The organism is Microbispora cellulosiformans, assembly GCF_008728085.1.
GTDB lineage: Bacteria > Actinomycetota > Actinomycetes > Streptosporangiales > Streptosporangiaceae > Microbispora > Microbispora amethystogenes.
Genome location: NZ_VYTZ01000016.1, coordinates 55,487 through 170,829, shown reverse-complemented (window position 1 = coordinate 170,829; position 115,343 = coordinate 55,487). Strand labels below are relative to the sequence as shown.

Genomic DNA, 115,343 nt, shown 5'->3' with positions numbered 1-115,343 from the left:
CAGCACGCCCATCGACCAGCCGTCCGCCGCGATGTGGTGGGCCACGATGAGCAGGACGTGCTCGTCCTGGCCTGTGACCAGGAGCCAGGCGCGCCACGGCAGGTCCGTACTCAGGTCGAAGCCCTGACCGGAGTACGCCGCGAGGACGTCGTCCACCCGGCCCTCCGGGACCTCGACGACGTGCAGGGCCGGGCGCGCGTCCGCGAGCACCCGCTGGTGCGGTACGCCCTCGACCTCCGGGAAGATCGTGCGAAGGCTCTCGTGCCGGTCGGCGACGTCGCCGATCGCGGCCTCCAGCGCCGCCACGTCCAGCCGGCCGGACAGGCGGAGCGCCAGCGGCAGGTTGTATCCCGCTCCCTGGGCGGTTCCTTCGAGCCGGTTGAGGAACCACATGCGCTGCTGGGCGTATGACAGCGGCAGCACCTCCGGGCGCGGCCGCGGCTCCGGGCTCGTCTGGGTGCCGCGGGTGAGCTCCTCGATCAGGCGGGCCACCCCGGCGACGGTGGGCGTGCCGAAGAGTTCGCCGATGCCGAGCTCGGCGTCGAGCACGGCTCGGATGCGGGCGATCAGCCGCATTCCGAGCAGGGAGTCGCCGCCGAGGTCGAAGAACGAGGCGTCGGTGCTCACCCAGTCGAGGCCCAGCACCTCGCCGAACAGCGCGCACAGCACCTCTTCTACGGGGGTGGCCGGGCCGCGACCGGCGGCGGCGCCCGCGAAGTCGGGGGCGGGCAGCGCGGCCCGGTCGAGCTTGCCGTTGGCGGTGACCGGGAACGCGTCCAGCACCACCACCGCCGCCGGGACCATGTAGTCCGGCAACCGGGAGCCGACGAACTCCCGCAGCACCGCGACGTCCGGGCTCTGGCCGGCCGGATTCTGGCCGGCCGGAACGACGTACGCGACCAGGCGCCTGTCACCGGGGTGGTCCTCACGGGTGACCACCACGGCCTGGGCCACCGACTCGTGGCTCGCGAGGACGGCCTCGATCTCGCCGGGCTCGACGCGGAATCCGCGCACCTTGACCTGGTCGTCGGCCCTGCCCGAGAAGAGCAGTTCCCCGTCGGGGCTCCAGCGGGCCATGTCGCCGGTGCGGTACATCCGGCCGCCGTCGTCGAACGGGCAGGCGACGAACCGCTCGCCGGTCAGCCCGGAACGGCGCAGATATCCGCGCGCCAGCCCGGGGCCCTGGACGTACACCTCGCCCGGGACCCCCGCGGGGACCGGACGCAGGAAGTCGTCCAGCACGAACACGCGGGTGTTGGCGATGGGCGCGCCGATCGGGGCCGTCCCGGCCGCCACGAGGGGACGGCTCATCGTGGCGCAGACGGTCGTCTCCGTCGGACCGTACGCGTTGATCATGCGGATCCGGTCCGCCCAGCGCTCGGTCAGCGACGGCGGGCACGCCTCACCCGCCACCACCAGCGTCTCCACGCTGTCCGGAAGCTCGTCGACGGTCGCCAGCACCGACGGCGGGACCGTCAGGTGCGTCACGCCGAAGTCACCCACCGCGTCGGCCAGCGACCCAGCCGGAGGCAGCCGATCGGCACCGGCCATCACCAGCGTCGCGCCCGACAGCAACGCCATGCACATCTCCGACACCGCAGCGTCGAAGCTCACCGACGCGAGCTGCAGCACCCGGGACGACGGCTCCACCGCGAACCGGTCGATCTGGGACTCCGCCAGGTTCCCCAGGCCTCGGTGGGTCACCACCACGCCCTTCGGCGTGCCGGTCGACCCGGAGGTGTAGATCACGTACGCGGGATGGTCGACCGCATGGCCGGGCACCGCCACCGGCGATGCGGGACGGGCCTCGATCGACGCGGCCACCACCGGGTCGTCGATCACCACACACTCGGGAGCACCGCCGTCGAGCAGCCCATCGGCTTCCTGCAGCGCCGGCCGTACAGACCCGGTGCACAGCACCAGCGCCGGGGCGGCGTCACCCAGCATGAACGCGATCCGCTGCGCCGGATAGGCCGGATCAACCGGCACAAACCCCGCACCCGCCTTCGCCACGCCCAGCAACACCGCGACCAACTCCGGCGAGCGCTCCATCATCACGCCCACCAGATCCTCCGGACCCACCCCCCGGCCGACCAGCTCATGCGCGATCCGGCTCGCCGCCGCGTCCAACTCCGCATACGACCACGACACCCCCGGCCCGGCCACCGCCACCGCACCCGGCGACAGCTCCACCCGCGCCGCGAACAACTCCGGCAACGTCCCGACCGCCACCGGCCTGACCGTGTCGTTCCACTCCCCCAGCACGACCCGGCGCTCGGCCTCGCCGAGAACCTCGATCTGGCCCACCGGCACCGACGGATCGGCGGCCATCTGCTCCAGCACCCGTACGACCCGGCCGGCCACGGCCAGCGCCGCCTGCTCGTCGAGCAGCCCCGGCCGGTACTCCAGCCGCAGCTCCAGGTCCTCGGCCGGATTCACGACCAGGCCGAGCGGATAGTTGGTCGCCTCCCTGGCGATGGTCTCGGTGACCCTGAGCCCGCCGAGCGAGGAAGGGCCTCCCGGCTCGCCGGGGAAGTTCTCGAACGCCATGAGCGTGTCGAAGGTCGCGCCCGGCCCGGCCAGCCGCTGGATCTCCGTCAGCCCGAGATGCTGGTGATCAAGCAACGCCGACTGCCGCGCCTGCAGGTCGGCCAGCACGTCCCTCACCGGCCGGGCGGGGTCGAGCCGCACCACCACGGGAACGGTGTTGATGAACAAGCCCAGCATGTCTTCCATGCCGGGCAGCTCCGCCGGGCGACCGGCGACCGTCGCCCCGAACACCACGTCGCGGCGTCCCGCGAGCTGTCCCACGATCAGCGCCCAGGCCGCCTGAACGACCGTGTTCACCGTCAGGCCACGCGCACGGGCGAGCTCGCCCACCGCCGCGGCGAGCTCGGCGCCGCCCCGGACGGACACCCGCTCGGACGTGGCGGTCAGCGCCTCGTCCGGCTCGCCGGGCCAGACCAGGGTCGGTTCGTCCACCCCCGCCAGCGCCCGCCGCCACTCCTCCCGCGCCGCGTCCTTGTCCTGCCGGCCCAGCCACGCCAGATAGTCCCGGTACGGCGTGACCGGGGGCAGCCCACGGGTGCTGCCACCGGCCGCGTACGCCGCCCACAGCTCGCGCAGCAGCACCTGCAGCGACCATCCGTCCAGGACGATGTGGTGCAGCGTGATCACCATCTGGTGGCGACCGGGGGCGAGTCTCAGCAGCATGATTCGCAGCAGCGGCGGCACCGCCGGGTCGAACCCGCGGGCGCGCTCCTCGCCGCCAAGGCGTTCGGCCTCCGTCAGCGCCTCCTCACCGGACAGCCCGGAGAGGTCCTCCTCACGCCACGGCAGCGTCACCTCCCGCGCCACCACCTGCACCGGCCGCTCGGAACCCGCCAACTGCCGGAACCCCGCCCGCAGGCTGGCATGCCGTACGAGCAGCGCCTGCCAGGACGCCCGCAGGGTCTCGGCGTCCAGCGGTCCCTCAAGGCCGAGAACCAACTGCTCGACGTAGGAGGCGCCGGCGCTCTCGCCGTAGACGGCGTGGAACAGCAGGCCCTCCTGCAGCGGCGACAGCGGCCAAATGTCCTCAACGCGCATCTGACTCATCGGGCGCCCCTTTCGTCGGCGGCGAGTTCGCTCTCAAGTTCGTCGATCTGGCCCTGGTCGAGGCTGATCAGGGAGAAGTCGGACGGCGTGTGGCCGCCGCTGCCCGGCCGCGCGATGTACGCCGCGAGTCCGGCGAGCATCGCCGCCCAGCGGTCGGCGAACTCCCGTACGGCCGGCTCGTCGAGCAGGCGCCCGGGCCAGGCCACGGTCAGGGTCAGCCGGGGTCCGTCAGGCAGGTCGTGGACGATTCCCGTGACCTCCAGGACGTGGGTGACCGGGATGTCTCCGTCCACCCCGCCTCCGGGGCCTTCCGGGGCCGGCGACCAGTCGTCTTGGGTCCGCCGGCCGGTGAAGCGCCCGAGGTAGTTGAAGCCGATCTGGGCTCTGGGAAGTGCCGCGAGGTCGGCGGCGGTGTCGGGGTTGAGGTAGCGGAGCAGGCCGTATCCCAGGCCGTCACCGGGGACGGACCGCACCTGCTCCTTGATGCGCTTGACCACCCGCCCGGCCGTCGCCCCACCTGCCCGAAGATCGGCGAAGTCGGCCACCCCGGCGTCCAGCCGCACCGGATGGCTGCTGGTGTACCAGCCCACCGTCCGCGACACATCCATGCCGTCGATCAGAGGGACACGCCCGTGCCCCTCCACGTCCACCACGACCCCACCGACCGGACGGCCCCGCCGCGCCCGCCACTCGGCGACCGCCGCCGCCAACCCGGCCAGCAGAACGTCATCGACCCCCGCATGGAACGCCGCCGGAACCCCCGTCAGCAACTCCGACGTCACATCGGCCGGAACGGTCACCGAGACCTCCCGCATCGTCGCGCCGACGTCTCTGGCCGGGTCCAGGGGTTCGGTGGTCAGCAGCGGGTCCGGGCCTTCGAGGAGCGTCAGCCAGTCCTGAAGTTCCGGCGTACGCCTGCCGGCCTCGGCCGCGAGTGCCTGTGCCCAGTGCCGGTAGGACGTCGGGACCGGATCGAGTGCGACCGGCCGTCCGGCGGCCAGCGCCGCGTAGGCGCCCGCCAGATCCGGCAGCAGAACCCGCAACGACACCGTGTCCACGACAAGGTGAGCCATGACCAGCAACAACCGCCCCGGCTCGCCGGGCCCGGCGTCCAGCCACACCACCTGGACCATCACCCCGGCCAGCGGATCCAACCGCTCAACCGCCGCCCTGGTCTGCTCACCGACCAGACGCACCCAATCGACGCCAACCCCCTGCTCACCAACCCGGCCCGCCCAATCCGCGCCGTCCCCCGGCCCATCGACCCGGCCCGGCCAATCCGCGCCGTCCCCCCGCTCACCGACCCGGCCCGCCCAGTCGGCGCCATCCCCCTGCCCACCGACCTGGCCCGCCCAGTCGGCGCTGATTCCCTGCTCGTCGACCTGGCGCGGCCAATCAGAGCTGGTCGCTTGCACCCGCCGCACCCACGCGGTTGCGTCGGCCGCCTGCGGCACCACCAGGTGCGGTGCCGGCCCGGTCACCAGCCGGGCACGCAGCACCTCATGGCGAGCTGCCACCGCCTGAACCGCACCTGCCAACGCAGCGAAGTCCAGCCCCGGCGGCGTGACCACCACAGCGGACTGGAACACCTCACCCAGCGCCCCCGGGCCCACCCGCTCCAGCAACTCCCACATCACCGGCGTCAACGGGATGTCGCCTACGCCAGGCTCGCCGCTGCTTCCCGACGCGGCCTGGCCGACGGTACGGACGACACCGGCGAGCGCGGCCGGAGACTGGTGATCGAACACCTCGCGGGTGGTGACGACCAGTCCGGCGCGGCGGGCGGCGGCCACCAGCAACATCGACATGATCGAGTCGCCGCCCAGCTCGAAGAACGACGCCTCCACACTGACCTGCTCCACACCCAGGACCTCGGCGAACAGTCCGCAGAGGATCTCTTCCATCGGGGTCTCCGCCGCCCGCCCCGCATCGGGCGCATCAGGCGCCGGTAGGGCAGCCCGGTCGAGCTTGCCGTTGACCGTCAGCGGAATCGCATCGATTTGAACGACCAGCGGAACCATGTAGTCCGGCAACCGCGACGCCGCGTACTCCCGCAACACCGCCGCATCGATCCGTGCGGCGACCGGGCGGACATCGCCCCCGTCGTCGGGAACAGCGACACCCGTGCCCGTCCCGCTCGTGGCGCCCGGACCGGCGACTTCCACGCTCGCTCCACTCGGGGAACCACTCGTATTCCGCCCGCCGGCACCCGCGGCGACCGCGCCAGCAGTGCCCGAACCAGCGGCCACGCCACTCACCGTGCCGAGGCTGGCGGCCTCCGCGCTCGCCGAGCTCGGGGAACCCTCCCCGCCCAGCGCGCCGGAACCTGCGACGTCCGGGCTGGCAGCACCCGCGCTCGCGGTGGCCGGGCTGATAGCGGTGAGGGCTTGTGAGCCCAGGTTCTGGGCGGGGACGACGTAGGCGACGAGGCGTTTGTCGCCGGGGCGGTCCTCGCGGACGATGACGGCGACCTGTGCCACCGACTCGTGGCTCGCGAGGACGGCTTCGACCTCTCCGGGCTCGATCCGGAACCCGCGGATCTTCACCTGCTCATCCGCCCGGCCGACGAAAGCCAACTGCCCATTCGCCAGCCAGCGGGCCAGGTCGCCGCTGCGGTACATCCGCCCCCCGTCCGCGAACGGGCAGGCGACGAACCGCTCGGCAGTCATCCCCGGACGGCCCACATAGCCTCGCGCTAGGCCCGCGCCGGCGATGTACAGCTCCCCGGTGACGCCGGGCGGGACCGGCTGGAGGAAGTCGTCCAGCACGAACACGCAGGCGTTAGCGATCGGCGCACCGATCGCCGGATCCTGCTCCACCGGAGTCGCTATCGGGCTGGCGGTGGTGATCACACTCGCCTCGGTAGGACCGTAGGTGTTCCACACCTCCGCCTGATCCGCCCATCGTGCGGCCAACCGGGCGCTCAACCGCTCCGCCCCCAAAACCCACCGCCGCACCCCCGGCACACTCTCCGGGTCCAGCACGCTCAGCAGAGACGGCACCACACTCGCCACCTCCACCCCCGCCGCGGCGATCATCTCTGCGAGGGCGCCGGGTTCGGCCCGCTCGGCCTCCGTCGCGATCGCCAGCGTTCCCCCGGCCGCCAACGTCACTGCGACGTCCAGTACGGCGGCGTCGAACCCGAAGGAGGCGAACTGCAACGCCGTCACCCCCGGCCCCACATCCAAAACAGGCCGCATCGCATGCGCCAGGTTCACCACCCCGGCATGCGGCACCGCCACCCCCTTCGGCCGCCCCGTCGACCCCGAGGTGTAAATCACATACGCCAACCCCGACGCCTCAACAGCCACGTCCACACGCTCAGCAGGCAAGGCATCGATCCGCGCAGCCGTCCGCGGGTCGTCGAGCAGGACCACCCGGGCTTGCCCGGGGTCCACCTCCGCCACCGTCGCACCGATGCCGATGACGACCTCGGCGGCGCTGTCGGCCAGGACGAAACCGATCCGGTCGGCGGGGTAGGCAGGGTCGATCGGAACGTATCCCGCCCCGGCCTTCCACGCCGCCAAGATCGACACAACCAACTGCACCCCGCGCGGCAGCACCAACCCCACCCGGGACTCCGCACCCACGCCCAACTCGCGCAGATAACCCGCGAGCCGGTTGGCCGCCTCCTCCACCTCCCGGTAGGACACGCCCGCCCCGTCGCACCACACCGCGACCGCATCCGGCGAACGATCGGCCTGCTCCTCGAACCGGTCCAGCACCGTCCCGGCCATCACCGGGGTGGCGGTGGCGTTCCAGCCCGCCACCACCGCCTGCCGCTCGGACTCTTCCAGCACATCGACCTGGCTGAGCCGTACAGCAGGATCGTGCGCCATCTGCTCCAGCACCCGCACCAACCGCCGGGCGAGCGCCTGAGCGGTCGCCTCGTCGAAGAGATCGGCGGCGTACAGGACACCGCCGCCCAGCCCGGCCGGAGCCCCGGTCTCGTCCCGGCGCTCCACCAACGACACCGACAGATCGAAGCGAGCGGAGGGGTCGGGCAGCGGTGGCATCGAGCCGACGTGCAGGCCCGGCAGGTTCCATTCGGCCGGGGGCAGATTCTGCAGGGTCAGCATGATCTGGAAGAGCGGGTTGCGGGACAGCGAGCGCGACGGGTTCAGCTCGTCCACAAGACGCTCAAACGGGACGTCCTGGTGGGCGTAGGCGGCCAGATCGGTCTCCCGCACCCGGCCCAGCACCTCTTCGAACGACGGATCGCCACTCAGATCCGTACGCAACACCAGCGTGTTGACGAAGAACCCGGCCAGGTCCTCCAGCACCGCGTCCCCACGGCCCACGATCGCCGTACCGATCGGGATGTCCGCCCCCGCGCCGACCTTGGCGAGCAGCACCGCGAGCGCCGCGTGGGCCACCATGAACATCGTGGCCCGGCCGCTCTGCGCGACCTCCACCAGCCGCGCATGAGTTCTCGCGTCCACCTCGACGGACACGTTGGCACCGCGGAACGACGACGTCGCCGGGCGTGAGCGATCGGCCGGAAGCGTCAACTCCTCCGGCGCCCCTTCCAGAGCCTGACGCCAGTACGCGAGCTGCTCACTGATCAAGCTGCCCGGATCGTCCAGATCACCCAGGATTTCCCGCTGCCACAGCGCATAGTCCGCGTACTGCACCGGCAGCGGCCGCCACTCCGGCGCCCGGCTCTCGCGGCGGGCCGCGTACGCCAGGCTCAGATCCCGGCCCAGCACCCCCATCGACCAGCCGTCCACCGCGATGTGATGCGCCACGACCAACAGCACATGGTCCGACGGCCCGAAGGCGAACAGGTGGACCCGCCACGGCAGATCGACACTTAGATCGAAGCCCCGGCCGGCGTGGGCGGCCATGACCTCGACGAGCGCGTCCTCAGTCGCCTCCGTCACCGAGAACGGCGGCCTGCCGGCCGCGCCGTCGAGTATCCGCTGCCGGGCCCTGCCCTCGCTCACGGGGAAGATCGTGCGAAGGCTCTCGTGCCGGTCGGCGACGTCCCCGACGGCCGCCTCCAGCGCCGCCACGTCCAGCTCACCCGACAGGCGGAGCGCCAGCGGAAGGTTGTACGCCGCGTCCGCGCCGGCATCGGTCTCTTCCAACCGGTTCAGGAACCACATGCGCTGCTGGGCGTACGACAGCGGCAGCACCTCCGGCCGCGGCAGCGGGCGCAGCACCGTGCGGGCACCGCTGTCACCGCCCTCGACGAGGCGGGCCACCCCGGCGATGGTCGGCGTGCCGAAGAGTTCGCCGATGCCGAGCTCGGCGTCGAGCACGGCTCGGATGCGGGCGATCAGCCGCATTCCGAGCAGGGAGTCGCCACCGAGGTCGAAGAACGAGGCGTCGGTGCTCACCCAGTCGAGACCCAGCACCTCGCCGAACAGCCCGCACAGCACCTCTTCCACCGGAGTGGCCGGCCCACGGCCCACGGCGACGCCCGCGAAGTCGGGCGCGGGCAGCGCGGCCCGGTCGAGCTTGCCGTTCACCGTGACCGGCAACGCCTCCAGCACCACCACAGCCGCCGGGACCATGTAGTCCGGCAACCGGGAGCCGACGAACTCCCGCAGCACCGCGACGTCCAGGCTCGGGTCGGCCGGGTTCTGGCCGGCCGGGACGACGTACGCGACCAGGCGCCTGTCACCCGGACGGTCCTCGCGCACGACGACGGCGACCTGCCCCACCGACCCGTGCGAGGCCAGCACGGTCTCGATCTCGCCCAGTTCGATCCGGAACCCGCGGATCTTCACCTGCTCGTCGGCCCGTCCCGCGAACACCAGCTGGCCATCCGCCTGCCAGCGCACCAGGTCCCCGGTCCGATACATCCGCTCACCAGGCGCGAACGGACACGCCACGAACCGCTCCGCCGTCAGCCCCGCCCGCCGCAGATACCCCCGAGCCAGCCCCACCCCCGCCACGTACAACTCACCGGTCACCCCGGGCGGGACCGGACGCAGGAAATCGTCCAGCACGAACACCCGCGCGTTGGCGATCGCACCCCCGATCGGCACCACACCGCCCAGGCCCGGCTCCAGCGGCCGGCTCATCGTCGCGCAGACCGTCGTCTCCGTCGGGCCGTACGCGTTGACCAGCCGCCGCCCCACCGCCCAGCGCTCGGCCATCCACGGCGGGCACGCCTCACCCGCCACCACCAGCGTCTCCAGACCGTCCGGCAGCGTCTCGACCGACGCCAGCACCGACGGCGACACCGTCACGTGCGTCACCCCGAACTCGCTCACCGCGTCGGCCAGCGACCCCGCCGGAGGCAGCCGATCGGCCCCCGCCATCACCAGCGTCGCCCCTGTCAGCACCGCCATGCAGAGCTCCCACACGGACGCGTCGAAGCTCAGGGAGGACAGCTGCAGCACCCGCGAGCCCGCGCCCACGTCGAACGCCGCGACGTGTACGGCCGCCAGGTTCCCCAGGCCCCGATGGGTCACCACCACGCCCTTCGGCGTGCCGGTCGACCCGGAGGTGTAGATCACGTACGCGGGATGGCCGACCGCATGGCCGGGCACCGTCACCGGCGAGACCGGACGGGCCTTGATCGACGCCGCCACCACCGGGTCGTCGATCACCATAAGCTCGGGAGCATCGCCGTCGAGCAGCCCTTCGGCTTGCGCGAGTGCCGGCCGTACAGACCCGGTGCACAGCACCAGCGCCGGGGCGGCGTCACCCAGCATGAACGCGATCCGCTGCGCCGGATAGGCCGGATCCACCGGCACAAACCCCGCACCCGCCTTCGCCACGCCCAGCAACACCGCGACCAACTCCGGCGAGCGCTCCATCATCACGCCCACCAAATCCTCCGGACCCACCCCCCGGCCGACCAGCTCATGCGCCACCCGGTTCGCCGCCGCGTCCAACTCCGCGTACGACCACGACACCCCCGGCCCGGCCACCGCCACCGCACCCGGCGACAGCTCCACCCGCGCCGCGAACAACTCCGGCAACGTCCCGGCCGCCACCGGCCTGACCGTGTCGTTCCACTCCCCCAGCACGACCCGACGCTCGGCCTCGTCCAGCACTTCCAGCTCACTGAGCCGTACGGACGGATCGGCCGCCACCTGCTCCAGCACCCGCACCAACCGCCGGACCACGGACAGCGCCGCCTGCTCGTCGAAGAGATCGAGCCGATAGTCGAGGCGGAACTTCAGCGCCGGGTCCACGATGAGCGCGAGCGGATAGTTGCTGGTCTCCCTGGCCGTCAGGCCCGTCATCCGCAGGGTGCCGCCGGGAAGGGTGGCTTCGGGGTCGCCGGGATAGTTCTCGTACGCGACGAGCGTGTCGAAGGTCGCGCCCGGCCCGGCCAGCCGCTGGATCTCCGTCAGCCCGAGGTGCTGGTGATCCAGCAACGCCGACTGCCGCGCCCGCAGGTCGGCCAGCAGGTCCTTCACCGGCCGGGCGGGGTCGAGCCGAACCACGACAGGAACGGTGTTTATGAAGAGGCCCAGCATGTCTTCCATGCCGGGCAGCTCCGCAGGACGTCCCGCGACCGTCGCCCCGAACACCACGTCGCGGCGTCCCGCCAGCTGACCCACCACCAGGGCCCAGGCCACTTGGATCACGATGTTGAGAGTCAGCCCCTGGGCGTGGGCCAGCTTCCGGAGCGCCTGTGCCAGCCGTACGTCCGCCTGGAAGAGCAGCTTCGCCGTCGGGGCCGCTGTGTCCGCCGGCTCGGCCGGCGCCACCAGGGTCGGCTCGCGTACGCCGGCCAGTGCCTGCCGCCACGCCTCCCGCGCCGCGTCCTTGTCCTGCCTGCTCAGCCACGCCAGATAGTCCCGGTACGGCGTGACCACGGGCAGCCCACGGGTGCTACCGCCAGCCGCGTACGCCGCCCACAACTCGCGCAGCATGATCGGAAGTGACCAACCGTCGATCACGATGTGGTGCAGTGTGATCACCATGCGGTGCTGGTCCGGGCCCAGTTTCAGCAGCATGATCCGTACCAGCGGCGGCACCGACAGGTCGAACCGGCGGGCGTGCTCCTCGATCTCCAGCCGCTCGGCCTCGGCCAGGGCCGCCTCTTCCGGCATGGTGGACAGATCGACCTGCCGCCAGGGGAGCTCGACCCGCTGCGAGATCACCTGGACCGGCCGCTCCGCTCCGGCGACCTGCCGGAAGCTCGCCCGCAGACTCGCGTGACGTGTAAGCATGCCTTCCCAGGACGCCCGCAGGATCTCCGCGTCCAGCGACCCCGCGAGGTCGAGGATCATCTGCTCGACGTACACGTCCGTCGAGGTCTCGTCGTAGACCGCGTGGAACAGCAGCCCTTCCTGGAGTGGCGACACGGGCAGTACGTCGGAGAGTTCCGGAACGTCCGACTCGAGTTCCTCGATCTGCCTCTGCCCGAGCGCCACCAGCGGGAAGTCCGACGGGGTGTGGCCGCCGCCGCCCGGCCGCGAGGCGTACTCCGCGAGTCCGGCGAGCATCGCCGCCCAACCGGAGACGAGTTCCCGGGCGGCCTCCTCCGTCAGGAGACGTACCGGCGCGGCCACGGTCAGCAGGAGCCGTGGGCCATCTCCAAGGTCGCGGACCAGCCCCTCCGTTTCGATCGCGTGCATCACGGGGAACCGGCCGCTCACCTCCGGTCCGGGGCCGCCTTCGTCGACCGGCAGCCACCCGTGCAGGCGATCTCCGGTGGATTCGGTGAAGCGTCCCAGGTAGTTGAAGCCGATCTGGGCTCTGGGAAGTGCGGCGAGGTCGGCGGCGGTGTCGGGGTTGAGGTAGCGGAGCAGGCCGTATCCCAGGCCGTCGCCGGGGACGGACCGCACCTGCTCCTTGATGCGCTTGACCACCCGCCCGGCCGTCGCCCCACCCGCACGCAGATCGGCGAAGTCGACCACCCCGGCGTCCAGCCGCACCGGATGACCGCTGGTGAACCAGCCCACCGTCCGCGACACATCCATGCCGTCGATCAGAGGGACACGCCCGTGCCCCTCCACGTCCACCACGACCCCACCGACCGGACGGCCCCGCCGCGCCCGCCACTCGGCGACCGCCGCCGCCAACCCGGCCAGCAGAACGTCATCGACCCCCGCATGGAACGCCGCCGGAACCCCCGTCAGCAACTCCGACGTCACATCGGCCGGAACGGTCACCGAGATGCGTCGAACCGTGGAGTCGACGTCCTGGGTGGGATCCACATGCTCGTTGGTCAGCAGCGGGTCGGGGCCTTGGAGGATCGCGAGCCAGTCCTGAAGTTCCGGCGTACGCCTGCCGGCCTCGGCCGCGAGTGCCTGTGCCCAGTGGCGGTAGGAGGTCGGGACCGGATCGAGTGCGACCGGCCGTCCGGCCGCCAGCGCCGCGTAGGCGCCCGCCAGATCCGGCAGCAGAACCCGCAACGACACCGTATCCACGACAAGGTGAGCGATGACCAGCAACAACCGCCCCGGCTCCTCGGGGCCGGCGTCCAGCCACACCACCTGGACCATCACCCCAGCCAGCGGACCCAACCGCTCAACCGCCGCCCTGGTCTGCTCACTGACCAGACGCACCCAATCAACGCCAACCCCCCGCCCACCGACCCGGCCCACCCAATCCGCGCCGGTCCCCTGCTCACCGACCGGGCCCGGCCAATCAGTGCTGGTCACATGCACCCGCCGCACGCACGCGGTGGTGTCGGCCGCCTGCGGCACCAGCAGATGCGGTTCCGGCCCGGTCACCAGCCGGGCACGCAGCACCTCATGGCGATCCGCCACCGCCTGAACCGCCGCCACCAAAGCGTCGAAATCCAACCCCGGCGGCGTGACCACCACAGCGGACTGGAACACCTCACCCAACGCCCCCGGGCCCACCCGCTCCAGCAACTCCCACATCACCGGCGTCAATGGGATGTCGCCAATGCCCGAACCGCCCTCGAAGAGGTTCGCGCCTTCGGTCACCGGCCGGGCGACCGCCGCGACCCCTGCGGGCGTGCGAAGCTCGAAGACCTGGCGCGCGGTGATGACCAGTCCGGCGCGGCGGGCGGCGGCGACCAGCAGCATCGACATGATGGAGTCGCCGCCCAGCTCAAAGAACGACGCCTCCGCGCCGACCTGCTCCACGCCCAGAACCTCGGCGAACAACCCGCACAGAAGCTCTTCCACCGGGGTCTCCGCGGCCCGCCCCGCATCGGGCGCATCAGGCGCCGGTAGCGCGGCCCGGTCCAGCTTGCCGTTGACCGTCAGCGGAATCGCCTCGATCACCACCACCAGCGGCACCATGTAATCCGGCAACCGCGACGCCGCGAACTCCCGCAACGCCGCGATATCCACCCACCCGGCACCCGCACCGCCAGTGGCCGGGCTCGCGGCGTCCGGACCGGTGACATCCACGCTCGCTCCGCTCGGGGAACCACCCCCATCCCGCCAACCGGAGCTTGCGACGTCTGGGCTGGCGGCACCCGGGCCCGCAACACCCGCGCTCGCGGTGGCCGGGCTGATGACGGTGGGGGCTTGTGCGGCCGGGTTCAGGGCGGGGACGACGTAGGCGACCAGGCGTTTGTCACCGGGGCGGTCCTCGCGCACGACGACGGCGACCTGTGCCACCGACACGTGGGCGGCGAGGACGGCTTCGACCTCGCCGGGCTCGATCCGGAACCCGCGGATCTTCACCTGCTCATCCGCGCGCCCGACGAAGGCAAGCTGCCCGTCGTTGAGCCAGCGGGCCAGGTCACCGCTGCGGTACATCCGCACCCCGTCCGCGAACGGGCAGGCGACGAACCGCTCGCCAGTCATCCCCGGACGGCCCACATACCCCCGGGCCAGGCCAGCACCGGCGATGTACAGCTCCCCGGTGACGCCGGGCGGGACCGGACGCAGGAAGTCGTCCAGCACGAACACCGCAGTGTTGGCGAGCGGCGCACCGATCGCCGGATCCTGCTCCACCGGAGTCGCTATCGGGCTTGCCGTGGTGATCACACTGGCCTCGGTCGGGCCGTAGGTGTTCCACACCTCCGCCCCCGACTCCAGCCACCGGGCGGCCAACCGGGCGCTCAACCGCTCCGCACCCAAAACCCACCGACGCACCCCAGGAACACTCTCCGGGTCCAGCACACTCAGCAGGGACGGCACCACGCTGGCCACCTCGACGCCTGCTGCGCTGATCATGCGGGCGAGTGCCTCCGGTTCGGCCCGCTCGGCCTCCGTCGCGATGGCCAGCGTTCCGCCGGCGGCCAGAGTGACGGCGACGTCCAGTACGGCGGCGTCGAACCCGAAGGAGGCGAACTGCAACGCCGTCACCCCCGGACCCACATCCAGGGCAGGCCGCATCGCATACGCCAGGTTCACCACCCCGGCATGCGGCACCGCCACCCCCTTCGGCCGCCCCGTCGACCCCGACGTATAAATCACATACGCCAACCCCGCCGCCTCGACTGCCACACCGAAGCGCTCCGCCGATTGCGCGTCGATGCGCCCGGCCGTGCGCTCGTCATCCAGCACCACCACACGCAACCCGCCCGCATCGGCGTTGGCGTCGGCACCTGCACCCGTGTCGGTGCCGGTGCCGGTGTCGGCGTGGGGTGTGGCGATGCCGGACAGGGTGGCGGTGGTGCCGATTACGACCTGGGCGGCACTGTCGGCCAGGACGAAACCGATCCGGTCGGCCGGGTAAGCAGGGTCGATCGGCACATACCCCGCCCCGGCCTTCCACGCCGCCAGGATCGACACGACCAACTGCACCCCGCGCGGCAGCACCAGCCCGACCCGGGACTCGGCACCCACGCCCAACTCGCGCAGATAACCCGCGAGCCGGTTGGCCGCCTCCTCCACCTCCCGGTAGGACACGCCCGTCCCGTCGCACCACACCGCCACCGCATCCGGCGAACGATCGGCCCACTCCTGGAACCGGTCCAGCACCGTCCCCGCCACCACCGGCGTAGCGGTGGCGTTCCACCCCGCCACCACCGACCGCCGCTCGGACTCCTCCAGCACATCGACCTGGCTGAGCCGCAGCGACGGGTCGGAGGCCACCTGCTCCAGCACCCGCACCAACCGCGCCGCCAGCGCCTGTGCCGTCGCCTCGTCGAACGACTCCGTCAGGTAGTCGAGGCGCAGCCTCAGTTCACCGATCGGATTCACACCCAGAGCCAGGGAGAAGTTGGTCGCCTCCCGGACTTCTGTTTCGACGAGCTTCAACGGCTGAGGTGGTTCGCTGTCGCCCGCGCGGTAGTTCTCGAATGCCATCAGCGTGTCGAAGGTCGCACCCGGCCCGGCCAGACGCTGGATCTCCGTCAACCCCAGATGTTGGTGATCGAGCAGTTCCGACTGGGCTGCCTGGACCTCCGCCAGGATTCGTACGATCGACGCGGCCGGGTCCAGGCGTACCCGCAGGGGGATGGTGTTGATGAACAGCCCCACCATGTGCTCCATGCCGGGCAGCTCGGCGGGCCGCCCAGCCACGGTGACGCCGAACACCACGTCTCGACGCCCGCTCAGCATCCCGACGAGCACCCCCCACGCCACCTGGAGCACCGTGTTCAGGGTCACGCCCTGCCGACGGGCCAGGTCTCGTAGGGCCTGGGTCAGCTCCCGATCGGGTTCGACCACGACCTGGCCTGTGGTGGACCCCGCTGACGCCGATGCGACCAGCGTCGGCTCCTCCACCCCTGCCAGCGCCCGCCGCCACGCCTCCCGTGCCGCCTCCTTGTCCTGCCGGCCCAGCCAGGCCAGGTGCTCCCGGTACGGCGTGACAGGTGCCAGCGTTCCGGCGTCGCCGCCTTCGGAATAGGCGGCCCATAGCTCTCTCTGCAGGATCGGCAGCGACCACCCGTCGAGCACCACATGATGCAGCGTGATCACCATGCGGTGCTGATCCGTGGCCAGCTTGACCAGGAGGACCCGCAGCAGCGGTGGTGCGCCCAGGTCGAACCGCCGGGCCCGCTCCTCGTCCGCCAGGCGCTGCGTCTCAGTCCGGGCCTCGTCCAGAGGAAGCGCCGACAGGTCCACCTCGCGCCACGGCAGCGCAGCCCGCCGTACGATCACCTGCACGGGGTGCTCCAAGCCGCTGATCTGGTGGAACCCCGCGCGCAAGCTGGCATGCCGTTCGAGCAGCGCCTCCCAGGACGCCCGCAACGCCCGCGCGTCCAGCGGCCCTTCCAGTTCAAGGGCCATCTGCTCCGCGTAGACGTCCCGCGTCTGGTCGTCGTACAGGGCGTGGAAGAGCAACCCCTCCTGCAGCGGTGACACCGGCAGGATCTCGACGAGGTCCGGAACGTCCGCCTCAAGTCGCTCGATCTGCGCCTGCTTGAGAGGCACAAGAGAAAAGTCGGAGGGAGTGTGCCCGCCGCTCCCGGGGGCGGCCGTGTGCGCGACAAGGCCGGCCAGCATCGCCGCCCACGCGTCGACCAGGCCCTGCGCGGCGCTCGCAGACAGCAGCCGCTCCGGCCAGGCAAGGGTCAGTACGAGAGACGGTCCTTCCTCGAAGTCTCTGACCATGCCTTCGGCTTCGAGGGCGTGCATGACCGGCGACCGGTTCGCGATGCCCTCACCAAGGCCGTTGTCCTCGGCGAGCTGCCAGTTCCGCTGCTGGGTCGTGAACCGTCCCAGGTAGTTGAAGCCGATCTGCGCCCTGGGGATCGCCGCCAACTCCGGGGCGGTGTCGTGGTTGAGATAACGAAGCAGGCCGTATCCCAAGCCGTCGCCGGGGAGCGCTCGCAGCTGCTCCTTGACGCGCTTGACCGCTCGTCCGGCGGACGGGCCGCCGTTCCGTACGTCGGTGAAGTCCACGGCCCCGGCATCGAGGCGGGCCGGATGGATGCTCGTGAACCAGCCCGCGGTCCGGGTCAGGTCCTCGCCGTCGGCCAGCGGCACCCTGCCGTGCCCTTCAACGTCCACGACGATGCCGTCGCCCACGTCCCGTCCGTCCCGCGACTCGGCGACGGCCGCGACCAGTCCGGTCAGCAGGATGTCGTCGATGCCCGCGTGGAACGCGGCCGGCACCGTGGTCAGCAGGGCCGTGGTGACATCCACGGGTACGGTCGCCGCGACACGCCGCACTGTCGCGCCGATGTCCCGAGCCGGGTCCAGGGGTTCGGTGGTCAGCAGCGGCTCGGAACCTTGAAGAAGGGCGAGCCAATCGGTCAGTTCCGGCGTCCGCGCGCTCGCCTCGGCGGTGAGCTCCAGAGCCCAGTGGCGATAGGAGGTCGGGACGGGGTCGAGGGTGATCTCGCGCCCGGCGGACAGCTTCTCGTAGGCATCGGCCAGATCGGGCAGAAGTACGCGCCAGGAGACGCCGTCCACGACGAGGTGGGCGATGACCAGCAGCAGTCGTCCGGGCTCGTCGGGGCCTGCGTCCAGCCAGACCACCTGGACCATCACCCCGGCCAGCGGATCCAGCCGCTCGACCGCTGCCCTGGTCTGCTCGTCAACCAGACGCGTCCAGTCGGCGCCGGCCCCCCGCCCATCGACCTGGCCCGCCCAATCGGCGCCGTCCCCCCGCTGATCGACCTGGCCCGGCCGATCGACGTCGCTCGCCCGCACCCACCGCACCCACGCTGCGGCGTCGGCCTCCTGCGGCACCGACAGATGCGGTTGCGGCCCGGTCACCAGCCGGGCACGCAGCACCTCATGGCGATCCGTCACCGCCTGAACCGCCGCCACCAACGCGTCGAAGTCCAGCCCCGGTGGTGTGACCACCACAGCGGACTGGAACACCTCACCCAACGCCGCCGGACTCACCCGCTCCAGCAACTCCCACATCACCGGCGTCAGCGGGATGTCGCCTACGCCAGGCTCGCCGCCGCTTCCCGACACGGCCTGGCCGACGGTACGGACGACAGTGGCGAGCGCGGCCGGAGACTGATGGTCGAACACCTCGCGGGTGGTGACGACCAGTCCGGCGCGGCGGGCGGCGGCGACCAGCAACATCGACATGATCGAGTCGCCGCCCAGCTCGAAGAACGACGCCTCCGCGCCGACCTGCTCCACGCCCAGAACCTCGGCGAACAACCCGCACAGAAGCTCTTCCGCCGGGGTCTCCGCGGCCCGCCCCGCATCGGGCAGATCAGGCGCCGGTAGCGCGGCCCGGTCCAGCTTGCCGTTGACCGTCAGCGGAATCGCCTCGATTTGAACGACCAGCGGAACCATGTAATCCGGCAACCGCGACGCCGCGAACTCCCGCAACGCCGCGATATCCACCCGCGCGGCGACCGCCCCGCCAGCGGCCAGGCTCCCGGCGTCCGGACCGGTGACATCCATGCCCGTCCCGCTCGGGGAACCCTCCCCGCCCAGCGCGCCGGAGCCTGCGACGTCTGGGCTGGCAGCACCCGGGCCCGCAACACCCGCGCTCGCGGTGGCCGGGCTGATAGCGGCGCGGGCTTGTGCGTCCGGGTTCAGGGCGGGGACGACGTAGGCGACCAGGCGTTTGTCACCGGGGCGGTCCTCGCGAACGATGACGGCGACCTGTGCCACCGACTCGTGGCTCGCGAGGACGGCTTCGACCTCTCCGGGCTCGATCCGGAACCCGCGGATCTTCACCTGCTCATCCGCGCGCCCGACGAAAGCAAGCTGCCCATCACCGCACCAGCGGGCTAGGTCCCCGCTGCGGTACATCCGCACCCCGTCCGCGAACGGGCAGGCGACGAACCGCTCGCCAGTCATCCCCGGACGGCCCACATACCCCCGGGCCAGACCCGCGCCGGCGATGTACACCTCCCCGGTCACCCCGGGCGGGACCGGCTGGAGGAAGTCGTCCAGCACGAACACGGCGGTGTTGGCGAGCGGCGCACCGATCGCCGGATCCTGCTCCACCGGAGTCGCTATCGGGCTTGCGGTGGTGATCACACTGGCCTCGGTCGGGCCGTAGGTGTTCCACACCTCCGCCCCCGACCCCACCCACCGGGCGGCCAACCGGGCACTCAACCGCTCCGCACCCAAAACCCACCGACGCACCCCCGGCACACTCTCCGGGTCCAGCACACTCAGCAGAGACGGCACCACACTCGCCACCTCGACACCCGCCGCGCCGATCATGCGGGCGAGCGCCTCCGGTTCGGCCCGCTCGGCTTCGGTCGCGATCGCCAGCGTTCCCCCCGCCGCCAAAGTGACGGCGACATCCAGCACGGCGGCGTCGAACCCGAAGGAGGCGAACTGCAACGCCGTCACCCCCGGACCCACATCCAAAGCAGGCCGCATCGCATGCGCGAGGTTCGCCACCCCGGCATGCGGCACCGCCACCCCCTTCGGCCGCCCCGTCGACCCCGAGGTGTAAATCACATACGCCAACCCCGACGCCTCGACAGCCACATCGAAACGCTCCGCCGATTGCGCATCGATACGCTCAGCCGTGCGCTCGTCATCCAGCACGACCACACGCAACCCGCCCGCATCGGCGTTAGCGTCGTCGGTGCCATCAACACCCTCGCCCGCGTTGCCGGCATGGGCGGCGTCGGAGTTGGTGGTGGCACCCGCGTTCGCACTCGCGGCGACATCAGTGCCGGTGTGGGGTGTGGCGATGCCGGACAGGGTGGCGGTGGTGCCGATGACGACCTCGGCGGCGCTGTCGGCCAGGACGAAACCGATCCGCTCGGCCGGATAGGCAGGGTCGATCGGCACATACCCCGCCCCGGCCTTCCACGCCGCCAAGATCGACACGACCAACTGAACCCCGCGCGGCAGCACCAACCCCACCCGGGACTCCGCACCCACGCCCAACTCGCGCAGGTAGGAAGCGAGGCGGTTGGCCGCCTCCTCCACCTCCCAGTAGGAGACACCGACCCCGTCGCACCACACCGCCACCGCATCCGGCGAACGATCGGCCCACTCCTCGAACCGGTCCAGCACCGTCCCCGCCACCACCGGCGTAGCGGTGGCGTTCCAGCCCGCCACCGTCAGCGAACGCTCCTCCGGAGTCAGCACCTCGATCTCACCGATGGGGGTGACAGGAGCAGCGCAGGCGTTCCTCGCGAATGTCGTGAACATCCGCCCGTAGGCCGCCTGCCCGTCTTCCCGGCTGTCCTCGCAGACCCCGCATCCCTCGTCCGGAGCGGCCATGGACCCCTCGTCCGTAAGGGTCTCCTCGGCCAGCCGTACCAGCTCGTCCACACGGCTCCCCGGCTTCACCTCAAGGCAGACCGGTGAGCGATGCCCTTCGACGTCGAGGACGACCTCACGTGCTCCGCTCACGCGGTGGAGATAGGCCGTCGCGATGGCGACGGCCTCGGCCGCAGACCGATCCAGCCACACCACCGGCTCGGGACGGTCGGCGAACCGGATGTGCCAGCCGCCGGCGACGGGACACCTCGTGAGCCGACCGGCGGCAGAAGGGAGGGGACGGGAATCAGACACAGCGGAGCTCCCACCGATTCGTTGCTCGATCGACATTCCCGAGGTGCCGGCGTGTGGCCGGGGTCCCGCTGTCTCCGCTGGTGCGCCGTCCGCCAACGTTCACCGGGGTGGAGGGAGCGGAGCGGAAGGGAGCGAGGACCGCAGCGAAGGCCCAGCGAAGCGGGCTTCGCGAGGACCGGAGGTTCCTTCCGGCGCAGTGACCGACTTGGCCAAAGAAGGACCGGAGGTCCCTTCCCCCGCAGCGACTGACTTGGCCAACGGAGGACCGGAGGTCCCTTCCGCCACAGTGACCGACCCGGCCAAGGGCCGTGGACATCCCACTAGGGGCGTCCCGGGGGCGGCCCTCCGTGGAACGGCCCGGGAGGCCCTCCGGGCACGGGACCGGGACCACCAGGACCGGGACCATGACCACCCGGGTAGGGACCGGGAGGGCCACCCGGGCCCGGGCCGCCGGGACCATGAACACCAGCACCGTGGCCACCGGGACCGTGGCCACCGGAGAAGGGGCCGGGAGGGCCACCGGGAACAGGGCCGTGACCACCATGACCGCCAGGACCACCGGGACCAGGGCCGCCGGGATAGGGCCCGCCGGGATGAGGACCGCCGGGATGAGGACCGCCGGGGTAGGGGCCGCCCAGGGGCCGGGGTCCGGGGTGGGCGAAGTGACCGTCGTGGGGAGACGCGCCGACCGGGAGTGGACCGGCGGCGAAGTCGTCCGCGGGAGCGGAGTCGCCGTTCAGCGAGGACGGCCGGCCGGCGAACTGGGTGTGGTAGAGCTCGGCGTACATTCCGCCGCGCTCCAGTAGTTCCTCGTGGGTCCCGCTCTCCCTGACCTGTCCCTTGTCGATGACGAGGATCTGGTCGGCGTCCCTGATCGTGGAGAGCCGGTGGGCGATGACGAGTGAGGTGCGGCCGGTCAACGCGGTCTTGAGCGCCCGCTGCAGGGCCGCCTCCGACTCCGAGTCGAGGTGCGCGGTCGCCTCGTCAAGGACGACGATCGGCGGGGCCTTGAGCAGCAGCCGGGCCATCGCGATGCGCTGTTTCTCGCCGCCGGACAGCCGGTAGCCGCGGTCGCCGACGACGGTGTCGAAGCCGTCCGGCAGGGAGGTGATCAGGGGCCAGATCTGGGCGGCCCGGCACGCCTCGACCAGTTCCTCCTCGGTCGCGCCCGGCTTGGCGTAGAGCAGGTTCTCCCTGATGGTCTGGTGGAAGAGGTGGGCGTCCTGGGTGACCATGCCGACGGTGTCGCGGAGCGAGTCGAGCGTCAGGTCGCGCAGGTCGCGGCCACCGATCCGTACGCTGCCCTCGACCGGGTCGTACAGCCGCGGCACCAGGTGGGTGATGGTGGTCTTCCCGGCGCCGGACGGACCCACGAGCGCGGTCAGCTTCCCGGCCGGCACGCGGAAGCTCAGCTCACGCAGCGTCCAGGCGTTGCCGACGCGTTCCACGGCGGGCAGCGCGATCGACTCCAGGGAGGCCAGCGAGACGTCGGCGGCGGCCGGGTAGCGGAAGGACACCCCGTCGAACTCGATGTCGGGCGCGGTCGAGGTGGCAGGCAGGGGCGCCGCGTCCGGCTTCTCCGCGATGAGCGGCTTCAGGTCGAGCACCTCGAAGACGCGGTCGAAGCTGACCAGTGCCGTGAGGATGCTGCTCTGGGCGCTGGAGAGCTGGTTGATCGGGCCGAACAGCCGGGTGAGCAGCGTCGCGAGCGCCACCAGCGTGCCGATCTGGAACACGCCGTTGATCGCCAGGCCGCCGCCCAGGCCGTACACCATCGCGGTGGCGAGCGCGCTCAGCAGGGTGATCGACAGGAAGAGGAGCTGACCGTAGACGTACGTCCGGACGCCGATGTCGCGGACCTTGGCCGCCAGCCGGGAGAACGCGCGGGTCTCGGACTCGGGCGAGCCGTAGAGCTTGGCCAGCAGGGCGCCCGTCACGTTGAAGCGCTCGTTCATCAACGAGCCCATCTCGGCGTTGGTCTCCATCATCGTCCGGGTGAGCCGCTGCAGCCGGTTTCCGACGAGCTTGCCCGGCAGGACGAAGAACGGCAGCACGAGCAGGGAGATCAGCGTAATCTGCCAGGACAGCGCGAACATCGTGATCATGACGAGCACGAGCGTCAGCCCGGCGGAGGCGACGGTGGACAGCAGCGACGTGACGGCCTGCTGCGCCCCGATCACGTCGGTGTTCAGCCGGCTCACCAGCGCGCCGGTCTGCGCCCTGGTGAAGAACGCGAGCGGCTGCCGCTGCACGTGGTCGAAAACCTGCGTGCGCAGGTCGTAGATGAGCCCCTCGCTGATCCGCGCGGAGTAGGCGGCGACGGCATAGCCGAGCCCGGCCGACAGGACGGCCATGCCGGCCGCGGCCAGGGAGGTCCAGACGACCACGGGCACGTCGTGCCTGAGGATGCCGTTGTCGATGACGGCCTTGAACAACAGGGGCGTCGCCACCGTGATTCCGGCATTTATCACGGTGCAGCTGAAAAGTAAAATGATATGGCGAAGATATGGCCTGGTGTACGGCAGGATCCTTCTCGTGGTGCCCGGCTTGATCTGCTGCCTGGACACCGGCGAATCGGGCCCCATTCCGCGTATCATCACCGGCCCCGGGCCGCCGATCATCGAGGATGTCCCCCGTTTCCGCGGTCGCCCGACACCTACTGCCCCATCTGGTCGATGAGGCTCTTCGGGCGCATGTCGGTCCAGTTCTCCTCGACGTAGTCGAGGCAGGCCTTACGGGTGTCCTCGCCGAACACGACCTTCCAGCCGGCCGGCACGGTGGCGAACGCCGGCCAGAGCGAATGCTGCCCCTCGTCGTTCACCAGGACGTAGAAGGTACCGTTTTCATCGTCGAAGGGATTGGCCATGACCACTCCAATTTAATTGTCCGCGGCTGACCGGGGTCACACTAATCCGGCCCTTAGGGACCGGCAAGGGCCGCCCGTCCAAGTGCGCGTTCCCCGCACTTGGACGCCAATTCATCGGCGTCCGCCAATTGATTTACGGCCGCGAATAACGACGAACGCGCGATGATACGTCGCGGAAACCGCCGCTGGACGATGATGGAGGAACTTGTCAAGGTTGATGTCGTCTGACGGGAAGCGGGGACGGACCAGTGCGAGTGCTGGTGGTGGAGGACGACGAGGAGATGGCGCAGACCGTGGCGGTCGGCCTGCGGCGCGCGTACATGGCGGTGGACGTCGCGCTGGACGGCCCGAGCGGCCTGGAGCGCGCGTTGTGCAACGACTACGACGTGATCGTGCTCGACCGCGACCTGCCGGGGCTGCACGGTGACGAGGTGTGCGCCAAGCTCGTCGAGGCGGGCTGCCGGAGCCGGGTGCTCATGCTGACGGCCGCCGCGACGACGGAGGACCTGGTCGACGGCCTCAACCGCGGAGCCGACGACTACCTGCCCAAGCCGTTCGACTTTCCCGCGCTGCTCGCCCGGATCGGGGCGCTGGCGCGGCGGTCACATCCGGCGGTGCCTCCGGTGATCCGCCACGGCGATCTCGTGCTGGACACCGCCCGGCGCACCGTGACCAGGGGCGGCCGGGTGCTGGATCTGGCGCCGAAGGAGTTCGGCGTGCTGGAGTTACTGCTGGTCTCCAGGGGCCGGGTCGTGTCGGCGGAGGAACTGCTGGAACGCGTCTGGGACGAGGCCGCCGACCCCTTCACCAACGCCGTGAAGATCACGATCAGCCGGTTGCGCACGAAGCTGGGCGACCCGCCGATCATCCAGACCGCGGCCAAGCGCGGCTACCAGATATCGGGGAGCCCATGAGCGGAATTTCCGGATTATCCAGGCGGGTGGCCCTGAGGCACCTGCCGCGCCGCACCGTCCGGCTGCGGCTGACGTTCCTGTACGGCGGCCTGTACCTGGTCTCGGGGGCGGCGCTGCTGGCCGTCACCTACATCCTGGTGCACCACGCCGTGTCCAGTCAGGTCGTCTCCGGTCAGACGCTGCTCCCTCCGCACGACGGCGGCGGCCTGCAGCCGGGCGGCGTGCCGGGCCCGGGGCCGGGCAGCTCCGAGGGCGCGGTGATGGACATGCTCCCGCCGGAGGCGGCCGAGGCGATGGCGCACCAGCGCTCGACCCTGCTCGACCAGTTGCTCATCCAGTCGGGGATCGCGCTCGGGATCATGTCGCTGATCTCGCTCGCGCTCGGCTGGATCGTGGCCGGCCGCATCCTGCGCCCCCTGCGTACGATCACCGCGGCCGCCCGCGACATCTCGGCGACGAGCCTGAACCGGCGCCTGGCGCTCCAGGGCCCGAGCGACGAGCTCAAGGAGCTCGGCGACACCTTCGACGACCTGCTGAGCCGGCTGGAGGCGAGCTTCCTCGCGCAGCGGCAGTTCGTCGCTAACGCCTCGCACGAGCTGCGGACGCCGCTGGCCCGGCAGCGCACGCTCGGCCAGGTCGCCTTGTCGGACCCCGAGGCGAGCGTGGACTCCCTGCGCGCGGCGCACGAGCGGATCCTCGTGGCGGGCGCGCAGCAGGAGCGGCTGATCGAGGCGCTGCTCACGCTGACCCGCGGCCACGCGGGGATCGAGGTGCGCCAGCCGTTCGACTTGGGACAGCTCACGCGGGAGGTGACCGGCGCGCGCACCCAGGAGGCGGCGCTGCGGTCGGTGGCGCTGCGGGTGCGGACCGAGCCGGCGACGGCTGCGGGCAACCGGAACCTGGCCGAGCGTCTCGTCGTCAACCTCGTGGACAACGCGATCAAGTACAACGCGGACGACGGCTGGGTGGACGTGTCGGTCCGCGTGATGGCCGGTCACGCGGTGCTCACCGTCGCCAACAGCGGGCCGGTCGTGCCGCCCGAGGCCGTCGAACGCCTCTTCCAGCCGTTCCAGCGGCTCGGCACGGCGCGTACGGGCGGACGCCGGGACGGGCTCGGCCTGGGGCTGTCGATCGTGCAGGCCATCGCGGCGGCCCACGGCGCCCGCCTCACGACGGTCGCGCGGCCCGAGGGCGGCCTGATCACCACGGTCTCCTTCCCCGTCGTGACCACGCACCGCGCCCTGAACGGCAACGGCGCGATGCCGGTACGGACCGGCTGAGACGCCGGTCCGTGGCCGGCACCCGCTAGCCGCGGCCGAAGAACTCGATGATCGCGGCGTTCACCTCGCGGGGCCGCTCCAGGTATCCGTAGTGCCCGCAGCCGGGGATCTCCAGGTGGCGTGCGCCCGGGATCGCCTCGGCCACCTCCCGGGTCAGCCGCGGCCGGATGATCAGGTCGTCGGCGAAGCCGATGACCAGGCAGGGGCAGTCGATGTCGCGGTAGGCCGGCAGCCGGTTGGGGATGACCTGGAGGCTGAGCTGCCCGCGCACGCCCGCGCGGTCCACCGCCGACATCTCGAACACGTCGAGCCAGTCCCTGATCTGCTCCTCATCGCTGAGCGTGCGCGGCGACAGGTTCGACACGGCCTGGAGGTAGGCGCCGAAGCGCGGCGGCAGGACGGTCCCGCTGTCGCACAGTTCGATCTCGGCGGCCGTCATCGCGGCCACGAACGCGTCGGTCCGGCCGCAGCAGGCCATCAGGACGGCCTGCCGTACGAGGCCGGGCCGGGCCAGGAGCAGCTCCTGGACGATGATCGCGCCCAGGGAGAAGCCCACGACCCGGCACGGTCCCAGTTCGAGGTGCTCGATGAGACCGGCGACGTCGGCGGCCATGTCGTCGAGGGTGAAGCCGCCGGGGCACAGGTCGCTCGGCGGAACGCCCCGGTTGTCGACGGTGACGACGCGGTGGCCGGCCGCCTTCAGCGCGGGCACCTGGTGGGTCCGCCAGATCCGGCCGGGCGCCCCGGTGCCCGTGACCAGGACGACCGGGTCTCCGGAGCCGTAGTCGTCGTAACCCAGGGTGATCCCGTTGATCCGGGCGACCGGCATCGTCTCCCCTCCCGCCTACGCCTTGGCCGGCAGCCAGAACAGCCCGTCGTTGCTGGTGACGAGGCCGCCGGGGAACATGGGGACGTCGGGCCCGAGGTCCTCGCCGAGGAAGGCCCGGCTCTGCACCTGGGCGCCCTCCTGCATCGCCTGCCGTACGGCCGACGACTTGAACAGGGGCGCCATGTTGCCCTCGCGGTCGGCGGCCAGCTCGTCGATCGCGGCGGCGAACTCGGCCGACTTGTCCTTCATCCGCACCGCGGCCGACTCGGCGTCCCTGAGGGCGAACTCCGAGGAGGACACGCCCGCGACGAGCTCGACGAAGGACTCCAGCTCGGTGTGCCCGCTGTGGGTGACCTTCTTCGCCGACCAGAAGTAGGAGTCCTCGTCCCGGTGCATGTCGTAGAACGACATCAGGAACTCGTAGAACACGCCGTACTCCCGGCGGTAGCGCGCCTCGAACTCGGTGAAGGCCTCCTCCTCGCCGACCAGCCCCGCGAGGGCGCTGTTGATGGAGCGCGAGGCCAGCAGGGCGCTGTAGGTGGCCAGGTGGACGCCGGACGAGAAGACGGGGTCGACGAAGCACGCCGCGTCGCCGATCAGCACGAACCCGGGCCGCCAGAACGTGGTCTGGTGGTAGGAGTAGTCCTTCCGCGCGCGGATCTGCCCGTACTGGCCCTCCGTCACGCGGGTGGCGCCGGACAGGTAGTCCTTGATCAGCGGGCACTCGTCGATCAGCGCGGACAGCGAGGCCTCGGGGTCGCCCTGGACCTTCTCCGCGTTCTCCCTGCGGACGACCGCGCCCACGCTCGTGAGGGTGTCGCTGAGGGGGATGTACCAGAACCACCCGCTGTTGAAGGCGACCGACAGGATGTTGCCGGAGTAGGGCGCGGGCAGCCGCCTGCCGCCCTCGAAGTAGCCGAACAGCGCCAGGCTGCGGAAGAACTCGGAGTAGACGCGGGTGCCGCCGACCCGCTTGTAGATGCGGCTGCCGTTGCCGGAGGCGTCCACCACGAACCGCGCGTACGCCCGGCGCTCGGCGCCGTCCTCGCCGGAGTACGTCACGCCGACGACCCGGCCGTCCTCCTCGATGACGTCGCCCACCTGCGTCCGGAAGCGGACCTCCGCGCCCTTCGACACGGCGTTGTCCAGCAGGATCTTGTCGAACTTCGACCGCTCCACCTGGTACGCGTACGACGTGGAGCTCGCGATCTTGGGGGACACCGAGAACGAGAACGTCCACGGCTCCGGCTTGGCGCCCCAGCGGAACGTGCCGCCCTTCTTGTGGGTGAATCCCGCCGCCGCCAGTGCGTCGGTCACTCCGATCATTTTGCACACGCCGTGGATCGTCGACGGCAGCAGCGACTCACCGATCTGGTACCGGGGAAAGGTCTCCTTCTCCAGGACGAGCACCCGGTGGCCCTGCATCGCCACGAGAGCGGCCAGCGTGGCGCCGCCCGGGCCGCCGCCCACCACCACGACATCGAATTCCTCGCGTTCCACCGGCATTGCCTCCTTTTTCGTTCCCTTTAACGGGATCCCGGCTTGGCACCGAATTTGCCGACCTTGTCGATTACGTCCTCGCTGTAGAGGCGGATGGCCTGCTGGAGCGCGAATTCCGCCATGTAGGTGCGGAAGGCGTCGACGGGCTCGTCGGCGAGGTTCAGCATCCGCCGGTTGGCCAGCACCGCCGCGCCGTCGAGCCGGGCCAGGGCGCGCTCGACGGCTGCGTCCAGCTCGGCCGGCTCCACGATCTCGTCGGCCAGCAGCCGCGCGTCCGGCTCGGAGGCCCACACGCGGCGGCCCGTCAGGATGACCTGGCGGGCCAGGCGTGGCCCGGCGAACCTGGTCAGCCTGAGGTTCGCGACCCCCGGGACGATCCCCTCCTTGGCCGCGGGCAGGCTGAAGTAGGCGTCGGAGGCGGCCAGCACGTGGTCGAAGACCAGCAGGAGCTGGGTCGCGCCGCCGATCGCGAACCCGTCCACGGCGGCGACCCACGGCTTCTCGACGAACGGCGAGTGCCAGGCGCCGTCCCGTACGCGCACCCCACGCATGATCTTGTGGAGGTAGCCGAGCTCGCGCCGCAGCAGGAAGTCGACCAGGGAGATGCCCCCGGAGCTCAGGCTCTTGAGGTTGATGCCGGCGCTGAAGACACGCCTGCCCCGATAGCGGGGGTGGCTCATCTCCCCGCCCCGCACGAGGCAGACGCGGACGCCGGGGTCGAGCAGGGCCAGGTCGACCGCGGTCTCCATGTCGTCGACCTGCCGGCCGTCCTCGGCGTTCAGGCAGTCGTCGCGGCACAGGGTGAGGCGCGCGACCCCGTCGTCGCGCACCAGCCGTACGGCCTCCATCTCGGCCACGCCGGTCCTGAGGAACTCGGGCAGCAGGCGCAGGGCGCGCGGAGTGGGCCGGAGCATCGCGTCGATCAGGCGGCGCCCCGCCCGGGGCGAGGCGAGGATCGCCCGCAGGAAGATGCCCTGATCGATCTCGCGCCCCTCCTTTCCGGCCTGCGGCCGGTCGCGCTCGGCGGCGAGCTGCGCGGCGGTGGGCACCAGCCCGGGGAACGCCTCCGCGGCGGCCTCGACCAGCTCGCCGACGCGCAGTTCGCGCTTGCCGCCCTCCGTGAGCCGGTCGTGGACGTCCTCGGCGTACGCCTCCATGAACCGCGTGCGGAGGAGCCGGATCTCGTCCTTGACCTCGGTGGCCGTCGCGCGCTCCGCCTCCGTACGGGCGCCCGGCTCGGGCAGCTCGGCCAGCCGGGTCTCGGCCCGTTCGGCCGCCTCGGACAGCGCCGCGCTCGCGACCTCCAGGACCGTGCCGCTCACAATGCCGCTCGCGGGGCCCGCTCTCATGAGGCCGCGCTCCTGCGCAGGGCGCGGTCGCAGGCCGCCAGGTGGGTCCCGAGGGCGTCCTCGAAGCTGGTCCTCGCCGCGTCGAACATGAGCTGACGCCGGATCGCCAGGTCTCTGCCGGGCAGGTCGTCCGCGAGCGCCGCCAGGGCGGCGGCGGGATCGTCGCTCAGCCCGTCGAGGAGGTGCAGTGCCAGCGCCCGCTCCGCGGAGATCGGCGCGCCGCCGAGCACCGCCCGCCGTACGCCGCCGACCCCCGCCTGCTGGGTGAGCCGGTAGAGCGCCATGCCGGGCCACACGGCGTCGCCGTACGCCGGGACGACCAGGCGGGCGCCGGGGGCGGCGACCCTGAGGTCGGTGGCCAGCAGGACCTCCAGCGCGGTGCCGCCGCAGTCGCCGAGGACCACCGCGCAGGTGCGCACGGGCAGCCGTTCGAGGCGGCGCAGCGCGCGCTCCCACTTGGACACCAGGCCGATGTCGAGCCCGCCGGGCACAGGGCCGGACGCGGTGCCGGAAGCGGCGCCGTCCGGGACGCCGGACAGGGCGATCACGACCGGGCCCGGGTCGGCGTGGTCCTCGGCGGCGTCGCAGAGCGTCTGGACCGCCTCGACCAGCCCGGCCGAGAGAGGGAGAGCGCCGTCGACCGACAGCATGGGTGCACCTTCGCTTCCCGGCGGCCTCACCACTGGACCAGCGCCGTCTCGATGGTGGAGCCGGGCCCCATGGTCATGAGCACGCCGTAGTCGCCGGGCCGGGCGACCTCCTCGGCCAGCAGGCGCTCGTAGGAGAACAGGAACGAGGCGCTGGAGACGTTTCCGTAGTCGCGCAGGACGCCGATGGTGTGCCGGACGTCGTGCCGGCTGAGCCCGAGGTTGACCATGACGGCGTCGATGACCTTCTTGCCGCCGGAGTGGACGAGCCAGTGCCCGATCTCGCTGCGGCGCAGCCCCGTCCCGGCCAGCAGGCGGTCGACGACGATCTCGGCGTGCGCGCCCACGACGTAGGGGATCTGCGGGTCGAGGAAGAAGCTGAACCTGTCCTGGGCCCGGTCCCAGTCGTAGCGCATCGCGTCGAGGGCGTCGGTGATGATGAGGCTGGCGAACTTGAGGATGCGCGGCCCGGCGGGCGCGGCCTCGCCGCCGCCCGCGACCAGGGCGAGCGCGGCGGCGCCGTCGCCGAAGAGGCTGTTGACGACCGCGGTGCGCATGGTGCCGTCCAGCGCGTACGCGGCCGAGCACGCCTCGCTGCACAGGACGACCGCGAGTTCGCCGGGATGGGCCGCGGACCAGCCGGACACGACGCCGAGCGCGTTCAGCCCGGCGTTGCAGCCCATGCCGACGATGTCGGAGCGGCTGCAGTGCGGGTCGATGCCGAGCTCTCTGATGATCAGGGCGCTCAGGCCGGGGGTGAGGAAACCGGTGGAGGTCACGCAGCACAGGTGACGCAGGTCGGACAGGCCCGCGCCGGCGTTCTTCAGGCACGATTCCAGCGCCCGCGCGCCCATCTCGACGGCGAGCCTCTTGTGCTTGTCGAGCAGGTCGCCCTGGGGCTCCGGGGCGCGCCTGCCGCTCTCGTCCGCCGGGGGCAGCGTCAGGTGACGCCGGGTGATCGCGCTGTTGAGGAACACCGAGCGGATCTTGGGGTTGTCGATGTCGAGGAGTTCGAGCACTTCGGACTGCGTGAACGACGTGTCGGACACCGCGGTGCCCACGCCGGCCATGCGCGAGATCTCCGGCAGCCGGGGGGTGGCCGTGACGACGGCGGCGGGGCGCTCCATGCTGATCGTCATCGGTACATCCATCCCCACGTCCGGAGCTTGCTGCGGAGAATTGTCTTCACCTGGTCTTCCGTCATTTCCTCACCTCTGGCGAAAAATCCGGAACAGAGGTGAGAACCGTAATCTCCACAATGGAAGATCAGCAATGGAAAGTGTCCAAGTGCGGAATTCCCCGCCCGCGACCACCGCTTCAGCAAGCCCGGGACGGCGGGAACCAAAATCACAAAATCCGTGATAATTCAACGACGGGACGGTTCAATACGCGTTCTCGCTCACGCGCCGTCGCCGACGTGCTCCATTTGAACTCCTCCCCGGCCTGAAGGCTGGAGATTCTCCCGTCGTGTCGCGGTTAAGCGGCGTGCGGGGGTTGACGCTTCGCGGACCGGGCAGCCCCGAGGTCTCCACGTCCTGACACCGCGGTTCCTGCGGCGTTGCGTATGTTGATCGCGGCGTTGGTGTCGGCGTGCCCGGCCCACCCGCAGGCGGCGTTGGCACAGGCGTACCTGATCCCGTTCCGGGCCGCCGGGTCGCGGCGGCCGCACCGGTGGCATGTCTGCGAGGTGCCCGGGGCGGGCACCTTCACCACCAGCCCGCCGCGATCACGGGTCTTGTACCCCAGCAGGATGACGGTGCGGCCCCACGCCTGCCCGGTGATGGCGCGGTTCAGCCCCGCCTTCTGCCGCACGTTCCGTCCGGGGCGCTCGACCGTGCCGGTAGCGGAGCGGACCATGTTCGTAATTCTCAGGTCCTCCACCACGACCACGCCGAAGGTGCGCGCGAGTTCGGTGGTGGTCTGGTGCTGCCAGTCGACGGCCCGGCGCTTGGCTGTCGCGCGGAGCCGGGCGATCCGGTCGTAGGTGCGGGCCAGCCGACGCGAGGCCCGCTGCCCGGGGGGACGGGCGGCGCGCTGGCGGGCGGACTTCTTCTCCAGCCGGCGAAGACGTTCCTTCTCACGGCTGGTGAGCCATTCCCCATGTTCACGCGTGGTGCCGTCCGACAACGCCAGAGCGACGGTGATCCCCCGGTCGATCCCCACCACAGGGCCGGGGCGGGTGTCCGGGGCAGGCACCTGGCGTTCGGTGCGGAACACGATCTGCCACCCGTGGGCGTCCTTGACCAGCCGGGCTCCGGTGATCCGCCCGGCGGGGCCGCCCCTGGTGACGCCGGGAAGGTCCCTGGTCCACCGGAACCGCACCCGCCCGACCTTGGGCAGGTTGACCGCGCCCCACCGCCGGTTCAGCCGCGCGATGTTCAGGTCCCGCCCCTGGGGGACATCCACGACCATCCGGGACCGGGACCGGCTCTTGAAGCCGGGCCGCCCGGCGGGGTGGGCGGGGTTGAAGAAGTTGGCCCACGCCTGCCGGTAGGTTCTCAGTACCGCTTGGGCCGCCTGGGCGGGCAGCCGGCCCATCCAGTCGATCTCGCGGCGGGTCTGCCGGATCGCGGTGTCGCAGTCCTTCACCGAGGCCAACCGGCCCTGCCGGAAGGTGCAGTACTCGTGCAGCAGGTTCCACAGCGCGCGGGCGGTGTGGGCCTGACCGTCCAGCACCGCCATGTGGGCGGCGGTGAGGTCGAGTCGCGCCACGTGCGCCCGCGCCTGCCTGGCCACCTCCACGCCCTGATCGTACCCCCGGGTTTACGCCACCGTGACGGAATCCACACCGTGAGTCACCCCTCGATCTGCGGCGCGGGCGCCACCCGCACTGAAGGGCGTCTCGGAGCGGATCCCAGCGAGATATACAGCGCTTCCGTCCGCTGGTACCCCGTGGAGCGGGCACTTCTGGGTGCGGCTGCCACCTTGCCGGAAGCGTGGGCAACGCACCGCTCACGGTCCTCAAGCACTACATCGACCAGCAGAAACGACCCATGTGAGCGGACAATGTGAGCATCTCTCCCGCCAGGGCTTGACCCATGAGCTGATCTGTTCACGGGTGGAGGGCCAGGGCACGCTCGCGCCCTGGTGGGCACTCCCGCGTGGGCCTTCACCCCCGGCGTGAACGCCGGCGCACTGGCCCACAGGTCGATAGATGCCGTTTTCCCGCCGGGCCGTCAGCCGCCGTCGGCCGGGGACGTCGGCGAGGCGCCGCGCGAACCGTCCGGCGCCCGGAGCGCCCGGGTGACCGAACCGGTCCGCAGTGCGGTGCCCCACATCCACTCGACGCTCGCCTCGGCGCGCCTGCGCGCGAGCCAGTCGTCGAAGATCCGGTTCTCGATCGCGCGCCGGGTCTCGTCGTCGAGGACGGCGGGGCGCACCTCCAGTACGCAGGTGACCAGCGGCTCCGGCCCACCGCCGAGGACGTCCCCGGCGCAGGTGCCGGCGGCCTCCGGGCCGAGTTCGCGGCGGTACACGAGCGCCGGCCGGACGTCCGCGCCGTACTCGAAGGCCTCCGCGGCGGCCTGCGCGAAGATCTCCGCACGGGCCTCTTCTGCGGCCTGCGCGAAGGTCTCCGCACGGGTGCCTCGGTCCCGCAGCCGCACGGCCGCCGTACGGGCGGCTTCGAGGTGGGGATACCGCAGGCGCAGCACGCTCAGGCGGTCGTGGCCGTCCTGGTCGGCGGCGAACCGTTCGGCCGCGCCGTCGGCGGCCACCCGGCGGCGCAGCCGGGCGATGGCGGCCTCCTGGTGGACGATCGTCTCCAGCGACGCGTGGTCGAGCCCGCGTTCCGCCATCCAGTCACGGGTGGCCCGCACGGTGAGCAGGCCGCGGGCCCGCCGGAAGGCGTCCATGGCCTCCTGGAGCTCCTCGGCGGACAGCTCGACCGGATCCCGCTCCAGTTCCTGCTCCACCAGGGCGGCGTTCACGAGGCGGGCGGCGAGCGAACTGTCCCCCCACAGCCCGTCGAGCACGGCCATGGCCTGCTCCATCCTGACGTCGGCGCCGTCGACGCGGACGACGACCTGCTCGCCGGCGCCGTGGCTGCCGCGCAGCGGCCACGGTACGGCCCGGGCCGGGGCGAACGCGACGGACACCGTGCCGTCCGGCGCCGTGATCAGCAGGTCGTAGTGGTGGCTCCCGCCGGGGTGGTCGCGCTGCCAGACGAGGCGCATCGGCACGTCCGGGTGCCCGGCCCGCAGGTCGCCCAGGAGGCGCCTCGCGTCGGCCGGCTCGGCGTCGGAGACCCGGCACAGGAAGGCCAGGGCGTCGTTCAGCAGGTGGTCGGGGAAAAGCGGCACGTCAGGCTCCTCGCAGGAGGTGTTCGCAGATGGCCTCGCTGATCGGGAGGCCGGTGAGGTGCTCCACCCACAGCCACTGCGCGTTGGGGTTCACTTCGAGGAAGACGTGACGGCCCTCGGGGGTGAGGATCAGGTCGATCGCCCCGTACGCGAGGCCGAGCCGCTCCATGAGGGTGAGGCAGCGCGTGGCGACGTCGTCGGGCAGGCGGTGCGGACGGTGCGGGGTGATCCCGGTGTCGTAGCGCCGCCAGTCGACGGCGGACCGGTTGGACACCTGGGAGTGGATCTCCGCGGTGAAGATCCGGCGGCCGACGACGGTGACGCGCAGCTCCAGGCGCTTGTCCACCCGCTCCTGCACGATCATCGGGCAGAACCGCAGCCCGTCGGCGTACGCCAGGTCGCGGGGCGACACCGGCTCGCTGAGACGTGTGACGGTGAGGCCGTCGCCCTCGATGAAGGGGATGTGGAACGTCTTGGTGATGACGCGGCCGTCGTGCCGCCCGTGGAACTCGAAGAACGCCTCAGGGTCCGTGGTGATCAGCGTGTCCGGTACGGCGAAGCCGAGCTCCGCCGCGAGGGCGAGCTGGGAGGCCTTCTGGCCGGACCGCCGCCAGACCGACTCGCGGGCGGGCAGCTGCGGGCACGGCAGGTGCTCCCACAGATCGCTGAGCAGGCTCTGGCACTCCCTGGCCGCGTGCGCGGCGACCGCCGGGTCGGTCAGCTCCGGATGCGGCGCGGGCGGGCTGGGACGGCGCCACCACAACGCGGTGACCGTGTCGAGCGCGATCTCCTCCCCACCGCCCCGCAGCAGGCGCGTCATACGCCCGTCCGCCGCGTAGCCGACCTCCACCCGCCAGGAGACGGGGAAGCCGCCGGGGTCGAAGACGGTGACCCGCGCGCCGCGCTCGGCGAGCAGGGCGCCGACGCGGTCGGCGTGGGGATCGTCCTCACCCGTGAGGACGAGAACATGCGGAGATGGCAAGACCGGGCCTTTCGTGATCACGGTGAAGGCGGGAGCGCCGACGCGGGCGCTCCCACCCCGTGCCTCAGTGGCGGTTCAGAGGCGTTTCACAGTCCGCTCAGAGGGCGATGTCGTCCCAGGAGCACATGTTGCCGCCGTACGAGCCCGTGTTGTACTCGGGCCACATGCCGCCGCTGACGCCCCGCAGGGTCTCCTCGTCGAGTTCGGCGCCCACGGCGCCGATGTCGGTGAGAACGGTCCGCACAGTCATTCCGGTGTCTCCTCTTGTCAGCAGTAGACGTCGTCGCGGCTGGCGTACAGGCCGGTGTGGCTGTAGGCCCCCTCGGGGTCCATGCCGCCGTTGATCCCCTGCAGCCGGCTCTCGTCCAGCTCGGCGCCGACCTCGGAGATGTCGCGCAGCTCCGTGCGCGGGTCCTTGCCCATGTGAACTCCCTCCTTTCCGTACGGGAGCCGGGGCGGCTCCCACGCTCCCAAGGCTCGGTGGGAGATCTTGGAACCGTCTTGCGGGCAGATTGGAGGGAGGCTGAGCACCGCTGCAACCACAGGTCGGGCGGCATGTCCGGCCTCCTCGCCGGGCCCCGGCGGCGCCGGCGGGCGGCCCCGGGACCCGTTCCCGCGCCGGATGATCCAAGTCGCCGCGCAGTGGGCGACGGAACACTGCGGGACCCATGAGGTTCAATCGCACGCGGGTCCCGCTGCTGTTCCAGGACTCCATGACCGAGTGCGGCGCCGCCTGCCTCGCCATGGTCCTCGGGGCGCACGGTCACCACACCACGGTCCGCGCGCTCGCGGACGAGATGGGGATCGGGCGCGACGGCGGGACCGCTCTCTCACTGATCCGGGCCGCCCGCCGGCGGGGCCTCACCGCACGCGCCTTCTCGCTGCCCCCGGATGCGATCCGGCACGTCCCCCTCCCCGCCGTGGCCCACTGGGAGTCGCGCCACTTCGTCGTCGTCGAGGCGCTCGGGCGTGGCCGCGTCACGATCGCCGACCCGGGAACGGGACGTCACCGGATCGATGAGGAGGAGTTCGCCGAGTCCTTCAGCGGGGTGGTGCTCGTCTTCGAACCGGGGCCGGAGTTCGCCCGAGGGCGGTTCGGGCACACGCGGACCCGTTCATGGCTCCAGTTCATCCGTACGGCGTTCGCCGCGCGGCGGCCGCTGGTCGCCCTGCTGGCCCTGCTCAGCGCCGTGACGCAGGCGTTCGGGCTCGTCCTGCCCGTCCTGACCGGGCTGATCGTCGATCGGGTGGTCCTCGCGGGCGAGCGGGACCTGATCACCGCCCTCGGCGCGGGCCTGCTCGCGGTCTTCGCCGCGCACACGGCGGTGGGGGTGCTGCGGGCGTTCACGCTCGCGGCCCTGCGCGTCCGCGCGGACGCCGACCTGCTGGAGATCACCGCGACCCGCCTGCTCGCGGCGCCGTTCCGGTTCTTCGCCGGGCGGACGTCGGTGGACCTGTCCAACAAGGTCATGGGAACCGTGCTGATCAGGGAGATCGTGATCGGCCAGGCTCTCCTCGCGGTCTTCGACGGCCCGCTGGCGCTGGGATACCTCGTCACGGTGGCCGTCCGCAGCCCGGTGACCGGCGCCTGCCTGCTGGCCTTCGCGGCGGCCCAGGTCGCCCTGCTGCTGGCCACCCGGCGGCACGTCAGCGACCTGGCCCGCCGCGAGGCGGACACACGCAGCGACGTCCAGGGCCGGCTCGTCGAGGTGGTGCGGGGCATCGAGAGCATCAAGGCCTCGGGTTCCGAACCCCGCGTCCGGCACCGGTGGACGAAGCTGCTCGCGGTGTACGTCGGCCGGGCCGGGCGGAGCAGCCGGGCCCAGGGCCTGCAGCAGGCGGTGTTCGACGCGCTCAGGTTCACGGCCCCGCTGGTCCTGGTCTGGGTCGGGGCGGGGCAGGTTGTCGGCGGGGAGATGTCACTGGGTGAAATGCTCGCGCTGCAGGCGCTCGCGGCCGTCGCGCTCTCCCTTCTGTCCTCGCTGATCGGCGGTCTGCAGGCGCTCCAGGCCGCCCGGCCGTACGTGGACCGCCTGGCCGACGTCTGGGAGGCCGAGGCGGAGCCGGTCCCCCCGGACGCGGTGACCGCCGAGGTGAGCGGCCGCGTCAGCGCTGAGGGCGTGGGCTTCCGGTACACGGCGGAGGCGCCCTGGGTGGTGCGGGACGTCAGCGTGGAGGTGGCGCCGGGCCGGAAGCTCGCCCTGGTGGGCCGGTCGGGCTCGGGCAAGACGACCCTCGCACGGGTGCTGCTCGGGCTCTTCGCCCCCACCGAGGGGGAGATCCGCTACGACGGCCTCCCCGCCGCCCGCTTCGACCCGGGCGCGCTGCGCCGCCAGTTCGCGGTGGTGCCGCAGGAGCCCGTGCTGTTCACCGGCACGATCGCCGAGAACATCGCACTCAACGCGCCGGGCGCGCCGGCCGAGGAGATCGCCGAGGCGGCCCGCCTCGCCTGCGTCCACGACGACATCATGGCCATGCCCATGGGGTACGGCACCCTGCTCGCCGAGGGGGGCGGCCTGTCCGGCGGGCAGCGGCAGCGGATCGCCCTGGCCAGGGCCCTGCTGTCCAGGCCGAGGCTGCTGCTCCTGGACGAGGCCACCAGCCACCTCGACACGGCGACGGAGGCGGCGATCGAGGCCAACCTCGCCGGGCTGGACATGACGCGCATCGTCATCGCCCACCGGCTGAGCACCGTGCTGGACGCCGATCTCATCCTCGTGCTGGAGGCCGGCCGGGTCGTGGAGGCCGGCGCGCACGCCGACCTGGTGCGGGCGGGCGGGCCGTACGCGCGCCTGGCCGGCGGCTCAGCGCGGTCGTGACCGGGTCCGCGCCGCGATCGAAGCCGATACGGACGGGTGGTTTTCCGCCTGGAGAAGGTCGCCGATGCTCTGGCGGCGCTGGGCCGCCAGGGCGAGGCCGTTCGGCATTACCTTGACGCGGCGGAGATGTACGACGGCGGGCACCCCTATGAGGCGGGCCGGTGCCGGCGGCAAGCGGAAGCGGTCCGTAGCGGCACGGTCAGCGGTTCTTCGCTACTGCGCACCAGATCGTGACGGGAGTGGGCTGACGCGGGCCTGCTTCGCCTGGCCGCCATTGGGCCACGTCGACCATGCCCGGTGGGAGCAGCTCCAGTCCGTCGAAGAACCCGCGGATCTCCTCGCCGGTCCGGAAGAACAGGGGGCGGGTCATTCTGGGGTTGGAGATCTTCACTCCCTCCCACACGACGGGGTCCATGTCGTCAATGGAGACGTGAGACAACACCAGGTAGCTGCCCGGTGTTGCGTCCTCCATGAACCGCCTGACGAGGCCCTGCGGGTCGTAGTCGTCGCCGACGAAGTGCATCGACGCGACCATCAGGACGCCGACCGGCTGGGAGAAGTCGATGAGCCGCTGCGTCACCTCGTGGGTGAGGATGCTCTCGGGGACGCGCATGTCGGCCTCGATGTACCCCACGGTCTCCTCCTCATCGAGGAGCAGGGCTTGCGCCTCAGGGAGGACCTCGGGGTCGTTGTCGACGTAAACCACGCGAATGTCGGGGTCGACCGCATGGGCGACCTGGTGGACGTTCTCCACGGTGGGAAGTCCGCTACCCAGGTCGAGGAACTGCCGGACGCCGTGCTCGGCCGCGAGGTGGCGGACGGCGTTGATGAGGAAGATCCGGTTGGCCTGCGCAGCGACGCGGGACTCGGGTGAGACGCTGAGGACCCTGTCGGCGGCGATGCGGTCAGCCGCGCTGTTGTGGGTGCCGCCGAGGAAGTAGTCGTACATGCCGGCGGCGGACACGCGTTGTCTTCCGTCCAGGCCGCTGATGTCTGCGGTGGTCTCGGTGTGGTCGGAGGTCACCTGATGCAGCTCCTCATGGTCGCGTTCGTTGTGCAGCCGCTCGCGCCAAGGTGGGTTCCCTGCCCATGATCCAGTGACGTTCACATCGCGGCGGGAAAGTAGTTCGATCATAGAGGGCGGCGGGCTTTATGGGGTATCAGCCGAGTTGGCAATAGCGGCCGCGCAAAAACGTGAACTCGGAGAAATGTTTACTGTGGGTTACTGCAGTGGGTACCGTGCTTCATCTACTCCTCATTCCGGACGGCTCGACGGCTAGACCGTTACAACCGGGCCGGAGGCTACACATACACACCTGGAGGACACATGTCGCACGCCAGCAGAGCCCTGCGGGCCTCGCTGACGCGCCGTCGTGGCCACCTCATCACGGCGGCCATTCTCCTCGTGCGACGCTGCGACCGGGTCTACCAGCTCGGCCTCGACCACGGCGTTGACCTCGCGAACACCTTCCACCACGCCGGCGTGTAGCCGCCGAGGAAGACGCCCCGGTCACAAGCCGGGGCGTCTTCCTTTTCCCGCGAAACCTGGACACGGGTAAGAACTGCACGCCAGCCCGAGAATGCCTGAACGATCAGGAAGGGCAGGGCTTATGAACGAACCTAGAACGTCGCTTCCTTTTGGGGAGAGAGTCCGCTTCTACCGGGAAGCGGCCTTCTGAGGTGGTGGGACCTCGGCTGGCACCAGTTCTACCCGTCGCTTTCAAGTTCAGCGCCGTCGTCAAGGCCGAGCCTGCCGCGCGTGGCATCACGCCCGGCGTCGTCGCCCGGCTGCACCTGGAAGACGGCCGGACGGTGTTCTTCAAAGGCGCGCCCTACAACGACAGGCCGGCCGCGTTGCTGTACAAGCGGGAGATCTGGCTCGGCAGCATCATGCCGGCGTCGGCGCCCGCTCCCCGCATGCTGTGGGCCACGACGGGGTGACACCGGTATAAGGCGCATTTCGGGCCGGAGGAGCACCGCGAGGACCGGGCGGCGGCCGCGCAGGCCGGGATCTCGTGGATCACGTACCGGCTCGGCCGGGAACCACGGACCGGCCCCGAGGCGGTCGAAAGGCGCGGGCGTCTCGGGGCCGCATCAACATGAACGGGCCCCGGCGGAAGCCGGGGCCCGTTCGCTGTGAGAATCAAGGGGATCACTCTACTCAGTGCCAGCCGCGTGGACAATCGCCTGCACGCCGTGCAGGGAAAGCCCCTTGCCTCTCGGGTCTGCGGCCTTGGTGATCTCGACCATCGCGTGCCGGGTCACCAACGACTTGTTCTCGCTGGCCTCGACACCCTGCGGTGGTCGCGCCGCCGCGACCACCGCGGCGTGGAACTCCCGCTCCAGCTCGGCCAGCCGCGTGTAGAACTTCTCAGCGGCCTGCCGGAGCTTGGCCTCGGCGGCGGTGCGCTGCTCCTCCGGGGGCTTACGTCCGGGGTTGGGCTTCTTCATGAATATGATGCTGCCACACCTCGTTGCGATTTCGTCGCGACCTTTTCGGGTTCGCCGCACCGGTCACGACCGGCGGCGGGCCGCTTCAAGATTTTTCACGTCGTTTGTCACCCTTCCGACCTGCCCAGAAGCCGCCGGGCCGCCATGCGGCGACGAATCCGCCCGCATGGATTTGGAGTAGATGGGAAAGGTCTCCACAAACCCACGGAAGAGACACGGTTTGACAACAAATATAACGATCGCCACTGTCGGGTAGCGGAGCGACGCGCTCCGGCCGCCAGTCCGGCGGAAAACCTCACACCGCACGATATGGAGGAACGGTGACGCCGACCAACCCCCACCGCCCTAAGGAAGGACAGTCGTCCGGCCCGGGCGGACCACGCAGGCGCATCTCCCACCCCATGATCCTCGCCACCGCGTTCGTGCTCACCGCGACCGGCGGCGTCGGAGTGGCGGCGGCCTCCGCCGCTCCCGTCACCCCGCCGACCGACGCTCCGGAACCCGTGGTGACGGCCACCGTGACGATCACCCCCACACCGGAGACCATCCCGGCCGAGACCACCACCCCCGCGACCGCCACCACGGTGCCCCTCGTGGGCCCGTTCATCGGCGTGCTGCACGGCGAGGTGGTCGTGCCGGCCAAGAACGGGTGTGACACCGTCACGGTGTTCACCCAGACCGGCCAGGCCGTCGCCGTGGCCGAGGGCTCGGTCACCGTCCGGAGCCAGGACGGCTTCGAACAGTCCTACGCCGTCGACGACTCGACACGGGTGTTCACGGGCCGTCGCGGCGGCGAGATCCGGCAGGACGCCTGGGTCTCGGTGGTCGCCGCGGTGCCCGCTTCCCAGTCGCCCGCCCCGCCGAGCCCCACCCCTCCGACGACGCCTGAAGCCACCCCCACTCTCCCCCAGGAGACCCCCACAGCGCCCGAAAGCACGCCGACTCCTCCCGAAGCCACCCCCACTCCCCCTCAGGAGACGCCGGCTCCCCCCGGGGAGACCCCCACGCCCGCTCCCGAGACCCTGACCCCTCCGGCTCCGGAGGCTCCCGTGGCGCCGGGAGCGACGGACTCCGTCGCGCCGAAGACCGAACCGTCGCCCGCCGCCTCTCAGGGGGAGACCGCGGCGGCCGCCTACGTCTTCGATCTCTCCCGGCCGAGCAGGAAGCTGTGGAACCTCGGCAAGGGCTCGCCGTACTTCCCGCACTGGCGCTCCGGCAAGCTCGCCTGGCACACGCCGAAGCCCTGCGCGACACCGACGGTCACGCCCACGGCGCCGAACGACACTCCCACCGAGACCCCCACCGACACCCCGACCGCACCGACCACCCCGAGCGCCCCGGCGGAGACGCCCACCGACACCGTGTCCCCCACCGCTGAGCCGACGCTCCCGGACGCCCCGGCTCCGCCCGGGTCCTGATCGCCCCGTACGGCCGGCCCTCGCCTCGGCGCGAGGGCCGGCCGTACGGCTGCCCGGCGTGAGAAGAGACCGCGCGCGCCGGGAGGCGGCCATCCCCGGCGCGCGGGAGGAAGCCGCCTATACTGCCGCTGCCGGCGGATCGGAGCGATGCCTTCCGTGCCACCCTCGAAGTACCGACGAAAGGTGACGCAGGCCATGCTGGAAGGACTTCGACAGGCGGCCGGAAGAGACGGCGCCGCCGCCGTACGGCTCGGAGACGACGCGCTGGCGCCGGAGGAACTGCTGCGCGCCGCGAGCGCCGTGGCCGGCGGGATCGCGGGCGCCCCCGCGGTCGCCGTCCACGCCACACCGACCATGGACACCGTGATCGTGGTGGTCGCGGGACTGCTCGCGAACGTCCCGGTCGTCCCGGTGCCCCCCGACGCCGGGCCCATGGAGCGCGACCACATCCTCCGCGACTCGGCTCCCGCGCTCATGCTGGCGGCGAAGGGCGCGCTGGAGGACCCGGGCGCGCTCGGCGTCCCCGTCGTCCCGGTGGACGACGTCGCGGGCGCGGAGACGTCCTTCCCCGGCCCGGAACCCGGCTCGACCGCCCTGGTGCTCTACACCAGCGGCACGACGGGCCGCCCGAAGGGCGTGCGGATCTCCCACGGCGCCATCACGGCCAATCTCGGCGCGCTCGCGGAGGCGTGGTCGTGGACGGAGGAGGACACCCTGGTCCACGGGCTGCCGCTGTTCCACGTCCACGGCCTGATCCTCGGCGTGCTCGGCGCCTTCCACACCGGCTCGGCCCTCGTGCACACGGGACGGCCGTCCCCCCGCGCGTACGCCGCGGCGCAGGGGACCGTCTACTTCGGCGTTCCCACCGTGTGGTCGCGGGTCCGCGACGACCCGGAGTCGGCGCGGGCGCTGCGCGGCGCCAGGCTGCTGGTCTCCGGCAGCGCTCCGCTCCGGCCGGCGCTGTTCGACGACGTGCGGGCCCTCACCGGGCACGCCCTGCTCAACCGGTACGGCATGACCGAGACCCTGGTCACGCTCAGCGGCCGGGCGGGAGAGGACCAGACGCCCGGCTGGGTCGGAACCGCCCTGCCGGGCGTGGAGACCCGGCTGGTGGCGGAGGACGGCGCCCTCCTGCCCCACAACGGCTCCGCCCTGGGCGAGCTCGAGGTGCGGGGGCCGAGCCTGTTCAGCGAATACACCAACGCGCCGGAGGCCACGGCGGCCTCGATGACCGCGGACGGCTGGTTCCGCACCGGCGACCTGGCGATCGTCGGGCCCGGCGGCGCCCACCGGATCATGGGCAGGGCGTCGACCGACTTCATCAAGACCGGCGGCTTCAAGGTGAGCGCCGCCGAGGTGGAGGACGCTCTCCTGGCGCATCCGGCGGTGCGCGAGGCCGCCGTCGTGGGCGCCCCCGACGACGATCTCGGGGAGCAGATCCACGCCTACGTCGTGGCGGACGCGGTCGCGGCCGACGAGCTCGTGAACTTCGTCGCCACCGAGTTGTCCGTCCACAAGCGGCCCCGGCAGGTGAACTTCGTGCCGGAGCTGCCCAAGAACCGGCTGGGCAAGGTCGTCAAGGGCGAGCTCGGCCGCCGGTGAGCACACCGGGGGGGCGCGGCTCAGCGGTCCCGCGTGCGCTTGGTCCTGCCGCTCACCCCGCCGAACAACGCCAGGCCCCGCACCACGACCACGGGCGCCGAGGGATCGATGTCCGGGCCGTTGTTCACGTCGAAGCCACCGAATATGCCCGTCCCGTGGCAGCGCAGCTCGACCCCCTCGGGCACGATGATCTCGGCGCCGCCGAAGATCGCGGTGACCGTGATCTCGACCTCCTTCGCCTCGAACTCGGCGGAGGTCAGGTCGAACTGCACCCCGCCGAAGACGGCGAGCGCCCTGGTCCGCCGCCGTACCCTCCAACGGCCCTTGCGTACGGCGCCGCCGAAGACGGCGACGACGCTCTCGGGCTCGGAGGTCGCGTCCGGGTGGTAGGACACCGGGGTCGCGGCCGGACGGTGCCGGTCGACCTGCAGGTCGTGGGTGAGCACGTCGAGCTCACCCACGGTCTTCGCCTGGTAGAGGGTGTCCAGGCGTTCGGAGTACTCGTCATGACTCAGCTGGCCGTTGCTCAGGGCCTCGCCGAGCAGGGCGGCGACCTGCTCCCTGTTGCTGTCCGAGGCACGCAGGTGCGACGTCCGGGAGTCACGACGCTCGGGGGGGTTATCCATGACGGTCACGATAGTTCTCCTCGGCGGCCGGCGCCCCTCCACACGCCTGGCGGGCGTGGAGGGGCGCCTTCCACCGGTGTTTAGTTGTAACAGCCGTAGTCGTCGTAGCAGTCGTAACCCCAGACGGCGTTGGCCCAGAGACAGGTGTCCCACCAGGAGTCGTTCCACGAGGGAACGACACTGCCGCACGTCTCCCCGTACCCATAGGAGGAGGTGGTGCCCCAGTTGTTGAAACTGTTGTCGGCGGTGTTGTTGATACCGACGGTGGAGTAGCCGTCTCCGTACCCGGTGGTGCCGCACGGGTTGAGGGCGGTGGTGCGCCAGTTGTCGAAGCTGTTCGCGAAGGTGTTGTTGAACAGGACTTCTTCAGCCGGGCTCGAGTATCCGTATTCGGTTGGAGCGGTCGCCGCGCCCGCGGCCGTGGCGCTCAGCGCGAGAGCGCCACCGGCGAGCGCGGTGGAGAATGCGAATCCGGCGATGACCTTCTTGAGCTTGGACATTCGTCCCCCTAAAGGATCAACTGCCTGATTTGCACGACATGCACTCTTAGAGCGCTATGCCGTTTAGTGACCGTTGTGCCGCCATCACCCCGCGCTTGCATGGTTTCCAGGCCGAATGACCGATAAACGGCGATTTACCGTGTTTGATGCCCCATTGTGAGCATTAGAGCATCGCAAGTCCGCTTATGAGTTATTCATCCCGAAATGTCCGATTCCGTGTCGCGTGCGGACGCCTCCTCGGAGGCCTCCTCCGGAGCGGCGTCGGGGTGGGCCGCGACGAACCGTTCGAGGATCTCGTCGGGCACCTTTCCGCGCGCGGGCACCTCCAGCCCCTGCTCGCGGGCCCATTCGCGGACGTCGGTGAGCGTGTGGCCGCGCAGGCGCGGCGAGGCGTCCGCGGCCTTCTTCGCGCGCGACGCCTGCTTCACCTCGCGGGCGTTCTCCAGGACTTCCTCGACGAAGGCGAGCGCCTCGTTCAGGCGCTTGTGGTTCTCGTCGCACAGGTCGATGGCGAAGGTCCGGTTCAGCAGCGGGAACTCCCGTCTCGCCACGTCGTCGCCCTCGGAGTGGTCGAGGTCGTCAACCAGTATCACCTTCTGCGCCACGTGCCGCCCTTTCCCAGGTGGATCTACGTCTTTGCGAACCGTGGCATCCTACTCGGGCCGGTCCCCCGCCACTCGCCGGTGCGACGACCGGGTGTGACTTCGGAGGCGGGGCGGGTAGGGCCAGGGCATGCCGGAAGGGCATCTGGTCCATCGCCACGCACGCGAGCAGCACGACGCGCTCGCCGGGCGGGTGGTCAGGGCCACCAGTCCCCAGGGCAGGTTCGACGCCGGCCCGTACGACGCCAGGGTCGTCGAGCGCGTGGAGGCCCTCGGCAAGCACCTGCTCTACCGGCTGGAGGGCGCCCCGCCCCTCCACGTCCACCTCGGCATGCGGGGCCTCTTCCTGCGCTACGACGACCCCTCGGCCGAGCCGCGCAGGGGCACCCGGCTGCGCCTGGCCACCGGCGACGTGGCGTTCGACCTGATCGCCCCCATGCGGTGCGAGCCGCTGGGCGAGGAGGAGCTCCGGGCGCTCAGGGCGGCCACCGGCCCCGACCCGCTGCGCGCGGACGCCCGCCGGGAGGACGCCGTACGGCGCCTGCTCGCGGCCCGCGCCCCGGTCGGCGCGGCCGTGCTCGACCAGCGGGTGTGGGCCGGGATCGGCAACGCCTGGCGGGCGGAACTGCTCTTCCTCGCCGGCCTCGATCCCCGCGCCGCCGACATCGGCGCGGAGGCGGCCGGACGGCTGTGGGACACCGCCGTGCGCTATCTCGCCCTCGGCCGCGACGCCGGGCAGGTGGTCAGCGACCCGGACGCGCCGGACGAGCGCTGGGTCTACAAACGTGAGCGCTGCCGCCGCTGCGGAACCGCCGTCCGCACCTGGACGCTGGCCGCGAGGACGGCGTACGCGTGCCCGCTCGACCAGCCCGCGCATGTCCCTTGACCTGGGAAGTCACACCGCCGCCCGGATGTTACACCCAGGTGAACGAAGGCCACCGGCTCCTGGACATCCGCCGCCTCTACGTCGAGCCCGCGGCGGCCGAACTGCCGCGCGGCAAGGAGATCATCCAGCGGTTCCCCGACGCCGAGCGCGTCGAGATCGAGTCGCACCACCGGATCCCCGAGCTGTACGGGGACGAGGCGAACGTCGCCCGCTGGGTCAGGATCAAGACCGAGGCGCTGGTCCTCGGCGTCAAGAAGTCGCTCACCGCGCGGCCCAACGGCCGGTCGAGCGACTTCATCGCGCCCTCCACCGCCAACGGCTGCGCGATGGCCTGCGCGTACTGCTACGTGCCGCGCCGCAAGGGCTACAGCAACCCGATCACGGTGTTCGCGAACATCGACAAGATCACGGGCTATCTCGCCCGGCACGCGGGACGGCAGGGCGTGAAGCCCGAGCCCAACCAGGTCGACCCGCGCGCCTGGGTGTACGACATCGGCGAGAACTCCGACTGCTCGGTGGACGCGACCGTCTCCGCGAACGTGCACGACCTCGTCGGCCTGTTCCGCGACCTGCCGAACGCCAAGGCGAGCTTCGCGACCAAGTACGTCAACCGTGAGCTGCTCGGCTGGGACCCGCGCGGCCGCACGCGCGTCCGGTTCAGCCTGATGCCGGCCGCGGACGCCAAGCTGCTGGACATCCGCACCTCGCCCGTCGCCGACCGCATCGCGGCCATCGACGACTTCGTCGAGGCGGGCTACGAGGTGCACGTCAACTTCAGCCCCGTCGTCGTACGGGACGGCTGGCTGGAGGACTGGGCCGAGCTGCTCGGCCAGCTCGACGACACGCTGGGCCCGGCGGCGCGCGCGCAGCTCGCCGCCGAGGTCATCTTCCTGACGCACAACGACCGGCTGCACGAGGTCAACCTCGGCTGGCATCCCAAGGCCGAGGAGGTGCTGTGGCGTCCCGACCTCCAGCAGCCCAAGCGCTCGCAGACCGGCGGATGGAACGTCCGCTACAGGACCGGCCACAAGGGCCGCTACGTCACCGCGCTCACGGACCTGATCGCCGAGAAGCTGCCGTACTGCACCGTTCGTTACGCGTTCTGACCGCCTGACGCGGTCCCGGCTCACCGGGACGGCCCGCCGCTCTCGCGGACGACGCCGGGCCTGTTGGTGATGATCCCGTCCACGCCCGCGCCGGCCAGGCGGCGTACGGCGGCGGGCGCGTCCACCGTCCACACGAGGACCTTCATCCCCAGCCTGTGGACACGACGGACATAGGCGGCCGTGACACCGGCGTACGGCGGGTTGATCTGGTCGGCGAAGCCCGCCAGGCCGGCCAGGGCCGCGACCGGCGGCGTGCCGAGCAGGCCGACCGGCACCCCGGGCACGAGGCGGTGGAACCGGCGCATCGAGCCCCAGTCGAACGACTGCACCACAATCCGGCCCCGCCAGCCCGGGTCGCGCCCGATCTCCTCGGCCACCCGGGCCTCGATCCCCGGGTAGAGCCGGGGTTCCTTGATCTCCAGCAGCAAGCCGAGCCCGCTGCCGCGCATCTCGCGCAGCGTGTCATCGAGCGTCGGCACCCGCTCGCCCGCGTACTTCCGCGAGAACCACGAGCCGGCGTCCAGCCCGCGGATCTCGGCCAGCGTGAGATCGCCGACCCGCCACGGCGACCGGCCCGGGAAGACCCTCTCCACGTCGGTCGTACGGCTGAGCGTCGTGTCGTGCATCAGGACCAGGTGATGGTCCTTGGTCTCCTGCACGTCGAGTTCGAACATGTCGGCCCCCTGGTCATGGGCCAGCCGGAACGCGGCGAGGGTGTTCTCCGGCGCGTACGCCGACGCGCCGCGATGGGCGACCACCAGCGGCCGCGACGCCGCCGCGGCGGGAACGACGAGGGACAGAGGGGTCAGGACGAGTGCGACGATCAGGGCGAGTCGCCGGCGCATGGTTCTCCTCGGGTGTCGGGAGGCGTCCTACGACCCGAACTTGACCATGCGTCCTTACGATCAGTTGATTTCCCGATGGCGGCCGGGTGCCGTCTCGATGAGCATCGCCTCCGCCTCCGGCATCCCGGCCATACAGGTCAAAGGCGCGCGGCGGTGACCACGACCGTGACGTAGGCCATGGTGAAGCCGCCGCCGATCGCGTCGATCGCGGCCCCGACCTCGGCGAGCATCTCCGACAGCGTGTCCGGCGGGAGCCGGGTCAGGATCCCGGACGTGGGCAACTGGTCCAGCCACTCGTCGCGGGTGTAGAACCGCTGCCAGGCGAACCGCCACTCCTCGGGCTCGCCGAACGCGCCCGCCTCCCGGATGCCGTCGGCGGCCCTGGCCAGCAGTGGCCGATATCCGTCGAGGGCCGTCTTCGGGGGGCCGCTCTCCTGTGGGGGAAAGCCGGGTATCACCCGCCGGTAGACCTCGGCGAGGGCTCCCGCCAGCGCGGGCGGCGGCTCGAACACGTGCCAGAACGCCGCCAGACGGCCACCGGGACGCAGCACCTCCGCGGCCTTGACCGCTCCGGCGACCGGATCGACCCAGTGCCAGGCCGTCCCGGCGACGACCGCGTCGAACGTACGGCCGGCGGGGTCCCAGGCCTCGAACGTCGCCACCTCGACCTCGATCCCGCTGCCGCGCGCGAAGGCGGCCATCCGCGGATCGGGTTCGACGCCGAGCACCCGGCAGCCCGCCGACCGGAACTGCCGCGCCTCGATGCCGGTGCCACAGCCGACGTCGAGGACTTCGGGCCCGGGACATGCCGCGACGATCCGTTCCACCATGGCGTCGGGATAGGCGGGCCGGGTGCGGTCGTACCGCTCGGCGTCCTCCCCGAAGGACTCCGCCATCTGCCTGGCCTCGTGTGGTGCGCCTTCGAAAGTGGGCATGCGCCCACTTATAGTGGGCACATGCCCACTCGTCAACCACGCTCTTCAGGGGTGGCACCGGTAAAGTCGGTCGTGGCGGAGAGGAGGGACGAACGGTGCCGACGGGAGTGGCCCTCCGCGACGTACGCACGCAGTTGTTCGAGGCGGCCGAGCGCGTCCTGCTCAGGGACGGACCGAGCGCGCTGACCAGCCGGGCGGTCACCACCGAGGCGGGCTGCGCCAAGGGCGTCCTGCACCGGCACTTCGCCGACTTCGACGCCTTCCTCGCCGAGCTGGTGCTCGACGGCATCGCCAGGATCGACCGGCAGGCCGCCGCTCTGCGTGCGTCCGCCGGGACCGGCACCGTCGCCGGCAACCTCACCGACGTGCTGACGGACCTGTTCGGGTCGGTCGCCGTCGCGGTCGTCAACCTGATCATCTCCCGCGACGGCCTGCGCGCCCGGCTACGTCAGGCCAGGCCCGGCCAGGGCCTTCCGCTCCTCACGGAGGCCGCGACCATGCTCGCCGCCTACCTCGCCGCCGAGCGCGATCTGGGCCGGATCGCGGCGGACGCCGACGTGGACACGCTCGCTCCCACGCTGCTCGGCGCCTCACACCTGCTGTTCGCCGACCGCGACGGCGGTCCGCCCCAGGCCGACGCCGTCCACAAGATGGTGGACACCGTCATCGCCGGTGTCGTACGCGACTGAGCCGCGAGCCACCCCCTGCGCATAATCACGTGAGCGCCGTAAGCGCGGCGGCTAACGTGACGAGCTATGACGAGGCTGGCGCTCTTCGAGCGGGGAACCCGTTGCTCCGGTGGCCGGGCGTGAACGACCACGACCGGCTGATGCTGCGCCGTACCTTCACCGAGGACGCCGCGCTGTACGACCGGATGCGGCCCGGCTACCCGGCCGCGATGTTCGAGCACATCCCCCGGGGCAGCCGGGTGCTGGAGATCGGCTGCGGCACCGGTCAGGCCACGGTCGCCCTCGCCGGGCGCGGCTGCGCGGTCACGGCGGTCGAACTCGGGGCGGACATGGCGGCGCTCGCCCGCCGCAAGCTCGCCCCGTACGCCGGTGTGGAGGTGGTCAACGCGGCCTTCGAGGAGTGGCCGCTGCCCCCGGAGCCGTTCGACGTCGTCTTCGCCGCCACCAGCTTCCACTGGCTCGACCCGGCCACACGCGTGGGCAGGTCGGCCGACGCGTTGCGGGCGGGCGGCCTGCTGGCCGTCGTCTCGACCGAGCACGTCGCCGGTGGCACCGAGGCGTTCTTCGCCGAGGTGCAGCGCTGCTACGAGCGCTGGGACCCCGCCACACCGCCCGGCCTGCGGTTGACGCCCGCGAGCGACATCCCGTACGACAGCGGCGAGATCGACGCCTCCGGCCGCTTCGGCCCGGTGCGGTTCCACCGCTACGAGTGGGACCACGCCTACACGACGCGGGAGTATCTCGACCTGCTCAGCACCTACTCCGGCCACCGCGCCCTGCCCGCCGAGGCCCGCACGGGGCTGCTCGACTGCATCGCGGCACTCATCGACAACCGGTACGGCGGACACATCGTCAAGCGCTACCTCACCCAACTCGCCCTCGCGGACAAGCTCCGCTGAGGGTCAGCCGAGCAGGGGGGTGAGGGCGGCTTCGAGGTCGGGCACGCCGGTGAACAGGACGGCGGTCATGCCGAGCGCCCGGGCCGCCTCGACGTTCTCCATGCGGTCGTCCACGAAAAGACATCGGTGCGCCGGAACCCCCGCCCGCTCGGCGGCGATCTCATAGATGCGGAGGCTTGGCTTGGTCGCTCCCACCCGGGCGCTGCTGACCACCTCGTCGGCGAAGTGGGCCAGGCCCAGCCACGCGAGGTCGTCCTCCAGGTCCAGCGTCGCGTTGGTCACGAGCACGACGGGCAGGTGCGCCTGGGCCCGGCGCAGCAGGCCGAGCACGTCCTCGTCCACTCGTGTCGGTGTCTTCATGAACGCCGTGACCAGGGCGCGGGCCCGCTCCGGCGGCACCTGCCGGGCCAGGGCGGCCTCGGCCGCGTCCTGCCACTGCTCGACGGTGATCTGCCCCAGCAGGGCCGGCAGGCCGACCTCGGGCGCGAAGACGACCTTCGTCGTGGCGCCCTCGGCGAGACCGGCCGCGCGCTCCAACTCGGCCAGTTCCGTCTGGTCGTGGAAACGGATGACGCCGTCGAAGTCGCACAGCACCGCGTCGAACGGCCGGGGGGTCGCCATCGCCCATGCATACCACGGAGCGGCTCGCATCCACGGCCCTCCGCTCACGACCACAGGCTCCGGCCGGTACTCGGGTGATGTCGAAAGCGGGCGCCTGACTTCGTCCCAGCGGGTGACGGCGCCTTCCGTGAGGCAACGCGGAACGGAGCGGCGGACAGACGACCGGTAGGAGGCCGGAATGCGCAAGGTGATCGCGAATGAGTGGATGACGCTGGACGGGGTGGTGCAATCTCCCAGTTATGCCGACGAGGACGTGACCGGTGGCTTCCGGCACGGTGGCTGGCATACCCGCTACTTCGACGAGTTGTCCATGACGTGGGTGATCGAGAATGTGCGCGGCGCGGGCGGCTACCTGCTGGGACGCGGCACGTACGAGCGCTTCGCCGCCCACTGGCCGACCGCGCCGACGGACCAGCAGGTGCTCGCCGAGCCCCTGAACGCGTTGCCGAAGTACGTCGCCTCGACGACCCTCGACGAACCGCTTGGCTGGCGGAACTCGACGCTGCTGCGAGGCGACATCGGCACGGCCGTACGGGCCCTGAAGGCGGAGGAGGGGAAGGACCTCCATGTGATCGGCAGCCCCGGGCTCGTCCAGACCCTGATGGCTCTGGGCCTGGTGGACGAACTCCGGATGATGATCGACCCAGTGGTGGCGGGTGGCGGCAAGCGCCTATTCGCCGACGACGGCGCGCTTCGCGCATTCCGGTTGGTCGACAGCCGGGTGACCAGCACGGGTGCGATCATCGCGACCTACGCCACATCAGGAGGCTGACGGCCGGGGCCGGGGGAGGGTGTGCTCAGCGGAGCAGGTCGAGTGCCCGGGCGGTGCCGAGGGAGTCGTCTACGGCGGTGTGCCGGGGCTCGGCCTCGCCGCGCAGCACCTCGTGGATGTGGCGGATGCCGAAGGAGAACGTCGAGCCCTCCCCCGGCTCGTGCCGCTGGACCGGCCGCTCCTCGCGCCAGACCTCCATCACGTCGTGCGGCTTCGGGTGGAAGGGATTGGTCAGGCGGATCTCCCCGCCGGTGCCGACCAGCCGGGCGTACGTCGTGAACGGCAGGTCGAAGCTGCAGCTCAGCAGCAGGCGGCCGGGATCGAACTCGAGCACTCCGGCGGTCTCGACGTCCACCCCGGCCTCGCCCTTGACCGTGACGGCGTGACCGGCCACGGCCTCGCGGCCGAACAGCAGCTGCGCGAGCCGTACGGAGTAGCAGCCCACGTCGTAGAGGGCGCCGCCGCCGAGGGCCGCGTCGAACCGGATGTTCTCCGCGCCCTCGAGCTGGAAGTGGAAGGACGACCAGATCTCCCGCAGGTCGCCGATGGCGCCCTGTTCGAGGAGCTCGCGGAGCCGGGCCGTCTGCGGGTGGAACGGGAAGACGAACGCCTCCCAGAGCGGGCGGGCCGACCGGCGGGCCACGTCGATCACGCTCTCGGCCTCCGTGGCCGTGAGGCACAGCGGCTTCTCGCACAGCACCGCCTTGCCGGCCTCCAGGGCGGCGATCGTCCACGGCGCGTGCAGGGCGTTCGGGAGCGGGACGTAGACCGCGTCGATGTCCGGGTCCTCGATCACGGCCTCGTATCCGCGCACCGCACGGCCGACGCCGTTCTCACCGGCGAACGCCTCGGCCCGCGCGAGGTCGCGGCCCGCCACGACGGCGGCCGTGCCGCCGCCCGCCTCGCGCAGACCCGGAAGGAACGCCCGGGCGGCGATGCCCGCCGTGCCGAGGATGCCCCACCGAACACCGCTCATACCGATCCACTCCTCGTCGCCCAGATCCTGCGGGGACGGTAGCACAGGTGAATCTTTGCTCCTGGATTCCGATATCGGGCAGGTCAGAGGGGTACGCCACCCGCCGATCCATGACGGGGGAAACGCGATGAGCGAGGAAATACGGCGGTTCACTCACCTGCCGGGCGACCGGGCACCGGGGCCCGACTATTCGGGCCCCGGGGTGGAGGCGGAGCTCACCGGGCTCATGCGCCCGGACGAAGACCGGCCGGAAGACCGGCCCGAGGACCGGACCGGCGAACAGCCCGGCGAGGCGGCGCAGCCAGGCCCGGCCCGGGAAGGCGGGCCGGGGCAGGAGCGGCGCGGCGAGCGCGGCCGCGACGGATCGTACGACGGCCTCTACACGGCCCGCGCCTCGTCCGTCCTGGGAAAGGTGGCCTCCGACGACGGCCTGCTCGACGTGCGCATCAAGGCTCCCCCGGAACTGGGCGGGCCCGGCGGGGAGACCAACCCCGAGCAACTGCTCGCGGCGGCGTACGCGTCGTGCTTCCACAACTCGCTGACCCTGGTCGCCGGACGGCAGGGCACCCGGACCGCCGACGCCACCGTCGACGCCTCCGTCACGCTGCGCAAGCGGGGCGTCGCCGACGACTACACGATCAGTACGGACGTGACCGTACGCCTGCCGGGGGTCGAGCCCGAGACGGCCCGGCGACTGGTGGACGAGGCCCACCGCGAGTGCCCGTACTCCCGCGCCTTCACGCAGGGCGCCGAGGTCCACGTCCACGTCGCCTGAACCGCGTCCCGACCGTACGGCGGCCCGTGCCCGCAGGGAGCACGGGCCGCGTACGAGCCGGCCGGGCTCGGGGCTCAGACCCTCTGCCAGAGCGCCGGGACGTTCGGCGGCTCCCAGCCGGTGAGCGCGGTGTGCGCCTGGATACACCGGTAGGTCAGGCCTGCGTAGGTGACCCGGTCTCCCACCTTGTACGCCGTACCGGCCGCCCAGGTGCCGCCCGGCACGGTCGGGGTCGGCGAGGGACTGCGCGTGGGAGAGGCGCTGGGAGAAGGACTTGGTGAAGGGCTCGGCGAGGGGGTGCGCTGCGGCGTCGGGGACGGGCTCGGGCTGGGCGTCCCGCCCGAACCGACCTGGAGGTCGACGCAGGCGTAGAAGGCGTTCGTCGTGTCGGCCACGTTCCAGACGGCGAGGACCTTCTGCCGGCCCGTACGGCCGCCCAGGCTCACGCTGTGGCTGACGGTGGCCGGCGGCTGCGCGCCGTGGTCGTCGAAGACGGCGATCCGCGTGCCGCCGATGTAGTACTCCCATGTGCTCGTCGAGTGGCGGGCGGTCAGCGACCAGGTGAAGGTGACGGTGCTGCCGACGCTGGTCGCGGGCCACGGCCTGCTCTCGTCGTCGAGCTGGGCGAACCGGGCGTTGCCGCCGCTGCAGCTGCGCAGCCCCTTCGGCCCTTCGACGCTCTGGGGTTCGTACACGATGTCGCCGCAGTTGGGGACGCGGCCCTGCGCGCACATCGCCTGCCGGCTCGGCGGCGACGAGACGTACCCGTGCGCCTGAGCGGGCGAGGCGACGAACACCGTGGCACCGATGACGACCGTCGCCGTCGCGAGGAAGGTCAGCGCTCTTCGCATGTGGTGCTCCTCACTGCTGGGGGTGGCCCAAATATAAAAGAAAGTTTCCTAAGAATGAAGGCCCAATAGCTGCTGCTACCTGCGAAATTAAGATCCTTTCAGGTGGACCGATCCACCGAGGGCGTCGTCGGCCGAGGCCCCGGACCGGGGGTCGTTGACAGGGCGGCCCGGTCACCTAAACTTCTTCATGTGAACGACCGTTCAAACGTTGTGGACATCGAGACCGCCGATTCCTGCATGCTGCCCGTGGTCGACGCGGGCCGGGTGGAGAGCGTCAGGCGGGTCATGCCGGGCCCGGAGACGATGGAGGACCTGGCGCAGATCTTCGGGCTGCTGTCCGACCCCGGACGGCTGCGGCTGATCGCGGCGCTGCTCGAAGGCGGCGAGATGTGCGTGTGCGACCTCGCCGCGGCCACCGGGCACAGCATGTCCGCGGCGTCCCACGCCCTGCGCCTGCTGCGGGCCCACAACGTGGTGAAGGTCCGGCGCACGGGAAGGATGGCCTACTACCGCCTCGCGGACTCGCATGTGCGACTGCTGTTCGATCTGGCGATCACGCACATCACGCATGAGGAGAAGGACCGGGACGATGAGTGAGACCGGCACAGGGCACGAACCCCCGCACGACTCCCCGCGCGAGGACCTGCGGGGACCCGGGCGCGGGACGGAGCAGGGACACGGACATGGTCGCGCTCCCGGCCATGCTCATGGACACGCTCACGGTCACGGGCACGGCCACGCGGTCAGCGCCGAGGCCGACCGGCGACTGCTGACCGGCGCGCTGGTGCTCATCCTCGGCTTCATGGCGGCCGAGGTCGTCGTCGGCGTCGTCGCGCGCTCCCTCGCCCTGGTGTCCGACGCCGGGCACATGCTCACCGACGCCATCGCGATCGCGTTCGCGATCGTGGCCATGCGGATCGCCGCCCGGCCGCCCCAGGGCGGCTTCACGTACGGCCTCAAACGCGCGGAGATCATCTCCGCGCAGATCAACGGCATCACGCTGCTGCTGCTCAGCGTCTGGTTCGTCTACGAGGGCGTACGCCGGCTGATCGAGCCGCCCGAGGTCGTGGGTGCGTACGTGGTCGTGACGGGGATCGCCGGGATCGTGGTCAACCTCGCCGCTACCTGGCTGCTGAGCAGGGCGAACCGGTCGAGCCTCAACGTCGAGGGCGCGTTCCAGCACATCCTCAACGACCTGTTCGCGTTCATCGCGACCACGGTCGCCGGCGCGGTGGTGTGGGCCACCGGCTGGAGCCGGGCCGACGCCCTGGCCGCGCTGGTCGTGGCCGCCCTGATGCTCAAGGCCGGGTGGGGCCTGGTGCGCGACTCCGGCCGGGTCTTCATGGAGGCCGCCCCCGCGGGCATGAGCCCCGCCGAGATCGGCCGCAGGACGGCCGCCCTGGAGCACGTGGTCGAGGTGCACGACCTGCACATCTGGGAGGTCACCTCTGGCTATCCGGCGATGTCCGCGCACATCCTGGTCTCCCCCGGCGCCGACTGCCACGCCGTACGGCAGGCCGCCCAGCGGATGGTCCACGACGAGTACGGCATCGCCCACACCACCCTCCAGGTCGACCACGCCCCTCCGGACCTGCTCGCCATCGGCGGCCCGGCCGAGCCCCACTGCGCGGAGGCGCACGGCCCGGCGCACACCAACGGACGGAGCCCCGAGGACGCCTCCGGCAGGCGCGGCCCGAACGGGTGCCCAGGACGCCGCCGAATCAGGTTCCCCCGCCCCGACCGCCTCTCCGATCGCCCCACCTGACCGTCGCGATCCGCCGGTTCACCCCGCCGGGGTCCGGTCGTCCGGGGCCCATCCCCGGCGGAGGAACAGCCGGTAGCCGACGACGGCGGGAACGTCGACCCCGAGCCTTCCGGCGTCCGTCCGCGGTGAGGATCTCCTCGCTGGAGCCGAGGGCGGCCGGTGCCCGGATCGATGACCAGCACCAGCCTCCTGGGCAGTCCCCTGGTCACGTCCAGGGCGACGGCCTCCGCCGGCAGCCGGTCCGGCGACCGGCGGCCGGAGCGCGGGCGGTGGCTCGGAGGCGCTGTTTGCCGTACGACCCCAGGGGTATCAGCCGCGCATGTCCACCCCGTCTGACCTCGACGTTCTCGTGCCCACCAGGGACCGCCCCAGTGCGCTCGCCGTCACGCTGGCGGGTCTCGCGGCGCAGAGCGTGTCGGGGTTCCGCGTCGTGGTGTCGGACCAGTCACGGGAGCCGGTCGCCGCGGACCGGCTGGTGGCCGCGCAGGTGCGGATTCTCGGCCACCGTGATCGGCCCGTGGAGGTCCATCGGCACCTGCCGGCCCGGGGCATGGCCGAACAGCGGGCGTTCCTGCTCGGCCGGGCCGACCGGCGGCTCGCGCTCTACCTGGACGACGACGTCTGGCTGGAGCCGGAGGCGATCGAGGTCCTGCTGGCGGCGATGAACGGCCTGCGCTGCGGGTTCGTCGGCTTCGCCCTGCACGGCCTGTCCCACCGCCACGATGTCCGCCCGGCCGAACTCGCGCCGTACGAGGAGTGGACCGGCGGCGTACGGCCCGAGCGGGTGCGCCGGGAGTCACCGGCGTGGCGGCGGTGGACCCTGCACAACGCGTCCAATCCGCTGCACCTCGCGCAGGCGCACATCGGCACACCGGGTCCCCGGGAGTGGCGGCCGTACAAGGTGGCCTGGATCGGCGGCTGCGTGCTGTACGACCGGGAGCGGCTGGTGGAGTGCGGCGGGTTCGACTTCTGGCGCTCGGTGCCACCCCGGCACGCGGGTGAGGACGTGGCCGCCCAGTTGCGCGTCATGGAGAGGTACGGCGGCGCGGGACTGCTGCCGAGCCGGGCGTACCACCTCGAACTGCCGACGACGGTGACCCACCGCGGCGCCGAGTGCTACGACTACGTCTTCGAGACGGCGGCGGGGGCGCGGTGATGCCCGCGCCGAACGCCCCGCCGACCGGCATCACCACGGGCACCGCAACCGGCACCACCCCGACTAGGACCGGCACCGCGACCGCCACCACAACCGGCACCGCCACCGCGACCGGCACCGCCACCGCGACCGGGACCACCGCCGCGACCGCCACCGCGACCGGCACGGTGATCGGCCCCGTGATCGGCCCGGAGACGGGGAAACGGCGAGGGACACGGCGATGGGCGGGGTGATCGAGGGGGTGGACCGGATCGCGGTCCTGCGGGCCAACGCCCTGGGTGACCTGGTCCTCGCCGTGCCCGCCCTGGAAGCGCTGCGCCGGGCCTACCCGGGGGCGCGGCTGACCCTCCTCGGCAGGCCCTGGCACGCGCGTTTCCTGGAGGGCAGGCCGGGCCCGGTGGACGACGTCGTCGCCCTGCCGCCGATCTCGGGCGTCTCCTCGACGGCGGACGGCCACAAGGCCCCGGAGAGCCTGTTCGAGGGGCTGCGCGAACGACGGTTCGACCTCGCCGTGCAGATCCACGGCGGCGGCCGTCACTCCAATCCGTTCGTCAGGGCGATCGGCGCCCGGGTGACGGCCGGGCTGTGCTCGCCGGACGCCGAACGGCTCGACCTCTGGGTGCCGTACGTCCACTTCCAGCACGAGATCCTCCGCCACCTGGAGGTGGCGGCGCTGGTCGGCGGGACGTTCGACGTGTTCGAGCCGTGGATCGCCGTGACCGGCGCCGACCGTGCCGAACTGGCCCGCGTGTACGGCGAGCTGCCCTCCGGCCTGGTGGCCCTGCATCCGGGGGCGACGGATCCTCGGCGACGCTGGCCGGCCCGTTCCTTCGCCGAGGCCGCCGACCGGCTCGGCCGGCCGGTGGTGATCACCGGTGTCGAGGCCGAGCGCGAGGTGGCCGAGAAGGTGGCGGCGGCGATGCGACGGCCCGCCGTGATGGCCGTCGGGACGCTCGGCGTCGGCGGCCTGGCGGCGCTCTACGAGCGGTGCCACCTGGTGATCTCCAACGACACCGGCCCCCGGCACCTGGCCGCGGCGGTGGGGACCGCCACCGTGAGCGTCTACTGGTGCGGCAACCTCATCAACGCCGGGCCGCTCACCCGCACCCGGCACCGGTCCCTGATGTCCTGGACCGCCGAGTGCCCGGTCTGCGGCGTCAGCGGGCTCGATCCGCGTGCGGAGCGGTGCCCGCACGACGAGTCGTGGGTGGCCGACGTCACGGTCGACGAGGTGGTGGAACAGGCCGAATATCTGCTGCGCGGTGAATGAGGACCTGTCACGGCCCCCTGCCTCTCCTCTCGGCACCCTGGCCCCCTCCTGCCGGGAGGCCGTCCGCAGGAGCCGTGCGGGTAGGTGCGCGGACGCGGGTAGGTGCGCGGACGCGGTGGGCCATACCGCCTGGGGACAAGACGGCTGCAAGGTCCCTCCAAGACTCCCGCCCTAGGGTCGGCCGACATGAGCAAGAACCTCGTCATCGGCGGACTGCTGGCAGCCGTGTCGGCTGTGGGCCTGCAGGCCGCTCCGGCCCATGCCGCCACGCCCCGGACCGCGACCCAGGCCGCCTCGACACAGACCGCCGCGGCACAGGGCACTACGGCGCCGGCCGCGTGGACCCGGCCCGCCCCGGCGCCTCTCCACTGGGGGCCGGTGCGGTCGCGGGCCGGGCACCGCGGCTACGCCACGGCCGACGTCTGGATCACCCGGTTCACCGCGGAGACCTTCGTCGTCTCCGGCAGCCTGTACGACCGCGACACGCACGGCGGCCACTGCGCCTACATCAGGGCGCGCTTCCACTACATCGGCGGCGGCACCGGCTGGGCCCTGCCGCGTACGACCTGCGCGTCGCGAAACACGTTCCGGCTGTCGTCGGACGGCCGGATCAAGCGGGTGGACGTCAAGGTCTGCGTCGTGGACCGGGCCCGCCGCACGACGCTGAACTGCCACAGCGACGCCATCACCCCCGCCATCATCGCCGGCTGGCCGCAGTGACGGCGTACTCCCCGCGCGGTAGCGGCCCGCGCCGCTGATGCGACGGCGGTAGCCACAAGCCCCTTCCGGCGTGCGACGACGCGGGCGGCCCCCGGCGGCGACGATCGGAGCGCCGCCGGGAGAGCACGCGGGCGGGCGGAAGACCTGCCCTCGTACTCCCCGAGCGGTAGCCGACGTGTCTCTCACAGAGGGACGACGCGCCGGCTTGATGTGGGACACGATCCCGGTGATCCCCACAATCCGCTCATCGAAGGGAGCACCGCCGTGCGCAAGGTCTACGCCGTATTCGCGGGACTGCTACTCGCCGCCGCCGTCGTGCAGATGTATCTGGCGGCCGTCGGCGCGTTCGACAAACCCCAGGACGACTCCTCGTTCGCCGCGCACAGCATGAACGGCATGCTGGTCATCCCGGTGCTGTCACTGGTGGCCACCGCCGCCGCGGCCGCGGCCCGGGCGCCGGGGCGGCTCATCGGCCTGACCGCCCTGCCCGTGGGGCTGGTCGTCGTACAGTCGCTGATCGTCGCGCTCGGCGGCGTGTTCGAGGACGCGGCGGGCAACACCACCCCGCTCTCCCTGGCGATCCTCGGGCTGCACGCCCTCAACGGCATGGCGGTCATGGGCGTCTGCGGGATGGTGTTCGGCCGGGCCCGGCGGCTCGCGTGGACCGCCCCAGCCTCGAAGGAAGACGCCGTGTCGGGCCACGTGGACGGCTCGGCGGTGCGCGCGTCGTGACCACCGACCGGCTCATGGCGCTCGACCTGCTCGTCTCGGTCCTGGCCGCGGCGGCGTGGGCGGGCGCGGGGGCGGCGGCCGCCGCCCGACGCCCGAGGACGGCCGCGGCCCTGATGGCGGGGGCCATGGTCGCGTCACTGGCCCGGGCCGGGTCCGTTCTCGCGCTGGCCGGGGCCGGCTGGTGGTTCGTCCAGGAGAAGGTCACGGTCGCCCTGCCGCTCCTCCTGACGGCGAGCGTCGTCGCCGCCGTGACGGCGGGGCCACGGCTGCTGGCCGCGTCCCGCGCGACCTCGGCGGCCGGACGGGACGCCGTGGGGTCGCCCGCGGTCGTGGTCCCCCTGCTCGGGGCCGGGTACGCGGCGGCGGCCGGTCCCGTGCAGACCTTCCTGCTGGGGTATCCGGCGGAGCCGGGCTCCGCGCTCATCCTCCTGGCCGTCGTCGCGGGGGCCGTACTGGTGACATGGCGGGCGATGGCCCCGCGGGTGCCCCTGCTGCGCGCGGCGACGGCGGCGACTGTCGCCGCCGCCCTGGCCGGCGGGGTCCTCACGTTCCTCCCGGCCACCACCGCCGGAGCCACGACACCGGGAGCCGCCCTGGGAGCCGCCACTCCTGAAGCCGCCACCGCCGGAGCCGCCACTCCCGAAGCCGCCACCGCCGGAGCCGCCACTCCCGGAGGCGGCGTCCTGGGAGACGGCGCCCCGGCTGCCGCCGCTCCAGCCGCTGACGCCCCTGCCGAGGGCGGCCACGACATGCCGGGACATGCCGCGTCCGCCCAGACGTCCGCCCAGATGTCCGCGCCCGGCCGCCCGGTCACGGATTTCCGCGGCCCTTCGGAGCCCGCGCCCGGCGGAACCGTACGCCGGTTCACGCTGACGGCGCGCACGGCGACCGTCACGCTGTCGTCCGGGCGGAAGGTGGCCGCCTGGACCTTCGACGGACAGGTGCCCGGCCCGCCGATCACCGCCACACAGGGCGACCTCGTCGAGGTGCGGCTGCGCAACGCGGACATCACGGAGGGCGTGACCCTGCACTGGCACGGCTACGACGTGCCTTCGGGCGAGGACGGCGTGCCGGGGCTCACCCAGGAGGCCGTGCGGCCGGGCGGCGAGTTCGTCTACCGGTTCCTGGCCGCCCAGACGGGGACCTACTGGTACCACACGCACGAGGTCTCCGACATCGGCGTACGGATGGGTCTCTACGGCATGTTCGTCGTGGCGCCGAGAGGGTCCGCGACCACCGGTGTGGATCTCACCCTTCCCGTGCACACCTTCGCGGGCACGACCGTGGCGGGCGACCACGACCAGCCCATCCTCCAGGGGGTGGCGCCGGGCACACCGGTGCGGCTGCGCCTGGTCGACACCGACAACACTCCGCACCGGTTCACTCTGGCCGGCACGGTCTACCGGCTGGTGGCCGTGGACGGCACGGACCTGAGCGGGCCGGGCCCGCTGAGCCGGGCCGGGCTGAGACTTCCGGCGGGCGGCAGGTACGACCTCGCCTTCACCATGCCGTCCGGCCCGGTGGTCCTGCGGGCCGACGACCGCACCGAGGTCGTACGCCTCACGGCTACGGCGAACGGCACCGGTCACGTCTCCGGGACCGACGCTCCCGGCCCCCAGCACACCGACCGCTCTGATCAGTCCGGCAACGCCACCGACGTCACGGACGCCGGGGACGCCGCGGCGGCGGCCGGGTGGCCGGAGCTCGACCTCACCCGGTACGGCACGCCGGCGCCCACGCCGTACACGTCGCGGTCCCGCTTCGACCGGCGGTTCACGCTCGTGCTCGACCGGGGGCTGGCGCTCGGGGACGGGCTGCCGATCTACGCGCACACGATCAACGGCCGCGCCTACCCGCACGTGCCCACCCAGGTGGTCAGGGAGGGCGATCTCGTCCGCCTCACCGTGGTCAACCGGGGCAGGGACACCCATCCCTGGCATCTCCACGGTCACCGTGTGCTGGTGCTCGCGCGTGACGGCCGCGCCCCCACCGGGAGCCCTCTGTGGCTCGACACCTTCGACGTACGGCCCGGGGAGGTGTGGGAGGTCGCGTTCCGCGCCGGCAACCCCGGTCTGTGGATGAACCACTGCCACAACCTCAGCCACGCCGACCTCGGGATGATGCTGCACCTCGCGTACGAGGGGGTGACCACGCCCTTCCACGGCGGCCACGGCGGGTGAGAACCCGCGCCGGGTAAAAAATCCGGTCTCGCCGCCGGGCGAGGTGTAAACGCACGGTAATCAGATCACAACTTCGGGTGAGTGGAGCAGGCCTGGGTCCCCCCGCCGGGCGTCGGGCGATGCCGACCCGAAGGGAGAGACCGTGAGAGTGGCCAGGAGCGTCGTTCCCGCGCTGGCGGTGTGGGCCTCGGCGGGATGGCTCAGCCTTCCCGCGTACGGCTTCGCGGCGACCCGCCCGCTAGCACCCGGCGGACCCGCGGCCGCCGTCCGCCCGCCCGTGCCGGGCGGACCCGCGGCCGCCGTGCCGCACCGGGAGGCGGGCCGCCCACCCGAGCGACCCGGGACCTCCGGCTCCCACCGGGAGGGCACACGCCAGGAGGTCACGCGCCAGGAGGTCACGCGCCAGATCGAGCAGGCCCCCGGGCGCGTGTGCGCCTACCGTCTCCGGGGCGTGAGCGCGGGAGGCTTCCTCCACGTACGCGGGGGCGCGGGGCGCCGTCACGCCCCCGTCGGCAGGCTGCGGGTGTCCGACGGCGGCTTCGCCGGTTCCTGTGCCGCCAACCACGGCTGGATCGCGGTGCGGGCTGCCGACGGCGCGTCGGGCTTCGCCTCCGCCCGCTACCTGCACAGGCTCGATCTCAGCGGCCGGCCCTCGCTGTCGTGCGCCTACCGCCTGAGACACGTGCACAAGGGCGGTTACCTCAACGTCCGCGAGGGCGCGGGACTCGGCCACGTCCCCGTCGGGAAGATCCGCCCGGCGCAGGGCAACATCGCCGGGGCCTGCACCGCCGGCCACGGCTGGGTGGCCGTGGACACCGCCGACGGCATCCCCGGCTGGGCCTCGGCCCGCTATCTGCGGAAGATCCCATAGGGCATGCCGACCGTCCGGCGCGACCGTGCGCCGGCGGGCCCGGCCCCGGCGCGCCGGCAGGTTCAGCCCGATGCGGCGGCAGGTTCAGCCCGGTGCACCGGACGTCGCGCGTTCACGGGTGCCGCCTCTGTCGTCCCGTCCCCGGTGTCCCCCTGGCCGGGGACGGGAAGCACCCCCACCCGCCCAGGTCGTCACCCGAGGTCGGGGTGGGGGATGTAGCAGTCGAGCCGGAGGAGGTCCTCGCTGGTCATCAGCGTGTCCATATCGTCGATGCGCCATCCGGCGTCGAGCAGCAGGGGCAGCAGCGGGTGTGTGCCCGGCACCGCGATCTCGACGGAGCCCGCGCCCGAGCAGGCGTCGGCCGCCTCCAGTACCGCCTCGACGCAGGCCTGCGGGGTGTCACCCCCGGCGGGCCCGATGACGGCCGAGTCACCGGCCACCCGCACGAACGCGTACCCCGAGGCCGCGGCCCGCACCGTCACGCCGGGCAGGCCCGCGAACCAGCCGAGGGTCGCGGTCCGCTCCCCGCCCGAGATCCGGGCGTCCAGAGCCACCGCCGCGTCCACGTCGCGGGCCCCCGGCGTGAGCGGGTCGCTCTCCGGACGCGCATGGGCCACCCCCGCGAGAGCCTCGTTCCTCGCCCGTGCCACCCGGCCACTCTCGGCCGCGCGACCGCTCGCAGCCACGTGACCGCTCTCGGCCGGGCGTGCGCTCTGTGCCGAGGGTGCGCTCTGTGGCGCGCGTGCGCTCTCGGCCGGGCGTGCGCTCTGCGGCGGGCGGCTGAGGTAGAGCAGGGGGCATCGGGGCCGCATACCGCGCCGGACGTACAGGGCGAGCGCCCTCAGGTCGGCCGAGGCGAAGGTCATCATGGGGGCATCGGACGGTAGCAGCCGCGACAGGATCATCCGGCCCGCTCCCGACGACTGATGGTCCGGCAGGACGAACAGGTCTCCGAGGTGCGTGATCCTCCCCCGGGGCAGGGTCGCGCCGAAACCCGCGATCGTGCCGTCCACCTCGGCGACGACCACGGTGCCGAAGTCGCGCTCCGCGTCCAGGAAGTCCGGCCTCTCCGGCCACCGGCCGAGAAGCCGGAAGTGGTCCGCGACGGCGCGCAGTCCGGGAACGTCCCCCTCCGTCGCGGTGCGGACGACGACGGACTCCGCCATCGATCTCTCCCTACGAGTTCTCCTCACGTTCGGTTCACCTTAGGCCCCGTTCTCCTTCCTGTTGCCCGGCGGGGCATCGGGTGGGACGCGAACGAGCCAGAGGACACCCGCAGGACACGGAGGACGTGTGAGGATCAGGCACCACGCCGGCGCCCGCCCCGGGCGGAGCGCTCGCGACGCGGCCGTGCCGGCCGTCCCGGCCCTGGCCGCGCTGCTCGCCTGCCTTTGGGGCATCAGGCGTGGATCGATGTGGCAGGACGAGGCGACGACGTACGTCGTCGCGGGAAGGCCGCTGCCCGGCCTCTGGCGCACGCTGGGGAACGTCGACGCGGTGCACGGCTGCTACTACCTGCTGATCCATCCTCTTCTCCGGCTCGTGGGCGACGCCGTCCCGGCGGAGGTCGCGATCCGGATCCCCTCCGTCGTCGCCACGGCCGCCGCGGCGGCCGGTGTCGCGGCGATCGGACGGCGGCTGGTCTCCGGCCCGGCCGGCCTGTACGCCGGTCTCGTGTACGGCACGGCCCCCGTCGTCGTCGCCTACGGCCAGGAGGGACGGTCGTACGCGCTGGTCGGAGCGGCGGTGGTGGAGGCCACGCGGCTGCTCACGCGGGCGCTGGAGGACCCGGCACGCACGAGGAGATGGATCTGGTACGCCGTGGCGGTGGCGGTGGCGTGCCTGCTCAACCTCTTCGCCGCCCTGGCGCTCGTGGCACACGCGGCCACGGTCCTGGTCGTCGCCCGCAGGCGGACCGCGAGAGACGCGGGGACGACCGCGGAGGCCGGTGTCCCCGGCCCGCCGCAGCGGTGGAGTGTGCCGCTCCGGTGGGCCGGAGCGAGCACGTGCGCCCTGCTCGCCGTCCTGCCACTCGCGCGGATCGCGTTCGGGCAGCGCGACCAGGTGTCATGGCTGGAGCGGCCCGGCTGGCCCGAGGTGCGCGCTCTCGTGGAGCGGTTCGCCGGGTCCGGTCTCTCGCTCGCGGCGACCGTCGTGCTCGTCCTGCTGGGACTGACGCTGCGGGTGAGCGACCGGCGCGCGGAGGGGGTGGGGCCCCTGGCGGTGGCCGTGCCGCTCGCCGTGCTGCCACCCGCCCTGCTGATCGCCGTCTCGCAGGTCCACCCCTTCTACCAGGACCGCTACGTCCTGTTCTCGATGGCGGGGCTCGCGCTCCTGACGGGGGCGGGACTGGCCCGGGCCGTACGGCTCGTGCCGGGACCGGCGCCGGAACGGTCACCCGGCCGGTCGCCGAGCGAAACCACGGGCGAAACCCGGAGCCAGACCCCGAGCGGATCACCAGGCCGATCCCCCGAACTGTCGGCGGGCTGGTGGCGGGGCGGACCGCGCGCGGCCGTCGCGCTGGCGCTGCCTGTATTGCTGCTGGTGGCGTCCCTGCCTGACCAGGCCGCCGTACGGCGGATCGACAGTCGTCCGGACGACCCGGCCGCCGTCGCCCGGGTCGTCGGGCCGGGACGGCGGCCCGGAGACGCCGTGCTCTTCCTGCCATCGATCCGCCGCCTGGTCGCCGAGGCGTACCCCGCCTCGTTCCACGGGGTCCGCGACGCGGCGCTCAGGGCCGGCGGCGCGGAGTCGGGCACGCTGGCCGGGCGGGAGCTGCCCGCGGAGAACCTCGCCGCCGCGCTGGGCGCGGCGCCCCGGGTGTGGGTGGTGAGCCGTCCGCATCCCGCGCCCGCCGACCTGGCGTCCGCGCGGGACACGGCCAAGCGCGACCTGCTGCGGAAGGACTACCGGAAGGAGCGGGCCTTCCGGGTGCTCGGCTACACCGTACGGCTGTACACGCGGATCAGCCCTTGACGGCCCCCGCGGTGAGGCCGCTGACGAGCTGACGCTCGGCCACGGCGTAGAAACCGAGGGCGGGCAGCATCGCCACCACGATGTAGGCCATGACCCGGGCGACGTCCGTCGCGTACTGGCCCTGGAACTGCTGGACGCCCAGCGGGATCGTGAACAGGCCGTCGTCGCTGAACACCACGAGCGGCAGCATGAACTGGTTCCAGCTGCTGACGACGGCCAGCACGGAGACCGTGGCGATCGCGGGCCGGGCCATCGGCAGCAGGATCCGCCAGAAGAAGCCGAACGGGGTGCACCCGTCGAGGATCGCCGCCTCCTCGATCTCTCCCGGGATGGCCCGGAAGAAGCCGCGCAGGATGATGATCGTCATGGGCATGCCGAAGGCCGCCTGCGGAAGGATCACGCCGAGCGGGTTGTCGAGCAGCCCGAACATCCGCAGCAGCACGAACAACGGCAGGATCGCCACCGCGAACGGGAACATGAGCCCGGCGGCGAACATCGTGAAAAGCGCCTCGCGGCCCCGGAAGGCGAACCGGGCGAACACGAAGGCCGCCAGCGCCGACACCGCGACGACCACCAGCGTGGTCAGCACCGCGATGTAGGTGCTGTTCCAGAGCATGTGCCAGAACGACCCCGAGGCGAGGATGCCCCCGTAGTTCTCCGGCATCCAGGGGTCGGGCAGGCCGATCGGGTTGCTGGAGAGCTGCCGGGTGGTCTTGAAGCCGCCGAGCACGGCGTACACCAGGGGAACGGCGACGAACAGCGCCGTGATCACGACGATCGTGTGCAGGGACAGGCTGCGCAGGGGACCGCCCGACGTCGGCGACTGCTTGTGGCGGCTGGTGCTCATCGCTGTTCTCGCAGCACGGTGGAGGCTCCTTGGAGGTCACGCCGCATGACGTATCTCTGGTAGAAGAGCGCGAACACGAGGCTGATGAAGAACATCACCACGCTGATCGCACTCGCGTAGCCGACCTGGAAGCGCTTGAAACCGAACTGGAACATCGTCACGGCCATGGTCTCGGAGGAGTGCGACGGGCCTCCGCCGGTGATGATCCAGACCAGGTCGAACAGCTGGATCGCACCGATGACCGACAGGAACACGCTGATGCGGATGGTGGGGCCGAGCAGCGGCAGCGTGACGTAGCGGAAGACCTTCCAGCCGGTCGCGCCGTCGATCTGGGCGGCCTCGGTGAGCTCCCGCGGGATGCCCTGGCGCCCGGCGATGTACAAGATCATGTGGAAGCCGAAGTACTTCCAGGTCATGACGATGAACACCGACATCATCACCGACGACGGGTCGGCGAACCAGTCCAGGGGGTCGACCCCGAACCAGCCCAGGACGACGTTGGCCAGGCCGTCCGTCGGCGACAGGATCATCATGAACAGGACCGCGGTGATCGCCTCGGACAGCATGTACGGGGCGAAGAACAGCAGGCGGAAGAAGGCCCGGCCGTGGATCCTCTGGTTGAGCAGCATGGCGATGCCCAGCGAGAGGGGAAGCTGCACCACCAGCGACAGGATGATCAGCAACAGGCCGCGCCAGAGGTCGCCCAGGAAGACCTCGTCCGCCAGCAGGCGGGTGAAGTTCGCCAGCCCGACGAAGTCGGTGGGCAGGCCGCGCATGCCGTTCCACTTGAAGACGCTCGCGTAGAAGGCCAGCAGGATCGGCGCCACCACGAGCCCGAAGAAGAGCACGAGCGCGGGCAGCAGGAACAGGAGAATCGTGGTGAACCCCCGGAGCCGGTGGCTCCGGGGTCTCGTCGTCTTCACGCGGCAGTTACTCCGACTTCGCCGTTTCCGTGATGGCCTGCGCCACCTGCTCCGGCGTCTTGGTTCCGCCGATCAGCTGGGCCACACTGTCGTTGACCTCCTGGCCGACGGCCGGCGGGTACGCCTGGTCGAGGTAGAGCTGGAACCCGGTGGCCCCGGCGAGGTTCTTGGCGACCACGCTCAGGTTCGGGTCGGTGACCGCGTCCTCCTCGCCCTTCAGCACCGGGAGCACACCCCCTGTCGCGACGGCCTTGCGGTGCTCGGTGCTCTCGGTGAGGAACTTCACCCACTCGATCGCCTCGGGCGGCGCCTCGGAGCCGATCGCGAAGCCGCCACCGCCGCCGAAGGCGTCGGTGACCGCGCCGGCGCCGCCGTCGACGGCCGGGAACGGGAAGAAGCCGAGGTCGTCGCCGAGTCCCTTGCCGGCGTCCTTCTCGACCGCGGGCGCCCACTGGCCCATCAGCTCCATGGCGGCCTTGCCGTCGCCCATGGTCGCGGCCTGGCCGCCCGGGTCGCCGTACGTCGCGCCGAGGAAGCCCTTCTGGAACGGCTGCAGGTCGGCGAGCTCCTTGAGCTTCTGCCCCGCCTGCACGAAGGGGGCGCCCGTGAAGTCCTTGCTCTCACCCGCCTGCTTCAGCGCGTCGAGGCCGCCGATCCGCATGGCGAGGTACGCCCAGTAGTAGTGGCCAGGCCACTTGTCCTTGCCACCGAGGGCGATCGGAGTGACGCCGGCCGACTTGAGCTTCTTGACGTCGTCGATGAGCTGCGACCAGGTGCTCGGGGGCTCGGCGATCCCGGCCTTCTTGAACAGGGCCTTGTTGTACCAGAAGCCCACCATGCCGATGTCGTCCGGGATCGCGTACGTCTTGCCCTCGATCTGGTACGCCGACAGCGCCGCGTCGGTGAACGTGCCGATCCAGGAACCGGCGTCGCCGGAGAGGTCCTTGACCAGGCCCGCGTCGACCTGCTGGCCGAGCACGCCGCCACCCCAGGTCTGGAAGACGTCCGGCGCCTTGCCGGACTGCGTGAGCGTCGTCAGCTTCGCCTTGAACGCCTCGTTCTCATAGGGAACGCTCTTGATGGTGATGTTCGGGTGCTTGGCCTGGAAATCCTTGATCGCCTGAGCGCCGTAGCTCTTCAAGGGCTCGGTGGTCCAGATGTTCCACCACTCGACCGTCACCTTGCCGCCGGCTGAGCTCTTGCTCTCGCCGGCATCGTTCCCGGTACTACTGCATCCCCCGAGGACAAGCGCGGACGCCGCAAGCAGCGCCACACTCCGACGACTCGAATTCACGGCGGTTTCCCTTCTGGATTCCAACCGAAACTTTCGGAATTCAGACCGATAGTTTCTGCGATGGGGCAGAGGTTACAGCGGGCTCACGCTCATATCAACGGCTGTTGTGCAGCTGTTACGCGCCGCCGGAGACGAAAGAAAGGCATGCCCGCCGCTCTAATCACAAAAGGGATTTAAAGGAATGAAACCGACTTAACTCCATGAACATCGCAAGTGACTTGAAAACGGAAGGAGGCCGTGTGGTGACACGGCCTCCGGAGAACGTGGGACGCGTCAGTGGGCGGCGGCGGTCGGCCGCCGGCCGTACGCGTGCTTGACGAGCGCGATCAGAACCTCCTTGCCCGACTCCCGCCTGCGCGCGTCGCACAGCAGGATCGGCACGTCCTGGCCGAGGTTGAGCGCGAGCTTGACCTCGTCCAGTTCGAAGACCGGTGCGCCCTCGAAGCAGTTCACCGCGACGACGAAGGGGGTGCCGCGCCGCTCGAAGTAGTCGACGGAGGGGAAGCAGTCGGCCAGCCTGCGGGTGTCGGCCAGCACCACCGCGCCGAGCGCTCCCCGGGCGAGCTCGTCCCAGACGAACCAGAAACGCTCCTGGCCCGGGGTGCCGAAGAGATAGAGGACGAAGTCCTGCCCGATGCTGATGCGGCCGAAGTCCATGGCCACGGTGGTGGTCGCCTTCGCCTCGACCCCGGACAGGTCGTCGACGCCGACGCTGAGGTTCGTCAGCGTCTCCTCGGTGCGCAGGGGCCGGATCTCCGAGACCGCGCCGACCATCGTCGTCTTGCCGACCCCGAAGCCGCCGGCGATCAGCAGTTTGATCGCCTTGGGCATCTTCAGGGTGTCAGAGTGCCCGGAGACCATCGAGCACCGCCTTGTACATCCGCTCGTCGAGCACGTCCATCTCCGGTTGGGGCTGCTGCACGGCCACGAATCCGCGGTCGAACAGGTCGCCGAGGAGGACCCGGACGATCCCGGCCGGCAGGTCCAGGTGGGCGGCGATCTCCGCCACCGACAGCGCCCTGCGGCACAGCCGCACGATCGCCTGGTGCTCGGGGTCGAGCCCGATCTCCGCCCCGGTGGTGGGGCGGATCGTCACCGCCAGCGAGATGAGATCGAAGCGGTCCTGCGCCTCCGTACGGCCGCGCGCGATGACGTACGGCCGGATCGTCGGCGCGTCGAGTAAGCGTTCCTCGTCCGGGCTCCACTCAGGGTTCACAGGCGGACCTCCCTGCCCGTGGCCCGGTCGATCGTGGTCCGCGCGGGCGAGGTCAGGTACTGCCCGACCCGCGCGACCAGCATCGCCATCTCGTACGCCACCAGGCCCACGTCGGCGTCGCCCGTGCAGAGCACGGCCAGGCAGGCGCCCTGCCCCGCCACCGTCACCATCAGGAAGGCGGACTTCATCTCCACGATGGTCTGCCGCACCTGCCCGCCCTTGAAGCGCTCGCCGACGCCGCGGGCGAGGCTCTGCAGCCCGGACGCGACGGCGGAGAGATGCTCGGCGTCCTCCAGGCGCAGGCCCTGGGATGTCGCCAGCAGCAGACCGTCCGTGGACAACACGATGCCGTGCTCGACTTCGCGGACCCGCGCGACAAGGTCGTCGAGCAGCCACGCGAGGTCCGCGGACGCCCCGGTCTTCTGTGTCACAGGTTGTCCTCCCCTTCACCTAGCAGCTTGGCGGCCTCGGATCTGCCGCGCCTGGTCCCCGACTGGAACGAGCCCATGATCTTGCGGATGTCCTCCGGCGAGCGGTCCTCCTCGTCCTCCGGCTCCGCGCCGCCCTTCGGCTCCTCGGCGAGCGCCGGAGCGAGGCTCGCCTGGGGCACCCGGAACGGCAGCCCGGACGGGGTGAACGCGGCCGGCGGCTCGGGCCCGGCGGCCGGCTCGGCGGCGATCGGCGCGGGCCTGGGCGTCTCTGCTGCCCTGGGCACGGGAACCACCTCCTGGACTGGTAGCGGGTCCGCGTCGGGCGCGCCCACCAGCGCGATCTCGCGCGCCCCGCGTTCCCGTCGGTCGAGACGGGGACGGGTCTCCTGCTCGGGATGTTCGTCACCGTTCTCCATGACGAGCTCGCGCGGCAGCAGGACGACCGCGGTCGTGCCGCCGTACGGCGACGCCTTGAGCGACACCCTGATGCCGTGCCGCTCGGCGAGACGGCTGACCACGTAAAGGCCGAGCCGGGCGGTGCTCGACAGGTTGAACTCAGGCGGATCGGCGATCCGCTGGTTGGCCGTCTCAAGGTCGTCGGGGCTCATCCCGAGACCCCGGTCCTCGATTTCGAGGGCGTACCCGCTGGCCACCACCTGACCGCCCACCTGCACCATCGTGTACGGCGGGGAGAACGACACCGCGTTCTCGATCAGCTCGGCGAGCAGGTGGATGACGTCGCCGACCGCGCGCCCGTTGAGCGCGGTCTGCCCCATCGGCAGCACGGTGACCCGGGTGTAGTCCTCCACCTCGGCCAGCGCGCCGCGTACGACGTCGACCATGGGCACCGAGCGCCGCCAGGCGCGGGCGGGGGACGCCCCGGACAGGACGATGAGGTTCTCGGCGTTGCGCCGCATGCGGGTGGCGAGGTGGTCGATGCGGAACAGGTCCTTCAGCTCCGCCGGGTCCGACTCGCGCCGCTCCATGACATCGAGCAGGGTCAGCTGGCGGTGGACCAGCGACTGCGTCCGCCGGGCGAGGCTCAGCAGGATGTCGCGGATGCTCTGCCTGAGCTGCGCCTCCTCGACCGCGGTGCGGATCGCGGTCTCCTGCACGGTGTTGAACGCCGCGCCCACCTGGCCGATGACGTCCAGGCCGAAGTTCAGCGGCGGCACCTCCGCCTGGACGTCCACCTTCTCACCCTGCGCGAGGCGGGCGACCACTCCGGGCAGCCGTTCGTTGGCCAGCTCGAGCGCGGCCTCCCGCAGCTTCTCAAGCTGACGGACCAGCGCCCTGGCCGTCGTGACCGACAGGATGATCGACGCGACGACCGCCGCCAGGCCGAGCACGCCGGCCAGCAGAAGCCGGGCGATGACCGCCACGGCGACCGGGATCGCCCGTTCGACCAGCGAGTCACCGGCGTCGATGACCACCTTCTGGAGGCCGGCCATCGACGCCTCCGCGGCGCCGCGCCACTGGCTCTCCATGACGGCCGGCGGACGGCCGGCCTGCCTGCCGAGCGAAAGCTGATCTTCCAGGGCGCGAAGAGTGGTCACCGGCGGCGACTTCTTCCACTTCTCCATCGCCGGACGGTCCGACTCCGGCAGGTCGTCCGCGGCTCGTTCGAGCTCGAACCGGGCCACCCCGACCATCTGGGCGAACTGACGGTGGTCCTGCTCGGTGAACCGTCCAGCCGCGAAGACGCCGGCGATCACCGCGTCCTCCCGGGAGAGCAGCTCACGCGCCCGGCTCAGGGCGGTCAGCGTGCGGCCGTCCTTGGCGAGCGTGGCGTCGTCGAGCGTGGCGACCGCGCGGTACATCGCGTCGAAGGCGTCCAGGACGACGCTGTAGGCGGCCTCGGTGCGGACGCGGTCCAGTTGCCCGGCGTCGACGGCCGAGCGGGTCGCGTTCAGGCTGTCCAGCTTCCGCAGCGTGTCCCGCAGGTGCGCCGCGAGCCCGTCGTCGGCCGCGAAGGCGACCTTGTCGCTGGTGGCCGACTCCCGGAAAACGGCCGTCGCGGCGTCGGTGCGGGCGCGCTGGTCCTGCAGATCCTTACGCAGCACACGGGTGGGGTCGGCGGCACGCGTCACCGAGAGCCGGCGCTCGCGCTGCAGTTCCAGTACCAGGGGCTCGCTCGGCTGGGCGACCCCACTGTCGATGGTGGTGGCCCAGATGAGGTTGACACCGTCCTGGACGGTGACCCAGGCCGCGAACGCCCACAGGGCCGTCAGTGACACCAGCAGGGCCGCGACCTTGGTTCGCACACGCGAATTCCGGAAGCGCATAGACATACCACCCAGTGAAGTCAGAACGCCCTAACAGCGCGTTTACCGGCCATTAACAATTGCCCGCCGTCTGAGGCAGCCCGTGCCCGGCGAAAGTCCGCGCCGCACCTCGCGTAACCCTAGCAAAAGGCCGGAAATGCGCTCAACCCATGAGATCCATCAGGGACGCGTCAAAATTCCGCATATTTGATATTAGCCCAGGTGATCATAGTTGTCCGGCTTGTTGGACGACAAGCCCACTCGACTGGGCGAGGTGCAGGGCGGCGAGCACCGCGGCCCTGACGATCGCCAGGGGCAGATAGAGGTCCTTGTCATGCCACAGGGCCGGCCCGTCCACCGGGTCGGCCGACGCCAGGAGATAGCGGTACCCTCGCCGCACCGCTTCCTCCCGGGGCTCGTCTCCGGGCCCGTGGCCCGTCATGAGCAGGAGTTGCATGGCATACGCCGTCTCCTCTGCCGTGCCACCCCATCGGCCCCAGGAACCGTCTTCTCGCTGGGTCGTCACCACCCACCGCACGGCCGACCGCACCGCGACAGTGGACTCGGCGCCGCCGAACTCGTGCAGCGCGAGCGCGCAGGAAACCGTCGCGTAGTAGGGCGAGGCGTGCCAGCGGTCGTCCCAGCTCCCGTCCGGCCGCTGCCGCTCGCGCAGCCAGGCGGCGAGCCTGCCCAGCACCGCGGCGTAGTGATGTGCCTGCTCCGGCCGGGCCATGGCGTACTGGCCGAAGGCGTCCAGCACGTGAGCGTTCACACTGACCGAGGAGCCTTCCTCACCCTGCCAGGTGCAGAAGTGCGTCGGCGTCTCGAAGGCCCACAGACTGTCCGGTTCGCACGGCATGCCGAGCAGAGCCAGCGCGTAGAGCGCGACCGAGGTGGTGTCGGCGTCCGGCGGCAGTCCCGCGCCCGCGGGCGTGCCCTCGGGGCCGATCGCCGCGCGCAGGTCGGCGAGCATCTCCGGCGGCACGTCGAACGGGATGCCCGCGCGGGCCAGCCAGCTCAACACCCAGCCGCGTTCGAAAACGGTGATCGGAAGCCCCACCGGGACCGGGCCGCCGTGCCGCAGCGCCACCGCCTCCAGGTAGCGCCGGGCGTGGTGCCCGGGGTCGGACAGGGCGGAGCCGCTCAGCCAGGCCGCGGTCGCCGCGGGCGACGCCCCGACCGTCCCGATGGAGGTCGGGTTCACGGCAGGGGCGCTGGCCGCTGCCTGACCGGCCACCTCCAGCGCGTGCAGAAGCTTTCCCGGCAGGGCGGCGCCCGACTCCAGGTGCTGCCGGATCCGGGTGAGCGGGCCCTCGCTCATCCCCTCGGGGATCGGCAGGTAGCCGATCTCGCATTCGCCCAGGCCGTCAAGGTGCGCGTTGATGAGGGACACCAGCGCCGGCACGATGACCTCGATGGCGGGGGTGTCGGGCAGCGCGGAGACCGCCGTCTCCGACAGCCATCCGGACACCACCCGCAGGCCGCGCCTGACCGCGCCGATCAGGACCTCCCGGTCGCCGACCTGGTCGCCCCGGATGAGGACCGACAGCAGCGCCTCGGTGGCGCTGAGGGTCGGAACCAGCCCATAGCCGTCGGGCACGCCCCACGCCCCGTCGGGCCGCTGCGTCGCGACGAGGTACGCCACCCGGTCCTCGTGACCGAGGAGCCAGGGGGCGAGGGTGACCAGCCGTCCGGTCTCGTAGACGGAGGGCGACACCTGCCCCCATGGCCGGGACATCATGTCTCTCATCAATTCGCCGGAGGCCGAGACCACATCCGACGGCCCCTGAAGGGGCTGGTCCGGGGAGAAATCACACACGTTCAAGCTCGCCCCAGTAGTCCACGAGTCCATAGAAGCCGGTGTTGAAACCGATCTGCCGTTCGAGGTAGGCCGCGGCACGCGGGCCGCCCGCCCGCACGGGCCCGAGAAGGACCCGGCAGCGGTCGCGGATCTCGTTCATCCGCGTGATCACCTCCGCGGCGCCGGCGCCGAAGGCGAGCGCGTTGGCGTCGCCCTGGCCGCGCTCCCGGTCCCGGGTGGCCAGGTCGTTGAGCAGGCGCAGGTAGCGCTGCGCCTCGTCGCTCACCACGAGGAGGTCGTCGAGATGGCCGAGCGTCCAGGGGTCGCCCGTCCTGATCCAGTGCGACACGTTGACGAAGGAGGACCCGCAGCCGTCCGCGCCGTCGAGGTAGACGTCGAGCGGTACGGGCGCGCCGGCCTCCTTCCAGCGCCACTCCCGGATCATCGCGCGCAACGTCCGTTCGAGCCGGTCGAGCCAGACCGGTCGCAGGGCCGTGAACGCCGGCGCCGCCGTCAGCTCGTCCCGCAGGTCGGTGAGGAAGCGCGCCACGGGGGGCGCGTCTCCCGCCGCCGCGGCCCTCGTCCCGTCGCCTGCCGGATCTCTCGCCGTGTCGTCGCCGGCGGCCGCCAGGCACCGCGCGACCAGCGCCTCCGCCTCCGCCGTCGAGCCCGCGACCTGGTCCACGAGGCGGTCGACCGCGAAGATCCACAAGGACGCGCGGCCACAGGCCCGCAGCTCCTCCGGCGACGCCCAGGGCGAGCCGAACGCGGTGACCATCGACAGCGCCGCGAAGAACGCGGAATCGAACGGGCGCGCGGGAAACAGGTCGCCGTACCGGCCGGCGCAGTCCTGCAGGTCCCGCTGGCACCGCACGGCGAGCGCGCAGGTACGGCCCAGATCCGCGGCGAGAGCCGCCTCGTCCACCGTCTCTTCAGATGTGACGTGCCCGGCGATCATGCCCGCGCACGCTCGACCAGCGTGAGCTCCACCTTCTGGTTGGGCCGCAGAGACGAGGCGAGTCTCGGCCTGACCGGCCTGGACGCGCTGAGCACCGGGCGGAAGCGGCTCAGCAGGCTCGCCATGAGAAGCTGCGCCTCCATCATGAACAGGTGCTGCCCGAGGCACTTGTGGGGGCCGCCCCCGAAGGGGAAGTAGGCCCACCGGTGCCGCCGGTCCTGGTCCGGCCCGAAACGCTCGGGGTCGAACTCGGCGGGCCGGTCCCAGAACGCGCCGAGCCGGTGGGTCAGGTACGGGCTGATCATCACCGTGGATCCGGCCTTGATCCTGACTCCGTCGATCTCGTCGTCCTTGACCGCCTTCCGCGGCAGGATCCAGCCCGGTGGATACAGGCGCACCAGTTCGGAAAGGAACATCTTCAGATAGCGCAGATCGGGCAGATGGGACGGCCGTACCGGCTCGGACCCGATCACTTCGTCGAGCTCCGCGTAGATCTTCTCCGCGAGGTCGGGGTGCTGGTCGAGGGCGACCCACACCCAGGTCAGCGCGGTCGCCGAGGTCTCGGTCGAGGCGCCGTGCATGCTGACCATGTCGTCCCTGATCCGCCGGTCCCCCTCCTCGCCGTGGTCCTCGGCGCGGGCGCGGCAGATCGCCGACACGACGTCCCTGCCCTCCCCCGCCGTACGACGGGCCTCGTGGACCCGCGGATACACGACCCTGTTGATCGTCTCGATCGACCGGCGGAAGGCCCGGTCACCGGGCAGCGGCACCGAGGCCGGCACGAACGGCATCAGCAGGCGCGGCCACGTGGCCGTCACCGACACCTCGTACGCGGGGATGAGACGGTCGATGTCGTCCTTGGAGATCCGGTCGCCGAAGAAGAGCCGGACGATCGTCGGGTGGACGATGGCCGAGATTCCGTTCACGACGTCGAAGGGCTCGCCGGGACGCACGGTCGCGTCGATCTGCTCGGTGAGGATGTCGGCCATGCGGTCGGCCAGCGACTCGATGTACTTCGCGGTGAAGAGCGGCTGCAGGACCCGGCGGCTCTCCTGCCAGGTCTCCCCGTCGGACAGGATGCCCTCGCCCAGCAACGGGATCAGCGGGTCCCAGAACATGCCCTCCCGCACGTAGTTGGGCTGGTTGGCCCGCAGGACGTGCTGCACGTGGTCGGGATGGGTCACCAGGTAGGGCCGGAACGGCCCCATGTTCAGCCGGACGAGCCTGCCTCCGGCCTGCCTGCCGACCTCTTCGAAGGCCGAGACCGGGTCGCGCGGGTGCTTCGCGAGGAACCGATAGAAGGGAAGGACACTGGCGTTACGGATCGGCGTCGAAGCGACATCAATGGACATCCGGCTGACTCCCACCTGACGATCACGTCATCGGGGAAGTATCACACGCTGCGTGGTAATTGATCAATATTGCAGGCGAGTGAGACTTTTGTCCTGATGGGCCCGAGGATATGGGTATGGCCGGATTTGCCGGGTGTTGCGGGTTCGAGCATGGGGGTTCGAGCGCGGGACAAGGCGAAAGCCGGGCCTCGGCGGCCCGGCCCTCACGACGCGGCGTCAGCCGTGGCTGGTCACCAGCAGCGCGATGCCGACGAGGATGACGATGGGGATCAGCCACACCACGACCTCGCCGAGGAACTCCTTGTACATGGGGACCGAATCCTCTCGGTGACGTGCAAAGCGAACGGACCTGCAGCATATTCGGTCCGGCCGCCGCGGTGGAACCCGCATCGTCCCAGGCGGCGGCGGGTGCGGGGCCTCACCCCTCCAAGATCGAAACTGAAACGTACATGTATCGCCGCAGGCCGGCGCGTTCTCCCGGCGCCGTCCCTGGGCCGGACGGGTCACCGCTCCCTACCATCGCGCCGGACGGCACGAGGGAGAGCGGAATGTCGAAGAGAAGTGCGGCCCTGGCGGCCCTGCTCATGGTGCTCGGACTGCTCGTCACCCGGCCCGCGCAGGCGGCCCCGGTGCGGATCATGGCGCTGGGCGACTCGATCACCGGATCGCCCGGCTGCTGGCGGGCCCTGCTGTGGAACCGGCTGCAGAGCAACGGCTTCACCAACATCGACATGGTGGGAACCCTGCCTCCGCAGGGCTGCTCGGTCGCCTACGACGGCGACAACGAGGGTCACGGCGGCGCGCTGGTCACCAACGTCGCCGACCAGAACCAGTTGCCCGGATGGCTCTCGGCGACCCGCCCCGACATCGTGCTGATGCACTTCGGCACCAACGACGTGTGGAGCAACAGGCCCACCGCTACCATCCTCGCGGCGTACGGCAAGCTCGTGGACCAGATGCGGGCGAGCAACCCGAACATGAGGGTGCTGGTCGCGAAGATCATTCCGATGAACCCGGGCACCTGCCCTGAGTGCGGGCAGCGGGTGGTCGACCTGAACAACGCGATCCCCGGCTGGGCCGCCGCCAAGACCACCGCCGCGTCCCCGGTCCAGGTGGTCGACCAGTGGACCGGCTTCAGCACGAGCGCGGACACCTACGACGGCGTCCACCCCAACGCGAGCGGCGACCAGAAGATGGCCGACAGGTGGTATCCGGCCCTGTCGGCACTGCTCGGCGGCGCCCAGCCGTCGCCGTCCGCATCGCCGTCCGCATCGCCCTCTCGGTCGCCTTCCCCGTCCGCGTCCCCGTCCGCGTCCCCGTCCGTGTCCCCGTCCGCATCGCCCTCCCGTTCACCCTCTCCGTCGCCGTCGCCCTCGCCGTCGCCCTCACCGTCGACCGGCCCTGGAGGGTGCTCCGCCACCTACGTGGTCACCAACCAGTGGGGCGGCGGCTTCCAGGGTGAGATCACGGTGAAGAACACCGGCACGGCTCCCATCAGCGGCTGGACCGTGACCTGGATCTTCGCGAACGGCCAGCAGGTCTCCCAGGCGTGGAACGGCACGCTCACCCAGAGCGGGGCGAACGTGACGGCGAAGAACGTGAGCTGGAACGGCTCCCTCGCCGCGGGCGCCACCACGACCCTGGGTTTCCTCGCCTCCTGGAACGGCGCCAACTCCGTCCCCTCCCCCGGCTGCGTGGCCACCCCCTGACCTCCACCGGGCCCGGCCGGTCACGGCGCGGCGGCCCGCCCGGCAGGCGCGCGTCCCCCGGCGTCCCCCGGTGCCCCGAGCGGGCCCGGGGGACGCGCGCGAAGGGGGTGACATTACCGGCAGATGCACATGAACTGAATTCCCCGCGACCCGCCCTGTCCGCCCTACGGTGGGCGTGTTCCCTGGGGCGATGGCTCAGTCTGACCGGTCGTGGCCGGAGATCGACGTGGTCGGCGCCGCCGTCCGCGACCCCGTCACCGTGTACGGCCGGGTGAACGGCCGTGGCGAGGGCGGCGTCGAGGGCACGGCGCCGGGCGAGCTTCCCCACGAGGGCAACCGGGTGCCCGACATCGCCGCGCTCGACGCACGGCGTCTCGTGGTGGCCTGGCGTGCCGGAGTGGCCGACGCGCTCGACCCCTCCCCCACCGACCAGGGCGCGATCATGTACGGCCGCTCAGGCGACGCGGGCCGCACCTGGACCATCGGCACACTCGCGGCCGACACCGCCGAGCACCGCCACCACTACGTCATGTTCCTCAGGGACGGCGAGACGCTGCTGGCGCTCCTCGGCCGGATCACGATCGGCGCCGACCGCGACGCCGCCGGGAACGTCGACGGATTCCCCGTCACGATGGTCGCGAAGCGGAGCACCGACGGCGGCCGCACGTGGACCGGCTTCCCCGTCTCGGTGACCGTGCCCGCCAACACCAGAGGCGTTGTGGTGGCCGGCAAACCGCTCAGACACGACGGTCTGTGGCTGGTGCCGTACTGGCAGGCGGCGGGGGGCACCACCAGGGCCGGCGTGCTGCGCTCGGCGGACCTGGTCACCTGGACGCCTGGCGGCCTCGCGGCCAACCCGCCCGGCCTGTCGGTGGAGGAACCGCAGGTCGTCGTGGCGCAGGACGATCCGGGCACGCTGCTCATGGTCGCGCGCACGATCCGCGGCGGCACCGCGGCGGAGAAGGACGCGTACTACCGCTCCCACGCGGCGTACGCCGCGACCGCGACGAGCGTGGACGGCGGGCTGACCTGGTCCGCCTTCGCCGTGGACCCCGAACTGCCGAACTACTACGTGAAGACGTTCTTCACCCGGGACTCCGACGGCCGCTATCTGGCGATCTACAACACCATGGCCGGTCCGTTCACCGGGCCCGCGTCCGGCAAGCCGGACCAGTACCGCGAGGTCCTCCACTACAAGGTCAGACTGCCGGGCACCCCGTGGGGCCCGGGACGGCTCTTCGCCGACGGCACGAGACTGACCTCGGGAGCGGCCCGCGGCTGGGACGTCTACGCCTCGGCCGACGAGTACGAGCCGGGCCGGTTCTTCGTCGCCTGGGAGCACAACCAGATCGAGATCAGGGTCGCCCGGCTCGACCTGTCGGAGGTCTTCACCGGCGTCGCGCCGGGGTGGGGCGGATGGGTCAGGAGGGGCGGCGTCGACGTCATCGAACCAGCCGGCGAAAGCGGCCGGTCCCTGGGGGACTCCTCCCCTGATGACGCCCGCCGTCTCCGCCTGACCTCCGGAGCGATCAGCCGTCCGTACGGACCGCCGGGGGGCTTCGTCCTGACCTTCCACGGCAGGGTGACCCGATTTCCCGCCTCGGGCGTAGGCCTGGGAATTGAGGTGAACACGGGCACGCGGGTCCTCACGGCCGTCGTGCGTCCCGGTGGGCCGCACGTGCTGACCACGCAGGGGTGGACGCCCGTCCCCGGCGCGGGCGACCGGTGGCGGGTGATCGTCGACGCCACGGGCGCCGCGACCTTCCAGACCCTCCCTCCCACCTCCCAACTCATCTCCGGCTCAGCCTCCCGATCGGCCGCCGAACCGGCTCCGCCGCCGGACTCCCCAGCCATCTCCCCTTCCGCCTCCCCGCCCGGCCCCCACTGGACCCTTCCCGCGTCGGCCGGTCCGAGGGGCGTGTCGGTCCGGAGCGACGGAGAGGCCGTGCTCGCCCTGGTGGAGGTCACCGACCACGTGGCGGGCGGGTCCTGGCAGGGCTGGCGGCTCGACCCGGCGGGAGGAGCCTCGCTCCTGGACGGCGGCCTGCGCCTGCGCAGCGCCACGAGCCAGGTCGCGGCGGCCACGTTGCCGCTCGACGTGACCACGGCCTGCGACTTCACCCTGGAGTTCCGCGGCCGGGTGATCGACGACAGTGCCCTGGATCCGCGCACCGGTCAGGGGGTCAGTCTCGGCTGCAAGGTCGCCAACGGCGCCCGGCGGCTCATGCTGACGGTGCAGCGGAGTGGTGTGTGGACGATGAAGAAGGGCTCCGGCACCTGGGAGAAGGTCCTTTCGCTCGCCGACGCCGGGCGGCCCGCCACCTGGAGGGTCGCCGTGGACAGCGCGGGGGTGGCCCGCCTGTCCCGCGACGGCGTCGACACCGGGGTGACCTGGGTCGTGCCGGACAGCAGGGAGGCGCCGCAGGTCGCCCATTGGGTGGCGGGCACGGCGGGCGGCAACGCCGCCGTCGCCCACGTCGACTGGACCCTGGTCACCGCCACCCTCGGCGGCTCCGCCGCCGCTACCGGTAGCCGGTGACGTCGGCGGGACGGTCGGCGTCCTGCACCTCGACCAGGTAGCGCCAGGCGTCCGGGCGGCTGCCGTCCACATCGGTGAAGCCGTACACCTGGGCCAGCCCCCCGCTGGACAGCGACTGCCCGTTCCAGCGGCTCACCTCGGGGTCGGCGGCCAGGGCCGCGACCGCGCGCCCCACGAAGGCCGGGGTCTCGGAGATGGCGAAGTGGGGCTGGCCGGCCAGCGCGTCCCGCCAGGTCTCCTCCGTCACGCCGAAGTGCTCCAGCATGATCTCCGAGCGCAGCCAGCCCGGCGTGAGCGACACCGCCGTCGCGCCGTGCGGCGCCAGCTCCTTGGCCTGCGCGAACGCCATGCGGAGCACCGAGGTCTTCGCGAGGTCGTAGAAGAACGAGACGCGGTAGTTGGCGGCGTTGTACTCCGCCGTGCCGTCGGTCACCTCCACGACCAGCCCGCCCGGCTTGCGGATCAGCAGGGGCAGCGCGTAGTGGCTGGTGACGATGTGCGTGTCGACGGCGAGCCGCAGGACGCGCAGGCCGTCGTCGAGGGAGTGCTCCCAGAGCCGGTCGCTCCAGCTGAACAGCAGCTCCCCGCCCCAGATGTCGTTGACCAGCACGTCGAGCCCGCCCTGCTCGGCGTCGATCCGCTTCACCAGGCCCTGCACCTGGTCGCGGTCGAGATGGTCGACCGCCACGGCGATCCCCCGCCCCCCGGCGGCGGTGACCAGCTCGGCCGTCTCCTCGATCGTCTCCGGGCGGTTCATCTCGGAACGCCGCTCACGCGTGGTGCGGCCGGTCACGTACACCGTCGCGCCCGCCGCGCCCAGCTCCACCGCGATGCCGCGGCCCGCGCCGCGGGTCGCCCCCGCGACCAGAGCGACCTTCCCCTCCAGGCTGACTGTCATGAGGCGTCATGCTGCCAGACGCCACCGACAAAAAGTGTTGAGCGCGATCTCTGGGGGCAGTGCGTGCTTTCGGCTAGGGTGCTGATCGCGATCCCGAGGAGGACGGCATGAGCGAATACGCGGCGACTTTCAACCTGATCGACACCGACCAGGACGGGCGGATCTCGGCCGAGGAACTCGTCCGCCTGATGGAGGTGCTCGGCCGGCCGCTCACGCCGGAGGGCGCCCAGGGCGCGATCAACAAGGTCGACGCGGACGGCGACGGGCTGATCGATCTCGACGAGTTCGCCGCCTGGCTCAGCGGACGCTGACGTCAGACGTTTCCGGAGCGAAGACGTCCGCCGCCGTGATCGCCATCACGCCCGCGTCGGCGTTCGTCACCTCGGTCCGCGCGCACACGGCATAGCGCAGGCGCTCTGGATCCGGGACGAGCCGGGCGGCCTTCTCCGACAGCTTCCCCACGAGCCGCCGCGCGGAGACCGATCTCGCCCACTTGGCCTCGCCGACGAGTACGGGCTCACGCGCCCGGCCGCGCAGGACGACGGCGTCGATCTGGTTCTGCCGGTCGGCCTCCCACCAGGGGCCGACGGCGACCACCTGCGGATCAATTTCCGGCGCGCGCCGACGCAGGTGGTCGCGGAACGCCTCCTCGTAACGGTCTCCCATGTGGTCGTCCAGGCCCTGGAGGATGACGGGCAGGATGGTCTCTCCGAGACCGATCTCGATCCGCGACCTGTTCCGCATGAGTGGCCCAAGATAGAAGCTGAGGAAATTGTCAGCTATCCGGTAAATTTTGCGTTTTGTCCTCCTCTCATCCTCTGTAACCGGTATCAGCCTTTCGACCAGTCGCAACTCAATGAGGCGTTCGAGTGTACGTGTGGGGTCGGTTCCGACCGCGTCGGCGATCTCCTGGAAGCGGGTCCGCCCTGAGGCGAGAGCGTCCAGCACCGCCGAGGGCTGATGACCGGTGCCGAGTTCGGTGGCGAGGATGAGCCGCCCCTCGTTGTAAAGGGGCGCGGACGGCCGCACGGCGAGGCGGCGCAGATTGGCCTCGATCGACTCGTCCTGATCCCACATCGACAGGTAGAGCGGTACGCCGCCCACGATTCCGTACACGGTGGCCCGGTCCTCCGCGGACAGCCTCGGCAGCATCAGCGCCGCCTCGTGGGGGCGGAACGGGTGAAGCTGAAGAGCGAGGTCGAAGCGGCCGTACAACGGCGCCCGGTACTCCTGCATCTCCCACATCGCCCGCACCGACGACCCGCTGAGCAGGATGCGCAGGTTCGTACGCCCCTGGATGCGGTCGAGGATGCTTCGCATGATGCCCGGAAGGTCCGGCGACATCGCCGTCAACTCCGGAAACTCGTCCAGCACCAGAAGAAGGGGCTCACGCTCGGCCTGAGCCGCGAGATGCTCGAAGGCGTCGTACCAGTCCCGGTACGGACTGACATCCAGTTGGCGAAGGCCGCCCGGCAGGGCCGCCGCCACCTCCCGGGAAAACTGGGCGAGCTCGAAAGCGGGCGCGCTCCCGGCCCCCGTGTAGAAGACATACCGCCGACTCTCGGCGAAACGGCGGATCAGGGCGGTCTTGCCGACTCGCCTGCGACCCCAGATCAGCGCGGGACGCGGTGACGGCCGCGCCCACCATTCCTCGAGCGCCGCCAGTTCCTCGACTCTGTTCACGAAGCCCACTGGGCAAACCTACATCAGACGTAGGCTACATTGCGTGTAGGTTCTGCTCCGCGGGCGGGGCAGCGGCGATAATCGAGTCATGATGGCGGCCGAGTCGGCGCAGACGCTCGAACGGGGCTTACGGCTGTTACGGCTGCTCGCCGACGCCAACCGGGGGCGGACCCCCACCGAGCTGGCCCAGGAGCTGGGCCTCAGCCGCCCGATCGTCTACCGCCTGCTGACGACGTTGCAGTCCGAGGGGTTCGCCCGGCGGGACGCGAGCGGCCGGGTGCATCTGGGCTTCGGCGTGCTCGTCCTGGCCCAGGCCGTGCATCCGCTGCTGCGGGCGGCGGCCCTGCCCGAGTTGCGCGCCCTCGCCGAGCACGCGGGGGCGACCGCCCACCTGACCGTGGCCGAAGGCGACGAAGGGCTCGCGGTCGCGGTCGTCGAACCTTCGTGGACCGATCTCCACGTCGCCTACCGCGAGGGATCGCGCCATCCCCTGACGCGCGGCGCGGGCGGGCAGGCGCTGCTCGCGCTGAGGGAGGGCCTCGCGGAGCCCCTGCTGCACACGAGCAAGGGGCAGCTGCAGGAGGGGGCGCAGGGCATCGCCGCCCCGATCCGGGACCTTCCCTGGCTGGAGGCGTCGGTCGGCGTGATCAGCTTCACCGACCTGGACGCCGAGAAGGTGGGCCCGCTCGTCCTCGACGCGGCGGTCCGGCTCACGACCGCCCTCTCCGAACCCCCGCGCTGACGGTCACCCTTTCAGCAACCGGACCGGCGCCCGCTTCGCTTGACATCGGGCCGGGCATGGCGAATCGTCGTACATATATATAGGACATGCACGTCCGATAAACGGACAGCAGGAGGTGTCATGCCGTACTACCGGGTGGTCGGGGAGGTCCCGCGCAAGCGCCATGTGCAGTTCCGCGCGCCCGGCGGCGGGCTGTACCAGGAGGAGCTCATGGGAGAGGAGGGCTTCTCCTCCGACTCCTCGCTGCTCTACCACCGCCACGCGCCGACGGCGATCGTCAAGGCCGAGGCCGTGGACGCGGCAACGCCCGTCCTCACGCCCAACCTGCCGCTCTCCCCGCGCCACTTCCGCACCCAGGACCTGAAGCCCGGCGGCGACCTGGTCTCCGGGCGCATGCCTCTCGCGGGCAACTCCGACGTCCGCATCTCGTACGCCTCCTGCGACGCTCCCAGCGAGCTGTACCGCGACTCGATGGGCGACGAGTGCGTGTACGTCGCGAGCGGCCGGGCCAGGTTCGAGTCGGCGTACGGCGCGCTGGACGTGGCCGAGGGCGACTACGTGGTCATCCCGACCGGGACCATCCACCGCTGGGTGCCCGAGGGGCCCGTGACCGCGCTGGTGATCGAGGCGGCCGGGCACATCAGGCCGCCGAAACGCTACCTGTCCCATTACGGCCAGTTCCTGGAGCACGCGCCGTACTGCGAGCGGGACCTGCGGGCGCCGGCCGAGCCGCTGCTCGCGGACGGCGAGGAGGTGCCGGTGCTGGTCAGGACGCGGGGCGGGCTGACCAGGCTGACCTACGCCCACCACCCCTTCGACGTGGTCGGCTGGGACGGCTGCCTCTATCCGTACGCGTTCAACATCCATGACTTCGAGCCGATCGTGAAGCGGACCCACGCGCCGCCGCCGGTCCACCAGACCTTCGAGGGGCCCGGCTTCGTCGTCTGCTCGTTCTGCCCCAGGCCGCTGGACTTCCACCCCGAGGCCGTGCCGATTCCGTACAACCACCACAACGTGGACTCCGACGAGTTCATGTTCTACGTGGGCGGGGACTACACGGCCAGGAAGGGCTCGGGCATCGACGTCGGCTCGATCTCGCTGCATCCCGCGGGCTTCACGCACGGCCCGCAGCCGGGCGCGGTGGAGGCCGCCGTCGAGGCCGTACGCCAGGGGCACACGGAGACGACCGAGATGGCCGTGATGATCGACACGTTCCGCCCGCTCGACCTCGGGCAGGCCGCCCTCGCCTGCGAGGACACCGGCTACGCGTGGACCTGGGCGGCGCGGCGATGAGCTTCGGCGTCGGCAACCTGCCGTACGGCGTGTTCTCCCGGGCCGGGGAGCCGCGCAGGGTCGGCGTCCGGGTCGGGGACCACGTCCTCGACCTGGCGGCCGCCCTCGGCGGGGACGTCTTCGCCGCGCCCAGCCTCAACCCGTTCCTCGCCCTGGGCCGTACGGCCTGGCAGGAGGCGCGGGGACGGGCACGCGAGGCGGCCGCCGCGGGCGACCACCTGATCCCGCTGGCGGAGGTCACCCTGCACCTGCCGGTCGAGGTGGCCGACTACGTGGATTTCTACGCCTCGCTGGAGCACGCGTCCAACCTCGGGCGCATCCTGCGGCCGGGCGAGGAGCCGCTGAAACCCAACTGGCGGCACCTGCCCGTCGGCTACCACGGCCGGGCGGGCAGCGTCGTGGTGTCCGGAACGCCGGTCAGGCGGCCGTCCGGGCAGCGGCCGTCCTTCGGGCCCTCCCAGAAGCTGGACATCGAGGCGGAGCTCGGCTTCGTCGTCGGGGTGCCGGCGCCGCTCGGCGGGCGCGCGGGCGCGTTCGAGGACCACGTCTTCGGGGTCGCGCTCGTCAACGACTGGAGCGCCCGGGACATCCAGGCGTGGGAGTACGTCCCGCTCGGTCCCTTCCTGGGCAAGTCGTTCGCCACCTCCATGTCGGCGTGGATCACCCCGCTTGAGGCGCTGGAGGAGGCCAGGGTCGAGGGCCGGTCGCAGGATCCCGAACCGCTTCCGTATCTGACCAGGCAGGCGCCCTGGGGTCTCGACCTCACCCTGCGGATCGACCTGAACGGCGAGACGGTCTCCACGCCGTCGTACCGCGACATGTACTGGACGCCCGACCAGATGCTCGCCCACCTGACCGTGAACGGCGGCGGTCTCCGCACCGGCGACCTGTTCGCGAGCGGGACCGTCTCGTCCGCCGGGCAGCCGGGCTCGCTCATCGAGCTGACCTGGAACGGCGCCGAGCCGGTGAAGCTGCCGGGCGAGACCCGCACGTTCCTGGAGGACGGCGACACCGTGACGATCACCGCCTGGACCTCGCACGGAGTGAGCCTCGGCGAGGTCGCGGGGACGATCCTTCCGGCGACTTAGCGTATTTCTGTCGTCACCCCTCGCTATCTTTGGGGGCCGTGGAGTCATCCGAGCATCGGTTACCCGAGCATCCCCGGCGAGGCACCCGGCCCGGCCGGCCGGAAGGGCACGCACCCGGCGGCCGCGCGGTGTGCCGCGGCAGCCGCACCCCGTCCGCGGCGCCGCTCGGGGCCCGCGCGGCGCTCCGGCTGTCATTCGCGCGTCGCGCGGTGCTCGCGGTGCTGCTGGCGGGGTGTGCGGCGCTATCCGCCGGCTGCGCCGTACGCGTACCGCCCACGCCGCGCATCACGATCACCCCGGCCTCGGGCACGACCGCGGCGCCGCCCGAGGCGGGCCTCGTCGTCCGGGCCGAGGGCGGCAGGCTGACCAGCGTGCTGGCGTTCTCGGGGCGTGATCCGGTGCCCGGCGCGTTCGATCCGTCCCACACCGTGTGGCGGTCCTCCTGGACGCTGCGTCCCGGCACGCAGTACGTGGTCGACGCCGTGGCCATCGGGGCCGAGGGCGTGACCAGCCAGGCCGCAGGCGGGTTCCGCACCCTCCGCCCGCGCCGTGAGGTGGCCGTCGCCTCGGTCGCACCGTACGACGGGGAGACGGTGGGGATCGGCATGCCGATCATCGTGACGTTCACCCGGCCGGTCGAGGACCGCGCGGCCGTCGAGCGCGCGCTGGAGGTGCGCGGGCCGGCCGAGGGCGCCTGGCACTGGCCGGGGCCCGCCCAGGTCGTCTACCGTCCCCGCAGGATGTGGCCCCCCAACACGGAGGTGCGCTTCACCGCCCACCTCGCCGGGGTCCGCGCCGGTCCCGCCACTTACGGCGTCGCCGACCGGAGCGTGGCCTTCACCGTCGGACGGGCGATGGTCAGCACCGTCGACACCCGGGCCCACCAGATGGTCGTCCGGCAGGACGGCGTGGTCGCACAGCGGATGCCGATCAGCGCCGGCATGGCGACCACCAGGGAATACACCACGTCGAGCGGCACGCATCTCACGATGGACAAGGGCAACCCCGTCCGCATGGTGTCGCCGGGCCGCCGCGAGGGCGACCCCGGCTACTACGACAAGCTCATCGGGTACGCCGTGCGGATCTCCAACAGCGGCGAGTACGTCCACGCCATGGACAACACGTGGGCGCAGGGCAGGACGAACGTCAGCCACGGGTGCGTCAACGTCCGTCCCGACCAGGCCCGGTGGTTCTACGACCACGCACTCCGCGGCGACCCCGTCGTCGTCACCGGCACCTCCCGCAGGCTGGAGTGGAACAACGGCTGGGGCTACTGGCAGCTCTCCTGGCCCCGATGGCTCGCCGGCAGCGCCCTGCGGGGCGACGGTCAGGCCGGGCCCTCCTCCCGGACGGGACCGGGCAGGGCGACGGTCACGTCGAGCCCTCCCTCAGAGACAGGCCGGACCTCCAGCGTGCCGTGATGGGCCTCGACGATCGCGACCACGATCGACAACCCGAGTCCGAGCCCGTCCTGGCCCGCCTTCCTGCCGCTCTCCATCCGCTGGAAGGGGTCGGCTTCTCGGCCGTAAACGACCGAGCTTGCAGCTCCTCACCGTCGATGGATTCGACGGTTCAGGCCGCGTCGTCGGCAGCGTGACTCACTGCCCAGCCCGCGACACCGCGCGCGGCGATGTTGCGGGCTGCGTTGACGTCGGCGTGCTCAGCGAAGCCGCACGACGTGCAGGCGAAGGTGGCCTGGTCGGGCCGGTTCCTTTTGTCCACGTGCCCGCATGAGGAGCAGGTCTGGGAGGTGTAGGCCGGATCCACATGGATCACGGCGACTCCGGCGCGGGCCGCCTTGTAGGCGATGAAGCTTCCCAGCTGGTGGAAGCTCCACGAATGCAGCGTGACCCGCTGGGGCTTGCGGAGCCGTACCCGTTCGCGGACACCGCTCAGGTCTTCCAGGGCGGTGCCGCGTCCGGTGCGTTCTGCCTCGGTCACGATCTGCTTGGCGATCACATGGTTGACCAGATCGGCGGCCCGGTTTGCCGCGTGCAGGGTTGCCTCCAGCGCCGCCGCCTGCTCGGGCGTCGGCAGGAGTTTCACCTGCACCACCAGCCTCAAATCGAACACCGTTTGGCCTATGCCACCTCGATGGGCACCGAACCCCGACATCCGCCGAGGCCGCAGTGTGGTCCACAGCCTGCACGCCCATTGGGTCTTCACCCTTCACCGACCTGACGCCAGTCCGCTGCCGGCGGCGGCTCGAGGGACTCATGCGCGAGGTCCGCGCCGACGTCGGAGAGGTCGAACTTCGCGAGTTCATCGGCGAACACGACCACATCCACCTACTGATCCACCACACATCCGAAGGTCGCCCTGTCCGCGCTCCTCCATCCGCTCCACGCGCGCCGTCCGCTCCGGAAACCACGAGACGCTGAACCGCCGCTTCCCCGCCCGCGACGCCCCCGGTCTCGCCGTTTCCCCGGCCTGTGAGGTTTGATGGAGGAACCAGACGGCGATGACATTCGTTCATTGCTATGGAGGCGGCAATGGACTCCTGGATCGTATGGCTCATCCTGGCGGCGGTGCTGGGCGTCGCGGAGCTCTTCACGCTGACCGCGGCGCTGGGGCTGTTGTCGATCGCGGCCCTCCTCACGACGGTGGTCGCGCTCGTCGGGCTGCCGCCCGCGCTCCAGCTCGCCGTGTTCGTCATCGCCTCCGCGGCCGGCCTCGCCGGAGTACGGCCCCTCGCGTTGCGGCACATCAAGCAGCCTCCGCCACGCCACTTCGGGGTGTCCGCACTGGTCGGCAAGTCCGCGTACGTGACCGCCGAGGTCACCGGCAGGGACGGCCGGGTACGTATCGGCGGCGAGGAGTGGTCGGCCCGCGCATACGACGAGACGCTCGTGATCCCGGCAGGGGCCACGGTCGACGTCATAGAGATCGAGGGCGCCACCGCCCTCGTATATCCCCGGGAGTAGTGAGCATGGACGGAGCAGTCATCGCCGGAATCATCATCGCCCTGGTCGTGGTCTTCACAGTTCTACGGTCCGTCCGCATCGTGCCGCAGGCCCGGGCGGGCAACGTCGAACGCCTGGGCAGGTACTACCGCACGCTCGGTCCCGGCCTGAACTTCGTGATCCCGTACATCGACCGGGTCCGTCCGCTGCTGGACCTGCGCGAGCAGGTCGTGTCGTTCCAGCCGCAGCCGGTCATCACCGAGGACAACCTGGTGGTGGACATCGACACGGTGCTGTACTTCCAGGTCACCGATCCCCGGGCGGCGGAGTACGAGATCGCCAACTTCATCCAGGGCGTCGAGCAGCTCACCGTGACGACCCTGCGCAACGTGGTCGGCGGCATGGACCTGGAGAAGACGCTCACCTCCCGCGACGTGATCAACAGTCAGCTGCGCGGCGTGCTCGACGAGGCGACCGGCAAGTGGGGCATCCGGGTCAACCGGGTCGAGATCAAGGCGATCGACCCGCCGAAGACCATCAAGGACGCGATGGAGAAGCAGATGCGCGCCGAGCGGGACAAGCGCGCGGCGATCCTCACGGCCGAGGGCCAGCGGCAGTCGCAGATCCTCACGGCGGAGGGCGAGAAGCAGAGCGCCATCCTGCGGGCCGAGGGCGAGCGGACCTCGCAGATCCTCAAGGCCCAGGGCCAGTCGCAGGCGATCGACGAGGTGTTCCAGGCCGTGCACCGCAACGACCCTGACCCCAAGCTGCTCGCCTACCAGTACCTCCAGGTGCTGCCCCAGCTCGCGCAGGGCGAGGGCAACACGTTCTGGGTGATCCCGAGCGAGGTCACCTCGGCGCTCAACTCGGTGTCGAAGGCGTTCACCGAGGCGCTGCCGGCCTCCTCCGCCACCACGGCGGAAGGCGGCAGGCGGGAGCTGAGCGCGGCGGGCAGCGAGGCGGTCGCGGAGGCCGAGCGCGCCGCCGCCGAGGCGAAGGCGGCGGCCGAGGACAGCGAGATGGGCCCGCGCCGGATCGAGGCCGGCCGTCCCAACCTCGACACCCTGGCCGACGCCAACCCCGACCCCGCTCACGTCGTCACGCCCGACCCGTCGGGCACCATCCCGCCGGCCGAACGCCCCTGACCCGGCGCGCATGGTCAGCTGAGCGAACGCCTAGTGGACCCACATGGCTGCGGACCCGGCCGGCGCGGTGAAGTCGGCGCCATGGTCAAGGGTGGTCAGGACGCGGCGACGGTCACGCACTCGGCGAACCGGGCGTAGCGGGTCAGCTCGTCCCGCGTGGGCGTGATGACCAGCTCCGCGGCGACCTGCTCGATCCGGGCACGCAGGGCTTTGGCGGCCCTGCGTGCCCGGCGACGTCCGCCCAGCCAGGCCGCCGCCCGGCACACCAGGGCGATCAGCACTCCCAGCAGCGCGCCGCCGATCAGCAGTACGGTCGGCCAGGGCGCCCGGCCCAGGGTCGGAGTGAACGGCCGGGGCAGCATCAGATAGTCGAGCCCGAACACCACGAGCAGCCAGATCGCCCCCGCGGCCATCGCGGCGACGGTCAGCCACTGGGCCGCCCCGGCCACACGCCACCAGCGAGGAGGCCGGGACACGCCGCCGGAGACGGTCGCGACCACCCGGTCCAGGGTCTCGGTCAGTTCTCCCGACCGCGAGCGGGCGGCGTGGCGTACGGCTGTCGCCCACGGCTCGGGCACGCCCGCCGAGGCGGCGACTCCCACGTCGCGGAGCGCGGTGTCGAGAGCGGACGCCTGCACGGCGGTCGCCGGGGGCAGCGACGACCGGCTGCCGCGGGCCAGGTGCAGGCGGCGCAACGGGTCGGGTCTCAGCTTCCGCAGCCAGCGCGTCACCGGCCATCCCGTCGCGGCGGTCGAGCGGTGCCGGTGCGACTTCGCGACGGCCTCCACCACGACCGGCACTCCGGCCGCCTGGGCGAGCGCCCGTGTGAGGGCCCTGCTCACGGTGACCTCGGGCACGACCACATCCCCCGGCGCCGGCACCGGATACTGCCCGGCCGGCGCCATCCCCGCATACGCCGGTCCGGTGGACGCCGGGCCCTGCCGCGCCGTCTCCGGCGCTCGGGCTCCCGCGTGCGAGGGCGCCGTGTCCGCCAAAGAAGGCACGCGCGCCTCCGCCTCCGCCGAGGCGGACAGGCGTGCCGCCGTCAGTGCCGGGGCGTCCGGGCCGGGGGCGAGTGCCCGTACGGTCACCGGCGCGTCGGCCGTGACCGCGGGCCGGGTGTCGGCCCAGAGCGCCGCGGCGGACGAGGCCACGTCGGCGGCGAGGCGTGACGACCAGGCGCGGCGGCGGGAGACCTCTCCTTCGAGCAGCTTCCGCAGTTCGGGGAGGCCCGCTCCGGTGCGGGCGGACACGGCGAGGAGCGGCACGCCGTCCAGTCCGTCGTCTGCCAGCAGGCCCCGCAGGTCGTCCAGGCAACGCTTGACGGCGTGCTCGGGCAGCCGGTCCACCTGGTTGAGCACGACGACCATGACGTCCCGGTGCCGGGCGAGCGGCCGCAGGTAACGCTCGTGCACGACCGCGTCGGCGTACTTCTGCGGGTCGAGCACCCACACCAGCAGGTCGACCACGGCGACGAGGCGGTCCACCTCCTCGCGGTGGGACAGCTCGATCGAGTCGTGGTCGGGCAGGTCGAGCAGGATCAGCCCCGGCGACTCCCCCTCGACGGTGTGCCGCAGCGGGACGCCGAGCCAGTCGAGCAACGGGCCGGATCCGTCCGGGCCCCACAGGGCCGCCTGCGCCTTCGACGTGGTGGGCCGGGTCACGCCCACGGTCGCGAGATCCGTCCCGGACAACGCGTTGAACAGCGACGACTTCCCGCTGCCCGTCGCCCCCGCGAGAGCCACGGCCGTGTGGTCCACCGACAGGCCCCGCCGTACGCCGGCCCGGGTCACCACGGCGCGGGCGCGCTCCACGGTGTCGGGGCCGAGCCGGCCCTCCGCCAGGTCGGCGGCCTCCGCGAGCGCCTCCAGGCGGTCGTCCAGCGACACCTCCGCCTTCCTGCGCAGGAGCTTCACAAATCGCCCCTCTCCTGTACGGCCTTGGCCGCCTCCCGCAGCCGCGCCGCCGTCTCGGTGGCCGGGCCCAGCCCCTCGACCAGCGAGGAGAAGCGGGCGCGTTCCTCGTCGAGCAGCGCGCGGACCCGGCGGCGCAGGTCCTCCCGGGCCTCCTGCGTCAGGGTGCGTACGGCCTGGTCGCCGAAGACGGCCTCCAGCAGCTTCTGGCTCAGCACGCCGGTGCCGCCCGCGATGCCCAGCTCTATGCCGGTGATCCCGCCCGTCGTGGAGAAGACGGCCAGCATGATCAGCACTCCCAGGCTGTTCACCCCGAACGACGCCGCCCGGGCGATCGTGCGCCGGTCGGCGCCCTCCGACCTCACCAGGTCGAGCACATGGCCCTGCCAGGCGCGTACGGCCTCGCCCGCCCGGCGGGGCAGGTCGGCGGAGGCGCGGCCGAGCCGTCCGGAGACGGCCACGCCGGACCTGTCCAGCACGTCGCGCCCGGCGGGCAGGGCCAGCCACGCCTCGACGGCCCGCTCGGCGGCGCCGTCGGCGGTGGACCGGATCAGCGACTCGACCCCGCTCTCCAGCGCCACGCGCAGCTCCCGGTCGGGCGCGGGACCACCCCGGAACGCCGCCGCGATGCGGTCGCGCAGCCAGCCGATCCGCGACTCCAGCGACCGCATGAGGTCGCCCGTGCCGACGAAGTCCTGCCAGCGGGCCAGCACCTCACCGCGCAGCAGCCTGCCGTCCCGCATGCCCTCGTCGAACGCCGACATCGCCACGTCGTACGCCTTGTCGGCGATGGCGCGCAGTTCGGCGATGCCCGCACGCTGGCGCTCGACGCGGTCGGCGAGATCTGGCACCCGGGTCGCGAGGCTGTCGAGCGCCCCGGTGAGGGTGCGCCGGACCACCTCGGCCCGGGCCTTGGCGTCCACCGACAGGTCGGCGAGCCAGGTCGCGATCGGCTGCACGGCGGGCGCGGGCAGCCGGGCCCGCTCCGAGGGCAGCGCCAGCTCCGGTACGGCGAACAGCGGCGTGCCGGCCAGGCCGTTGTCCGCGAGCAGCCGGGCCAGGTCGGCGGCCACGGGCTCGCGCGCCTCGTCCGGCACCCGCTGGAGGATCACCGCGAGTGCCGTGCTCCGCTCCCGGGCCAGGCGCAGGAAGCTCCACGGCACCTCGTCGGCGTACCGCGCGGCGGTCGTGACGAACAGCCACAGGTCGGCCGCGGCGAGCAGTTGCGCGGCCAGCTCCCGGTTGGCGGTGACGACCGAGTCGATGTCGGGGGCGTCGAGCAGCGCCAGCCCGGGGGGCAGCGCCTCCACGGGGGCGATCCGCAGGGTGCCGGGCTCGCCCCGTCCCGCGCCGGACGCTCCCCCTGTCGCGCCGCCGATGACTCCGCCCGTCACCCTGGCCAGGCCGGGCAGGATCACCGGCGAGGTGAACCAGGGAGAGTCGGCGGGGTTGCACACCAGGGTCGGCGCGAGCGTGGTGGGCCGCAGCACCCCCGGCTCGGTCACGGTCGTGCCGACGAGGGAGTTGACCAGCGTCGACTTGCCCGCCCCGGTCGAGCCGCCGACGACCGCGAGCAGCGGAGCGTCGATGGCGGCGAGGCGGGGCAGCAGGTAGTCGTCGAGCTGTCCGCGCAGCTCCTTCAGCACGCGCCGGTCGGCCGCGGCGTCCCCGATCTCCAGGGGGAACAGGTCCTGATCGAGGTGACGCCGCAGGCTCTCCAGGGCCGCTCGCAGCCTGTCGTTCCCCGCCATACACCCGACCTTCCCCAGGGAAAGCCCTCGAATCAGCGGCCGGGGCGTCAGGCGCCGGGGGCGGGGGTGGGAGTGACGGCGGGCAGCAGCACCTTGCACTTCTCGTACGCCTTGGCGGCCTTGGGGTCCGCCGTCGCGAAGTCGCGGACGCGGACCGCGCCGGAGACCTCGGCGCCGTTGTCCTTCATGCACGTGCGGAACGCCTGCAGGGCCTGGGGATCCGCGCCGCGCCGGCCGAACCCGCCCGGACCACCCTGCGGCATCAGCGAACGGCACGCCTCGAACGCCTTCTGCGTCGCCGGGTCCATCGAGCGGAACCCGCCGAAGCCGCCACCCGGCCTGCCGCTGGGCCAGTCGGTGGGCCAGTCGGTGGGCCAGTCGGTGGGCCTTCCGCTCGGCCACCCCGTCGGCCTGCCACTGGGCCGGCCGCTCGGCCGCCCGCTGGGCCACGTGGACGGACGGCCGCTCGGCAGCGTGACGCCGTTCCGGCGCAGGCAGTCGGCGAACGCCGCCCGGGAGCCGGGTCCCGCGGCCCGGTCGGCGGTCGCGTCACCGCCACCCGCACCGCCACCCGCACCACCACCGGCGGCACCACCGCTGCCGCCGCCACCGCAGCCGGCCACCACGACCGTGAGGACCGCCGCGACCACCGCGGCGTACGGGCGACGAAGCGAGGCGGCGCCACCTGGGCCGCGTACGGCGGATCTCGAAGTGCCTGGCATCTGTCAGCCTTTCTCGACGGGCGGGCAGGAGGGGATGCGGATGCGGAACACCGCACCGTGCCCGGGCTCGCTGTCCGCCGTGATGGTGCCGCCGTGCGCCTGGACGAGGGCGGCGGCGATCGACAGCCCCAGCCCGGTTCCGCCGGAGTCGGCCCGGCTGCGGGCGGGATCGGCGCGGTAGAACCTCTCGAAGACGCGGCCGGCGTCGCCGGGGGCGAGACCGGGCCCGTCGTCGGCCACCTCGATCACCGCGACCGGGCCCGGCAGGGTGCCCACGCCGACGCGGAAGGCGGTGCCCTCGGGCGTGTGACGCAGGACGTTGCTCACCAGGTTGCCGACGACCTGCCGCAGCCGCGCCTCGTCGCCGAGCACCCGCACCGGCCGGTCCGACCCGTCCAGCCGGAACAGGTCGATCTCCCGGTCCGGCGCCAGGGTCTGCGCGTCGAGCACCGCCCCCGCCACGAGGCTGAGCACGTCGACCGGGCGGCGTTCGAGCGGGCGCTGCTGGTCGAGCCGCGCGAGCAGCAGCAGGTCGTCCACCAGCAGGCCCATCCGTACGGCCTGGTCCTCGATGCGGCGCAGCAGCGTCTCGGGATCCTGCGACCGCTGCTGCCGGTACAGCTCGGCGTAGCCGCGGATAGAGGTCAGCGGCGTACGCAGCTCGTGGGAGGCGTCGGCCATGAAGCGGCGCATCCGCTCCTGCGACGCCTCCCGCTCCCGGAACGCCGTCTCGATCTGGGTGAGCATCCCGTTGATGGACCGGCCGAGCCGGCCCATCTCCGTACGCTGGTGGCGGGGCGGGACACGCCGTGACAGGTCGCCCGCCGCGATGGCCTCCGCCGTCCGCTCGATCTCCCCGAGTGGGCGCAGGCTGTGCCGTACGAGCCAGTAGCAGGCGACGCCGAGCGCGACGACCACGGCGAGGCCCACGCCGGTGACGATGAGCACAAGCCGGGAGACCGTGCCGTCGATGTCGGCGAGACTCACCGCGGCGACGCGGAAGCGGCCGCGCCGCTCCTCGCGCACGACGATCCCCCGCCACCGATCCCCCGTGGGGGACTCCACCGTGAACAGCCACTGCCCGCGGTCGGCCCTGGGCTTGGGCAGCACGGGCGGGTCGGAGTTCGGCGGCTCCTGCACCGTGTGCAGCAGTCTGCCGTCATCGTCGAGCAGGACGATGTAGAAGAAGCCGAACTGCCTCGGCGGGCGCGAGAACGTCTCGGCTTCCGTTTCTCTGCCCGGGTCTCTGTCGGGGTCTCTCGGCCGCGACGCGGAAGGCGGCTCCGACGGGCGCCGGGCGAACGCCGAAAGCTGCGCGTCGACCCGGTCCACCAGATAACCCCGCAGGAGCTGTACGGCGAAGCCCCCGGTCAGCGCGATCGCGAGCGTCACGAGCAGCAGCGTCCCCGCGACGAGCCGCAGCCACAGCGGGGTCCGCGCGGCCCGCCGCCGAAGCTCGCGCACGCCGAGCAGGCGCAGCCTCCGGCTCGCCCGGGTCAGGGCGCGGAGCCGCTCACCCACGCGGCGCACGGAGGACATAGCCCACGCCGCGCAGGGTGTGGATCAGCTTCGGCTCGACCGCGTCCACCTTGCGCCGCAGATAGGAGACGTACGACTCGACGACGTTGCGGTCTCCGCCGAAGTCGTAGTGCCAGACGTGGTCGAGGATCTGCGCCTTCGACAGCACCCGGCCCTGGTTCGCCATGAAGTAGTGCAGCAGCTTGAACTCGGTGGGCGAGAGCCGCACCGGCTCGCCGCGCCGCCACACCTGGTGGGACTCCTCGTCGAGCTCCAGGTCGGCGACGCACAGCCGGGCGGGGAGCGGGCCGTCCGAACGGGTGCGGCGCAGCACGGCCCGGATCCGGGCGAGCACCTCCTCCAGGCTGAACGGCTTGGTCACGTAGTCGTCGCCGCGGCCGAGACCGGCGAGTTTGTCCTCGGCGGCGTCCCGCGCGGTGAGGAACAGCACGGGGATCCGCCGTCCCGTCAGGCGGAGCCGGTCGGAGACGGCGAACCCATCCAGGTCGGGCAGCATGACGTCGAGCACGATCAGATCCGGGCGCGCCTGGCCGGCGAGCTCCACCGCCTCGCGGCCGGTCCCCGCGGTGATCACCTCGAACCCGGCGTACCGCAGGCTCGCGGACAGAAGCTCCCTGATGTCCGGCTCGTCGTCGACGACCAGCAGACGGCCCTCGGTGGTCACGAGCCCGCCCTCCTGCCGCCGGGTGTGCCCTGGGTGACGGAGGTGGCCGCCACCTGCCCCTCCGCGTCGGCGGTCCCGGCGACGGTGACGAAGCTGCCCGGCTCGATGTCCGCGAGCTTGCCCGCCCGGGTGACCTGGACGCGGGTGTCGTGGGAGGTGGTGACGGTGACCACCCCACCGCTCATGGTCTGGACGTAGATCTTGTCGCCGTCGACCAGCTTCACCGTGCCGAAGGTCATGCCACCCGCTCCGCCACCGGTGTTCCCGGCTCCGTCTCCGGCGCCTCTGCCCGCGCCTCCGAACGCTCCGCCTCGTCCGTACCCGCCGCCCGCGGCGCCCTGGCCTGCCTGACCACCCGCCTGACCACCGGCCTGACCACCGGCCTGACCACCGGCGGGGCCCTGGCCTCCGCCGTACGCCCCCGCACCGGCCGCGCGGCCCGGCGTGGAGCCGCCGAAGAGCTTGTGCGCCTGGATGCCGAGGAGCAGCCCGGCCACCAGCAGGACGCCTCCGGCCAGGGCCAGGGTCACCTTCGACGCGCCCGCCCGGGCCGGATGCGCCGCCAGCACCTCCTGGAGGTCGTCGCCGAACGGCGAACTCTCCAGAAGCTCCTCTGTGTCGTGTCTGCTCACATCCGTCTCCCTTCGGTGGGTCCGCGGCTCGGGTGGTCTCGGCTCGGGGGGTCGCTGCTCGGGGGGTCGCTGCTCGGGGGGTCGCTGCTCGGGGGGTCCTTATTCGGGGGGTTATTCGAAGCGCAGGGCCTCGATCGGCCGCAGCCCGGCGGCGCGGTTGGCGGGATAGCTGCCGAAGAACAGGCCGATCGCGACCGACACGCCCAGCGCCAGCGCGATCGAGGCCGGCACGACGACCGGGCGTACGCCCGCGATCGTGAACTGTGCGCCGACGACCGCGATCAGCACGCCCAGCAGGCCGCCGACCAGGCTGAGCATCGTCGCCTCGGCGAGGAACTGTCCCAGTATCGCCCCCCTGGGCGCGCCGATCGCCTTCCGGATGCCGATCTCCCGGGTCCGCTCGGTGACCGTGACGAGCATGATGTTGGTGATGCCGATGCCGCCGACGAGCAGGCTGATCGCCGCCACCGCGCCGAGCAGGACCGTGAACGTCGCGGTCGCCGCGCTGACCGTCTCCTGCAGGGTCGCCTGGTTGAGGATGCGGTAGTCGGCGCCCGCCGCGTTCGTGATCCCGTGCCGCTGGTCGAGCACCCCGGCGATCTCGCTCTGCGCCGCGTCGACCGTCTCGGCGCTCCTGGCCTGCACGAGGATCTGTCCCAGCGGCCCGAACCCGGTCAGGCTCTGCTGTACGGCGGGCAGCGGCGCGATCGCCAGGTCGTCGGCGTCCTGGAACCCCGACGATCCGGCCTCCTTGAGCACGCCCACGACCGTGAACGGCACGCCCGACACGGTGATCTGCCGGCCGACCGGATCGACCGCGCCGAACAGGTCCTCGGCCACCGTGTGCCCGATGACCACGACCTTCCGGGCGGCGAGCACGTCGTCGTTGTAGAAGTAGGCGCCCTTGACGACCGGCTTGTTCGACGTCTCGAAATAGCTCGGATAGGTGCCGACGAACTGCCCGATGGCGTGGCTCGCCCCCTCGTACGTCGCGGTCTGGGACTGGGCGGTCACGACCGGCGAGACGCTCTTGACGGAGGGGGCGTTCGCCGGGTCGGCCAGCGCCCGCGCGTCGTCCAGGGTCAGGTCTCTGGCCTGGGTGCGGGGGCCGGTGTTCTGCCGTGCGCCCTGGCCGCCCCCTCCCCCTCCCCCTCCCCCGCCGCCGCCGAGGAGCCGGGCGACCACTCCGCCGGGGCCGCCTCCGCCACCCGAGGTGGAGGGCGTGACGGTCAGCGAGTTCGCCCCGAGCCGCTGGATGTTCTGCTGGATCTGCTGGGAGGACCCCTCGCCCACCGCGACCAGCAGGATCACCGCGGCGACGCCGATCAGGATGCCGAGCATGGTGAGCGCGCTGCGCATCTTGTTGGCGGCCAGGCCGCGCAGCGCGAAGCGCAGGACCTCCGCCGCGTTCACGAGGCCACCTCGGCGAGCCGCGGCGGCGGGCCGCCGACCGGGGTGGTGCGCACGTCGTCCACGATCCGGCCGTCCATGAGGCGGACGACCCGCTTGGCGTGGGCGGCGACCTCCTCCTCGTGCGTGATGAGGACGAGGGTACGGCCGCTCGCGCTGAGCCGGTCGAAGATGTTCATGATGTCTCCGCTGGACGTGCTGTCGAGGGCCCCCGTGGGCTCGTCCGCGAGCAGCAGGGTCGGCGCGGTGACGAGCGCGCGGGCCACCGCCACCCGCTGCTGCTGGCCGCCGGAGAGCTCGTTGGGCTGGTGGTGGACCCTGTCGGCGAGGCCCACCCGGTCGAGCGCGGCCAGCGCCCGGCGGCGCCGCTCCGCGGCGTGCACCCCGCCGTACGCAAGGGGAAGCTCGACGTTGGCGAGCGCGCTCATCCGGGGGATCAGGTTGAACGACTGAAAGACGAACCCGACCTTCCGGTTGCGGACGATCGCCAGTCTCCGCTCGTCGAGGGCGCCGACGTCGGTGCCGTCCAGGTGGTAAGTGCCGCCGGACGGCACGTCGAGGCAGCCGATGATGTTCATCAGCGTCGACTTGCCGGACCCGGAGGCCCCCATGATCGCCACGTAGTCGCCGCGCTCGACCGTGAGCGACACCCCGCGCAGCGCGCGCACCGCGGTCTCGCCCTCGCCGTACACCTTGGTGACCTGGTCGAGGACGAGCACAGGCGGCGGGGCGGCGGTCACCGGCAGGGCGGGATTCATCGGCGCGGCGGAGTTCATCGGCGGGCCAGGGTTCATCGGCGCGGCGGAGTTCATCGGCCGCCCCCGCCGCCGCCTCTGCCGCCTCCACCCGCGCCTCCACCCGCGCCTCCACCCGGGCCACCGCCCGCGCCTCCACCCGGGCCACCGCCCGCGCCTCCACCCGGGCCACCGCCCGCACCAGCGCCTGCGCCCCCGCCGAAGCCGCGGCCGAACCCGCCTCCGCCGCCCGGGAACTGGAAGCCGCCGCCTCCACCGACGGTCGTGGCCTGGGGCCGGACCACCTGGTCACCCTCCTGGAGCCCCGACTTGATCTCGGTGGTCGTGTCGCCCTTCAGGCCGGCCTCCACCCGTCTCACCACCTGCCTGCCGTTCTCCAGCACGGTCACCAGCGCCTGGCCGCCCGCCGTGGTGACCGCCGAGGACGCCACGGTGAGCACGTCGTCCGCCTTGCCCACCGTCACCTGGACCGTGGCCGTCTGCCCGAGCCGTACGGAGGAGGGAACGCCGGTCAGCGAGACCGTCACCGCGTACTGCACGACGTTGTTGTTCGTCTGCGGCTGCGGGTCGATCACGGACACCTTGCCGGCGGCCGTCACCCCGGTGAGGGCGTCGAAGGTCACCACCGCCGTCTGGCCGGTCTTGATCCTCGTGACGTCGGCCTCGGTGAAGTTCCCCACGATCTGCAACCGCGCGGGGTCGGCGATCTCGACGAAGCCGGTGGATCCGCCCTGCGACTGCGACTGCGACTGGGCCGACGACTGCGACTGCCCGCTCTGGGAGGAGGATCCGCCGGACCCGCCCGAGGGCCCGCCTTCCGAACCGTTGACCGCCGTGACGATCCCCCCGAACGGCGCCTTGAGCACCGTCCCCGCCAGCGCCCGCTTCGCCGACCGGTAGGCGTTCCTCGCGTTGATGTACTGCGAGTAGCCCGAGGCGGTCGAGGTGTCGGCGTCATCGGCGGCGTCCAGGCTCGCCTTGGCCGCCTCCAGGCTCTCCCGGGCCGCCGTGTCGTCGAGGCGGGCGAGCACCTGGCCCTTCTTGACCCTGTCGCCGGTCTCGACCAGCACGGTCTCGACCGTACCGTTCGTGCCGAACGAGAGCGCCCGGGTGCGGGCGCTCTCCACGGAACCGGACGCCGACACCGACGCGAGCACGGTCCCGCGGGTCACCCGGGTCGTCAGCGGCGCGGCCCCGGCGGAGGAATCGCCTCCCAGTGACGCCCAGGCCGCCGCGATCCCGCCGAGCAGGAGCACTGCCAGAACGCCGTTGATGACCAGCGTCCCGCGCTTCGTCGACAGCTTCACGACCCCGAACCCTGGCAAACCCCGCTTCGGGCAACCTCGGCCGATGCTGAGGGTTTGCTGACAGTCCGCCTGTAGTCCGCATCCACAGACAACTTTCAGGTACGGCCAAGCCACCGGTGACATGGCGTCAGCAGGATGACCGCCATGAGATCGAGCGCCCCATACCGCGTCGGAGGGCTCGCGCTGGCGGGGATCGTCATCGCGAGCGTCGCCGTGATCTCCGCCACCGGCGACGACTCCTCCGACACCGGCCGGATGTCGCTCGCCTCGGTCAGGCGGGGCACGGTCACGGCGTACGTCTCGGCGGCCGGGAACACGGTCGACACGGGGGTGCGCGATCTCGCCTTCGGGGCGGAGGGCGTGGTCGAGAAGGTCTACGTGAAGGTGGGAGAGAAGGTCCGCCGGGGCAAGGTCCTCGCCCGGATCGACGACACCATCGCCCGGGAGGACTACGAGGCCGCCAAGGCCGCCCTCGCCGCCGCCCGCGAGACCCTCGACGACGTCAAGAACGGCACCTCCGTATCTTCAAGCGCCGCCGTGTCCTCAAGCGGCGCCGGATCCGCCCCTTCCGACAGCAGCGGAACAGGCGGTGGAGCAGGAACCGGCGCGGCCGGATCGACCGCCGGCGCCCCAAGCGGTCGATCGCGCTCGGGAACGGCCGGATCGAGCACGACCAGCGCAGGCACCACAGGAGCAGGGACGACCGGCGCGGGCACAACCAGCACAGGCACGACCGGAGCAGGGACGACCGGCGCGGGCACGATTGGGGCGGGTGCCGGATCGGCGGGGCCGGGAGGTTCCGGCGGCGGTCAGACGACCTGCCCGACGCCGTCTCCCCGCCCTTCGGCGCATCCGACCACCCAGCCGTCCGCACGCCCGTCCGCCGGGCCCCCGTCCGGCACCCGCGCACAGGCTGCTTCCTCCCGGGCCGTGGACCAGTTGCCGGCGCCCGCCACGGCCCTGCTCGCGGCGTACGCGCCGACCGGCGGCGGCACGAGCACCGTCCTCGCGATCAGCCCGGGCAGTGCCCACACGGCGAGAACCGAGATCCACGCGAGCAACGGAACGGCGGGCACCGCGAGCGCCATGCTCGCGGTGTACAGGGGTGGTGAGCATGGTGGTTCCGGACCCAAGCCCGGTCCCACGCCCGCGTCCTCGCCGAACCGGCACCCGCATCCGCATCCGCACCCGACGGGGACGCACCGCCCGAACCCCGGCCACGATGGCAGGACCGCGCCCGATCCCGAGGTGAGCATCTCGATTCCACCCACCGCACCGCCTGGGCAGTCACCCGGACAGCCGTCGGGGACTCCCTCCGCCACGCCGAGCCCATCCCCCGGCCGTCCCTCCGGCACCTGCACGCCCGACCAGGGCGGAAAGGGACAGAACCCGCAGGGGCAGGGCGGCCGGGGCCAGGGCAGCCAGGGACACGCGGGCTTCGGAGGCGGCCAGGCGGGTCAAGGCGGGCAGGGCGGCCGAGGCGGACAGACGGGCCAGGGGGGCGCGCGGCTCACCGAGGCGCAGGCCGAGGCGCAGGTCAGCCAGGCGACGACCGAACTGGCCGAGGCCAAGGAGGCCCTCGCGGGCATCCGGATCAAGGCCCCGGCGGACGGCACGGTGCTGTCGATCTCGGGGGACACGGGTGCCCACTACACCTCGGGTGCCTTCGTCACCCTGGGCGACCTCGACAACCTGCAGGTGCAGGCGCTGTTCACGGAGTCGGACATCCGCTTCCTGAAGACCGGTCAGGCCGCGGTCGTCACGCTGCCCACACAACCGGGACGGGAGTACGCCGGGACGGTCGCCCACATCGACCCCACCGCGACCACCTCCAACCGGCTCGTCCGCTACGGCGTACGCATCGACCTCGCCAGTCGCCCCGCCCGGCTGCTGCTGGGGCAGAGCGCCACCGTCAAGGTGACCACCGACGAGGCGGCCGACGCGCTCTACGTCCCCTCCCAGGCCGTACGCGTCCAGGGCGACGGCACGGCCGTGGTGACGGTGACCGACGGCGGCGGCGCCCAGGTCCGGCGGCCCGTAGAAGTCGGCGTCCGCGGCGACACCAGTGTGGAGGTCGTCACCGGCCTTTCCGAAGGCGACCAGGTCGTCCTCCCCACGACGACCACCGCCTTCCCCGACGAAGGCTTCCCCGCCCCCCACTGATCCCCCGGCAACCCAGCACCATGTTCGTAGGGCCAAGCGGTCCGGCCCTGGACTCACCTGTTCATGGTGCGGCGAACATAGGATCCGTACGTCGAGCCGGAACACGGCAGGCGCATCCCGGTCGCGATCAAGGCATCGACGATGTTCCCGGCAGCCACCTCGTTGAGCTTCCCGTCCCAGCCGACACGAGCGAGAAGCCAGACGGTGCCGTGGACTTCCAGGCCGTGTGCCTTTCCCACACTTACAGCTTCCCGATCATCGGTTATGGCGATCCCGCGCGCCAGTTCAGCCGCTGAGAAGACGCTGGCTTCCCCCAGATTGCGGTCCGAGGATCCGATGCGTTGCACCCATTTCGCGAAACAGCTGATCTCCTCCAGGGAATCCAGCCTCGCGATGCCGAGCCGATCCGTGTCCAGCACGGCCTGAAGGGCCGGGTGATTCTCTACTCCTGCACGGATCTCCTCCCGCACCACATGAGTGGTCAGACAGGTGATACCGGCCAGGAGATCGCGTAACACGTCCAGGCGTTCGGCGCGGGCGAAGTGGTTGAGACACATCGCGTCGAACACGAGACGGGGGCGGGCTGGGTATGGCTCACAGATCGGGTTCCGCGTCATCACGCAGCGGAAGATCGGCCGCGACGATCTGACCACGCATCAGTTCGACGGCGCGGGAAGCCGTGATGAGCGACCTCCTGAAGCATTCCACGACCGCATGCGCGTAACTCGGGGGCACCCGGACCGTTTCGAGGTCGGGTTGCGGCGCCCACCCGACCGCTTCCATCAATTCCGCCCGGGTCGGATTCCTCCTGCGCATCTCTCTCGCGGCGTTCCCATCGATGACCCCGGATACGACGGCTTGCCGGATGGTCAACGACCAGGAGGTTCTGAAACGCGCGGCGAGGCTCACCAGGTCTTCGCGCCTCACCGCTTCGCTCCGTCGGACAGGGGCCACGAATGCCTCAACCGGAATCAACAGCTCCGCGGCGAAGGCGTCGATCATCGCCTCTCGGTCGTCGCGGGAAACATGGACGCCTATGTCGGTGGAGTATTCGTCCCCGACGATCAGGTGCCCCAGCTCATGAGCCGCGGTCGCGCGGCGGCGCCCGGGGTCATCGTGCCTGCTGACGACCGCCACAGCCAGATCGTCCTCGACCAGCGAGGCTCCCTCGCCCGGCACTTCGACCACCGCGACCAGTTGCCCCAGCCGCTCGCACACGCTCATGAGCGAGTCGATGGGCCCACGCCCGAGGTCGAGCCGATCTCTCACCCACAGTGCCGCTCGGCGAGCATCCGACGCGTCCTGGATCGCGACCGGATATCGCTCTCTTCCCGGAGGCGAAAAGCCTCCCATGTCGATCATTTGGCGGATGTCGGCCAGCCATGCGGAAAGAGCCACTTCCAGGCGGTAGGACTGGCGTGCCGCGTCCGTGAGCGTGTCGTCGGCCAGTTCCGCGCGACGGGACACGACCAGCGGTGCCGGAGTGAGGAAATAGGTCAAAGGCACCTTGAGCACCGAGGACAGCTTGGCGAGTTCAAGCGCGTCTACTCGGCGTGCCCCCCGTTCGATTTTCGCGATCATCGTCCGGTCGAGCCGCAGCGCCGCCGCGAGTTGCTCCTGCGACATGCCGGCCGCCAAGCGGCACTCGCGTACACGCTCTCCTATGTCCGCCCACTCGCCAGGCTCTTTCATAGTGCGATAATCGCACGCCGCTCCTGAGGGTGCGAGGTTTCACGGCGATCCTTGGCAATCGTTACCCCCGCACCTGAGAAGGGAGTGCGGCAGCGGCCATCCCGCACGCTCGGAGATGGCAGGGGTGTCGCACACGGCAATGATCGAGGGAGGGATCACCGGCGTCTGACGGGCCGTAGCGGACCTGCGGGAGGGAGCGGCATGAGTCCGATGAGCGTGGAATGGTGGGAGATCGCGGGAGCGGCCGTCCTCCTGGCGTGGGCCGTCGTCATGTGGGGCGCCGTCGCCGTCCTCGCGTACGCGCAGCACCACGAGGTGCGGCCCTGGGTGTTCCCGGGAGCGGTCGCGATCATCGGGCTGGGGATAGCCGGGCAGATCGGGCATCTCCAGGAGCACGTCGCGCAGGCGGCCTACTGGGTCTTCCACCCGAACGCCCAGCCGTGGATGACCCCGCTGGGGACGGGCCTGGCGAACGGGTTCGGCCGGGTCGATCCGTCCAAGCCGTCACTGGGCATGGAGATCCTGCATCTGACCGGCAACTTCGTCTTCCTCGCCGGCCTCGCCGGAGTCATGGTGATCACCCGCTGGGCGGGACGGACCCAGGCACGCCGGTGGGGGCGGATGGGAGTGTGGATGCAGGGCATCCATGGTCTGGAACACCTCGCGCTGACGGTGTCCGTCGCGCTGGGAGCCAGGCAGGCGATCGGCCTGTCGACCTGGTTCGGGCTGCTGGACCCGGGGCCCGGCCTGTGGACGTACCGGATCTGGTGGCACGCCATCGCCAACCTCATCGGCTCGATGATCTTCGCGATCGCGCTCTATCACCTGTGGCGGGAACGCGTCGTCGTCCGGGCGGTTTACCAGCGGCCCCGGAGCGTCCCGGACCCGGAAACCCCCGCCCGGCCGCTCGTCGGATCGTCATCGGGCCCTCTACACCCACCGCGCCGACTCTGCTCCGCGCCAGTGGTTCAAAGTTCGAACCAGACGAAGACATCAACGAAGTAGGCGAAGCGCGATCGCTTGAAACGCTCATATTCCGGCGCCGCAAGCGAGACCGCTCGCCGCGCTTTGCTCGCGGCCTGACGGCATATGGACATCGGAATTCGGTACGGGTCAGCGCGGGCGTGGTCACGCAGCGGGAGCCCGTGGTGTAAGACGGACCTCGACCTCCGCGTCCAGAGCGTTCGCCAGGCGCTCGATGACAGGCAGGGTGGGGACCGTCCCTCCAGCCTCGAACCGCGCCACCGCCGACTGGGTCATGCCGGCCTCACGAGCCAGATCGTTCTGGCTCCAGCCACGCGCCTCCCGCATCACGCGGACCGCCCTGCCCAGTTCGTAGGCGAGACGAGCCGCTTCGTATGCCTCTGCCGCGCCGGGCTCGGCCATCCGGCGATCCCGGAGTTCCCGCCAGGTCTCCTGCTCGCTCATACCGCTTCTTCTTCCTCGTCCACGGTGTGCGCCGACTCGACACAACGACGCAGGGCTCGACGAGCCCGCTCAATAGTCCATAGCAGCGATGCTATGACGCACCGTGGATGTAACTCTGTGCTTTCACGAGAATTCAAGGCGTCGCGGCACCGTAGCGGCTCTGGGCCGTATCTGCGGCGGGGCCTTCGCGGGTACGGGATCAGGGTCGGGTGGGTGGGGTGCGCATGACGTAGCCGACGCCGCGCAGGGTGTGGATGAGCCGGGGATGGGCCCGGGAATTGGCGTTGTCGAGCTTGCGGCGGAGCACCGAGACGTACGACTCGACGATCCCGGCGTCGCCGCGGAAGTCGTAGTCCCACACGTGGTCGAGGATCTGCGCCTTGGACAGCACCCGGCCGGCGTTGGCCATGAAGTAGCGCAGCAGCTTGAACTCCGTCGGCGACAGCGACACGACGCGGCCGCCGCGCCAGACCTCGTGGGACTCCTCGTCCAGTTCGATGTCGGCGAAGGTCAGCCGCGGCGGGGCCGGCAGCGGGTCGCCGGCGGTGCGGCGCAGTACGGCCCGGATGCGGGCGATGACCTCCTCCAGGCTGAACGGCTTGGTCACGTAGTCGTCGCCGCCGAGCGTCAGCCCCCGGATCTTGTCCTCGGTCGCGTCCCGCGCCGTGAGGAAGACGACGGGGGTGTGGGTGCCGCCGCCCCGAAGCCTCCGTACGATGTCGAACCCGTCCATGTCGGGCAGCATGACGTCGAGCACGATCAGGTCCGGGCGGTGCCGGTAGGCCGCGGCGACCGCCGCGCCGCCGTCGGACGCGGTGTGCACCTCGAATCCGGCGTAGCGCAGACTGGCCGCGAGCAGTTCGAGGATGTTCGGCTCGTCCTCGACGACCAGCAGCCGGGCTTCGGAAGTTTCAGCGACCATGGCGCCAGCACTCTAGACCTAGAAGGCTAAGGGAACCGTTAAGGCGATGTGCCGCGCGATGGCCAGGCTGCTCGTGGCGGCGGGCGACGGCGCGTTGCGCACCAGCACGATCCGCCCGCGCACGTCGATCGCGAAGTCGTCCAGAAGCCTGCCGTCCCTGGTCACCGCCTGGGCCCGTACGCCGGATCCGGCGCGGACGAGATCGGCGGGGGTCAGCGCGGGCACGTACCGCAGGGCGGCGGCCGTGAACGCCCGCTTGACCAGCGAGCCGTACACCTCGCGCACGCCGGTCCGCCAGTGCTCGGCCGCCATCTTCCCGGTGCCCGGCCAGGACAGGATGGCGCGCAGGTCGCGTGGCGAGACGCGCCCCCACGAGTAGCCCTCCAGGGCGAGCGCGGGGACGGCGTTGGGCCCGGCGAGGACCTCCCCGTCGATCCGGCGGGTCAGGTGGACGCCGAGGAAGGGGTAGCGGGGGTCCGGCACGGGATAGATCAGCCCGCGGACGAGGCCCGCGGCCGGTCCGGCGAGCCGGTAGTACTCCCCCCGGAAGGGGACGATGCGCACGTCGCCGTCCGCCCCCGCCAGTTCCGCCACGCGGTCGGTGCCGAGACCGGCGCAGGAGATCAGCCGGTCGAAGGTGAACCGCTCCCGCCCCGCCGCCACCAGCACGCCGTCCGCGGTCTGCCGGATCGCGCGTACGGGATGCGAGAGCCGTACGGACCCGCCGGCCTCGGCCACGTCGGCGGCGAGGCGGCGCGCGACGGCCGCGAAGTCGGTGATCGCGGTGTGCGGCGAGTGGACCGCGGCGACCCCGGCGGCGTACGGCTCGATCTCCCGCAGGCCGATCGCGTCGAGCTCGGCGACGCCGGGCACGCCGTTCTCCCTGGCGCGCTCGGCGATGCGGCGCAGCCCCGGCAGTTCGGCCCGGGTCGAGGCCACGACGAGCTTGCCCGCCTCCTCGTACGGCAGGCCGTGCTCGGCGCAGTACGCGCGCAGCATCGCGACGCCCTCCCGGCAGAGCGTGGCCTTGAGCGAGCCCGGCTGGTAGTAGATCCCGGCGTGGACGACCCCGCTGTTGTGCCCGGTCTGGTGGGCGGCGACGCGGGGTTCCTTCTCCAGGACGGTCACCTCGGCGCCCTCGCGCGCCATCCGCCGGGCCACGGCGAGGCCGAGGATGCCGGCGCCGACGATCCCGATTCTCATGACGTCAGGGCTGTCAGAGGCATGTGTCCCATTGTCGCGCGACCGGAGCCGCCACGTCGTGATCGAACCTCTGTTCGGTATGCTTGCGGGGTGTACGTGCCACCCGGCTGGCCGCCGGAGGTCCGCCCGCCGGGCAGCCCCGACTGGGAGACGTCGGCCGTGTCGTGGCTGCTCGACGCCGTGCCGCCGGACTACCGCGCGTACGGCGTGCTGCGCCGGTATCCGCTCGCGCTCGCCCGGATGGCCCGCCAGCAGGTGGGCGCCTCGATCCAGGCGGCCAGGGAGGGATACCGCGGCGCCGCCGTGGACCTCAAGGAGCACCTGCCGCCGCACGCGGTCGCCTCCGTCCTCGACGCCTACCGGCGGGAGGGCCCCCGCCTCGTCCGGCTGGCGGAGTCGATCACGCTGGTGGAGCGCGCGCTGCGCGGGGAGCACTTCCTGCCTCGACTGTGAAGCATTCCGGATAAACGGGGCATAACCCCCCAAAAGAGGGAATCGGGGGTTAGCCATGACCACAGAGGGAGTGAACAAGACCGCGGGCCAGGTCATGCACGAGGGCGCCCAGTGCGTCGGCGAGCACGAGAGCCTGCGCGCGGCCGCGGAGATGATGCGCGACATGAACGTCGGCGCGCTCCCCATCTGCGGGGACGACGACCGGCTCAAGGGCATCATCACCGACCGCGACATCGTCATCAAGTGCGTCGCGGAGGGCAAGGACCTCGACCAGACCACGGCGAGCGAACTCGCCCGCGGCCTGGTCTGGGTGGACGCCGGCGCCAGCGTCGAGGAGGCCCTGGCGAAGATGGAGGAGCACCAGATCAAGCGGATGCCGGTGATCGACAACCACCGCATCGTCGGGATGATCAGCGAGGCCGACCTCGCCAAGGAACTGCCCGACAGCAAGCTCGCCGAGTTCGTCCACCGCGTGTACGCGCGAGGCTGACACTCGCGGCGCCGGGGAGTCCGGCGGACGCCGCCCGGGCCGCGCGCGGCAGGGCGTGATTCGCCGGACACTCCCCGGGGGGGCCGGGCGCCGACGGCGCCCGGCCCCCAAGCCGGGCGCGTCAGCCGATCAGTTGACCACCAGCCGGCCCATCAGCCGGCCCCTCAGCTGACCATCAGCCGACCCGCATCAGCCGACCCGCATCAGCCGGCGGAGTGCGGCCTCAGCGGCCCGTGCGGTAGGCGAGGAACGCGATGCCACCGGTCGCCCCCAGGGCGGCCGCGGCCCATAACAACGGCATGGGCACGCCCAGCCCGTCCTTCCCGGCGGGCTCCTCACCTCGCGCCGCGACCGCACGCGGTCGCGCGGAGGTACGGGCCCGGCTCGGATGCGGGGTCGGGGAGGGGCTCGGGCGCGCGACGGCGGGCAGCGGCACCCGGTAGACCGGGCTCTTCTCGCCCTCGCTCCCGGTCAGCAGGGCCATGCCGTCCTTGGTGTACGTGATCGACTCGGCCTGTTCGAGCGGGGGCATCCCGACGCGTGTGAGCGGTTTCCCGGGCGCGCGGTAGACGGTCGCGGAGAAGTACGTGCGGATGACGAAGCTCGACCCGTCGGGGGCGTACGCCGCGTCGGTGGCCATGAGGGGCGCCTCCCCGACCCGCCGCAGGACGTTCACCCTGTCCGTACGGAGCTTCGCGGGGGCGGCGTAGACGTTCCCGGAGAACTCCTTGCTGACGACGTAGAGCCGGCCGGTGCGGGGATGGACCATCAGCCCCTCGGCGTTGCGCGGGCCGTCGGCGTAGCGGAAGCGGTACCGGACGGCCCGCAGCGTCGCGTCCGCCATCGTCCGGGGCTCGACGACCTTGTAGACGGACACGTCCGGCCAGCCGTTCCTCCCGCCGTCCGCGAGGTTGTCCCCGATGTCGCCGATCCACAGCACGCCGCGGCCGGTGGCGGGATCGACGGAGGCCGCCATCGCCTCCCAGTCCCTGGCATCGGCGTTCCCGATCGTGAAGGTGGCGCGGGTGCGGCCGTCCGGGCCGACCGCGAAGATCTGCCCCAGGTGGGCACTGTCGTTGTGGGTGTAGACGATGCCCTTGTGGGTGGGCGAGACGGCCAGGCCGCTCGACTCGGTGATGCGCTGGTCCCGGAACCGGAACAGCAGGCGCTCCCCGTCGTCGGCCCGCGCCGCCGTTCCCGGCAGCGCCGTCCCCGGCAGCGCTGTTCCCGCCAGCGCCGTTCCCGGCAGCGCCATGCCCGCGACCGCGAGGAGCGCCAGGACGGCCCGCGGAATCCATCTCGTCCGCGTCCGCCCCGTTGCTCGCCCCATGTGGTCATCATTCCCGATGCCCGCTCCGCGTGCGGCGACCGGCATTCCCCCGCACGCCCCGGATCAGGTCAAGAACCCGGATACGCCCCGCTTCACCGCAGGGTGTCGTAGAAGTCGCGCAGATCGGCGGCGAGCACGTCCGGCCGGAGATGGGCGGCGTAGTGGCCGCCCGCGCCGTAGGACCGCCAGTGGACGATGTTCTTGTGGTCGCGCTCGGCGAAGGTGCGCATGGACACGAAGTCGCCCTCGAACATCGCCAGGCCGAGCGGGACCGTCGTCGGCTCCTTCGGATGCTCGGCGTGCGCGTCCTCGTAGTAGAACCGGGTCGCCGAGGTGGCGGTGCCGGTCGCCCAGTAGAGCATCGTGTTGGTGAGCACGAAGTCGTCGTCGACGTCCTCGCCGAACAACTGCGCGTTCCAGCCGAGCAGCCCGGCCGGCGAGTCGAAGATCCCGTACGACAGCGTCTGCGGCTGCTGCGAGTGGACCATGTTGAACGACATCTTGTTCTCGTAGAACCACTGCAGCACTTCCAGGCCCCGCCGGTCCTCGTCGGTGAGGTTCGCCATCTCCGCCGGGTCGCCGGAGGGGAAGGAGTAGATCTGCGTGACGTGGACACCGACGACGTGCCCGGGGTCCACCCGGCCGACCTCGGGCGAGACGAACGACCCGCCGTCGTTGCCCACCGCGCCGTACCGGTCGTAGCCGAGCCGCCGCATGAGCTCCGCCCAGGCCCGCGCCGTACGGTAGCGGTTCCAGCCCTTCTCCCTCGTCGGGCCCGAGAAGCCGAAGCCGGGCAGCGAGGGGATCACCAGATGGAACGCCCGCGCCGGGTCCTCGGGGTTCGTCAGCGGCTCGATGACGTTGAGATACTCCGCGATCGAGCCCGGCCAGCCGTGCGTGAGGATCAGCGGGAGGGCGTCCTCGTGCGGCGACCGCACGTGCAGGAAGTGGATGTTCTGCCCGTCGATCTCGGTGGTGAACTGGGGATACCGGTTGATCTCGGCCTCGCGGGCCCGCCAGTCGTACCCGTCGCGCCAGTAGCCGGCCAGCCGCTTCACGCGCTCGACCGGCACGCCGTACTCCGACCCCGTGCCGGGGATCTCGTCGGGCCAGCGGGTCCGGGCGAGCCGGTCCTTCAGGTCGTCCAGGTCGGCCTGCGGGATATCGATGCGGAAGGGCGTGATCTGTGTGTTCTCGCTCATGAAGAAGACGGTACGGACCCTTCCGGACAGGTTCTGTCCTGAAGTGCCGTCAGACTGAGAACATGCTGGAAACCTCGGCGCGGCTGCTGCGCCTGCTGTCGTTGCTCCAGGCCAGACGCGACTGGCCCGGCGCGACCCTGGCCGACCGGCTCGGCGTGAGCGAGCGGACGGTGCGCCGCGACGTCGACCGGCTGCGCGAGCTCGGCTATCCGGTGGAGTCCACCCGGGGCACCGACGGCGGCTATCGGCTGGTCGCCGGGGCCGCGATGCCGCCCCTGCTCCTCGACGACGACGAGGCGGTGGCCGCGGCGATCGGGCTCCGGGCCGCCGCCGGGGTGACGGGGATCGAGGAGGCGGCCGAGCGCGCCGCCGTCAAGCTCGAACAGGTGCTGCCGTCACGCCTGCGCCGCCGGGTCGGGGCCCTGCAGACGCACACCGAGCCGGTGCCGCCGGACCGGCCGGGCCCGGTGATCGACCCCGCGGTGCTGAGCGTGCTCGCGGCGGCCTGCCGCGACCGCGAACGGATGCGCTTCGACTACCGGGCGCACGACGGCTCCTCCGGCGTCCGGGTCGTCGAGCCGTACCGGCTCGTGTCCTGGGGCCGCCGCTGGTATCTGGTGGCCTGGGACACCGGCCGGGACGACTGGCGCACGTTCCGGGTGGACCGCGTCGCGCCGCGCACGCCCACCGGCCCCCGCTTCCCGCCCCGGGACCCGCCCGAGGGCGGCGCGGCGGCGTACGTCGCCCGGGGCGTGTCGGCGGCGGCCTGGCGGCACCACGCCCGGGTGCTCGTCCACGCCCCCGCCGAGGTGGTCGCTGAGCGGATCAACCCCGCCGTCGGCGTCGTGGAGGACGTCGACGGCCGCACCTGCGTGCTGGTCACCGGGTCCGACACCCTGAACAGCCTCGCCGTCCACCTCGGCCTGCTCGACCTCGACTTCGAGGTAACCGGCCCGCCCGAGCTGGTCGACCACCTGCGCGTGCTGACCACCCGCTACGCCCGCGCCGTCGCGGGAGGGTCACGCCGAGGCGCCGCCGTCGATCACCAGGTCGAGCCCCACGGCGAAGCCGGCGTCGTCGGAGGCGAGCCAGAGCACGGTCCCGGTGATCTCGTCGAGGGCGCCCACCCGGCCGATCGGCAGCGCGTCCGCCAGCCGGGCGGCCCGGTCGGCCGCTGACTCCCCGGGGCGCAGGGACATCGCCGTGTCCAGCGGGCCCGGGCTGACCGCGTTGATCCTGATGCCCGCCCGGATCTCCTCCAGCGCGGCCGTACGGGTGAGCGCGCTGACGGCGGCCTTGGACGCGGCGTACGCGCCGAGACCGGGATAGCGGACGTGCGCCCCGATGTTCGAGGCGACGTTCACGATCACCCCGGAACCCTGCGCGCGCATCGCGGCGATCTCGTGTTTCATGGCGAGGAAGACGCCCGTCGTGTTGACGTGGAGGGCCCGCGCCCAGTCCTCCTCCGGCAGGTCCGCGACGGCGCCTCCCACGAAGATCCCGGCGTTGTTGACCGCGACGTCGAGGCGGCCGAACCGGGTGACGATCTCCCGGACGAGCCGGGCCAGATCGGGCGAGTCGGTCACGTCAGCAGTGACGGCGGCGGCGCGGCCGCCCTCGGCCTCGATGAGCTTGACGGTATGCTCCAGCGCCTCCCGCCCCCGCGAGGCCGCCACGACGACCGCGCCCTCCCGGGCGAACCCCCGGGCGACCGCCCGGCCGGCCCCGGAACCCGCTCCGGTGACCAGCACCACCTTGTCCGCGAACCTCATCCGCACTCCTTGCCGGGTCGACGCGGCGGCGACCGTCGCGGCCGCGATCCAATTAGAACGAACGGTCAAGAATTGAGGCATAGTGAACCCACCTGCCGGAAGATCAGCGCAGGAGCGCGAGGGCCTGGGCGGCGGCGTCGCGGAGGCGGGCGGGGTCTCCGTGGCTTTTCCCCATCACCCGCATCCCCTGCAGGAAGACGAGCAGGAACCGCGCCAGCGCCCGGGGGTCGGCCTCCGCGGAGATCTCGCCCTGGGCCCGGGCGCGGATCAGCGCCGAGGTCAGCGCCGTCTCCAGGCCGGTCCAGCTCGCCTCGACGAACCGGGCCACCGGCTGGTCGTCCGGCAGCAG

92 protein-coding genes and 3 pseudogenes (2 of these 95 running past the window's edge) are annotated in these 115,343 nt (G+C 71.7%); 37 read left to right on the top strand and 58 right to left on the bottom strand.

From position 1 onward, the window contains the following. The 4 genes from F5972_RS31830 to F5972_RS31815 all read right to left on the bottom strand — a co-directional run. Positions 1 to 3,597 carry part of the coding region annotated (locus F5972_RS31830) for a non-ribosomal peptide synthase/polyketide synthase (RefSeq protein ID WP_150938953.1) on the bottom strand (this coding region is incomplete at its 3' end). 23,865 nt of the annotated region lie to the left of the window's left edge, so 3,597 of the 27,462 annotated nt are shown. Beyond that, positions 3,594 to 20,687 carry a non-ribosomal peptide synthetase gene (locus F5972_RS31825; protein WP_191910412.1) on the bottom strand — a complete coding sequence of 5,698 codons (17,094 nt, stop codon included), beginning with the start codon at positions 20,685 to 20,687 and terminating at the stop codon, positions 3,594 to 3,596. The genes F5972_RS31825 and F5972_RS31830, both read right to left, overlap by 4 nt. Before the next feature lie 482 nt (positions 20,688 to 21,169). Then, positions 21,170 to 23,434 carry an ABC transporter ATP-binding protein gene (locus F5972_RS31820; RefSeq protein ID WP_318527648.1) on the bottom strand — a complete coding sequence of 755 codons (2,265 nt, stop codon included), beginning with the start codon at positions 23,432 to 23,434 and terminating at the stop codon, positions 21,170 to 21,172. Positions 23,435 to 23,505: 71 nt separating this feature from the next. After that, positions 23,506 to 23,715: an MbtH family protein gene (locus F5972_RS31815; protein WP_150938947.1), complete on the bottom strand. Its 210-nt coding sequence runs from the start codon at positions 23,713 to 23,715 to the stop codon at positions 23,506 to 23,508. Between the two features lie 248 nt (positions 23,716 to 23,963). On the opposite strand from F5972_RS31815, the gene F5972_RS31810 reads away from it, so the two are divergent. Together F5972_RS31810 and F5972_RS31805 are read left to right on the top strand one after the other, a co-directional pair. Then, positions 23,964 to 24,629, top strand: a complete 666-nt coding sequence (locus F5972_RS31810) for a response regulator transcription factor (RefSeq protein ID WP_150938945.1) — start codon at positions 23,964 to 23,966, stop codon at positions 24,627 to 24,629. Between the two features lie 26 nt (positions 24,630 to 24,655). Next, complete coding sequence (locus F5972_RS31805; RefSeq protein ID WP_225312071.1) at positions 24,656 to 25,909, top strand: sensor histidine kinase; 1,254 nt, start codon at positions 24,656 to 24,658, stop codon at positions 25,907 to 25,909. Between the two features lie 25 nt (positions 25,910 to 25,934). Here F5972_RS31805 and F5972_RS31800 read toward each other — a convergent pair whose 3' ends face one another. The 10 genes from F5972_RS31800 to F5972_RS37590 all read right to left on the bottom strand — a co-directional run bounded on the left by F5972_RS31800 (position 25,935) and on the right by F5972_RS37590 (position 35,940). Then, positions 25,935 to 26,738, bottom strand: a complete 804-nt coding sequence (locus tag F5972_RS31800; protein WP_150938941.1) for an alpha/beta fold hydrolase — start codon at positions 26,736 to 26,738, stop codon at positions 25,935 to 25,937. 15 nt (positions 26,739 to 26,753) lie between these two features. Then, positions 26,754 to 28,244: a tryptophan 7-halogenase gene (locus F5972_RS31795; RefSeq protein ID WP_191910411.1), complete on the bottom strand. Its 1,491-nt coding sequence runs from the start codon at positions 28,242 to 28,244 to the stop codon at positions 26,754 to 26,756. A 20-nt stretch (positions 28,245 to 28,264) separates the two neighbouring features. Then, positions 28,265 to 29,587 carry a (3,5-dihydroxyphenyl)acetyl-CoA 1,2-dioxygenase DpgC gene (gene dpgC / locus F5972_RS31790; protein WP_150938937.1) on the bottom strand — a complete coding sequence of 441 codons (1,323 nt, stop codon included), beginning with the start codon at positions 29,585 to 29,587 and terminating at the stop codon, positions 28,265 to 28,267. Further along, the gene (gene dpgB / locus F5972_RS31785; protein WP_150938935.1) at positions 29,584 to 30,237 is read right to left on the bottom strand and encodes an enoyl-CoA-hydratase DpgB; all 654 of its coding nucleotides are present in this window, start codon (positions 30,235 to 30,237) and stop codon (positions 29,584 to 29,586) included. Before dpgB ends, dpgC begins: the two co-directional genes overlap by 4 nt. Before the next feature lie 26 nt (positions 30,238 to 30,263). Next, positions 30,264 to 31,373, bottom strand: coding sequence for a 3,5-dihydroxyphenylacetyl-CoA synthase DpgA (gene dpgA, locus F5972_RS31780; protein ID WP_150938933.1), 1,110 nt, complete (start codon positions 31,371 to 31,373; stop codon positions 30,264 to 30,266). Positions 31,374 to 31,710: 337 nt separating this feature from the next. Further along, positions 31,711 to 32,976: an RNA-guided endonuclease InsQ/TnpB family protein gene (locus F5972_RS31775; protein ID WP_225312070.1), complete on the bottom strand. Its 1,266-nt coding sequence runs from the start codon at positions 32,974 to 32,976 to the stop codon at positions 31,711 to 31,713. A gap of 434 nt (positions 32,977 to 33,410) precedes the next feature. Next, positions 33,411 to 34,535 (bottom strand): TIGR04500 family putative peptide maturation system protein, encoded by a 1,125-nt coding sequence (locus F5972_RS31770; RefSeq protein ID WP_150938931.1) that lies wholly within the window; start codon positions 34,533 to 34,535, stop codon positions 33,411 to 33,413. Between the two features lies 1 nt (position 34,536). Continuing rightward, the gene (locus F5972_RS31765) at positions 34,537 to 35,517 is read right to left on the bottom strand and encodes an MvdC/MvdD family ATP grasp protein (RefSeq protein ID WP_150938928.1); all 981 of its coding nucleotides are present in this window, start codon (positions 35,515 to 35,517) and stop codon (positions 34,537 to 34,539) included. Between the two features lie 97 nt (positions 35,518 to 35,614). After that, positions 35,615 to 35,767 (bottom strand): hypothetical protein, encoded by a 153-nt coding sequence (locus tag F5972_RS37595; protein ID WP_191910410.1) that lies wholly within the window; start codon positions 35,765 to 35,767, stop codon positions 35,615 to 35,617. Positions 35,768 to 35,784: 17 nt separating this feature from the next. Continuing rightward, positions 35,785 to 35,940, bottom strand: coding sequence for a hypothetical protein (locus tag F5972_RS37590; RefSeq protein WP_191910409.1), 156 nt, complete (start codon positions 35,938 to 35,940; stop codon positions 35,785 to 35,787). 245 nt (positions 35,941 to 36,185) lie between these two features. Between F5972_RS37590 and F5972_RS31760 the strand changes: the two genes are divergently transcribed. Beyond that, positions 36,186 to 38,336, top strand: a complete 2,151-nt coding sequence (locus F5972_RS31760; protein ID WP_150938926.1) for a peptidase domain-containing ABC transporter — start codon at positions 36,186 to 36,188, stop codon at positions 38,334 to 38,336. A gap of 199 nt (positions 38,337 to 38,535) precedes the next feature. Here F5972_RS31760 and F5972_RS31755 read toward each other — a convergent pair whose 3' ends face one another. Beyond that, positions 38,536 to 39,360, bottom strand: coding sequence for an SAM-dependent methyltransferase (locus tag F5972_RS31755; RefSeq protein WP_191910408.1), 825 nt, complete (start codon positions 39,358 to 39,360; stop codon positions 38,536 to 38,538). Between the two features lie 303 nt (positions 39,361 to 39,663). On the opposite strand from F5972_RS31755, the gene F5972_RS37585 reads away from it, so the two are divergent. Both F5972_RS37585 and F5972_RS31750 read left to right on the top strand, forming a co-directional pair. Next, complete coding sequence (locus tag F5972_RS37585) at positions 39,664 to 39,825, top strand: hypothetical protein (protein WP_191910407.1); 162 nt, start codon at positions 39,664 to 39,666, stop codon at positions 39,823 to 39,825. Positions 39,826 to 40,019: 194 nt separating this feature from the next. After that, positions 40,020 to 40,277 carry a hypothetical protein gene (locus F5972_RS31750; RefSeq protein ID WP_150938922.1) on the top strand — a complete coding sequence of 86 codons (258 nt, stop codon included), beginning with the start codon at positions 40,020 to 40,022 and terminating at the stop codon, positions 40,275 to 40,277. A 216-nt stretch (positions 40,278 to 40,493) separates the two neighbouring features. On the opposite strand, the gene F5972_RS31745 is transcribed toward F5972_RS31750, so the two are convergent. Further along, positions 40,494 to 40,787 carry a hypothetical protein gene (locus F5972_RS31745; protein ID WP_150938920.1) on the bottom strand — a complete coding sequence of 98 codons (294 nt, stop codon included), beginning with the start codon at positions 40,785 to 40,787 and terminating at the stop codon, positions 40,494 to 40,496. A 320-nt stretch (positions 40,788 to 41,107) separates the two neighbouring features. Here F5972_RS31745 and F5972_RS39045 point away from each other — a divergent pair, with 320 nt between their 5' ends. Together F5972_RS39045 and F5972_RS31730 are read left to right on the top strand one after the other, a co-directional pair. After that, a complete protein-coding gene (locus tag F5972_RS39045) occupies positions 41,108 to 42,205 on the top strand; it encodes a hypothetical protein (RefSeq protein WP_191910406.1) in 1,098 nt (365 codons plus the stop codon). Positions 42,206 to 42,400: 195 nt separating this feature from the next. Next, positions 42,401 to 43,807 carry an AMP-binding protein gene (locus F5972_RS31730; protein ID WP_150938916.1) on the top strand — a complete coding sequence of 469 codons (1,407 nt, stop codon included), beginning with the start codon at positions 42,401 to 42,403 and terminating at the stop codon, positions 43,805 to 43,807. Positions 43,808 to 43,827: 20 nt separating this feature from the next. Here F5972_RS31730 and F5972_RS31725 read toward each other — a convergent pair whose 3' ends face one another. The 3 genes from F5972_RS31725 to F5972_RS31715 form a co-directional block, all read right to left on the bottom strand. Continuing rightward, positions 43,828 to 44,433 carry a DUF1707 SHOCT-like domain-containing protein gene (locus F5972_RS31725; RefSeq protein WP_150938914.1) on the bottom strand — a complete coding sequence of 202 codons (606 nt, stop codon included), beginning with the start codon at positions 44,431 to 44,433 and terminating at the stop codon, positions 43,828 to 43,830. 80 nt (positions 44,434 to 44,513) lie between these two features. After that, the gene (locus F5972_RS31720) at positions 44,514 to 44,933 is read right to left on the bottom strand and encodes a hypothetical protein (protein ID WP_150938912.1); all 420 of its coding nucleotides are present in this window, start codon (positions 44,931 to 44,933) and stop codon (positions 44,514 to 44,516) included. A 194-nt stretch (positions 44,934 to 45,127) separates the two neighbouring features. Further along, positions 45,128 to 45,538 (bottom strand): histone-like nucleoid-structuring protein Lsr2, encoded by a 411-nt coding sequence (locus F5972_RS31715; RefSeq protein ID WP_150938910.1) that lies wholly within the window; start codon positions 45,536 to 45,538, stop codon positions 45,128 to 45,130. 127 nt (positions 45,539 to 45,665) lie between these two features. On the opposite strand from F5972_RS31715, the gene F5972_RS31710 reads away from it, so the two are divergent. Together F5972_RS31710 and F5972_RS31705 are read left to right on the top strand one after the other, a co-directional pair. After that, positions 45,666 to 46,421, top strand: a complete 756-nt coding sequence (locus tag F5972_RS31710) for a DNA-formamidopyrimidine glycosylase family protein (RefSeq protein ID WP_150938908.1) — start codon at positions 45,666 to 45,668, stop codon at positions 46,419 to 46,421. 38 nt (positions 46,422 to 46,459) lie between these two features. Further along, positions 46,460 to 47,527 (top strand): spore photoproduct lyase family protein, encoded by a 1,068-nt coding sequence (locus F5972_RS31705; protein WP_150938906.1) that lies wholly within the window; start codon positions 46,460 to 46,462, stop codon positions 47,525 to 47,527. Between the two features lie 20 nt (positions 47,528 to 47,547). Here the strand turns inward: F5972_RS31705 and F5972_RS31700 are convergent, their stop codons facing one another. Continuing rightward, positions 47,548 to 48,372, bottom strand: a complete 825-nt coding sequence (locus tag F5972_RS31700) for a glycerophosphodiester phosphodiesterase (RefSeq protein WP_150938904.1) — start codon at positions 48,370 to 48,372, stop codon at positions 47,548 to 47,550. A gap of 137 nt (positions 48,373 to 48,509) precedes the next feature. After that, positions 48,510 to 49,307, bottom strand: coding sequence for a class I SAM-dependent methyltransferase (locus tag F5972_RS31695; RefSeq protein ID WP_150938902.1), 798 nt, complete (start codon positions 49,305 to 49,307; stop codon positions 48,510 to 48,512). 95 nt (positions 49,308 to 49,402) lie between these two features. Between F5972_RS31695 and F5972_RS31690 the strand changes: the two genes are divergently transcribed. Both F5972_RS31690 and F5972_RS31685 read left to right on the top strand, forming a co-directional pair. Further along, the gene (locus F5972_RS31690; protein ID WP_150938900.1) at positions 49,403 to 49,996 is read left to right on the top strand and encodes a TetR/AcrR family transcriptional regulator; all 594 of its coding nucleotides are present in this window, start codon (positions 49,403 to 49,405) and stop codon (positions 49,994 to 49,996) included. 119 nt (positions 49,997 to 50,115) lie between these two features. Further along, the gene (locus F5972_RS31685) at positions 50,116 to 50,895 is read left to right on the top strand and encodes a class I SAM-dependent methyltransferase (protein WP_150938898.1); all 780 of its coding nucleotides are present in this window, start codon (positions 50,116 to 50,118) and stop codon (positions 50,893 to 50,895) included. 3 nt (positions 50,896 to 50,898) lie between these two features. Here F5972_RS31685 and F5972_RS31680 read toward each other — a convergent pair whose 3' ends face one another. Beyond that, complete coding sequence (locus tag F5972_RS31680) at positions 50,899 to 51,516, bottom strand: HAD family hydrolase (protein WP_150938896.1); 618 nt, start codon at positions 51,514 to 51,516, stop codon at positions 50,899 to 50,901. A 178-nt stretch (positions 51,517 to 51,694) separates the two neighbouring features. Between F5972_RS31680 and F5972_RS31675 the strand changes: the two genes are divergently transcribed. Then, positions 51,695 to 52,288: a dihydrofolate reductase family protein gene (locus F5972_RS31675; protein WP_150938894.1), complete on the top strand. Its 594-nt coding sequence runs from the start codon at positions 51,695 to 51,697 to the stop codon at positions 52,286 to 52,288. Positions 52,289 to 52,313: 25 nt separating this feature from the next. Here the strand turns inward: F5972_RS31675 and F5972_RS31670 are convergent, their stop codons facing one another. Further along, positions 52,314 to 53,264: a Gfo/Idh/MocA family protein gene (locus tag F5972_RS31670; protein ID WP_150938892.1), complete on the bottom strand. Its 951-nt coding sequence runs from the start codon at positions 53,262 to 53,264 to the stop codon at positions 52,314 to 52,316. A gap of 127 nt (positions 53,265 to 53,391) precedes the next feature. Between F5972_RS31670 and F5972_RS31665 the strand changes: the two genes are divergently transcribed. Continuing rightward, a complete protein-coding gene (locus F5972_RS31665; protein WP_225312069.1) occupies positions 53,392 to 54,039 on the top strand; it encodes an Ohr family peroxiredoxin in 648 nt (215 codons plus the stop codon). A gap of 74 nt (positions 54,040 to 54,113) precedes the next feature. Here the strand turns inward: F5972_RS31665 and F5972_RS31660 are convergent, their stop codons facing one another. Beyond that, positions 54,114 to 54,890, bottom strand: coding sequence for a lytic polysaccharide monooxygenase (locus F5972_RS31660; RefSeq protein WP_150938890.1), 777 nt, complete (start codon positions 54,888 to 54,890; stop codon positions 54,114 to 54,116). A 189-nt stretch (positions 54,891 to 55,079) separates the two neighbouring features. On the opposite strand from F5972_RS31660, the gene F5972_RS31655 reads away from it, so the two are divergent. From F5972_RS31655 to F5972_RS31615, 9 genes are all read left to right on the top strand, one after another. After that, on the top strand, positions 55,080 to 55,487 hold the full coding sequence (locus tag F5972_RS31655) for an ArsR/SmtB family transcription factor (RefSeq protein WP_225312068.1): 408 nt from the start codon (positions 55,080 to 55,082) through the stop codon (positions 55,485 to 55,487). Next, a complete protein-coding gene (locus F5972_RS31650) occupies positions 55,480 to 56,655 on the top strand; it encodes a cation diffusion facilitator family transporter (RefSeq protein ID WP_150938888.1) in 1,176 nt (391 codons plus the stop codon). The genes F5972_RS31655 and F5972_RS31650 overlap by 8 nt, the downstream gene beginning before the upstream one ends. A 319-nt stretch (positions 56,656 to 56,974) precedes the next feature. After that, complete coding sequence (locus F5972_RS31645) at positions 56,975 to 57,811, top strand: glycosyltransferase family 2 protein (protein WP_150938886.1); 837 nt, start codon at positions 56,975 to 56,977, stop codon at positions 57,809 to 57,811. Beyond that, positions 57,811 to 58,044, top strand: coding sequence for a hypothetical protein (locus F5972_RS37575; protein WP_191910405.1), 234 nt, complete (start codon positions 57,811 to 57,813; stop codon positions 58,042 to 58,044). Before F5972_RS31645 ends, F5972_RS37575 begins: the two co-directional genes overlap by 1 nt. Next, positions 58,032 to 59,081: a glycosyltransferase family 9 protein gene (locus F5972_RS31635; protein WP_150938884.1), complete on the top strand. Its 1,050-nt coding sequence runs from the start codon at positions 58,032 to 58,034 to the stop codon at positions 59,079 to 59,081. Before F5972_RS37575 ends, F5972_RS31635 begins: the two co-directional genes overlap by 13 nt. 186 nt (positions 59,082 to 59,267) lie before the next feature. After that, positions 59,268 to 59,801 (top strand): hypothetical protein, encoded by a 534-nt coding sequence (locus F5972_RS31630; protein WP_150938882.1) that lies wholly within the window; start codon positions 59,268 to 59,270, stop codon positions 59,799 to 59,801. 264 nt (positions 59,802 to 60,065) lie between these two features. After that, positions 60,066 to 60,533 (top strand): DUF6220 domain-containing protein, encoded by a 468-nt coding sequence (locus tag F5972_RS31625; protein ID WP_150938880.1) that lies wholly within the window; start codon positions 60,066 to 60,068, stop codon positions 60,531 to 60,533. Beyond that, complete coding sequence (locus tag F5972_RS31620) at positions 60,530 to 62,713, top strand: multicopper oxidase family protein (RefSeq protein WP_225312067.1); 2,184 nt, start codon at positions 60,530 to 60,532, stop codon at positions 62,711 to 62,713. The genes F5972_RS31625 and F5972_RS31620 overlap by 4 nt, the downstream gene beginning before the upstream one ends. A gap of 142 nt (positions 62,714 to 62,855) precedes the next feature. Next, positions 62,856 to 63,584 carry an SH3 domain-containing protein gene (locus F5972_RS31615; protein WP_150938878.1) on the top strand — a complete coding sequence of 243 codons (729 nt, stop codon included), beginning with the start codon at positions 62,856 to 62,858 and terminating at the stop codon, positions 63,582 to 63,584. A 191-nt stretch (positions 63,585 to 63,775) separates the two neighbouring features. Here F5972_RS31615 and F5972_RS31610 read toward each other — a convergent pair whose 3' ends face one another. Next, positions 63,776 to 64,750 (bottom strand): GNAT family N-acetyltransferase, encoded by a 975-nt coding sequence (locus tag F5972_RS31610; protein WP_150938876.1) that lies wholly within the window; start codon positions 64,748 to 64,750, stop codon positions 63,776 to 63,778. Positions 64,751 to 64,877: 127 nt separating this feature from the next. Here F5972_RS31610 and F5972_RS31605 point away from each other — a divergent pair, with 127 nt between their 5' ends. Beyond that, positions 64,878 to 66,560 (top strand): glycosyltransferase family 39 protein, encoded by a 1,683-nt coding sequence (locus F5972_RS31605; RefSeq protein ID WP_150938874.1) that lies wholly within the window; start codon positions 64,878 to 64,880, stop codon positions 66,558 to 66,560. On the opposite strand, the gene F5972_RS31600 is transcribed toward F5972_RS31605, so the two are convergent. From F5972_RS31600 to F5972_RS31555, 10 genes are all read right to left on the bottom strand, one after another. Then, positions 66,550 to 67,407 (bottom strand): carbohydrate ABC transporter permease, encoded by an 858-nt coding sequence (locus tag F5972_RS31600; protein WP_150938872.1) that lies wholly within the window; start codon positions 67,405 to 67,407, stop codon positions 66,550 to 66,552. The two genes, F5972_RS31605 and F5972_RS31600, sit on opposite strands and share 11 nt — an antisense overlap. Continuing rightward, positions 67,404 to 68,330, bottom strand: coding sequence for a carbohydrate ABC transporter permease (locus F5972_RS31595; RefSeq protein ID WP_150938871.1), 927 nt, complete (start codon positions 68,328 to 68,330; stop codon positions 67,404 to 67,406). The genes F5972_RS31600 and F5972_RS31595 overlap by 4 nt, the downstream gene beginning before the upstream one ends. Positions 68,331 to 68,337: 7 nt before the next feature. Further along, positions 68,338 to 69,510 (bottom strand): extracellular solute-binding protein, encoded by a 1,173-nt coding sequence (locus F5972_RS31590; protein WP_225312066.1) that lies wholly within the window; start codon positions 69,508 to 69,510, stop codon positions 68,338 to 68,340. 387 nt (positions 69,511 to 69,897) lie between these two features. Next, entirely contained in the window at positions 69,898 to 70,485 is a 588-nt protein-coding gene (locus F5972_RS31585; protein ID WP_150938866.1) for a GTP-binding protein, read from the bottom strand. Next, positions 70,466 to 70,840, bottom strand: coding sequence for a DUF742 domain-containing protein (locus F5972_RS31580; RefSeq protein WP_150938864.1), 375 nt, complete (start codon positions 70,838 to 70,840; stop codon positions 70,466 to 70,468). Before F5972_RS31580 ends, F5972_RS31585 begins: the two co-directional genes overlap by 20 nt. Beyond that, positions 70,837 to 71,271 carry a roadblock/LC7 domain-containing protein gene (locus F5972_RS31575; protein WP_117409735.1) on the bottom strand — a complete coding sequence of 145 codons (435 nt, stop codon included), beginning with the start codon at positions 71,269 to 71,271 and terminating at the stop codon, positions 70,837 to 70,839. Before F5972_RS31575 ends, F5972_RS31580 begins: the two co-directional genes overlap by 4 nt. Next, positions 71,268 to 73,535, bottom strand: a complete 2,268-nt coding sequence (locus F5972_RS31570) for a sensor histidine kinase (RefSeq protein WP_225312065.1) — start codon at positions 73,533 to 73,535, stop codon at positions 71,268 to 71,270. The genes F5972_RS31575 and F5972_RS31570 overlap by 4 nt, the downstream gene beginning before the upstream one ends. Positions 73,536 to 73,761: 226 nt before the next feature. Next, positions 73,762 to 75,276 carry a prenyltransferase/squalene oxidase repeat-containing protein gene (locus F5972_RS31565; protein WP_225312064.1) on the bottom strand — a complete coding sequence of 505 codons (1,515 nt, stop codon included), beginning with the start codon at positions 75,274 to 75,276 and terminating at the stop codon, positions 73,762 to 73,764. Positions 75,277 to 75,346: 70 nt separating this feature from the next. After that, entirely contained in the window at positions 75,347 to 76,294 is a 948-nt protein-coding gene (locus F5972_RS31560) for a terpene synthase family protein (protein ID WP_150938859.1), read from the bottom strand. Further along, on the bottom strand, positions 76,291 to 77,646 hold the full coding sequence (locus F5972_RS31555; RefSeq protein WP_150938858.1) for a cytochrome P450: 1,356 nt from the start codon (positions 77,644 to 77,646) through the stop codon (positions 76,291 to 76,293). The genes F5972_RS31560 and F5972_RS31555 overlap by 4 nt, the downstream gene beginning before the upstream one ends. Before the next feature lie 548 nt (positions 77,647 to 78,194). On the opposite strand from F5972_RS31555, the gene F5972_RS39615 reads away from it, so the two are divergent. Both F5972_RS39615 and F5972_RS31545 read left to right on the top strand, forming a co-directional pair. Next, positions 78,195 to 79,355: a cellulose binding domain-containing protein gene (locus F5972_RS39615; RefSeq protein ID WP_150938855.1), complete on the top strand. Its 1,161-nt coding sequence runs from the start codon at positions 78,195 to 78,197 to the stop codon at positions 79,353 to 79,355. 190 nt (positions 79,356 to 79,545) lie between these two features. Next, entirely contained in the window at positions 79,546 to 81,894 is a 2,349-nt protein-coding gene (locus tag F5972_RS31545) for a sialidase family protein (protein WP_150938853.1), read from the top strand. Here F5972_RS31545 and F5972_RS31540 read toward each other — a convergent pair. Then, positions 81,878 to 82,792: an SDR family oxidoreductase gene (locus F5972_RS31540; protein WP_150938850.1), complete on the bottom strand. Its 915-nt coding sequence runs from the start codon at positions 82,790 to 82,792 to the stop codon at positions 81,878 to 81,880. The genes F5972_RS31545 and F5972_RS31540 overlap by 17 nt on opposite strands. Before the next feature lie 107 nt (positions 82,793 to 82,899). On the opposite strand from F5972_RS31540, the gene F5972_RS31535 reads away from it, so the two are divergent. Further along, complete coding sequence (locus F5972_RS31535; protein WP_150938848.1) at positions 82,900 to 83,103, top strand: EF-hand domain-containing protein; 204 nt, start codon at positions 82,900 to 82,902, stop codon at positions 83,101 to 83,103. Here the strand turns inward: F5972_RS31535 and F5972_RS31530 are convergent. After that, positions 83,090 to 84,475, bottom strand: a complete 1,386-nt coding sequence (locus F5972_RS31530; RefSeq protein WP_225312063.1) for an ATP-binding protein — start codon at positions 84,473 to 84,475, stop codon at positions 83,090 to 83,092. The two genes, F5972_RS31535 and F5972_RS31530, sit on opposite strands and share 14 nt — an antisense overlap. 88 nt (positions 84,476 to 84,563) lie before the next feature. Between F5972_RS31530 and F5972_RS31525 the strand changes: the two genes are divergently transcribed. The 4 genes from F5972_RS31525 to F5972_RS31510 all read left to right on the top strand — a co-directional run bounded on the left by F5972_RS31525 (position 84,564) and on the right by F5972_RS31510 (position 89,019). After that, positions 84,564 to 85,217, top strand: coding sequence for an IclR family transcriptional regulator (locus tag F5972_RS31525; protein ID WP_225312062.1), 654 nt, complete (start codon positions 84,564 to 84,566; stop codon positions 85,215 to 85,217). 120 nt (positions 85,218 to 85,337) lie between these two features. Then, positions 85,338 to 86,510, top strand: coding sequence for a homogentisate 1,2-dioxygenase (locus F5972_RS31520; protein ID WP_150938845.1), 1,173 nt, complete (start codon positions 85,338 to 85,340; stop codon positions 86,508 to 86,510). Beyond that, positions 86,507 to 87,598, top strand: a complete 1,092-nt coding sequence (gene fahA, locus F5972_RS31515; protein WP_150938971.1) for a fumarylacetoacetase — start codon at positions 86,507 to 86,509, stop codon at positions 87,596 to 87,598. Before F5972_RS31520 ends, fahA begins: the two co-directional genes overlap by 4 nt. A 38-nt stretch (positions 87,599 to 87,636) precedes the next feature. Then, positions 87,637 to 89,019: a L,D-transpeptidase gene (locus F5972_RS31510; RefSeq protein WP_225312061.1), complete on the top strand. Its 1,383-nt coding sequence runs from the start codon at positions 87,637 to 87,639 to the stop codon at positions 89,017 to 89,019. On the opposite strand, the pseudogene F5972_RS39040 reads toward F5972_RS31510, so the two are convergent. The 3 genes and pseudogenes from F5972_RS39040 to F5972_RS39035 all read right to left on the bottom strand — a co-directional run. Next, a pseudogene (locus F5972_RS39040) lies at positions 89,016 to 89,096 on the bottom strand (hypothetical protein); the annotation flags it as partial. The gene F5972_RS31510 and the pseudogene F5972_RS39040 sit on opposite strands and share 4 nt — an antisense overlap. A gap of 74 nt (positions 89,097 to 89,170) precedes the next feature. After that, a pseudogene (locus F5972_RS31500) lies at positions 89,171 to 89,584 on the bottom strand (RNA-guided endonuclease InsQ/TnpB family protein); the annotation flags it as partial. A 176-nt stretch (positions 89,585 to 89,760) separates the two neighbouring features. After that, positions 89,761 to 89,886, bottom strand: coding sequence for a hypothetical protein (locus tag F5972_RS39035; RefSeq protein ID WP_263641877.1), 126 nt, complete (start codon positions 89,884 to 89,886; stop codon positions 89,761 to 89,763). A 204-nt stretch (positions 89,887 to 90,090) separates the two neighbouring features. Between F5972_RS39035 and F5972_RS31495 the strand changes: the two genes are divergently transcribed. Further along, positions 90,091 to 90,522, top strand: a complete 432-nt coding sequence (locus F5972_RS31495; protein WP_150938841.1) for an NfeD family protein — start codon at positions 90,091 to 90,093, stop codon at positions 90,520 to 90,522. A gap of 5 nt (positions 90,523 to 90,527) precedes the next feature. Continuing rightward, on the top strand, positions 90,528 to 91,646 hold the full coding sequence (locus F5972_RS31490) for an SPFH domain-containing protein (protein WP_191910404.1): 1,119 nt from the start codon (positions 90,528 to 90,530) through the stop codon (positions 91,644 to 91,646). A gap of 95 nt (positions 91,647 to 91,741) precedes the next feature. Here F5972_RS31490 and F5972_RS31485 read toward each other — a convergent pair whose 3' ends face one another. The 9 genes from F5972_RS31485 to F5972_RS31445 form a co-directional block, all read right to left on the bottom strand. Further along, positions 91,742 to 93,562 carry a YfjP family GTPase gene (locus F5972_RS31485; RefSeq protein WP_150938837.1) on the bottom strand — a complete coding sequence of 607 codons (1,821 nt, stop codon included), beginning with the start codon at positions 93,560 to 93,562 and terminating at the stop codon, positions 91,742 to 91,744. Beyond that, positions 93,559 to 95,310, bottom strand: a complete 1,752-nt coding sequence (locus tag F5972_RS31480) for a P-loop NTPase family protein (protein WP_150938834.1) — start codon at positions 95,308 to 95,310, stop codon at positions 93,559 to 93,561. Before F5972_RS31480 ends, F5972_RS31485 begins: the two co-directional genes overlap by 4 nt. 47 nt (positions 95,311 to 95,357) lie before the next feature. Continuing rightward, positions 95,358 to 96,032 carry a PT domain-containing protein gene (locus tag F5972_RS31475; protein WP_191910403.1) on the bottom strand — a complete coding sequence of 225 codons (675 nt, stop codon included), beginning with the start codon at positions 96,030 to 96,032 and terminating at the stop codon, positions 95,358 to 95,360. A gap of 3 nt (positions 96,033 to 96,035) precedes the next feature. Then, entirely contained in the window at positions 96,036 to 97,571 is a 1,536-nt protein-coding gene (locus F5972_RS31470; RefSeq protein ID WP_150938832.1) for a sensor histidine kinase, read from the bottom strand. After that, positions 97,546 to 98,235, bottom strand: a complete 690-nt coding sequence (locus tag F5972_RS31465) for a response regulator transcription factor (protein ID WP_150938831.1) — start codon at positions 98,233 to 98,235, stop codon at positions 97,546 to 97,548. The genes F5972_RS31470 and F5972_RS31465 overlap by 26 nt, the downstream gene beginning before the upstream one ends. Then, entirely contained in the window at positions 98,232 to 98,867 is a 636-nt protein-coding gene (locus F5972_RS31460) for a hypothetical protein (protein WP_150938829.1), read from the bottom strand. Before F5972_RS31460 ends, F5972_RS31465 begins: the two co-directional genes overlap by 4 nt. 111 nt (positions 98,868 to 98,978) lie before the next feature. After that, the gene (locus F5972_RS31455) at positions 98,979 to 100,280 is read right to left on the bottom strand and encodes an ABC transporter permease (RefSeq protein ID WP_150938827.1); all 1,302 of its coding nucleotides are present in this window, start codon (positions 100,278 to 100,280) and stop codon (positions 98,979 to 98,981) included. After that, entirely contained in the window at positions 100,277 to 101,035 is a 759-nt protein-coding gene (locus F5972_RS31450) for an ABC transporter ATP-binding protein (RefSeq protein WP_150938965.1), read from the bottom strand. The genes F5972_RS31455 and F5972_RS31450 overlap by 4 nt, the downstream gene beginning before the upstream one ends. A gap of 50 nt (positions 101,036 to 101,085) precedes the next feature. Next, positions 101,086 to 102,339, bottom strand: coding sequence for an efflux RND transporter periplasmic adaptor subunit (locus tag F5972_RS31445; RefSeq protein ID WP_225312060.1), 1,254 nt, complete (start codon positions 102,337 to 102,339; stop codon positions 101,086 to 101,088). Positions 102,340 to 102,483: 144 nt separating this feature from the next. Here F5972_RS31445 and F5972_RS31440 point away from each other — a divergent pair, with 144 nt between their 5' ends. Continuing rightward, the gene (locus F5972_RS31440) at positions 102,484 to 104,502 is read left to right on the top strand and encodes an efflux RND transporter periplasmic adaptor subunit (protein ID WP_150938823.1); all 2,019 of its coding nucleotides are present in this window, start codon (positions 102,484 to 102,486) and stop codon (positions 104,500 to 104,502) included. 53 nt (positions 104,503 to 104,555) lie between these two features. Here F5972_RS31440 and F5972_RS31435 read toward each other — a convergent pair whose 3' ends face one another. Both F5972_RS31435 and F5972_RS31430 read right to left on the bottom strand, forming a co-directional pair. Beyond that, entirely contained in the window at positions 104,556 to 105,071 is a 516-nt protein-coding gene (locus F5972_RS31435) for a hypothetical protein (protein WP_150938821.1), read from the bottom strand. A gap of 25 nt (positions 105,072 to 105,096) precedes the next feature. Continuing rightward, on the bottom strand, positions 105,097 to 106,194 hold the full coding sequence (locus F5972_RS31430; RefSeq protein ID WP_150938819.1) for a helix-turn-helix domain-containing protein: 1,098 nt from the start codon (positions 106,192 to 106,194) through the stop codon (positions 105,097 to 105,099). Positions 106,195 to 106,395: 201 nt separating this feature from the next. Here F5972_RS31430 and F5972_RS31425 point away from each other — a divergent pair, with 201 nt between their 5' ends. After that, entirely contained in the window at positions 106,396 to 107,199 is an 804-nt protein-coding gene (locus tag F5972_RS31425) for a DUF6008 family protein (protein WP_225312059.1), read from the top strand. Between the two features lie 123 nt (positions 107,200 to 107,322). On the opposite strand, the gene F5972_RS31420 is transcribed toward F5972_RS31425, so the two are convergent. From F5972_RS31420 to lhgO, 3 genes are all read right to left on the bottom strand, one after another. Continuing rightward, a complete protein-coding gene (locus tag F5972_RS31420; protein ID WP_150938817.1) occupies positions 107,323 to 107,622 on the bottom strand; it encodes a helix-turn-helix domain-containing protein in 300 nt (99 codons plus the stop codon). A gap of 199 nt (positions 107,623 to 107,821) precedes the next feature. Then, positions 107,822 to 108,544 (bottom strand): response regulator transcription factor, encoded by a 723-nt coding sequence (locus F5972_RS31415; RefSeq protein ID WP_150938816.1) that lies wholly within the window; start codon positions 108,542 to 108,544, stop codon positions 107,822 to 107,824. Between the two features lie 18 nt (positions 108,545 to 108,562). After that, the gene (gene lhgO / locus F5972_RS31410; RefSeq protein WP_150938814.1) at positions 108,563 to 109,747 is read right to left on the bottom strand and encodes an L-2-hydroxyglutarate oxidase; all 1,185 of its coding nucleotides are present in this window, start codon (positions 109,745 to 109,747) and stop codon (positions 108,563 to 108,565) included. 90 nt (positions 109,748 to 109,837) lie between these two features. Between lhgO and F5972_RS31405 the strand changes: the two genes are divergently transcribed. After that, positions 109,838 to 110,200: a hypothetical protein gene (locus F5972_RS31405; protein WP_117408357.1), complete on the top strand. Its 363-nt coding sequence runs from the start codon at positions 109,838 to 109,840 to the stop codon at positions 110,198 to 110,200. A 55-nt stretch (positions 110,201 to 110,255) separates the two neighbouring features. Continuing rightward, positions 110,256 to 110,690, top strand: coding sequence for a CBS domain-containing protein (locus F5972_RS31400; protein ID WP_150938812.1), 435 nt, complete (start codon positions 110,256 to 110,258; stop codon positions 110,688 to 110,690). A 223-nt stretch (positions 110,691 to 110,913) separates the two neighbouring features. Here the strand turns inward: F5972_RS31400 and F5972_RS31395 are convergent, their stop codons facing one another. Together F5972_RS31395 and F5972_RS31390 are read right to left on the bottom strand one after the other, a co-directional pair. Continuing rightward, on the bottom strand, positions 110,914 to 112,020 hold the full coding sequence (locus F5972_RS31395) for a hypothetical protein (protein WP_225312058.1): 1,107 nt from the start codon (positions 112,018 to 112,020) through the stop codon (positions 110,914 to 110,916). Positions 112,021 to 112,112: 92 nt separating this feature from the next. Beyond that, positions 112,113 to 113,222, bottom strand: coding sequence for an epoxide hydrolase family protein (locus F5972_RS31390; protein ID WP_150938810.1), 1,110 nt, complete (start codon positions 113,220 to 113,222; stop codon positions 112,113 to 112,115). A gap of 62 nt (positions 113,223 to 113,284) precedes the next feature. Here F5972_RS31390 and F5972_RS31385 point away from each other — a divergent pair. Continuing rightward, positions 113,285 to 114,235: pseudogene (locus tag F5972_RS31385) on the top strand (helix-turn-helix transcriptional regulator); the annotation flags it as partial. Positions 114,236 to 114,241: 6 nt separating this feature from the next. Here the strand turns inward: F5972_RS31385 and F5972_RS31380 are convergent. After that, positions 114,242 to 114,994: an SDR family NAD(P)-dependent oxidoreductase gene (locus F5972_RS31380; RefSeq protein WP_150938808.1), complete on the bottom strand. Its 753-nt coding sequence runs from the start codon at positions 114,992 to 114,994 to the stop codon at positions 114,242 to 114,244. A gap of 103 nt (positions 114,995 to 115,097) precedes the next feature. Then, positions 115,098 to 115,343: the end of a TetR/AcrR family transcriptional regulator gene (locus F5972_RS31375; protein ID WP_150938805.1), read on the bottom strand. It continues 336 nt past the right edge of the window; 246 of the gene's 582 nt are visible here — the last part of the coding sequence; its start codon lies off the right edge, out of view; its stop codon occupies positions 115,098 to 115,100.

Coding starts and splice junctions, on each gene's coding strand:
- F5972_RS31395 (WP_225312058.1), bottom strand. CDS start 112,020: ATGGGGCGAGCAACGGGGCGGACGCGGACGAGATGGATTCCGCGGGCC.
- F5972_RS31535 (WP_150938848.1), top strand. CDS start 82,900: ATGAGCGAATACGCGGCGACTTTCAACCTGATCGACACCGACCAGGAC.
- F5972_RS31545 (WP_150938853.1), top strand. CDS start 79,546: ATGGCTCAGTCTGACCGGTCGTGGCCGGAGATCGACGTGGTCGGCGCC.
- F5972_RS31795 (WP_191910411.1), bottom strand. CDS start 28,244: ATGCCGGTGGAACGCGAGGAATTCGATGTCGTGGTGGTGGGCGGCGGC.
- F5972_RS31380 (WP_150938808.1), bottom strand. CDS start 114,994: ATGAGGTTCGCGGACAAGGTGGTGCTGGTCACCGGAGCGGGTTCCGGG.
- F5972_RS31660 (WP_150938890.1), bottom strand. CDS start 54,890: ATGCGAAGAGCGCTGACCTTCCTCGCGACGGCGACGGTCGTCATCGGT.
- F5972_RS31565 (WP_225312064.1), bottom strand. CDS start 75,276: ATGATGTCCCGGCCATGGGGGCAGGTGTCGCCCTCCGTCTACGAGACC.
- F5972_RS31665 (WP_225312069.1), top strand. CDS start 53,392: ATGAGCGAGGAAATACGGCGGTTCACTCACCTGCCGGGCGACCGGGCA.
- F5972_RS31400 (WP_150938812.1), top strand. CDS start 110,256: ATGACCACAGAGGGAGTGAACAAGACCGCGGGCCAGGTCATGCACGAG.
- F5972_RS31710 (WP_150938908.1), top strand. CDS start 45,666: ATGCCGGAAGGGCATCTGGTCCATCGCCACGCACGCGAGCAGCACGAC.
- F5972_RS31480 (WP_150938834.1), bottom strand. CDS start 95,310: ATGGCGGGGAACGACAGGCTGCGAGCGGCCCTGGAGAGCCTGCGGCGT.
- F5972_RS31540 (WP_150938850.1), bottom strand. CDS start 82,792: ATGACAGTCAGCCTGGAGGGGAAGGTCGCTCTGGTCGCGGGGGCGACC.
- F5972_RS31760 (WP_150938926.1), top strand. CDS start 36,186: ATGAGGTTCAATCGCACGCGGGTCCCGCTGCTGTTCCAGGACTCCATG.
- dpgA (WP_150938933.1), bottom strand. CDS start 31,373: ATGACGATCAGCATGGAGCGCCCCGCCGCCGTCGTCACGGCCACCCCC.
- F5972_RS31555 (WP_150938858.1), bottom strand. CDS start 77,646: ATGTCCATTGATGTCGCTTCGACGCCGATCCGTAACGCCAGTGTCCTT.
- F5972_RS31490 (WP_191910404.1), top strand. CDS start 90,528: ATGGACGGAGCAGTCATCGCCGGAATCATCATCGCCCTGGTCGTGGTC.
- dpgB (WP_150938935.1), bottom strand. CDS start 30,237: ATGCTGTCGGTCGACGGCGCTCTCCCTCTCTCGGCCGGGCTGGTCGAG.
- F5972_RS31730 (WP_150938916.1), top strand. CDS start 42,401: ATGCTGGAAGGACTTCGACAGGCGGCCGGAAGAGACGGCGCCGCCGCC.
- F5972_RS31520 (WP_150938845.1), top strand. CDS start 85,338: ATGCCGTACTACCGGGTGGTCGGGGAGGTCCCGCGCAAGCGCCATGTG.
- F5972_RS31635 (WP_150938884.1), top strand. CDS start 58,032: ATGGGCGGGGTGATCGAGGGGGTGGACCGGATCGCGGTCCTGCGGGCC.
- F5972_RS31725 (WP_150938914.1), bottom strand. CDS start 44,433: ATGGATAACCCCCCCGAGCGTCGTGACTCCCGGACGTCGCACCTGCGT.
- F5972_RS31630 (WP_150938882.1), top strand. CDS start 59,268: ATGAGCAAGAACCTCGTCATCGGCGGACTGCTGGCAGCCGTGTCGGCT.
- F5972_RS31560 (WP_150938859.1), bottom strand. CDS start 76,294: ATGATCGCCGGGCACGTCACATCTGAAGAGACGGTGGACGAGGCGGCT.
- F5972_RS31420 (WP_150938817.1), bottom strand. CDS start 107,622: ATGAGCGAGCAGGAGACCTGGCGGGAACTCCGGGATCGCCGGATGGCC.
- F5972_RS31745 (WP_150938920.1), bottom strand. CDS start 40,787: ATGAAGAAGCCCAACCCCGGACGTAAGCCCCCGGAGGAGCAGCGCACC.
- dpgC (WP_150938937.1), bottom strand. CDS start 29,587: ATGAGAGCGGGCCCCGCGAGCGGCATTGTGAGCGGCACGGTCCTGGAG.
- F5972_RS31470 (WP_150938832.1), bottom strand. CDS start 97,571: ATGTCCTCCGTGCGCCGCGTGGGTGAGCGGCTCCGCGCCCTGACCCGG.
- F5972_RS31720 (WP_150938912.1), bottom strand. CDS start 44,933: ATGTCCAAGCTCAAGAAGGTCATCGCCGGATTCGCATTCTCCACCGCG.
- F5972_RS39615 (WP_150938855.1), top strand. CDS start 78,195: ATGTCGAAGAGAAGTGCGGCCCTGGCGGCCCTGCTCATGGTGCTCGGA.
- F5972_RS31525 (WP_225312062.1), top strand. CDS start 84,564: ATGATGGCGGCCGAGTCGGCGCAGACGCTCGAACGGGGCTTACGGCTG.
- F5972_RS37585 (WP_191910407.1), top strand. CDS start 39,664: ATGTCGCACGCCAGCAGAGCCCTGCGGGCCTCGCTGACGCGCCGTCGT.
- F5972_RS31650 (WP_150938888.1), top strand. CDS start 55,480: ATGAGTGAGACCGGCACAGGGCACGAACCCCCGCACGACTCCCCGCGC.
- F5972_RS31645 (WP_150938886.1), top strand. CDS start 56,975: ATGTCCACCCCGTCTGACCTCGACGTTCTCGTGCCCACCAGGGACCGC.
- F5972_RS31600 (WP_150938872.1), bottom strand. CDS start 67,407: ATGAGCACCAGCCGCCACAAGCAGTCGCCGACGTCGGGCGGTCCCCTG.
- fahA (WP_150938971.1), top strand. CDS start 86,507: ATGAGCTTCGGCGTCGGCAACCTGCCGTACGGCGTGTTCTCCCGGGCC.
- F5972_RS31670 (WP_150938892.1), bottom strand. CDS start 53,264: ATGAGCGGTGTTCGGTGGGGCATCCTCGGCACGGCGGGCATCGCCGCC.
- F5972_RS31680 (WP_150938896.1), bottom strand. CDS start 51,516: ATGGCGACCCCCCGGCCGTTCGACGCGGTGCTGTGCGACTTCGACGGC.
- F5972_RS31430 (WP_150938819.1), bottom strand. CDS start 106,194: ATGAAAGAGCCTGGCGAGTGGGCGGACATAGGAGAGCGTGTACGCGAG.
- F5972_RS37575 (WP_191910405.1), top strand. CDS start 57,811: ATGCCCGCGCCGAACGCCCCGCCGACCGGCATCACCACGGGCACCGCA.
- lhgO (WP_150938814.1), bottom strand. CDS start 109,747: ATGAGAATCGGGATCGTCGGCGCCGGCATCCTCGGCCTCGCCGTGGCC.
- F5972_RS31695 (WP_150938902.1), bottom strand. CDS start 49,307: ATGCCCACTTTCGAAGGCGCACCACACGAGGCCAGGCAGATGGCGGAG.
- F5972_RS31415 (WP_150938816.1), bottom strand. CDS start 108,544: ATGGTCGCTGAAACTTCCGAAGCCCGGCTGCTGGTCGTCGAGGACGAG.
- F5972_RS31390 (WP_150938810.1), bottom strand. CDS start 113,222: ATGAGCGAGAACACACAGATCACGCCCTTCCGCATCGATATCCCGCAG.
- F5972_RS31800 (WP_150938941.1), bottom strand. CDS start 26,738: ATGCCGGTCGCCCGGATCAACGGGATCACCCTGGGTTACGACGACTAC.
- F5972_RS31675 (WP_150938894.1), top strand. CDS start 51,695: ATGCGCAAGGTGATCGCGAATGAGTGGATGACGCTGGACGGGGTGGTG.
- F5972_RS31440 (WP_150938823.1), top strand. CDS start 102,484: ATGAGATCGAGCGCCCCATACCGCGTCGGAGGGCTCGCGCTGGCGGGG.
- F5972_RS31820 (WP_318527648.1), bottom strand. CDS start 23,434: ATGGGGCCCGATTCGCCGGTGTCCAGGCAGCAGATCAAGCCGGGCACC.
- F5972_RS31585 (WP_150938866.1), bottom strand. CDS start 70,485: ATGGTCTCCGGGCACTCTGACACCCTGAAGATGCCCAAGGCGATCAAA.
- F5972_RS31815 (WP_150938947.1), bottom strand. CDS start 23,715: ATGGCCAATCCCTTCGACGATGAAAACGGTACCTTCTACGTCCTGGTG.
- F5972_RS37590 (WP_191910409.1), bottom strand. CDS start 35,940: ATGGGCAAGGACCCGCGCACGGAGCTGCGCGACATCTCCGAGGTCGGC.
- F5972_RS31610 (WP_150938876.1), bottom strand. CDS start 64,750: ATGGCGGAGTCCGTCGTCGTCCGCACCGCGACGGAGGGGGACGTTCCC.
- F5972_RS31425 (WP_225312059.1), top strand. CDS start 106,396: ATGAGTCCGATGAGCGTGGAATGGTGGGAGATCGCGGGAGCGGCCGTC.
- F5972_RS31700 (WP_150938904.1), bottom strand. CDS start 48,372: ATGCGCCGGCGACTCGCCCTGATCGTCGCACTCGTCCTGACCCCTCTG.
- F5972_RS37595 (WP_191910410.1), bottom strand. CDS start 35,767: ATGACTGTGCGGACCGTTCTCACCGACATCGGCGCCGTGGGCGCCGAA.
- F5972_RS31495 (WP_150938841.1), top strand. CDS start 90,091: ATGGACTCCTGGATCGTATGGCTCATCCTGGCGGCGGTGCTGGGCGTC.
- F5972_RS31450 (WP_150938965.1), bottom strand. CDS start 101,035: ATGAATCCCGCCCTGCCGGTGACCGCCGCCCCGCCGCCTGTGCTCGTC.
- F5972_RS31475 (WP_191910403.1), bottom strand. CDS start 96,032: ATGCCAGGCACTTCGAGATCCGCCGTACGCGGCCCAGGTGGCGCCGCC.